Here is a 115,343-nt window from a genome sequence, read left to right on the forward strand (position 1 = left end):
CGATGCCGGTGGTGACGCCGCAGCCGATGTAGCAGATCTTGTCGAACGGCGCGTCCGGGTTGACCTTGGCAACGGCGATCTCCGGCAGCACCGTGTAGTTGGCGAAGGTCGAGCAGCCCATGTAGTGATGGATCTTGTCCTTGCCGATCGAGAAGCGCGAGGTGCCGTCGGGCATCAGGCCCTGGCCCTGGGTCGAGCGGATCGCGGTGCAGAGATTGGTCTTGCGCGACAGGCACGACGGGCAGGAGCGGCACTCGGGCGTGTAGAGCGGAATGACGTGATCGCCCTTCTTCACCGAGGTGACGCCCGGGCCGACGTCGACGACGATGCCGGCGCCCTCATGGCCGAGGATGGCCGGGAACAGGCCTTCCGGATCGGCACCCGACAGCGTGAAGTCGTCCGTGTGGCAGATGCCGGTGGCCTTGACCTCGATCAGCACTTCGCCGGCCTTTGGGCCTTCGAGTTGAACCGTCATGACCTCGAGCGGCTTGCCTGCCTGAACGGCAACGGCGGCACGTACATCCATCTAATTTCTCCCTAATTTCCTTCGTAGGTGGTTCGTCATCTGGCGTTGTTACGCAGCTTTTGCCGGCCCGGCCGGAAACACCCCGGACATAACAATGAAGCCGTTGATGCGTTTGATGCGGTCGCACCAGCGGCGAATTGCCGGATAATCCTGCCTGGAAATCCCGCCCTCCTCCGAAAGCATGATGTAGGGGAAGCAAGCAATATCGGCGATCGTCGGCTGCTTTGCCGAGCAGATCCATTGGCGTTCTTGCCGCTCGCCGAACCAGAGATGTTCATCAAGGATCCGGAACAGCCTGTGAGCGCCGGCGCGCGCCGTATCAATGTCGAAGTCGTAAAACAGCGCGTCGTGCAGACGGGCGGCCGACGCTGTGCTCGTAATGCCGTCGGCAAAGGCAAGCCACTGGCTGATCTCGCCCAAGAGCTCAGGATTATCGCGGGGATACCACGTTCCTGCTGCGTCGTACTTCGCCGCGAGATAGACGAGGATCGCTTGCGCATCACGCAACACAAGCCCGTCATCATCGATTACCGGCAATTGCCCGAGCGGATTGAGCTTCAAGAACCATTCCGACTTGTGTTCCCGGCCGGGATAGAAGTCGACGGAGACGGTCTTGTAGTCCACTCCCAGTATGCTCATAAGCAGCCGAAGCTTGTAGCAATTGCCCGACAGTTCGTAGTCGTAGAGCTTGATCATTTTCGGTATCCTTAGGCGTCGATCACTAGACGAGCTGATTTGCTGCGAGAGACACAGGTCATGATCTTTGTCCCCGAGGCACGCTCTGATGGGCTGAGATAGACATCCTGATGATCCGGCTCGCCTTCGATGACGGTTGCAAGACAGGTGCCGCAGGCCCCCTGTTCGCAAGATGAGGGAAGGTCCACGCCGGCATCGCGCATGGCTTCGAGAATGGATTGTCCCGCGCCCACCTTGATCGTCAGACAAGAACGCGCCAAGGCGACCTCGAAACTCGAGCTATCGTCAATGACGTTCGTGTTCTTGAAGTACTCGAAATGCACTGCTGCCTCGGGCCAACCTGCTTCGGCTGCCAGCGAGCGCGTCGACTCGAGCATCGGATTGGGTCCGCAGATATAGAGCTGTGTGTCCGGAAGATAAGGTGATAAAAGCCGGCGCAACTCGTTGACGGTGTCGCTGGGCGACAGCCCCAGATGGGGCATGACGGCATTGCCGAGTGCTTGCCTGCATTCGGAGAATGCGAGTTGCTGCTCGTTCTGCGCAAAGTAGTGTAGTTCGTAGGCGAGGCTCTGGTTGTTCAACGTCTGTGCCATCGCCAGCAAAGGCGTGACCCCAATCCCGCCGGCAACGAAGATAGTCTTCAGTGCGTCGCGTCGAAGAGGAAAATTGTTCCTTGGCTCGGAGATAGCCAGTACGTCTCCTTCGCGCACGCTGTCATGAAGGCACTGGGACCCGCCCCTTGATGCAGGATCGAGCTTCACCCCGATGGTGAATCGGTCCGTTTCACCGGGTCCATTGGTAAGCGAATACTGGCGGACAAGCCCGTTCGGAAGATGTACGTCGATATGGGCACCTGGCTGGAAGGTCGGAAGCAGACCTCTGATGGGCCGGAGTTCGAAGGCCATGATACCATCGGCAGTCTGCCACTTGCGCGCAACTTGCACCCGGATCGCGGCTTTGCGGCCACGACTGTCGAGTTCAGGCAAACTGGCGAGCTCTTCCGAGACCCGCTCGAAAATTGGTTCGATCGGTACGGGCACAGGCAGGGCCGCCGCCTCGCGCTCCAAGTCTTCGCGCAATTTGGAGAGCGCTTCATTGTGGTAGCGAAGCACCGCTGTCAGTTGAGCATCGTTCGGCCTGCCGCTGAGGACACCTCGGATTACCGAGCGACCTGAATCGACCGGCTGGACGAAAAAAACGCCAAGCGTTTCAGCCCTGCCTTGGCAGCTTCTCAGAGCGACGGCCGCTTCAGTCGCTGCCACCAGTTCAATGTTGGTGCCCGTTCCAGCAATCTCGCTGTTCGGCTGGAAGCGATAGGATTGCAACCTTTGAGCAACCAGTTCTGCCGACGCGTTGACCGGTATGGCGCGCAATACCAGGAGGTCATCTTCGCCAATTCCTTCCACCACGGGGAGATCGCCGCGCGGGTCCTCTGAGGACCACACCAAACCGTAGCGCTCGACAGCTTGAAACGACCGGTTTGTAATGGTGCGCGCGGGCGCGTCTGCGGGGTGGGCCGGAATGTAGGTGCATCCGGCTGTGCGGTTCGAGTAACGCCACCCGTGATACTGGCATTTCAATTCCCGGCCGTCGTTGATGCCTATCGATAGCCGGACACCACGATGCAGACAGCGATTTTCCCAGACGTTGACGTATCCATCGTCTGCGCGCCAGACAGCGAACTCTCGGCCAAGAAGTTGGCCATGGAACACATGCCGCAGCGGCAGATCGTCCGTTGCCGCGATCGGATGCCACCTAGTCCTCACATCTTCAAGCATCTTGGTCTCCAATTCATCATCAGTGTTTTGTTTTGGCGCAGTTCAATATGAAGCCGGGATGACCCCGTATCTGACGTCCTTCTGGCTCAGCCAGCGGCGATAGGCGATGGCGGACTTATCTGCCCGGATCGGCGTCTCGGCCCTGGGGTCGAGCGGCAGACGTTTGGGAAACTGGTTCTCCAGGATCGGCTTGTCCTGGCCGAAGATTGTCTGCTGAAACCGCTTGATCACCTTGTCTTCATTGTCCTCGTCGAGGATGCAAAGCATCATGTGCGCGCGGACACTCTCCTGGCTGAGAGGCTGCATGAAAACCGCGATGACATCGTAGCGGGCATCGTCGACCGGGCTCGATTTGTAGAGAACCGAGCAATAGGGGTGGGGCACACGGAAGATATACTCGACCTCGGCGCCAGTCTCCGACGCACTCGATGCCAAAGGCTGAAAGAAGCGGCAGCGTGTTGCCAGGATCTCGTCCCGCTCCACCGATATGTCGACGTCGTATTCCTTGACCTCGGTGTGCGGTTCAACGCCCAGGATATCCGTGTGGACATAGGGAAAATGGCCCATATCGAGGAAATTCTCGATCGCGCGCGGCGCTGAGACATTGACGCCGAAGGTCGCTGCATTCAGTCGGCGCCGATCGGTTTCCTCATATTCAGGAATGGGAAAAAGCTCATCGGGTGGAGAGCCTAGGGAAGCCCAGAGATAGCCGAAGGCCACCTTCGCCGGCAGCGATTTGCTCACGGACGCCACATCGATTTTGTCGCCAGCGACAAAATCGGGGCAGGACCGCCAAACCGCAACCTCCCTGCCAAGGCCGACTGCGAGGCTGAGCCGTTCCTCCAGTAGAACGGTATCGACAACCGTATCGACCGGGAGCTCAACCAACGCCCCGAGCGGGTGCCATAGGTTCAGGACGACGGGGTCCAAACATCTTGTCTTTGCCATAAGAGATTCCTCCATATTCATCTGAGCCGTCGTCAATCAGACAGGGTACGCAATCGCGCCATACGTGACCGAGCGATCACGAAGCCAACGTCGATAATGGACGGAGACGGCATCGGCCCTGATCGGGGTTTCCGCACGCGGATCGAGCGGCAGGCGTCGCGGGCGCTGGTTTTCGAGGATCGGCTTGTCATGCGCAAATATCAGCTGCATGAAACTGCGCGCCGCCGCTGCCTCCAGGCCCTGCTTGAGGTAGCAGAGGTAGGAGTAAACGATGCAGTTCTCCTCATCGACCGGCTGGATGAACAGCACGATCAGATCCTTTCGGTCGGGATCAAGAGGATTGCTCTTGTAGAGTGCGACCGTATAGGGCCGGAAGACCTTGCAGATATAGTCGACCAGCATCGCCGCCCGTGCCGTTGGGGAGGCAAACGGCTGGAGAAACTTGCAATCGGTCGCCAGCACCTCATCTGCTGCCGTGATCGTCACATTGTAGGGCAACGGCTCATCGCCCAGCCAGCCCGTGTGCACGAAGGGAAAGTGCCCCATATCGAGAAAGTTCTCGACGGCTCGCAGACCCGACACTCTGACTGCGATGGAGCCGCCGCTCAACAAGTGGCGATCGGCCTCGTTCGTTTCGGGCAGGTATATGATGTCTCGTTCCGGCCGTCCGAGGCACGCCCAGATAAAACCGTATCGTGAATCTGAACAGACTTCTTCACCTGTATCCAACTCGACCACTCGCAGGTTGTAGCGACCATCGAGTGTGACCTGGAGGTCATGCCCCATCAGACGTGTGGTGAAAGCCGAATTCGACATCAGCGCAGACCGCTCGGCGACAACGTGCCAGTCGTTGAGAAGCGAACGATCGACGCAGCGAAACTCTCCCATTGGCCCGCCTCCGGCGCGGTCGTGCATTGCTGCGGCGATGCCGTAACGATGCTGGTTAACTACCCGCAGAGTTTCATTTTCATGGCCAGGACGGAATGTCCCCCGTTGCCCCGCGCATACCCTCAATTAAGCTTTGTTCAAAACTCAATTTCGGAGACCACCCTATAAGAATCGCTACTTCAAACCGGGCAGTCAAGCCGGTCAAAGGTTTGCCACTTGCCACCCGGAACCGCCTAATGGTCGAATTAAAATTCTTTTTTATCCGTACCTTAGGTGAAGATTATTGCCTTCTGCGCAGACTGTCTCTCGCGTTCCCCCTAGGCACGACGACGCATTGAGCCCAGCCGTGAAAGCTCACGCGGCTGGGCGCTGAAGTGCAAAAGCGGATGTCGTCAGTTCATCTGTCCTTCATTCCCGGCGATAGGGAATTCCAAGCGCGACCGGCTGATGTGTTCGCGATCTCAGCCCAGCCAGAAGCACGAGTGAGGCCACATATGGCAATACCAGGAAGACGTGGTGCGGAATTGAAACCCCAACGACCTGCGCATGAATTCCGATGGCTTCGAGCAACGCGAAAATGAAGATCGCTCCAACCACACGGAAAGGCATCCAGTTGCCGGCAATGATGGCAACAACGACGAGCCAACCGCGACCGGCGATAAGATCTGGCACAAATCGGTCGGAATACCCCAGCATCAGGAACGCGCCCCCGAAGCCGGACATCACGCTTCCGAACATGATCGCCAGGCATTGGCGGCCACCGACGCTTAGACCCTTGACGTCGAGCGCTTTCGGATTTTCCCCGACGCAGCGAACTTCAAGCCCGTATCGGGTGCGGTAAAGAAAGAACCAGACCGCGAGCGGAAGAAGAAAGCTGACATAGGTTAGAACACGCTGGGAAAACAGCACCGTTCCAAGGACGGGAATATCCGATAAGTACGGAATCTCGGCAGCTTCGAAGCCGGCGAACTTGGGAGGGTCGCGCCCGATGATATAGGTCTGGAACCAGAAGAGGGTCAGCCCAGAGGCAAGCAGGTTCAGGGCCAGACCGGCGATGAACTGCTCTGATTTGAGCACGATGGTGACAAAGGACAGGATCAGGCTCAAGAGCGCGCATGCCAGGACCGCCACAAGCAGGGCTAGCCACGGCGAACCTGTCGACGAGGCAATCACGTAGGCGACGACTGCGCCGAGCAACATCGTTCCCTCGACGGAGATGTTCCAGATACCGGCCCGTTGAGTGACGAGTTCGCCCATTGCCGAGAACAAGAGCGGCGTGGCAATCCGAACCATCGCGGCGAGAATGCTGATGAACAGCGGTCCCTGAAAAAGCTCAAGCATGCGCTTCACTCCTGACGGTGATATGGACCCTGGTAGCCACGGCTGCGCACAGGAAGAAGAGCAGGACGAGCCCTTCCATGGCCGAGACGAGCCCGGCGGGAGTTCCGCTCTGCAATCGCATGTAAATCGCGCCGCTTTTAAGCGCGCCGAAGAAGAGTGCTGCAAGCATGGCACCGCTCGGTCGCAGCCCTCCCACCATCGCAACGACGATGCCGGAACTGCCAATACCGAGCAGTGTTTCAGCGCGCAGGCGATGGGAGGTTCCAAATAGCTCGCCTGCGCCAGCGAGCCCCGCCAGCGCGCCGGACACAAGCATCACCACCAGCAAAAGGCGGCTGATATCGGTTCCGCGGAACCTCAAAGCAGTCGGATTGGAGCCGAAAGCGCGGATCTCGTAGCCAAGCGGCGTTCGCTCCAACAATAAAGCGGACAGCACCGTGGCACCGAGTGCGAGAATGAAGCCGAAGTGCAGCTTGGTCGCGCCCTGGCCAAACAGCGTCGGCCACTCCAGCATCGCATTGACCGGCGGCGACTGATGATAGGCGACGGTCGCCCCCGATTCCATCCAGGGCCCGCCATCAAGCAGATAGGCAAGCAGAAAGATCACGATATAGTTCAGCATCACCGTCGAGATGATTTCGCTGGTGCCAAAACGGGTCTTGAGAACGCCGGCCAGGAGACCCAAGACGCCGCCACCTGCCAGGCCGGCAAGGACCAGAACGGCAACCGCGATCAGATACGGCAGCGGTCCAATCCATAGGCTGGCCCAGTAGGCACACATTGCGCCGGCCAGAACCTGCCCTTCCTGCCCGATATTCCAGATCTTCGCCCTGAAAGCGATGACGGTTCCAAGGCCGACAAGCAACAGCGGCGTCGCTTTGGCAAGCGATCCGAGCAGCGCCTTCTGGCTGCCGAAAGCTCCCACAATGAGCGAGGAGAATGCCTTCGCCACATCGCCTCCCGACAAATGGAGCAAGGCGGCCGCGGAAATAAGAGCGCATACCATTGCCGCTGCATAGCAGGCGAAATTCCAGCTCAGGCTATTGCCTGAGCGCCTTTGAACTGAAATCATTGACCTGTCCACCAAGTTTGCTGGCGTTACCCGCCATCATCATTCCAAGCTCGAGGAGTGTCGTTTCCCCGGGCTGCACAATCCCCATGATCTTGCCCTTGAAGATCACGGCGATGCGATCACAGAGACGCAAAAGGTCGTCGAGTTCCTCGGAAGCCAGAAGGACGGCGAAGCCCTCGGCACGCTTTTCGAGGATCTTTTCGTAAACGAATTCGGATGCGGCCACATCGAGCCCGCGCGTGGGCTGATTGGCAAGCAGCAGGCCCCTGGCGTGGAGAAATTCGCGTGCAAGAATGACACGCTGGGCATTGCCGCCGGACAGGCGCTCGACGGGCAGGTCCGCGGAGGCAGCCACGATCCTGAACTCATCGATCTTGTGCGCGGCCAAAGCGTTGATCTTGCCACGATCGAGGAATGGTCCGCGTCTGTATTCCGGCTTACGCTGCCACCCCAGTACCAGGTTCTCGGCAATTCCGAACTCCGGGATCAATCCTTCGCGGAAACGATCGTCAGGCACGAGCCCTACACCTCTGTCGAGCATTTCGCGCGACGTCGGTGCAACTATCGCCTCGCCGTTGAGGTGAAAGCCGCCCGAACTCAGCGTCCTCACGCCCATCAGGACTTCGAACAGTTCTTTCTGGCCGTTGCCCGCAACACCCGCCAGGCCAAGAATTTCGTTCTCCGCGATGGTGAAGTTGACATCGCGAAGCACTTCTTCCCCCCACTCGCCAATGGCAACGGCGCGGTCGACGACGAGAACTTCGCGCCCCGGAGTGACCGATCTGTCACCGACGCGCTTCGTCACCTTGTGCCCGACCATCAGTGCCGTGATGGCTTCTGCCGTCGTGGTAGATGTCTCGACTGTGGCAACGACCTTGCCTTTGCGAAGGATCGTCACGCGATCGGACTGCATCACTTCCCGTAGCTTGTGGCTGATCAGGATGATCGACAGTCCCTGGCGCCGCATGCCATCAAGTATGACGAACAGCTGGTCGGACTGTTGCGGGGTCAGGACGGCTGTCGGCTCGTCGAGGATCAACAGTTCCGCGCCAAAGTACAGCGCCTTGAGGATTTCGACCCATTGCTGCTCACCAACCGAAAGCTGCCAGATCTCGCGATCGAGATCGAGCTCTATGCCGCATCGCAGACAGAGCTCCTCGACCTTTCGTCGCGCGGCTGACTTCGACAACAATATCCCGAGATCGGGGCTGCCTACGATGATGTTCTCAAGGACGGTGAAGTTTTCAACAAGCACGAAGTGCTGGTGCACCATGCCGATCCCCAAGCGGAGCGCGTCTGCCGGTGAATTAAGCTCGGCAACCTGCCCCTTGAAGCGAATGACGCCACTGTCTGCGCGATAGTATCCGTAAAGACAGGCAGACAGTGTCGATTTGCCGGCGCCATTCTCACCGAAGAGACAATGAATTTCGCCCTTGCGAACGTCGAGATCGACGTTGTCGTTTGCGGTAACGGCTCCGAACCGCTTGGTCAGGTTCTGTACGCTGAGAAGATTTTCCATCGAGTGAAACCAGTCCTGTTCTAGCGTCTGCGCTACTTCACCTCCGCGGTATTGAGGGGCACGACAAACTCGCCGGAAATGATCTTCTGTCTCGTCGCGGCGAGCTCCTCTTTGACGGCAACCGGCAACTTTGCATCAAAGTCGTGATAGGGCGCGATATCGACGCCGCCCTGGCTCATAGAGAACCATTTTGGCTCGGTGTTTCCATTGTACTGTCCACCAGCCTTGTGCTTGAGCCACTCCGAGATGATCCATTTGATATCCGGCTGCCAATCGATGATCGCACTCGATGCTATTGCGTCTGGCGCCAGCTTGCTTTGGTCGTTGATGTTGGCAAAGCACATGATCCGGTGTTCCTGGCAGGGCTTGAAGTTGTCCGTCAGCATGAACACGACATCCGCACCCGATGCGATCTGCACATTGGCATGCTCGGCTGCCAGCGCATTGTCGGACCAGGAACCGATAAAGGAGACGCGGTGCTTCACGTCCGGTCTGACCGATTTCGCGCCATCGAGAAACGCATTGATCTGGTCGTTGACGTCGTCTGCCGCAAACGTCCCGACCAGGCCGATGACGCCAGATTTCGTTGTGCGGCCGGCCAGCATGCCGAGCAGATAGGACGGTTCGTGTAGTCGCTTGTAGAGCCAGTATTGATTGGCCCCGAGAGGCAGGTTGCCCGATCCGGTTACCACAAACATGATGTCAGGGAATTCGGCGCTAAGTTTCTTTACCTGGTCCGAATATCGGCCGTGGGCCCAGATAATGTCGTACTCGCCGCCTTCGGCGTAGAAGCGCATGGCATTTTCCGCATCGTCGTTCCACAGCGGGTCCGTGTACTCCCACGATATGTCGAGCCCGTCTGGCCTCGCCTGCTTCACCTGTTCCAACGAATCCAGCAAGGTCCGCGTCCAGCCGATATCGGTGCGGCTCTCGAGAATAAGAGCGATCTTCAGTGAGGTTGGCCCTGCTGCAAAGGTTCGATCGACCGCCGAAAGCAGAAATGCCCCCATCGAACCCAGGATCGCGGTGCGGCGTGTGATGCTGATAGGCATATGATACTCCTCCTGTTTCAACTTAGGACCTGGTTCGGTCGCTCGCAGGCGATGCGCGGTATCGTCGCATCGACGCGAGAGCATCCGGGCCAACGGCTTCCCCTTTGGTTTTTTGTCGCCGTTGACGTTGGATCTTTCAAATTGCTGTAACAGGCTTTCATGAACTAGCCTGGGCAACAATGACTGCTATTTCGGCCTCGCATATCTCCAGTTAAGCTTGCGCGGTTTGTCGCAGGCACCAGTCATTAGCCGCTGCCTGTGACGACACCGTAGCGAAGGCCCCTTTCACGAAGCCATCGACGATAGGCTGCAGAGGCGGCGTCGGCGCGGATCGGAACCTCCGAGCGCGAGTCCAGTGGCAAGCGCTTGGGCACCTGATTTTCAAGAATGGGCTTGTCTTGCCCGAGAATGGTCTGGTGAAAGCTGCGCATCGCGGCCAGATCCGTGACTTCGTCAAGCAGACAGATAACGATATGCACGAGCACCTGGTCCTCGCCGACGGGCTGGCCGAAGAGCGCGATAACATCGCGCCGGTTCGGACGCGTCGATCCCGTCTTGTAAAGAACGGCACAAAACGGATGGGGTATTCTGTAGACGTATTCGGTATCTGCGCCCGTCTCCGAACCGGCATTGGCCTGCGGTTGGTAGAACTCACAATCGGTGACCAGAATTTCGGGTGGGTCGGAATAGACGTCGACCTTGTAAGGCTTGACCTCCGTATGGGGTTCCTCCCCCAGGATTCCTGTGTGAACGAACGGGAAATGCCCCATGTCCAGGAAGTTCTCGACCGCGCGCGGCGCCGAGACACCGACGCGTGTGACGCCCTGAACGATGCGGCTGCGATCCGGCTCGTCGAACTCTGGTATTTCGAACAGATCGCGCGGCGGGTCGCCCAAGGTGGCCCAGAGGTAACCGAACCGCTGAATGGTTGGCAGCTCCGTACCGGACGTCTGAGCGCCGCTCGGCTCGGCAGCGGCTTGCGGCTCACGCCATGCACCCAACCGATCGCCATGCCGGCCGATCAGTATCCTCTGACCGAGAAGGACAGTTGAAAACATGCCGGTGGACGGAAGTTCCTCGAGTGAGGCGACGACATGCCATTCGTCGCGTGCAATCGGGTCGATGTGACTGAGGTTTTCCATATCGCAATCCCATGGGTGTTTGCTGCTAGCGAACCGCGCACCCGCCCCTTGAGATGGAGGTGCTCTGGAAAATTGATGCATGAGGTTAAGGAAGACGACCATGCCTGCGCTTGGCGATTTAATACCGCTAGTTCGCCTGTCGTCGGATCGCTGGGGGATGTCGGGCACTGAACGCGCTGGAGGCTCAGCCGTTCAGCATTTTCTCGCGGAGCTCGGTCGGGGAGCAGTCGAAGGCCAGCTTGATCTGGCGCGAAAAATGATAGGGATTCTTGTAGCCGACCTGGTAGGCAATCTCGCTCACGGACAAGCCGCTGCGTTGCAAGAGGTGCGCGCCATAGTCCAGCCGACAGCGCCAGAGATACCGAGCCGGCGTCATGCCCAGGTGCTTCTTGAAGGCGGACACAAGATACTGTGGGCTTACACGAACCTGTTGCGCGACGCGCTCGATGGAAACGTCTGCGGCGAAGTTTTCATCAAGAAAGCGGCGCGCCTGCAGGATCGTCTGCGGGATAGGCCTTTCCTCCGCAACAACTTCCGCCTCGTAAATATAGGCGTTGAGGAGAGTGTTCGTCAGAGCTTCGCGCAAGCCACCACGACCATCGCGGTCCCCGATCCCGAGATCGACACCCAGTTGCATTAATGTCTGGACCTGCGTCGAGGCGTTAATGAAGGGCGCATATTTGTGGCGCTCCTTGTAGAGCCAAGCAGCATTTTGTGGTCGGCCATCGCACCAGCTGATGTGAGTTAGCGTCTCGGGAGCGATGGTCGTCAAATAGCGGTCCCTTGTCAGGGATAGCGCACACTGGCCCGCCTCCAGCTGCAGCACTGTTTCATCGGCCTCGATCTTGAGCGATCCGAGATGCACGATGATGAAGGCAAGGTAATCCCCCCGGATGGGGCCATACTGCCCTCCGCTTTCGTAGGAGATCTCTCCGAACGTGTTTTCCCGACTGAGATCTATGGGCGGCAGTCGCATCGAAGCCTTTCAAAGCACCTGACGGCAGTGTTCGCCAAGCGTTGGGTTAGCGAACACTTCTGATACTCGTGGTTATCGCGTGCGTGATCAAGCATCGAACACCGTGAGCATCCGATTCCCGATCGGAGCCACGCTCTGTTTTAATGCCCCGCCGAGTAGATCGGGAAGGCCGCGCAAAGATCGTGGACCGACATTCTCGCGCGTCGCTCCTGTTCGGAACTTTGCTCGGTGCCAAGGGCGTCGAGGACGTCCGCGATCAACGCGCCAACTTCGTTGAACTCCGCTTCGCGGAAACCGCGGCTGGTGGCCGCTGGCGTGCCGAGCCGGATGCCGGAAGTTACAGCCGGGGGCGCTGGATCGAAGGGAATGCCGTTCTTGTTGCAGGTCAGCCCGGCACGCCCCAAGGCTTCTTCCGCATCCTTGCCGGAAACCCCTTTGCTGCGCAGGTCAACCAGGATCAAATGCGTATCGGTCCCCCCCGAAACGATATCGTATCCTCGTTCGGTCAGCGCTGAGGCGAGGGCCCGGGCATTGACCACCATCTGGCGAGCGTATTGCCTGAAGTTGTCTTCAAGCGCTTCGCCCAACGCCACCGCTTTTGCCGCTATGACATGCATCAGCGGACCACCCTGCAATCCCGGAAACACCGCAGAGTTCACCTTTTTCGCTAAGTCCTGATTGTTGGTCAGGATCATACCGCCGCGAGGGCCGCGTAGCGTCTTGTGCGTTGTCGTGGTGACGACGTCGGCGATTTCAACCGGGTTAGGATGCACCCCTCCAGCGACCAGACCGGCAAAATGCGCCATATCGACCATCATGGCCGCCCCGACAGAATCTGCGATCGCCCGAATTCGCTTGAAGTCGATCAGACGCGGATAGGCCGACCCGCCGGTAATGATCAGCTTCGGCCGCGTCGCTATGGCCTTTTCTTCGAGCTCCTCATAATCAATGAGGCAATCGCTCTTCCGAACGCCATATTGGACGGCGTTGAACCACTTCCCTGACATGGTCGGCCGAGCCCCATGGGTAAGATGGCCCCCGGCGGCAAGCGACAGGCCCATGAAGGTGTCGCCCGGCTTTAACAGGGCGAGCATGACGGCGCCGTTGGCCTGCGCACCGGAGTGCGGCTGCACGTTGACGAACGATGCGTCAAACAGCATTCCAGCGCGTTCTATCGCAGCGGCTTCGACGAGATCGACATACTGGCATCCACCATAATAGCGGTGCCCCGGATAGCCCTCGGCATATTTGTTGGTCATGACGGAGCCTTGCGCGGCAAGAACCGCTGGCGACACGATGTTCTCCGACGCGATCAGTTCGATCTCGGATCGTTGCCGCCCCATTTCGCGCGCGATCGCTCCGGCAATGACCGAATCATGCTTGAGCTGTCTTTCGAATAAACCAGGCATCGATTTTTCTCCTGTCGGACGAGCACGACGACCGCATCGTCTGCCCGCCGATTGAACTGCAACGGGATGTGAAGGATCAGCAGACCGCATCAGGCGGCGAACGGCCGCTGAAAAACGCCTTCAGATTCTCGATGACGCGCATGCCCATGGCGACGCGGGTCTCCTTCGTCGCACTCCCCAGATGCGGCAACAAAACCACGTCCTGCCGCTCGGCCAGACGACCGGGAACACGCGGCTCGCTTTCGAAGACGTCCAGGCCTGCGCCCGCTATCCTCCGGGTTTCCAGCGCGCGGACCAGAGCATGTTCGTCCACGACGTCACCCCTGGCTGTATTGATAAGGAACGCTGACCATTTCATGCAGGCGAGCCGATCGTCGTCGATGAGGTGATAGTTTTCGCCTCCACCGGGGCAATGAAGCGAAACAAAGTCGGCGACCGCAAGCACGTCGTCAACGCTCGGCAATTGGCGCGCGGGCACGTCAAGACCGGTAATCGGATGGCTGTCAAAGAAGACGACGTCCATACCGAAGCCAAAGTGGCACCGCCGTGCCATAGCCTGCCCGATCCGCCCCATTCCAATGATGCCGACGGTCTTTCCGGTGACGTGGGATCCGCAAAGATGCGTGGGACGCCAACCTGTCCATTTGCCGGCCCGCAGTTCCCTCTCCCCTTCCCCTGCGCGTCTCGCGCACATCAAAAGGAGGGTCATCGCCAGATCGGCGGTCGCATCCGTCAGCACGCCTGGCGTGTTTGTGACAACGAGTCCGGCCCTTGTTGCCGCCGCTACATCGATATGATTGAAGCCAACGCCGAAGTTACCGAGAATCTTTGCTCGAATACCCCCCTCGAGAATGTCGGCGCTGATCTTATCGGTTACGGTTGGCAGGACCGCATCGGCTTCTTCAAGCGCGGCTCGCAATTCACGCCGATCCAAAGGCTGATCGGTTTCGTTCAGCCGCGCATCGAATTCTGCAGTCAACCGGTCTTCAACTTCCGTCGGCCAGCGCCGAGTTACGATGACCTTCGGTTTCACAATCCTGTCCCTCCTCATGCCGCACGTTCCTGAAGGTTGCGAGCGGCAAGTCCGATCTGCGAGCGATACCATTCCTGCGCCGCCGCAACGCCGGACCCGGCTTCGATCTTTGCTCCAGCATCACGCAGAGACATCTCGGCCGCCGCAAGCGCTGACAGACACATCACCTCGTTCAGGTCGCCGAGGTGGCCGATCCTGAAAACCCGGCCCGCCACCTTGCTGAGCCCGGCACCGAATGAGGTGCGGTACTTGGAATAGCCGTTCGCGATAACCTGCCTGGCGTCGATGTCCTCAGGGACCACGATGGCGGAGACCGTGTCGGACCACCACTTCTTCTCTGTGGCACAGAGGGTCAAACCCCAGGCATGAACACCGCGGCGAACGCCTTCCGCAAGGCGGTGATGCCGAGCAATGACTGCGTCCAATCCTTCCGCGAAAATCAGATCCAGCGATGCTCTCAGGCCAAGAAGTAGCTGTGTCGGCGGCGTATAGGGGAAGTAGCCGGTGGCTGACGGCGCTTTCATATCCTCGAAGCTGAAATAGCAGCGTTCGATCGTCGAACTCGCGTGCGCCTCAAGCGCCTTTGGGCTGACGGCGAGGATACCGAGGCCTGCCGGCAGCATCAGGCCCTTCTGCGAGCCGGTAACGGCGAGATCGACACCCCAGTCGTCCATCCGGAATTCGATGGATGCTATCGAGCTGACCCCATCAACGAACAGCAGAGCTTTGTGGCCGGTATCGTCGAGGGCGGCCCGCACGGCGGCCACGTCCGAAGTCACGCCCGTCGCCGTCTCGTTGTGCGTGACAAATACCGCCTTGATCCGACGGTTCTTGTCGGCGTCCAAGCGCCGACGGTACTCTTCGACGGGAACACCCTCGCCCCATTCGACGTCGAGGCATTCAACATCGAGCCCGAGACGGCTAGCCATGTCTGCCCAAAGATGGGAAAACTGGCCGAAACGAGACATCAGCACCCGATCACCACGGTTGAGGGTGTTCGATATCGCCGCCTCCCATGCTCCGGTTCCAGAACCCGGGAACAGGAAAATCGACCCAGTGTCAGTTCGGAAAACCCGCTTGAGATCGGCGAACAGCGGCAGAACCAGGTCGGGAAAGTCCGGCGCCCGCATATCCTGCATGGGCACGTTCATGGCTCGACGTACCACATCCGGGATATTTGTCGGTCCGGGCACGAAGAGATGTGATGTTCCATTTCGCATTGCATGGTCCTCCCATGATTTGAGGCACGACGGCCCGCAGCCGCCCGTGCATCGCTTCTCAATCAAATTGCAAGGCCGCACACGGCTGTCGCCTTAGGCGAAGACGACAGTCTTTCGGCCGTTGAGCATGACGCGTGCCTCAAGGTGCCGTTTGACAGCCCGCGCCAGAACGCGGCTTTCGATGTCTCGGCCAGCTGCGACGAAATCCTCGACACTCATCGCATGTGATACGCGTTCGGTTTCCTGCTCGATGATAGGTCCCTCATCGAGGTCGGCAGTGACATAGTGTGCCGTCGCGCCGATCAGCTTGACGCCGTGCTCATGGGCCTGGTGATAGGGACGAGCACCCTTGAAGCTGGGCAGAAATGAATGATGAATGTTGATGACCTTTCCGAACAATCGACCGGCGATATCGTCGGAAAAGACCTGCATGTAGCGCGCCAGAACCACCAGGTCGGCTTCCGTTTCTTGAACGATCGCGAAGATGCGGTCCTCTTGCTGTTTTTTGTTTTCCCGGTTGATCGGCAATAAATGGTAGGGAATGCCCGCCCACGCGGCCGTCTCGCGACTGTCGTCGTGATTGGAAATCACCGCCACGACCTCGGCATCGAGCCAGCCGACACGGATCTGGTAAAGCAGGTGCAGGAACGCATGGTCAAACCGCGAGACCATGATGACAATTTTCGGCGCCTTTCGACAGTCGATCAGCCGCCCCTGCATCTCAAACTGTCCAAGGACTGGCGCCAGACCGCGTTCGATCCGATCAGCCGACGTCTCGCCCGATGGTGTGAACGCGATCCGCATGAAGAAGCGGTTGGTGGCGCGGTCCCAATACTGGTTGCTTTCAACGATGTTGGTGCCGAGGACGTGAAGCTGCGAGGTTACTGCAGCCACGATCCCTGCCCGGTCATCACAAGTCAGAGTGAGAACGAAGGGCTGCGTCAGGCTGGTCATCGCACGCCGGCCCGCAACTGCCTGGCCTCCCGATAATCCCCGAGCCAGGTAAGCGTCTTCTCCCAACCACCAAAGGGAAAGAAATGAAGGTGCAGTGGCGTTGCCGGATCAGGGTAGGCCGACGAAACCGCATCGATCACATCGGCCGGATTGCGGTCCGCGACGATGTTGAGAAGACCGCTCGCCGAACGCCTTAGAGCAGCTATCGACGGCCCCACACCGCACATCGCGGCAAAGCGGATGAGCTTCGTCAAACTCGTGACTCCGGCCAGCCCAACGTGAACGGGAACCTCAGGAAAATCGTCGTGCAATCGCTTTGCCCAGGCGCCGATCATCGCACCGTCGAATGCGAACTGCGAAACGACGCGAGGTTCGAGCGACCGACGTGCGCAAATCTCAAGCTTGCGCTTAAGCGCATCCTTGAGCCGAACCTCGGGAATGTTTGGATGTCCTTCCGGATAACCGGCGACAAAGGCGGTTCGTATCGAACTATCCGACAGCACCGGATGAGCGAGCAGTTCGGCAGATTCGCCGAGCGGCCCGGGGAAAAGCGCCGGGTTGCCGCCAAGGAACAGGACCTCGTCGATCCCATTGCGGCTATGGGCCTCAACGAGATTGACGTAGTCCCTTTCCGTCTTGAAATTGCGGGCTGCCAGATGCGGCACCGCAACATAGCCCAACTCAGTAATGCGCGCCGCCGCCTCGACCTGAAGTGCTTCCGGCTTGCCGGCAAGATGCGTCAGAAACACCCTTGAGCCCAAGGGAAGCGTATCGGCTTGCGGTGCGAAATTGCGAACCTGCTCCGGCGCGAGTTCGATCGATATGGTCGTATTGGCGCCGTCGCCCGGATGAACCCGTGTATCAGTGCATGCTTCAGCTGGATTGGTCATCGCCTCACCCGGATTTTCAAGCAGGGCAGATCCGTTGGCCGCAGCGAGAGCAGCGACCATGGTCTGCGGAGCATCGATGGAGGGAGCCCGACCGCTTCAGCAGCCGGGCAACAGGGTACTCAGTTGCTTGCGGCGCGTCGCAAGGAGTGGAACGGAAGAGCCACGACCCGGGCAGCAACGTCGCGCGTTGTGCCGTCATCCTCCCAACGCAGCGTCACCTGCGTCCCGACCTCCCCGAACGCCTGCTGCAGATGACCGAAGCCGATCAGCTTGCGAAGGGTGGGCGACCACGCGACACTGCTCGCGTGACCGATTTCAACGGAGCCATCGAAGACAGGGACTGGGTACCATCGCACACGCCGCAGGTTTCCAGGTTCCTTGCTTTCCAGCCCACTGCCGGCGATCTGCTTCCAGTCGATTTCCAACCCCACGAGCTGGCGATGTTCGCCATCTTTCGACATTCGCTCCAAGGCGGCCCTGCCAAGAAAATCGGGTTTCTTGAAATCAACGAGCCGGCCAAGACCGAGGTCAAAGGGGGAAGCGCGGAATTTGCCTGCGGCCTGAATGCCGGCGCCTCCGTGATCCGGTCCGGCACTGGTATAGTCGTAGCCGACGATCAGGAGGCCCGCCTCCAGCCGTGCGACGTCGAGTGCCCAGGCGCCCGCCGGACGAATACCGAAGGGGCGGCCGGCCGCTTCTACCGCATCCCAGACGATCGGCGCGTCATCGTCCTTCACCCACAACTCGTAGCCATGCTCGCCGGTAAAACCCTGGCGCAGGATTTCGACTTGCCTTCCCGCAATGGTCACGACCGCAAGCCGGGAGAAGGGGAGCTCCTGAAAACCCGCCTCGGTCACTGCCTCGAGCACCTCGCGCGAACGCGGCCCCTGTAGCGTCAGAATGCCATAGGTGTCGGTGATGTCCGTAACCTCGACGTCGAGGCCCTCGGCGTGCTGCCTCCACCAGGTAAAGCCTGGGTCGGCCGACACGCGAAACGTATTCTCGTCCATTCGAAAGACGAGACCGTCGCCAACGACATGGCCGTTTTCATCGCACCAGGGCGCATAGTAGATCTGCCCGACCTGGAGTTTCTTGATGTCGCGCGGGATCAACTTGTCCATCATCGCTTCGGCGTCGGGACCTGCGATCACATACTTCGACAAGGGCGACATGTCTCCCATGGCAACAGCAGTGCGAATTGCCGAGAGCTCTGCGACCATGTCGGAATAGGCATCGACGACCATGTTGCGGTCCCAGCGCATCCAAAGTGCGTTTTGGTTCAGCGGAGCCGTCCGTTCGACAAATGGCGTTCCGCGAAATGCAACGCGCGCTCCGTGAGCTTCCGTCAAACCGGTTGTGAATTTGATATCGTCCATTGATACGCCCTCTCCTCCATAGCCGGACTTTCGAAGGTCATCCTTCGCAAGTGCACTGTGCGGCTGCCTAACTGAACTGGAGAAAAGCTTTTCATGGAGGGGCCAAAGCAGGAATGCCTGTCGTTGCGAACGACATACCCGCAGTTCAAGCAAGTGCCGAGAGATCGCAGGCGCTCTGATACCGCGAGACAAAATGCAGCAAGTGGCAATTGAGCTACCGAGATACGGCCAACTCGCGTCCGACCGTCGGCATCTGCCCCTTCCCTGGCCGGCCGCGCCAACGACCGGGCAATGTCGATGATGTCGTCGCGAGACGCCGTTGGATCCTCCTTGTTCCAGGCAAGACCAAGCCCGATCTTGAGATCGACGCCGCGCACGGGCTTGAGCTCGAAGTTGCGGTTCGGCAGATCCTTCGTCCATTCCGGCGCAAAGCCGATCCCGAGGCCCGCTGCAATGGTCATGTGCGATCATGACACCGCGTGATCTTTTGGCTTGGAACGTTCGGAAATTGAGGGTCAAGCGCGGCCTCTCACAGGAACGCCTTGCGCTCGAAGCGCAGTTGGAACGGGTGTCGATCTCTCAACTCGAGCGCAAACAGGTCAATCTCGGCGTGGATTCATTGGGCAAGATCGCGACGGTGCTCGAATGCAAGGTCTTCGAATTGTTCGTCGAGCCAAAAGTCGGCGAGGAAGCGCCCTCCAACCTGCCGCGGGGACGCAAGCCCTAATCTGCCAAGCAGAGTTCCGGTCGATACATTATGCGATTTCTTGAGCGAAGTTTTGACGAAGCGCATCAGCGCCTCCCACGCTCCTCGATCACACGCAATTAAACCTTAAGCCTTTGGGAAGATCGTTACCAAACAAGCAGAACGTCTGGGTGCCGCAACGTCGCGGGAGCAAGTCGTGCCGCGCGTCCAGCTCGGTGCAATCGCAAAGGAAGCGCCTGCCTCGGCGCAACCGAGGGAAACGCCGGAATTCGTCAGCACCGGCGCGCTCCGAATGAGTGCGCAGGGGATTTCGAGCTACTTTTGCATACAGCGAATGGGTGCTGGATACCGCCCGACCAGTTCATCGACAGTCAACAGGGTGACACCCTCCACGATCGATTGAGCGACTAAAATCCGATCAAAAGGGTCCCTATGGATCGCTGGCAGTCCATCCACCGCTACCGCGTGTTCGCTGGTGATTGGGAGCTCTTGGTAGCCGTTATCGATGAGACCGCGGCGAAGTAGGCGAGGATCCACGGTAAAATCGGCGCGGCCAAGCCCGCGCTTGATGGCCACCTCCCAGAGACTCACCGCGCTAAATAGCAAAACATTGTCGGTATTTTCGATCTCAGCCAGAACGGCGGGCGGCAGTTTCCCAGGCTCTCCCGCAGCCCAAAGCAGAAGATGCGTATCCAGCAGGAGTTTCATCATTCGCCGCCAAACAGTTTCTCGATATCTTCGCCACCCATCCGATCGAAGTCTTCCGGTACGGAAAACTGCCCCGCCATGAATCCGACGCGACGAGTTTCATCGGCGGCAGGGGCCTCGACCGCGACGACCTTCACCAACGGTTTACCCGATTTGGCAATTATAAAGGACTCGCCTTTCGCTGCCTTCTCAATGAGCCGGGACAAATGAGTTTTCGCCTCGTGAATATTTACAGTGTGCATGGCCCTACCTCGAACTTAGTTCTGTAAACTTAGTTCAGTTTCGACCTGATAGCAAGCATGACCGCGCCGAAGTATCGACTTTGACGCCCAGCGGTCCAGAGAAGCAAGCAATGCAGGCAACTCGGCGACAGCAGTAGTTCGAGATGGCAGTAGCCATCGTCGCTGCGATGGTGACCCGGCCGGAAGATATCGCTCATCGGCGTCTTTCAGACAGGCGTGCGCGGACCGATAATAGTCCGATCAGGGTCAGAAACGGCAACGCGCCCAAGACTGCGCCAAGATGGGGCGGCCACAATTCAGAGCTCCGCAGTCCGACGCTCGTCTAACGCCAAGTTTTTTGAGATATTGAGTACGGTAGATCACCCGATCTGCCCAATCAGCAAGGGAGGATGTACTATGCCACTGTTCATAACCACAGGGTGCTATACAGCCACGTCAGCGAAGGGAATGATTGATAGTCCATCGAACCGAGAAAAGGCAGCCCGTGACATCATGGAAGCAGCGGGCGGAAAACTGCATTCATTCTACGTCACGACCGGCGAAACCGATTGGATGGCCATCACGGAATTCGACGATGGCGCTGACCTGGTCCCCGCACTTCTCGTCGTTGGCGCATCGGGAGCCGTCTCGAATGTCAAAACCGTGCGAGCCTACACGGGCGCGGAATTCAAGGCTGCGCAAGAGAAGGCGGGCAAAATCGCATCTTCCTACAGGCCCCCGGCAAAATAAGCAGACCACTGGTTGAAACATCTCTGGCAGCGGACCGAACCTCCGCTGCCAGAAACGATGTGTTGGCGCGCGAATAGGCCTCGGAGACTCGGCCCATGGGGTGACGATCCTTCTGCATTAATGAGTATGGGAACATATCTAGAAATATGATTTTATTGCGAAATTTAATGTTTTCGCAGAAAATACTTGTTATTTAACGACTGAAAAAACTTGCAAATGCACAGCATCATTGACTTGTCACACGCAACGGCGAGCCCGCTCCGCGTCGATTTCCGACACGCACGACGGATGGCCTACGGCTTCCGCGACACGCACAACAGCGCGCGAATAGGCATCTATGGGATGGTCAGCGGATGACCGTCATCAGAATGACTGTCAATTGGAAGTGTATCGAGCAAAATAAAAGCGCCTTCACAGATGAATCACGCCGCGCCGCGCGGCGTGGGCGACCGCATCGGTGCGACCGGTGGCATCAAGCTTGTCGATGATGCGGCCGACATGAAATTTCGCTGTATCGACAGAGATGCCGAGTTTGCGAGCAATCTCCTTATTCGAAAGGCCTTCTGCGAGAAGCGCCACGACTTCGCGTTCGCGGGAAGTCAGACCCGCCTCCTCCGTGGCGGCCCGCGCCGTGGAGAGGACCAGCTCGGACATCTCCCCTTCCGGCGCCAGACGCACCCAATCGACAGACGTAAGCAGCTCGCTCAACCGCTCCGCAAGCACCGGATCGTCGATGCGCACCGCGATCGTAATAGGGCCCGTGTCACTCATCGGCGGGGTCGGGTCGCGATAGTGACCGCCGCCTCGACATCAGCGCCCGCACGCCTGATCCCCAAGGAGACCGATCTGCCAATCGATTGATGATCAAGGGTCCGCACGAGCGCATTGACCGAAGGAACGGCCTCACCGTTCCAGTGGACGATGATGTCTCCTTGCAGGACCCCACCAATAGCGCCGGGTCCATCGGGGTCAACACTCATGACCATCGCCCCCTGGCCGCCACCGGTAACGGCGACCTGATGGAGCCCGAGGCCGAGATAGCCACGCGGGACTTCGCCATGCGCCAGGAGGAGAGCCGCCGCGCGTTCAACGGTTGCAGAGGGGATGACGAGGGTTCGGCCCCGGGGGCCGCGCACCGCCATTCCAAAGACATTGCCCTCCGCGCTGATCGCCAAGCCCCCCTCCGCGCGACGTCGCAATCTCACGTCTAGCTCGATACGTGCATCGATTTTCCCGCCGCGCATCGATCGCCACGCAGGACCAACCGCGATCGCGCTGCCGAATGAAACAAGTGGCGCGCTCTCGGCGGCCGCGGCGACCACGACGAGTGCACCAGGTCGAGGCACCTCTTGGTCGAGCACAGCCGACAGCGCGGGGGCTCCCTCGACGCGAAGCAGCGCGATGTCAGTCGACGGATCGCGCCCCACCAGGCTGGCTGGGTGTTGCGTGCCATCCGAGAATTCGATGAGGATCTGACCTTCGTCGGAAAGAGCTTCATCTGCGGTGATGATGAGGCCTTCGCGCCAGACGAATCCGGTGGCGAGCGAACGGGTTGAGGCAATTTCAACAATGCTCGGCGCCACCGCAGCGGCGGCTTCGACGATCGTGGAAGATAATTGAGCGAGGAAACTAGGTTCAGTCATGGGTGATCTCCTGTAAAGCCTAATGTGTGTCTCTACGGCGGTGATAGCCACTGCCCGGTCAGGTAGGCCGATCACGCTCGGCTTGCCCGCATCCCAACGCCTCGGCGCTCATCACTTGTCGACGTACGCGGCTGGCCTAATATTTCAACGCGATCTGGAAAGTCAGGATAGCGCCCGTGGCGTCGTAGCTGGGGAGCGAGTAATCTCGCTGAGAGAGTACAGCGGACCGAACCTCCGCTGCGAGAAGCGATGGTTGGCGTGCAAAGCGGCCGCGAGATGCTCGATTCGCTGGGGACCAATCGAACTGGTCGCGATTGCGAGGAGGCAGCGGCAAAGGCGCGCGAGGACGGCGATCCGGTTTCGCGTAACGGAGACCGTTACGCACAGGCGATCTCATGAACGCAGCAATTATCCGTCCGTGCTAGTTCGGAATGACTACAGGCCAACTTGCTCCATTCGTGTCGACCCGGCGTCAGGGGGCAAGCGGCTTGTCTTCCCGATTGCGAAAACTGGCCCTCACCAGCCTTTGCACCGCACATGTAACGACGCCGGTTTGAAATGCCTGCTTTCCCGCTTCAGATTACCCGTGCTGTTACAGAGTGGATCGAGTTGTTGCCGTAGCCCAGCCGGTTCCACACGGCGTGTTCGGGTTGTGTCCGGCCCGCCGTGTCGGTGGCGCGCGCCCGCACGGTGAGTGGCCCCGTCTCCTCAAGTCGCGTGATCAACTCCCACCATTGCCACGCAGCCCGTCGTCGTTCGCCAACGAGCCGTGCCTCGCACCAAGGTCCGTCGTTCAGGCATACATCGACCCTGGAGATGCTGCCGGCGCCCGACCATGCGACACCCCGGATCGCGGTCTCGCCGCGCGGCAGGTTCTCCCCCTCATCAGGCGAAGATACCAGCGCTCGCACATTCATCAGCTTCACCGGCGCGCGCTCGTCATGCCCGTTGCGCACCCAATGGTACCAGTACTTCTCCGCCTGATAGTACGCTTCACAGGGCTTGTCGGTAACGACGATCTCGGTCAGCCACTTGACGGACGCCACCGCATACCAACCGGGCACGATCAGCCGCAATGGATAGCCATGGGGCGGTGACAGTGGCTCGCCGTTCATCTCGTAGGCAAGAAGCGCATCCGTTTCACCGATCTGGTCCAAGCTTAAGCCACGTTCGAAACGAACCGGCGCGACGTGCCCGTCGACGACCCCGCTGTCGGCACCGCGGAAGGTGAGTTCCGTCGCCCCGGGTCGCAGGCCCGCGCGCTCAAGCACTTCCATCAGGCGAACCCCGGTCCACTCGGCGGTGCTGACGGCGCCCAGTCCCCAGGCTTCACCGGGTACGGCAGGATCGAATAGGCTGCGGCCGTTGCCGGCGCATTCCAGTGTCACCACGAGGCTCTCCGCATGAAGGTTGTGAAGCTCCCTCATGCACAGTTTCAGTGGCCGTTCGACCAGCCCGCCGATCGACAGCCGGTAGTTGTCACCGCCAAGGTTCGGAATATCGAAGTGGTTACGCAAGTAGAACCGACCGTTCGGCATCACGGCACCGCCTGCAAGGTCCGGCACCGAGGTCTCGCCATTCAACGGATTAACGCTGTGAATGAGAAGGCCAGCCTCGATGGCATCCTGGCACGCATCTGCGGGGTTGAGCACCTCTGCAGACACGTCCACCGGGCGCCCATCACAGCCGCCGCTCGAAACCATCGCAGCGCAGGTCATCGCTGCCGTCACTTCGACCTCGCCGGCTTGACGGAGAGGCGTCAAAAAAGCCTGAAGCACGGTCTCATCCGCTGCCTCGGCAATGAAGAACAGTGAATGTGAGCCCTGCGCAACAGCTTCCCCCTTGATCAGCACACCGTGGCGGGCAGCGCTCGGCCGGCTCAAATGATTCAACAGCATCGCGCCCTTGGCCGGATCGCGCGCGGGACAGGTTTCGGGTGAGTGCCGATGGTGCACAATGAACAGAGGCATCGAAAACTCCCTGCTGGGGCTTCGTCGAACTGGCTGGTCGGTCTGATACGATCAGTGGTGGTCCTTCGGTCTCTTAGGCACCTGCATGATCAGATAGAACCGCACCGCCTCCCGGCTAGGATTAGACGCCGGATTTTTGGATGAACATGCCTTGTCACCCGCGCTAGGAATAGGTTGGCGGTTGATGTTGTGAGGCTGAAGGTCCGCTTTAGACCGGAATCCGAGACACATCCGTTGCCTTGAAAGGAATCGAACTGTTGACTTCCAGAGACGTTCAGAGCGCCAAACTGTCAGCCCACACAAAGACGATATTTCGCGAGCGCCAGATCGGACCGGCATCCGTGTATTCCCCGGCCCGCTTGCCGCCGAGCGCGTCGTAGAAAGCGATCGCAGGTTCGTTGCCGTCGACCACGCCCAGCCCAACTCCGGGAAATCCTCTCTCCCGCAAATGCAAAGCAAGCCTTGAGAGCAATAGGCGGCCGATGCCTTGGCGTTTGACATCCGGATCGACGTACAGGTTTTTGATCTCGCCGAGATCGCCAAAGATCCCGGCTGAGGGCGCGCCGGCGGCGCCGATCGCGACCGGCCTTCCCTCCAATTCGGCGAGAAGCACGATCTGGTCGGGATCGTTCGCCGTGAGCTTTTCGCGCCAGGTGCTGCGGCGACGGGTTTCATCGAGCAGAGCGTAAACCTCCGGTGGGGCAAGACCACGATAGGTTTGCCGCCATACCCTCACGTGCAAATGCGCGATTGCATCCGCGTCGGCCGGGGCTGCTTGCCGTATCGTCACCTTTTCCATCGCCCGCTCCCCTATTCCACCTGTGTCATCAGCCAACGTTGGAACGCCTTGAGCGCCGATGAAGGCTTGCGGTCCGTTGGGGTGGTGAACCAGTAGGCGACCTTGGATGCGTAGCCAATCCCCCCGGGATTGACGAGGCTTCCGGCCCTCAGTTCCTCCTCGACGAGCTGTGGTGGAACGAGGGCCATGCCCTGGCCGGAGATCGCGGCGCGCAGGACGAGCGTATAATAGTCGAAGCGCATGACGCCCTGTGGCTCGAGGTCCGGTTTCCCATGTTCCGCCACCAGGTCGATCCAGCGCAGCGGAGTGCTCGGATGCTCGATGATGACACCGCGCGCCGCATCCTCGAGGGTTTCACAGGAGCCGAACCGCGCGAGATAAGCGGGTGCACAAACGAGCCGGACATCCTCGCCGAAGAGGTAGACCGAGTGTTCGTTCGCGAATGGCCCACGGCCGAAGCGGAACACTGCGTCCGGCTGAGCCGCCGGGTTGTCGGTCGCGAAGGTGGTGTACTGAACGTCGATATCCGGGTGTTTCTGATTGAAGTCGGAAAAGCGCGGCAAGAGCCAGCGGTCGCCGAGGATGGGCAACACCTTCAGCCGAAGCGTATGGGAATCGGGCTGCAGGCTCGCGGCGCGGAAGGCGGCCTCCTCCATCGCCTTGATCGCCACCTGCGCTTGTTCCAAATAGATGCGGCCGAGGTCTGTCGGCACCATGCCCGACGGCTTTCGCGTGAACATCTGCGCGCCGAGAAGGTTTTCGAGGGTCAGCAACTGCTTGCTCACGGCGCTTTGCGACAGGTTGATGCTTTCCGCAGCCGCCGTCGTCGAGCCTCGCTCCGCAATCGCAAGCATCACGCGAAGGGCAGTCATCGAAGGCAGTGGTACGGAGGTATGAACCAAGGGCATTCTCTGGCAAGGGGCTAGTCGGTTTCGTCATAACGGTATCGCTTTTTCGCGTTTGTGCAAGCGGTCCCTAAAAGGCAACCTCAACTCGGGAACATAATTACCGAGATGGGAGACTATCATGACAGAACAAGCGACATCGCTTTGGGGAGGCCGATTTTCCAGCGGTCCCTCTCCGGAACTCGCGGCGCTCTCGCGAAGCAATCCAAGCTTTTTCCGCCTGTCCCCCGAAGACATCGCCGGGTCTCGCGCCCATGCGCGCGAACTTGCGCGCGCTGGCGTACTGAGCGAGGACGAACTGCCGCGGATGCTGCAAACGCTCGATACGATCGCGGCCGATGTCGCGGCCGGCCGCGAAAAGCCGAAAGCCTCGGATGAGGATCTTCACACCTTCCACGAGCGCCTGCTGATCGAGCGGCTGGGTGCCCTCGGCGGCAAGCTGCGTGCCGGCCGCTCGCGCAACGACCAGACCGCCAACAACACCCGGCTCTACCTTCGCCGCACGGCGCGGCGACTGGTGAAGCTGGTCCTTGCGGTGCAGGACGCACTCGCCACCCAGGCGAATGAGCATATCGAGACGGTCATGCCGGGCTTCACCCACCTTCAGCCCGCTCAGCCGATATCGCTTGGCCATCACCTGATGGCGCACGCACAGTCGCTCAGCCGCGACATCGAGCGCTTCATCGACTGGGACCGCCGCTTCGACCGTTCGCCGCTCGGCGCCGCCGCCCTGGCCGGCTCGGCTTTCGCCCGCGATACCGAAAGCTCTTCGCGCGATCTCGGCTACGCCCGTCCCTGCGAGAATTCCATTGATGCCGTCGCGAGCCGCGACGTGGTCTCGGAATTCCTGTTCGTGACCGCGATGCTGGGCGTGAACCTCTCGCGTCTGTCGGAGGAGATTTGCATCTGGGCTACGCGCCAGTTCGCCTGGGTGAAGCTGCACGATTCCTACTCGACCGGCTCGTCGATCATGCCGCAGAAGAAGAATCCCGACATCGCCGAGCTGACGCGTGGCATGTCGGGCACCATGATTGGCAATCTTGCGGGCATGCTCGCCACTCTCAAGGCGATGCCGCTTGCGTACAACCGCGATCTCGCCGAGGACAAGCGCGCGCTTTTTGAGACGATCGATCTTCTCGACCTGATCCTGCCTGCCTTCGCCGGCATGGTCGCGACGTTGACCTTCGACACCGAACGCATGGCAGCCGACGCGCCACGCGGCTTCACGTTGGCAACCGAGGTGGCGGACTGGCTGGTGCGGCAGGGCATTCCTTTCTCGCATGCCCATGAGATCTCCGGCGCCGCCGTACGTTACTGCGAAGAGCGGGGCATGGAGCTTGACGGACTGACCGAGGCCGACCTGCCGAACATCGACGAAGCATTGACCCCGGATGTGCTTAAGGTGATCGACCCAGCCCGGGCGCTCGCCGAGCGTTTCGGGCAGGGGGGAACCGCCCCCGCCCGCGTGCGCGAGCAGATCGCGGTCTTTGCCGACACCTGCAAAGAGCAGCGTGCCTGGGCCGAACAGGATCTCTCGGGTGTTGCCCTTGTCCCCTTAACGGGAGAGGAAGCATGACCGACACGCCCCTTCCCCAATCCAGCCGCGATGCCCATGACATCGCCCATCTTGAACTCGTCCCGCGCAGGCATGTGGGGCGCAAGGTCTTCGCCGCCATCGTGCTGCTCATGGTGGCGCTCCTGATCCGCGCCTTCGTCGTCGGCCAGATCGAATGGCCGGTCGTCGGCCAATTCCTGTTCGCCCCCGTGATCATCCAGGGCATCTGGAACACACTGCTGATGACAGTCGCGGCGATGTCGCTCGGCATCGCACTCGGCGTCCTCATCGCGATCATGCGCATTTCCGGCAATCCGGTGCTCGAATACATCGCGCTCGTCTATGTCTGGATCTTCCGTGGCGCGCCGGCGCTACTGCAGCTGCTGCTCTGGTTCAACCTCGCGCTGATCTTCCCGACGATGGGCATTCCGGGCCTGTTCGAATTCAACACCGTCGAGGTGATGACGCCCTTCGTCGCCGCCATGCTTGGCCTGGGCATCCAGCAGGGCGCCTATACCTCGGAAGTCGTGCGAAGCGGCCTCCTGTCCGTGGACGCCGGCCAGTACGAAGCCGCTCGGACGATCGGCATGACGGGAATGCAGACGCTGCGCCGCATCGTGCTGCCGCAAGCCATGCGCGTCATGGTTCCGCCTGTTGGTAACGAGGTGATCAGCATGGTCAAGCTCACCTCGCTCGCCTCGGTGATCCAGTATTCGGAGATCCTGCACAATGCGCAGGTGATCTACTACGCCAATACCCGCGTGCTGGAGCTGCTGATGGTCGCAAGCTTCTGGTATCTCGCGATCGTCACCGTCCTCTCCCTGATCCAATCCCGGATCGAACGCTACTACGCCCGCGGCACCCGCGGCCGCACGACGATCTGAAGGGGGCGCACATGACAAGTGAAATCCTGGTCAAGGCCGTTGACGTCTGCAAGAGCTTCGGCACATTCAAGGCGCTCAATGAGGTGGGTCTGGAAGTGCGTAAGGGCGAGGTGAGCTGCATCATCGGCCCCTCGGGTTCCGGCAAGAGCACGTTCCTGCGCTGCATCAACCTTCTGGAACGCATCGACTCCGGCGCGATCTGGGCCAATGGCGAGCTGATCGGCTACCGCCGCGACGGCAACAGGCTCTATGAACTGAGCGACGTGGAAATCGCCCGCCAGCGCCGGGGCATCGGCATGGTTTTCCAGCGCTTCAACCTGTTCCCGCACAAGACTTCGTTGGAAAACGTGATCGAAGGGCCGGTACAGGTTTTGGGCGAAAGCTCGAAGGCCGCCCGCGAACACGCGATGGAACTCCTGAAACGCGTCGGCCTTGCCGACAAGGCCGGCAACTATCCCTCGGAGCTTTCTGGCGGCCAGCAGCAGCGCGTCGCCATCGCCCGAGCGATGGGCATGCGTCCCTCGCTCATCCTGTTCGACGAGCCGACCTCCGCACTCGACCCCGAACTGGTGGCCGAGGTGCTCGATGTGATGAACGATCTCGCCGCCTCCGGCATGACGATGATCGTCGTCACCCACGAAATGGGCTTTGCCCGCAACGTCAGCAACACCGTCGCCTTCATGGACGGCGGGCGGCTGATTGAGCACGGCCCTTCGGCGCGGGTCCTGACCCAACCCGACAACCCCCGCACCGCCGATTTTCTCAAGGCTGTGCAACGATAACCGTAAAAAACCGACAGGATGGGAACTACGATGAAAAAAGCAATTCTGGCCGCCTCGGCGTGCCTGCTCGCCTTTACCGCCCACGCACAGGATCTGCCGGAGAAACAAAAATCCGCGGGCAAGCTTGTGGTGGCGAACACGCCGAATTATCCGCCGATGGAATATCGCGACCCGGCGACGAACGAACTGATGGGCGTCGACATCGAGCTTGGCAAGGCGCTGGCCAAGCAGCTCGGCACCGAGATCGAATGGTCCGAGATCGGCTTCGAGCAAATGGTGTCTTCGCTGAACACCGGTCGCGCCGACCTAGTTTTGAGCGGCATGAGCGACTTGCCCAAACGACGCGAGACCATGGACTTCGTCGACTATATGAGCTCCGGCGCGCAGTTTTATACCTCGGCCAAACGCAAGGATGAATTCAAGGAACTCACCGACTTCTGTGGCAAGACCGTGGGCATGAGCCGTCGCACCTCCTTCCCGGATGAGGCCAAGAAGTGGAGCGCCGCCAATTGCGAAGCCAACGGCAAGCCGGCGCTTGTTATCGTCGGCACCGAAGGCTCGGCCGATGCCCGCGCCCAGTTGAAGCAGGGCCGCCTTGACGGCGCGGTCCAGGGCTCGGAAACCCTGCCCTACCTGCTGCAGCTTGAAAAGGACACCTACGCCATCGTCGGCGAGCCCTTTACGGAAGTCTATCAGGGCATCGGCTTCTCCAAGCAGACGCCCGAGCTGCGTGACGCGATTGCCGGCGCCCTGAAAGCCCTCATGGCCTCCGGCGAATACAAGGCGATCTTCGAAAAATATGGTCTCGCCGCCAGCACGCTCGACGGCGTGATGATCAACGGCGAAGCCGCAAAATAATCGCGGGACGGCCCGGCGAGTATGCCGGGCCGCTCCCCTCGCCTGCCCGAACGAGGATATCATGATGCCCGATGAAGCCCGAGGCGGCGTGCAAGCGTTGACGCATGTCGAGGCGCTTGCCGATTTCTGCGCCCGACTTGCGCCTGCCGATCTACCGGCCCGGATCGCCGCCCGTACCAAATCCCACTTTCTGGATACGCTCGGCGCAGCACTCGCTGGCACTCGCTCCATCGAATTCCGCAAGGTACGTGCGCTCGTCGCACCAGGGGGAACAACACCGCTACTGGCCTCGCCACAGCGAACCGGACCGCGCGACGCGGCCCTTGCCAACGGGGTGGCCACCCATGTCTTCGAACTCGACGATTCCGGCGGCTGCGATCATACAGGCGCCGTCGTTCTGCCCGCGCTACTGGCAGCTCTTCCGTCCTGCGAGGCCCCGATTTCCGGCGGCGATCTCATTTGCGCGCTGACGGCGGGTTACGAGGTCGGCCGCCGCGTGCTGGATGCATCCGGCGGCTACGGCGTGCACAATGCTGCCGGTTGGCACTCCACCGGCACCTGCGGCACGCTCGCGGCTGCGGCAGCGGTCGCCCGGCTGCGCGGCTATGACAGCACCCTCTTTCGCCACGCCCTGACGCTGGCCACCAGCTTTTCCTCTGGCCTGTGGGCCTTCAATCATGATGGCAGCCAAGCAAAGAAGGTCCACGCGGGCCGGGCGGCTGAAGGCGGACTTCTCGCCGCCGATCTCGCCGGCGCCGGCTTTTCCGGTCCCTCGCAGGTGTTCGACGATGTCTGGGGCGGTTTCTTCCGCACCTATGTCCGGGATGCCGGGCATGCCGCCGAACTCTCCGCCGGGCTGGGCACGAACTGGAAGATTGAACGGGCCTCGCTCAAGCCCTACGCTGCTTGCCGCGGCGCGCATTCCGCCATCGACGCTGTCGGCGACATCCTTGCCGAGACCGGCCGCACTGCCGCCGACATCGCGCGGGTTGACGTCCGCCTCAGCTCCTTCCTGATGGACATGTGCGGCCGGGCGCGGCTGGAAACACTGGCGGGCGCACAAATGAGCCTCGGCTATGCGCTAGCGGCGCTCCTGGTCTTCGGCCGCGTCGACCTCGAACAGTATTCCGCCGCCGCCCGTGGCGACCCGCGCATCGCCGATGTTCTCGGCCGCTTCCGCTTTCATCCCGATGCGCAGATGCCGCAGATGGCCGAGCCGGAGGTGACCGTCATCTTCGCTGATGGCGAAAGCAGGACGGCGATGGTGCCCCGCGCCACCGGCTCCAGCGAGCGGCCGATGAGCGACGCCGCCATCCGTGCCAAATTCGACAGCCTCGCGTCGATGGCATTGCCTGCGGCTCGTATCGCGGACCTCGCCGATTTCGTGGGCGTGCTGGAGGAACACGCGGACTGCCGGGGCCTTTCTGACCTGCTGGTCGCAGACGAACCCGAAGCGCCGGTCTTCATTTGAGAAGGAAGTTTCATGACCTACGATCTCAGCCCTCGCCCACTCAACCCGGCGTCACCAGCCCCCGTTTTTGACTGGCCGTACGGCAAGAAGAGCGCCCTTTTTATCGGTTTCGACGTCGATGCCGAGACTGCCTGGATCGGCAACAACCACGCCAATGTCGACCGGATGGTGACGACCTCACTCGGCGGATACGACGCCCGGGTCGGAATCACAAAGATCCTCGAACTGCTGGATATGCTGCGCCTCAAGGCGACCTTCTTCGTTCCGGGCTGGACGGCCGAGGCCCATACAGCCGCGTGTGAACCGATTGTCGCTGCCGGGCACGAGATCGCCCATCACGGCTACCTGCACAAATGCCCGGATCGCAGCAAGCTGGACGAAGCAAAAGAGGAGATCGACCGCGGCCTCGAAGCGCTGAAATCCCGGCTCGGCGTCACACCCGTCGGCTATCGCGCGCCATCCGGCGAGAATTTTCCCGAGCTTCTCGCCTATCTTTGCGAACGGGGCCTGCGCTATTCCTCATCCTTCCGCGATGATATCCGCCCCTATCGTCACCGTCTGGCGGACGGCCGCCCGGGGCCGGTGGAAATTCCGGTCAACTACGCCTTCGACGACTGGAATTTCGGCATGACCGGTCGGCTGGATGCGCGCCCGCTCTTCGGGAGGGACGCTATCCTACCCATCTGGCGCGAGGAGTTTGTCGGAACCCACGAGTGGGGCGGCGTGAGCACGCTTGTCTTGCATCCGCAGGTTTCCGGCCGGCCGATGCGGTGGCGGATTCTGCGGGATTTCCTCAGCGAGGTCGCCGCGCGTGACGACGTCTGGATCGCCACCGGCGCGGAAATCCTCGCGCACTACGAAGCCGAAACCGAAGCAGCATAGGGTCTCGCCGGTCGCCCACCAAACCAACGCGAATGGACTTCAACCGTCTCCACAGCAGAGGCGACCCTTACAATATCGCAATATCGCCATCGTGGTCAGCCACCGGTCTACGGGCGCGGCCTTTCTCTTGCTTGAACACCGCCGGCCTTTGCGATCGCCGGCACGGCGACCGGGCCACCGCCTCTGGGAGCCGCCGTCCATCAATGGCGATCGCAGTTTCAGCCCGCCTTCAGCGCGGCCTCAATGGTCGCGAAGATCGTCTCGACCTCATGTTCACCGATGGTGAGCGGCGGCGACAGCACGATGGTGTTTGCCACCGGACGAACGAGCACTCTGTGTTCGAAGCAGTGCTTGTAGACTTTTCTGGCCAGCGCCTTGCCGCTGACGGGATCCTCTCCAAGTTCGATGCCGGCGAGCAGACCGAGGTTGCGGATGTCGACGACCCCTGGAAGACCCTTGAGGCTGTGGGCGCAGGTTTGCCAATGCGGCTCAAGCCGCGCTGCCCTTTCGAACAGGCCTTCGGAAACATATACATCGAGCGACGCGAGGCCGGCCGCCGCTGCCAGCGGATGGCCGGAATAGGTGTAGCCGTGGGACAGTTCGACGGCACCCGAGGCCGCTTTCCCAGTGACCGTGTTGTAGATGACGCTCGAGGCGATCACGCCGCCCATCGGAACCGCACCGTTGGTCATACCTTTCGCGACCATCAGGAGATCGGGTATGACCCCGAAGCGATCGGCCGCAAAGGGCCGGCCAAGCCGCCCGAAGCCGGTGACGACCTCGTCAAAGATCAACAGGATGCCATGGCGTGAGCAGAGATCGCGCAGCCGTTCGAGATAGCCGACCGGTGGTACGAGCACGCCGGTCGAACCGGCGACAGGTTCGACGATAACGGCTGCGATCGTCGAGGCGTCGTAGGTCGCGATCATCTGTTCGAGTGCATCGGCAAGCTCTGCCCCGTGGCGAGGCTGACCGAGGCTGAAGGCGTTCCTTGCCGGATCGTGCGTATGGGGCAGGTGAACTGCGCCCGGCAAGAGCATGCCGAACTGCTTCTTGTGCGGCCCCATTCCGGCCGCCGACAGGCCCCCGAAACCAACACCGTGATAGCCGCGCTGGCGCCCGACGATACGTTGGCGCTGCCCCTCCCCCCGTGCGTGATGATAGGCAAGCGCGATCTTGATCGCCGTATCGGCGGCTTCGGAACCCGAATTGGTAAAGAATACATGGTTCATATCCGCCGGAGCGATCGACGTCAGCCGATTGGCATATTCGAAGACCAGCGGATGCCCGAGGCCGAACGAGGAAGCAAAGTCCAGCCGCGCCGCCTGCTTCTGGATCGCCTCGACGATCCGCGGATGACCATGCCCGGCGTTGACGCACCAGAGACCGGCAATGGCGTCGAGCAGACGATGGCCGTTGCTGGTGAAGTAGTAGAGCCCTTCGGCATGCGAGATGAGTGCCGCATTCGCCTTGAAATCCCGGTTTGCCGTGAACGGCATCCAATAGGCATCAAGGCTGTTCGGGCCGGGCGTGGTGAGCGTATCCATGTGATTGGGCCTTCTGTTCGCTGGGCAAGCGCACCGGCAAGGCGCGCCGGTAGGCCTTCAGGCTGCGATTTCATCTCGGTAGGTCGGGTAGCTCTTGAAGCTCGGATTGTCGGCCGGCAGCACCGCGAGTTCCATCTCGCCGGCCGCAGGCCGCATCACGATGGTCGCGACCGTCGCTGAGACATGGCCACGCGACGAACGATGTGGCGGACGGCAGACGGCGTAGGGATAACCGAACTTGTCAGAAAGCGCGGCCTTGACTTCGGTGACGCCGATCTTGTCGGACTTTTCGAGAATGCGGCGAACGCGCCAGTCGCGATAAAAACTGTCCGACCAGCTTGAATGGGCCTGCTCGCGCAATTTCAGAAGCGCCGTTTGGCTCTGCCAATGGTTGGCATGCACGATGAGATCGTTTTCCGGATAGATGTTGAACGCTTCGTCCGGCGCGCATTCGAAACTGACGGCAAAGCCATCCTTGTGGCTCACGATGATGTTGTTCGACGCCGACTTCCTCGTTCCAGCCACGGCGCGCATCGCCATCGCCAGATGTTCCTGCTGCAGGACCATGCGCCGGATGAGTGCCAGTGGCACGCCGTCGCCGGCAAAGTCGCGATCGCTCTCGAGATAATTGGCCGTGACGGCGATGCCCTTGTCGTTCATGCCGCTGCGTGCAAGGCCACCGGCCTCGGTGAACGTCTGGTAGGACGGACCATCATCCGGCTTGACGCGCAAGACGATCGCCGTCTCCGCGCATTCTGCCATCCAGTCCCAGTTCTGCGCGTGCACGAGCTCTCCCGTGGCGCTGCGCTCGGGCAGGACAACGACACCGGTGCAGCCGTCGCCCGAATGCTCGGCCCTCGCCGCCTGGGTCCTTCGCGCCCTCGCAAGGATCTCGGTACGGGCATTGATCAGCACGACGTGCTCGAACGGCAAGTCCGCACCTTCGGCGATGCCCTTCATCTCCACCACGAAGTTTGGGTCGAATGCCTCGATGAGCGGCACATAGCCGGCAACGATCGATTTCAGGTCGTCGGCCAAGACCCCAAGCGTCGCAAGCCGGCCAGCATACAGTTCGACGCTGCGACGTACACGGTCCTTCGCCTGCTGCCCATACTGACGCCCACGCTCGAGCGAACTTCCTGAGATCGAAACGAACGGAAACGGTGCAGCGGTCATCTGTCTTCTCTTTCACTCCGTATTGCGTTTTGTGATGTTAAAATGCACTATCTCAAGGAATTGTCCAGAGGAAATCGAACAGCTATGTCAGAAGCGCACCCCAAAGACCGACCAGACCCTGGAGCCAGTTGATGAGCACGGAAAGCAGCCCGAGCGCGTTGCAGATCGACATTGCCCGGCAGATCCTGCTTCAGGCACAAAAAGAAGGCTGGCGGGCCGGTCATCCGATTGTCGAGAAGACCCTGGCAACGATGTTCGGCGTATCGCGCACACCGATGCGGGCCGCCCTCGAGATCCTTGCGACCAAGGATCTCGTGCGCCTCATCCCCAACAAAGGCTTTGTCGCCGCCACCGATCTCGGCAACGGCACCTACATCGAGACATTCAGTGAGAGCGAAACGGAACGCCTGAAGCAGCAGATCCTGCGTGACCGCTCTGTCGGCACCATTCCGCAGGAAGTGTCGGAAAACGAGCTGACGGAACGCTACGGCATTGCGCGCGGCACGATCCGCAAGGCATTGACGCAATTATCATCGCAAGGTCTCATTCACCGCCAGCGCGGCCACGGATGGGCATTTGTCGATTCGCTCGACAGCCCGGAAAGCCTGGCCGAAAGCTACCGTTTTCGCATTGCGATCGAGCTTGCGGGCCTTGCCGAGCCGAATTATCGCGCCGATCCGGATGCACTTGGGGCCCTCATTGCGGAACACGAAAACATGTTCGACCAGATCAATGCCGCCGGCAGCGTCAGCCGCGACAGCTGGTTGAAACTCAACGCCTCCTTTCACGAGGCGCTGGCTGCCTGGTCCGGAAACCGCTTCATCCTGCAATCCGTGCGCATGCAAAACGACCTCAGACTGCTGCGCGAGTCCTCGGTGTTCGATCGGCTCCGGCCGGAGCGCATGGAGAGGTCGCTGAGGGAGCACATCCAGATCCTCAGGTACATCGGCTCCGGCGAGATCGAATTCGCCCAGCTTGCGCTGCGGCGCCACCTCGAATCCACGCTGCAGAAAGTCGAGGACCGTATCCGCAGCGAAAGATAACGCCTGCCGAGAGCGCATAACCTCCTCATTTGCAGAGGCGGAAAAGGTCCGCGATTTTTTGTATTGCATTATGAGCGAACAAAAGGCACAGTTCGATCAACACAAAAAACGGGACAGACCACAAAGAGGAGAACTGAGGTGAACCGTAGACAGAGACTTGCCGCATCGGCCGCAGCAATAGCGCTGTCATTGACCTGCGGCCCGGCCGCAGCCGAAACGCTGAAGATCGCGCTTAATGCCGACATCCGCAGCCTCGACCCGGGCGTAAACCGAGACGCCAACAGCGATGCCGTGGTGTTGCACATCGTCGAGGGTCTCGTCGCATACAGCGAGGACGCCTCAGTAAAGCCGCTGCTCGCCAAGGAGGTCGCTGTCTCGGACGACGACCTGACCTACACCTTCACGCTCAGGGATGGCGTCAAGTTCCATAACGGCAACGTGCTCACCTCAGCCGACGTTGTCTGGAACTGGAGCCGCTACATGAACGAAGCCACGAAATGGCGATGCCGCAACGACTTTGCCGAGGGCGGCGCCGCCCATGTCGTATCCGTCACGGCACCCGACGACAAAACCGTCGTGTTCAAGCTCGAAAAGCCGAACGCCCTCTTTCAGGCAACGCTTGCCAGAACCGACTGCGGCATGACCGGTATTCTCGACAAATCATCGTTCAACGCCGACGGCTCGTTCAACGTGCCTGTCGGCACCGGTCCCTTCCGGTACAAGGAATGGCGCAAGGGCGAATTCATCGACCTGGAAGCCTTTGCCGACTATGCGGTACGCAGCGAAGAAAAGCGGGACGGCTACACCGGCGCCAAGCGTCCGCTTGTCGAGGCCGTCCGCTTCGCCGTTATTCCCGACCGCTCCTCCGCCAAGGCTGCGCTGCTCAATGGCGATATCGATATCGTACCGGACGTTCCCTATGCCGATGTCGAGGAATTCAAGCAGAACGCCGGTACCGCCGTCTCGCTGGCGACCAATCCCGGCATCGTCGCGCTCCTGTTGCAGACGCGCGATCCGCTGCTCAAGGACATGCGCATCCGCAAGGCGATCGCCATGGCTCTCGACACCAAGACCATGGTCGAGGGAATTACGCTCGGTCTCGGCAAGGCCAACAATTCGATGATACCGCCGACCTCAATATACCATTCCCCAGCCCAGACCCAGGGCTACAGCTACGATCCCGAAGCGGCAAAGGCGCTGCTGCGGGAAGCCGGTTACAACGGCCAGCCGATCAAGCTCATCGCCAATACGCGCTATTCCAACACGTACGATGCGGCAATCGTGGCACAGGCAATGCTGCAACAGGTCGGCATTACCGCTGAACTCGAAGTACTGGAATGGGCGGCACAGCTCGACCGGTATCAGAGCGGCAACTACACGGCGATGGTGTTTCCCTATTCGGGACGCTACGACCCCGCACTGACCATGGACTCCGTCATGGGCAGCAAGGACAAGGAGCCGCGCAAGGTCTGGGACGATCCGGACGCACAGGCCATGCTCGCCGACGCCGTGCGTTATTCCGACCCGGCCAAGCGCCAGGAGCTTTTCGACAAGCTGCATGCGCGCTTCCTGGAAACCGTGCCCTTCATCATGCTCTATAACGGGCTCGAGGCGTCGGCCTACCAGAAACACGTCCAGAACTACGCGGCTTCGATCTTCTCCATGCCCAGGGCATGGGAAGTCACGATCGCCGAGTAAAAAGGTACCGTCGAGATGCTGCGCTTCATCCTGTCGCGAATAGGAATGGCCGTTCCGACAGTCTTCCTCGTCGCCGTCGCCGTCTTCTTCCTGATCCGCCTCGTTCCCGGTGATCCAGCCGCGCTCCTGCTTGGAGACATGGCGTCGCCCGAGAGCGTCGCCGCCCTGCGGTCGGATCTCGGCCTGGACAAGGACATCCTGACGCAGTTTGCGATCTGGTTGACCAACGTATTCCAGGGCGATCTCGGGACGTCGATCACGACGAAGGAGCCGGTGGCCCATCTCGTCATCGAGCGTTTCAAGGTGAGCGCCGGCATCGTCCTCGTTGCCGTCGCCCTTGCCTCGCTGGCTGCGGTCCCCGCCGGCTTCATTGCCGCGCTCCGGCAGAACTCGAAGCTTGATCTGACGCTCGTATCGGTTGCGGCCTTGCTCTTGTCGATCCCGACCTTCTGGCTCGGCCTCGTCATCCTGCTCATCTTCGGCCTCAAGCTCGGTTGGTTGCCGGTGGTCGGCTACGTATCGGTTGCCGAAGACCCGAGCCGGGGGCTGCTTTACGTACTGATGCCGATCCTCACCCTGTTCCTGCACGAGATCGGCGTGCTCCTGCGCATGGCGCGCGCCTCGGCGCTCGAAGTCCTAAGGCTCGACTACATTACCCATGCCCGCGCCAAGGGCCTTCCCGAGCGCACCGTGCTGTGGCGACACGTGTTTCCCAATGCCTTTGCGCCGACGCTGACGCTGATCGGTCTGGTTCTCGGCAACATGCTGGGCGGCATCGCCGTCGTCGAGACCGTGTTCACCATTCCTGGCCTCGGGCGACTTCTGGTCGATGCGATCTTCGGCCGTGACTATCCGGTGATCCAGGGATGCCTGCTGTTCATCGCTGTCATCTACGTGCTGGTCAATCTGATCGTCGACCTCTGCTATCCGCTCTTCGATCCACGAGTGAAAATCACATGAAGTCCCTTTCTGCCAATGCGATGGTTGGCGGCCTGTTCGTCGGCACCTTCGTGATCGCAGCCTGCATCGGTTCGGTCTGGACGCCCTACGATCCGATGGCGCTCGACATGAAGGCGCGCCTGGCCGGACCGTCGACCCAGCACCTGCTCGGCGCCGACGAGTTCGGGCGCGACGTGCTCAGTCGTCTGATGCTCGGCGCCTCGGCGAGCGGCATCGTCAGTCTCGCGACCGTCGCGATTGCGACCGTCCTCGGCACCGCGCTCGGCTCGATATCGGGCTATCTCGGCGGGTGGACCGACCGGGTGCTCGCCGCCGTCACCAACGCCCTGCTTGCTTTCCCCGGTATCTTGCTCGCACTCGGCCTGCTCGCGATCTTTGGCGCCAACAAATACGGCATCGTGCTGGCGCTCGGCATCGCCTACACGCCTTCAGTCGCCCGGATCGTGCGCGGCACCGTGCTTTCGCTACGGGAGAGGGAATTCATCGACGCCTCGCGGATATCAGGTGATTCCGAGATATACACGCTGCTTCGCCACATCCTGCCCAATTGCATCGCCCCGTTGACGGTTCTGACGACATCGATGTTCGGCTGGACCCTGCTTTCGGAGAGCGCCCTTTCCTTCCTCGGCCTCGGTGTACCCCCACCAGCGCCGACCTGGGGCAACATGCTGGCCGCTGCCCGCCCTTACCTCGCCCAGGCCGCCTGGCTTGCGATCTTCCCGGGCCTTTGCATCTCAATTGTGCTGCTCGGCATCAATCTGCTCGGCGACGCACTGCGGGATCGACTCGATCCGAAAATGAGAGGCATGCAATGAACACGCCAACCCTCCTCACGGTCGACCGGCTGGTGCTCGGCGCCACGGCCGTCGCCACCCGGGTCGTCGACGGCGTCAGCCTGACGCTTCGCCGCGGCGAGCGCATCGGCATCGTCGGTGAATCCGGCTCCGGCAAGTCGATGCTGATGCGCGCCGTCATCGGCCTTCTTCCGGCCGGAATCTCCAAGCTCGGCGGCAGCGTCCGGTTCGAGGATCGCGACATGGGAGATCTTCAGCCTGAAGAAGTGCGCAAGCTGCGCGGCAAGGGCATAGGGCTCATCTTTCAGGAGCCGATGACCTCACTCAACCCTGCGCTCACAATCGGCCGCCAGTTGGAGGAAGGCCTGGCACTGCATACCGCGATGGACGCCACGGGACGCCGGGACGCAATCCTTGCGATGTTGAGGCGTGTCGGCATTGCCGACCCCGATGCCGCCGTTCGCGCCTTTCCGCACGAGTTTTCAGGCGGCATGCGCCAGCGCATCATGATCGCATCCGTCATGTTGCTGGAGCCTGCGCTGTTGATCGCCGACGAGCCGACGACCGCGCTCGATGCCGTCGTCCAGCGAGAGGTGCTGGAACTGCTGCACGCACTGGTCGAAGAGAAAGGCACCGCAATGGTGCTCATAAGCCACGACATGGCGATGGTGGCCCAATACACCGATCGCGTGCTGGTCATGCAGAAGGGGGTGTGCGTCGAGGAGGGAGCGACCAGCGAACTGTTGCGCGCTCCGCGCCATGAGTACACCCGGAAACTTTTGTCCGCCCTTCCCCGCCGCGCGCCGGCACGCGCGATCGCACCCAACGCGCCGCTTGCTAGCGTCAGAAACATGAAACTTGCCTATGGCAGCGGCAGCAGCGCCAAGGCTGTGTTGCACGGCATTGACCTCGACATCCATCCCGGCGAGATCGTCGCGCTGGTCGGGGGATCGGGCTCCGGCAAGACGACGCTTGGCCGCATCATCGCAGGGCTGCTACAGCCGAACGAAGGCACACTGACCTTCCGCGGCCAGGCGGTGAACCGGAAAAGCGGCGGCTACGCCGATTACCGTGCCAATTGCCAGATGGTGTTTCAGGATCCCTACTCCTCCCTTGATCCCAGGATGCGTGTGCGCGAGATCGTCGCCGCGCCGCTCCGGCACGAAAAGTCGATGCGTTCGACCGCCCGCCGCGAGCGGGTGAACGAAGTCTTGAGCGAGGTCGGGCTCGGTCCGCAATTCGCCGATCGTTTTCCGCATCAGCTCTCGGGCGGACAAAGGCAGCGTGTTGCCATCGCCCGTGCGCTCGCTCGCCGGCCGGACCTCGTCATCGCCGACGAAGCGGTCTCGGCTCTCGACATGACCGTAAAAGCCCAGATCCTCAAGCTGTTGACGCAGTTGCAGGAACAGCAGGGATTTGCGTGCCTTTTCATCTCGCATGACCTTGGCGTCGTCGAACAGATCGCCGATCGCGTCGTGGTAATGCATCGCGGCGTCATCGAGGAGCAGGGCAGCCGTGATGAAATCTTCGATCGGCCGACGTCGTCCTACACGAGGAAGCTCCTGTCGGCGGTTCCCATGCTTGCTCCGGCTGACGGCGGTGGCATCGACCTCGTCTGGCGAGCGGCTTAGTCTAGGCGTTCAGCAATAGCGGACGGCGCGGTATCGGCTGTCTTGCTGCTGCGCCGCCATTGTTGGCGATCAAGAATGCCCGGCAAGGCCCGCTGGCCCGATCACTTCACCTCGCGCGAACGAGGCGTTGAACATTCATCAAAGGCTCTCCATGACACAGTATCCGGACATTCTCCTTCACATCGATGGCAGCTGGCGCGCCGCACGCTCCGGTAAGACCATTCCGGTCGTCGATCCCGCAACTGAAGAGACGATCGGTCAGGTGGCTTGGGCCGAGATTGCAGACCTCGATGAGGCACTCGCCGCTGCAAAGAAGGGCTTCGACGTATGGAGCAAGACCTCCGCCTCCGACCGTGCCAAGGTCATGCGGACGGCGGCAGCCCTGCTTCGCGAAAGGGCGAGCGACATCGCCTGGCTGATGACCCGCGAACAGGGCAAGCCCCTCGCCCAGTCGAAGGGCGAGATCCTGGCTGCGGCCGATATCATCGAATGGTTCGCCGAGGAAGGAAAGCGCGCCTATGGCCAGATCATTCCGCCGCGTTCGCCCGATGTCACCCAGATGACGGTCAAGCTGCCGGTCGGTCCGGTGGCCGCGTTCACACCGTGGAACTTCCCGATCAACCAGGTGGTGCGCAAGCTCTCCGCGGCGCTCGCGACCGGCTGCTCGATCATCGTCAAGGCGCCGGAGGAAACACCGGCTTCGCCAGCCGAACTGATCCGCTGCTTCGTCGACGCCGGGCTTCCCGCCGGCGTCGTCAACATCGTCTACGGCGTGCCAGCGGTGATCTCGGAATATCTGATCGCCCATCCGATCATCCGCAAGATGTCCTTCACCGGCTCGACGCCGGTCGGCAAGATGCTCGCATCCCTCGCCGGTCAGCACATGAAGCGCGCGGCGATGGAGCTTGGCGGCCATGCACCTGTTATCGTCACGGATGACGCCGATATCGAGCAGGCCGTCGCGGTCATGTCCGGCAGCAAGTATCGTAATGCCGGCCAGGTCTGCGTGTCGCCGACGCGCTTCCTGGTGCAAGAACGGGTCGCCGACCAGTTCCTCGACGGCTTCGTCGCCGCGTCGAAAAAGATCAAGGTCGGCAACGGTCTCGAAGCCGGTGTCGATATGGGACCCCTCGCCAACGAGCGACGCATCCCGGCAATCGAGAGCCTTGTGGCCGATGCGGTGGAGCACGGTGGGCGCCTGGCAACCGGCGGTAATCGCATCGGCAACCGCGGCTACTTCTTCGAACCGACGGTTCTCGCCGATGTACCCGTGACGGCGCGGATCATGAATGACGAGCCGTTCGGCCCGGTTTCAATCATCAACCGCTTCGCCGATCTGGATGAGGCGATCCACGAGGCCAACCGCCTGCCCTTCGGCCTTGCAGCCTACGCCTTCACCGGGTCGGAGAGAAGCGCCCATCGCCTTGCAAGCGAGGTCGAAAGCGGCATGATCTCGATCAACCATCTCGGCCTGGCGCTGCCGGAAGTGCCCTTCGGCGGCACCAAGGATTCCGGCTACGGCACCGAAGGCGGTTCGGAGGCGATCCAGGCCTATCTGGAAACGCGCTTCGTCACGCGCAAGAGCATCTGAGCCGACAGAGCGAGTGCGCCCGCCCTCGGCGACTGCCGCGACCCCCCTGGGCGCCATCCAACTTCTTCTCATCCAGTGACGAGCGCTTCCTGCAGATCGCCGGTCGATCTAGCCAACCGGTTTGTGAGGGGAAGTGGCAACAGGCGATTGGATAGACGGATTATTTCGGAGTCCAGCTCGTCAGCGCACTAAAGAAAGCTTCCGTCTCCGCATAGGGGGTGTCGTCGCCCGGCGGGAAATAGCTGAGCTTGACCATTACAGTCTGCGTGTCAGGGTCTACGTAGACGTACTGCCCCTGCAAACCGACAGCTTTGTAGGCCTCCGATCCCTCGCGCGTCCAGAACTGAAAGCCGTATCCGCCCTCGGGGCCTGCCTCGGAACCTACCGGTGTGCGCGCCGCTTTTATCCAATCCGAGGTGACAACCTGGCGCCCATTAACCGTCCCTTCGTTCATCAGCATTTGTCCGAACCGGGCCCAGTCGCGCAATGTCGCGTTGAAACCGGCCCCGCTGAATTCTCTGCCAACTCCAGGCTTTCCGTCCATGATGTAGAAGCCGTCCGCCTCTGCGCCCAAAGGCTCCCACAGCTTTTCGGTCGTATAGGCCGCAACTGTTCCGCGAGTGACACGTTCGATCACCCAGCCGAGAATTGCAGTGTCGATGGTTTTATAGGCGAAGACCTCGCCCGGTTTGGCGGCAGTGCCAATGTCGAGTCCAGCATCGGCAAACCGCGCGATGTTTTTGACCAGGGCGTTGATATGATTGCTTGCGGCAATGCCCGGATTTGCAAAGTCGTAGCGCTCCTCGTAATCGACGCCCGAACGCATTTCCAAAATCTGTCGAAGGGTCACATCACGATATCCGCCACTTTTCAGTTCTGGCAGGTATTTTACGACGGGATCGTCGATGGACTCGATGTATCCATCGGCAACTGCGGCTCCGACTAGCATGGCAGTGATGGATTTCGTCATGGACCAACCCATGAAACGGGTACTCGCATCGCTGTTATTGCGATAGATTTCGGTGACGATGTTGCCGTTTTTCATCACCAGGAATGCGTTTGTATAACTGCGTTCCAGAAACTCCTCGGCGATGAAGGTCTTCCCGTTGAATTCATATGAAAAATCTAACTTACGATCCTCCCGCGGGAGGACCCATGCAGCGCCGGAGTGAGGCACGGTGCGAATGGTGAAAAGTTCGTCCATATTGCGGAAAGCAAACGCGTTGACGTCGCCGTCATTCATATGCCAGCGCATTATCTGCGTCGCGATCGGAACGTCTGAACGCTTACCTTTCGCAATCTCGTCAGGCAGTCGCTGCTGTGCCCCGGCCGTCGTGATGTATAGCATGACGACCGTCATGGCGGCGCCCAGACTGATCATTTTCTTCATTTTTCCTCCCATTTGTCTGTTGCGTCGAACGTGAACACATGTTCGCTCGACTGTTCCTTCGAAATCGCAGACGCTTGCCAATTGCACCGTCCATGGAATTGCGTTCGACCAGCTGAAACGCGGCGATGATAAATCCGCTCTCCAAAATTGCGGATGGTCGTAACCTGTGCAGCGATTTCGGTGCCCCTGACGGCATATGAACCGACGCGACAGGGGAACGAACTGAATAGCTGCCAGTGTTGCAGGCATGACAACAATGCGGGAAAGGCGGGCGCGCCAGGCGCCCACCTTTTCACGAGGTTGACGTCGCGCGCCTGCGGCGGGTCAAAAGCCAGGTCGCAATGCCGCCGAGAACTGCAATGGGCAAGATGCCCGTCAGCACCTCGGAGGCGCTCTGACCCGCGGCAACGAGTGCTCCTGCAAGCAGCGGTCCTGCCACCGATCCGAAGCGCCCCACCGCGACGGCAAGGCCGACGCCCTGACCGCGCACCTCTGCCGGATAGCATTGCGGTGCAATGCCGTAGAGCACTGCTTGCACCGAGATGATCGCGGCGCCAAGTATCGCCCCAACCACGAGCGTCACGAAGATATTCGCCGGTGCCACGGCCAAAAGCGCAAGCGCAACAACCAGTCCGCCAAAGGAACCGGCTACCCAAAAGGATCGGTTTCGAGCATCGAGCGCCACGCCCCCTAGAAGGCTGCCAGCCGCCCCAGCCAGATTAAAGCCAAGTTGGACCATCCCCGCTTCCGCCCGCCCGAAGCCGCGCGAGACCATAAGCGCCGGAAGCCAATTGAGCAGGAGATAAAGCACCAGTAGCGAAAAGAAGAAACCAGCCCAAAGCAATAGAGTCGGCACGAGGTTGCCGCTTCCAAGAACTGGTCCAAGCCCTCCCATATCGCGCCCTTTGGGCGCCATGCGCATGTCGGGTAGGGTCATGACGAGAGGCACGATCATCATGGGAAGGAGACCGCCGATCACAAACAGCACTCGCCAACCATCGCCCAGCCCGGCGATCGAGATCAGGCTGACCGCGGCACCGCCCAAAGGAATGCCCGCATACATCAGGGCGACGGCGCGGCCACGCCGCTCCGCTCCTGCCGATTCCGATGCGATGGCCACGAGATTTGGAAGGGCTCCGCCCAGCCCCACACCAGTCATGAACCGCATCACCAGAAGGCTTTCGTATTTACCCGCCAACGCCGTTCCGATGGAAAACAATCCGAAGATGGCAAGCGAGATGGCAAGTCCCGCTCGCCGTCCGTGCCTGTCGGAAAGCCATCCGCCTGCCAATGCGCCGAAGATCAGCCCGAAAGTTGCAGACGAGAAAAACATCCCCATCTGGGCAGGCGAAAGACCGAGCGCCGGACCGAGGCGCGGCGCCGCGATGCCTGCGACCTGGATGTCGAAACCTTCGACAAGGGCTGCGGCGAAGCATATGAGTATGGCCCGGCTATTGCCGGCGCCTGATGTCCCGATTCCCATCGATCCTCCAAAATCAAAATGGTAAATGGAAGGCGCGTGTCTCCTCCTGCGACTTCCGTTCGAGGAAGATGTCGTCAGGGGATGCATTATGTCAAGAAAAAACGCTATGTATAATAGCGATATAAAATAGCAATCTTGCTGTTGTCGCGCAGCGGTGGGTCACCGTTCCGCAAGGGAATCGGGAACGGTCTGAAAGAGGCGGCTATAAATCTTGCCACTCGCACGTTCGCCCACGTCGCTATCCAGCCCGTCAAATGCAGGCCTGGATGTACATGTTGCTCGTTTGACGGGGTCACGATTTCGACCGCATGCACGGAATGGTCAGATATGCGCCGGGTCGGAATCGGCGGCAGAACTCTCGGCACCCTGCCGGACAGAGTGGGCAGGGCACAGAGCGTCGCCAGCAGTCGGGCGTTTCGTTCACGCCGTGAGGAATTCGTCGCGCAGGATGTGCTTCATGACCTTGCCAGAGGCGGTGCGCGGCAAGGCATCGACGGTTACGAAGGTTTTCGGGATCTTGTAGCGGGCGAGGAAGGTTTCGCAATACTGGGCCAGTTCGTTCTCCGAAATCGCCTTACCAGGCACGAGCACCACGAAGGCACGGCCAACTTCGCCCCAGCGCGAGTCGGGCACGCCGATAACAGCGACCTCGCGTATGGCTGGATGGGCGGCGACCACGGATTCGACCTCAACCGGATAGACGTTCTCGCCACCTGAGATGAACATGTCCTTTCGTCGGTCTACGATAGTGATGTAGCCATCAGTATCTGCGCGGCCGACATCGCCCGTTCGCAACCAACCATCAGCGCCGAGCGCGCTATCCTCCCGGTTCCAGTAACCCCTAATCACGTTCGGTCCGTGCACCAGTACCTCGCCCTCGGTTCCGAGGGGCACCTCCCGCCCCTCTTCGTCCACTAACCGTACGCGAGTAAGAGGGCCGGGCAGGCCGACCGCGCCGGCCTTTTCGCGCACGATCCTGGCCGAGAGAGGCATTCCCAGAATCGTGCCGCATTCGGTCATGCCGTAGCCATCGACCATTGACACGCCGCGGTCCAACCACCAGTGGATATGAGCAGCGGGATTCGGCGCGCCGCCGGTGAACAGGGCTTTCAGCGCCCATCGATCCGGTGCAAAATTCCGTGCATGGCGTAGCCCCTCGGCCATTTGAGGGACACAGAAGTAATGTGTGACACGCAATGCCGGATCGGCCAACCGCGTATTGGTCAGTTCGGGATCGAATCCGGGTGAGATCACGCATGTCCCGCCGCGCAGGAGCGCGGGCCAGATCTGTGTTACCAAGCCGATGACGTGGAAAATCGGCGTGTCGCAAAGGAAGACGCTGTTGCTGTCCACTTCGCCTAGCACGCCGAAATTGACAGCAGTGGCCAGGAGGCAGCTCGCGCTCAGCATCGCGCCCTTGGGGGTGCCGGAGGTGCCGGAAGTATAGAGGATCGTGCAGGTTTCGGACTGCGAACGAGGCGTGCAACGGGGACCCGGCACGGCCCGTTCAACAGCTTCAGCAAAGCCCGTCAGGTCACGATACAATTGTCTCGGGGCGCAATCGGCCAAAAGGATTTCGATCTCGGGTTCGGAAAGCCTCCAGTTCAGCGGAACGAAAATACCGCCCATGCGGATTAACGCTTGCTGCATCACTACCTGCCAGCCCGAGTTACGAGCTAATACAGCCACGCGGTCGCCTTCCGTCACACCCTTGGCCCGCAGTACCGCTACGGCGCGCTCAATGTCAGCATCCAACGCGGCGTAGGTCCATTTCTTGCCCGTAGCGAGGTCGAGACACGCAAGAGCATCGGGCCGGAGACGCGCGTGAAGCGCCACCGGGTCGGGGGTTGTAAAGTCCAGCATCACATCTCCTCCCTGAGATCGTCAGCCTGCCTTGCGTGACGTGTCGTAAGCGCCGAGGCCGGGCTTGTAGCTTTTCTCGTCAATGAACTGACGGATACCCTCCCTTCGCCCCTCGGCATCGTAGGAGTTCGCGGCCTCCTGCGCGCGGACGAGGTAGTCCTCGGCGTCGTCGTAGCTCATCGGGCCGACGCGGCGGACGGCGTCCTTGGTGGCCTTCAGCGCGACGGGGTTCTTTTCCAGAAGCACCCTTGCCACCTCCGTTACGCGGGCCTTCAACTCTTTCAAGGGAAGGCTCTCGTTCACAAGGCCCCAGTCGGCAGCGGTCTTCCCGTCGATCGGCTCGCCGGTCATTGAATGATACATCGCCTTGCGGAAAGGCAGCAGCTCTACCGCAACTTTCGTCGCCCCGCCGCCGGGCAAAATGCCCCAGTTGATCTCGGAAAGGCCGAACTTCGCCTCGTCGGCCGCAAAGGCCAGGTCGCAGGCGAAGAGCGGTCCGTAACCGCCGCCGAAGCACCAGCCATTGACCATGGCGATGGTCGGCTTCTGGTACCAGCGCAGCCGCCGCCACCACCCATAGCTTTCGCGCTGCGCTTTCCGGGTGCCGGCAAGACCCTCGGCTTCGGTCTCGCGGAAGTATTCCTTCAGGTCCATGCCCGCGGTCCAGGCGGAACCTTCGCCGGTCAGCACCAGCACGCCCACGTCGTCGCGGAATTCCAAGTCGTCCAGCGCCTCCATCATCGCACGGTTCAGCGTGGGCGACATGGCGTTGCGCTTGTCGGGGCGGTTGAAGCGCAGCCAGGCGATTCCGTCCGCGATATCCCAAGTCACAGTATCAATGTCGTTTGCCATGTGTTCGTCCTTTCAAATCGGGAAATGTCCGGGCTGAGTCTCGATCGTGATCCAGCGCAGCTCGGTGAATTCTGCTATGCCGACGCGGCCACCGAAGCGACCGTAGCCCGACGCACCGGTGCCACCGAAAGGCATTTGGGCCTCGTCATGCACAGTGGGTCCGTTGACGTGGCAAATGCCAGACCGTATCTGCCGCGCCACCGCTATCCCGCGCGAGATGTCGCGGGTAAATACCGCCGCCGACAGCCCGTACTCGCTGTCGTTGGCAAGCCGTACGGCGTCTTCTTCATCCTTTGCGCGCAGTATGGCGACTACGGGACCGAAGCTCTCCTCGGCATAGATCCGCATCTCCGAGGTGACGCGGTCCACGACCTGCGCGGGCATTAGAACGCCCTCAGTCGTGCCGGCGCTGGTCACGGTGGCTCCTTTTGATTGCGCGTCCTCGATCAACGACTGGACCTTCGTCACCGTATGCGCGTCCACGACCGCACCCAGAGGGGCCTTGCCCTGTGCCGGATCGCCCGCCTTCAACTGCGCGGCGCGGGCGGTGAATTTCTGCACGAAAGCATCGGCAACTTCGCCCACGACGATGATGCGTTCGGTGGACATGCAGATCTGACCTTGATTGAAGAACGCTCCGAAGATTGCCGCCTTGACCGCCTCGTCGATATCGGCGTCCTTCAGCACCAGAAACGGAGCCTTGCCCCCCAGCTCCAGCAGGCAGGGCTTCAGCTGTCTCCCAGCGCGTTCCGCGATGATCCGGCCCACCTTGGTTGACCCAGTGAAATTGATGCGTCGGATTGCCGGGTGGTCGATCAGCGCTCCGACAATCTCGGCCGCATCCTCGGGGGCGTTGGTCACGAGGCTGACAAGTCCCGGCGGAAGGCCGCCTTCCTCCAGCGCCTCAACGATCAGGGCGTGCGTGCGAGGGCAGATTTCGGACGCCTTGAACACTACGGCATTACCGCAGGCGAGTGGCGTGGCAAGCGCGCGCACCCCAAGGATAACAGGCGCGTTCCAGGGCGCGATGCCGAGACATACGCCCGCAGGTTCGCGGATGCCCATCGAAAGGCAGCCCGGTTTATCCGAAGGGATAACCTCGCCCGATACCTGCGTGGTCAATGCCGCAGCCTCGCGCAGCATTGACGACGCGAGCATCACATTGAACCGCGCCCAGCCTTCGGTTGCGCCTATCTCGGAAGCCATTGCAGTGACGAAGGCGTCACCCTTTGTCGCGATCGCGTCGGCGGCCTTAAGCAGCACCGACCGACGGGCATTAGGACCAAGGGCGGCCCAGGCAGGAAACGCACCAGCCGCTGCCTCCACGGCCGCACAAGCGTCTTCGACGCTGGCGGCGGCAGCCTCGCTAGCAAGTGCGCCCGTCACCGGGTTATATCTGCAAAACGTGCGGCTCGCTGCCCGCTCCGCCCCCGCGATGCGAAGATTGACAATGCTCACGACAGTCCTCCAAAAATGCTGCCCAGATCGTTGGGCATATCGCTCGAACGGAAATTAGCGCGAATATTGCTATCTTGCATAGCGGTTTTTTTAGAAAGGTGTCCGACGGCAAATGAATGACAATGAAAAGAGCGCCTTGCTCAGCTTGGTGGGCTATCACCTCCGTCGCGCATCTGTCTTTGACCTTAACGGAGCAGTGGAAGCACTGGCCCAGGTGGATGCCCGCCCAATCAGCCTGAGTGTGCTGTTGTGCATGGTCGAAAAGCCTGGCCTGACCTCGGCCGAGATTTGCCGCATCCTCGGCATGCAACGCGCCAACATCGTACAGTTCCTCACAGATCTGGAGGCGAAGGGGCTGTTCACCCGCGAGGCGGAGGCGTCCGACCAGCGCGTCCAACGGTTATTTCCGACGCAGGCCGGCAGGGAAGCAGCTGCCGATTGGCTGCATCGCCTGAACGAGCACGAGGACCGGATGCTGGAACGGCTAGACGCGCAAGAACGTGCCGAACTTCGACGCTTGCTGAGCAAGGTCTGGATGGATGCGCCCGGGCGCTAGCCGCTTAGCCACGTCCCAGGTTTTCACCGCCCAATTATTCCCGACAATTTGCCCCGGAGCGACCACAAGCAAGGCGATTCGCGTATTGACGCTTGAAAAGTTCGACGCTGTCCGACACCGGCACATCCAGCGCCGAACACATTGCGGCGCGCGACCTCATCAAAGCCGACGAGATCCTGCGGCTGTCGGCGAAAAAAATGATCCTGCTGCGGCAAGGGCACTCGCCGGCCGTCGTCTCCAAGATCCGCTATTTCGAAGACAAGGAGTTTGCCGGTTTGTTCGCGCCGGCGCCATAGCGATCCTCGCCGCACTTGCGTTCCGGCGCACACGCTATAGATGCTCCGGAAGTGGCGTTGATGTCGTCGGTTTGTGATGCCACTCACGTATCTGGACGACAACTTTTTGCTTGGCTTGGACTGCGATGGCGCAAAAACCAGCGACGACGAAATTTCTACAGAAGGGCTCGCGCCTGGTCCTGGCGCGGGAACGAGAGGTCGCCAAGACCGAGGCCATTAACGCTCCCCTACCCGGCCAATTGCCATTCTTCCGGCCAAGGTTGGCGATCCGATCCGACCTTTGCGCTCGGACTTTGGAACGAGATCCGCCCTCTCCTGAAACCGGAGATCAGCGTGACGGCTCTGCGCAAGGTCTTGGCAACCTACGTGCACTCGCGGACCTTTCAGATCGCGGTGGCGCGACCGGATTCCTTCCGCCATGACATCAATGGCGAACCGGTCAAACCTGTCTCGAATGCAGACCGTTTGGATGCACTAAAGAAGTACGAGGGCTTCAAGGGACGCGATGGATCCGGCAAACCAGAGGCGGCATCTCCCGCCCCGCTGTCAAAGACCGAGGCGATCCGCATCTCGTCGGTCTCTTTCCGCTCAATCGCATTGGCATAGAGCAATACCGTTGTGACGCAATGGCCTGACCGGCGTGCCACCGGCGCCCCATGGCTGCATCCACGGCCGCGTGTCGGCCTCCAACCGCTCGACGATGCGCGCGGTGGTGCGCTCATAGATTTCACTAACGCTAGTGGTCTCGGTTGCTTTTGCCTTGCCCATGTCCTTTCCCTTTCCCTTTCCTTGATCCCGCGAAGCGGGAGCCCTTCGCTCCTGCTTCCCGAGCTCGTGCGGAACAGCGGGGGATTGGGGTGCAAGCGGCGGGGAACCGGCTGCACGGAGCGGAACGTCAATGGAGTGAAGGAAGCTGGGCGGCAGGCGCTTGAAGGGGCGAAGGGGGCAGAGCCCCCCGGTCCCTCCCGTTAAAGGAAAGTGGCGGCTCAAACCGCGCTGGCCAAGTGAACTTCGCCAACCAGGCGATAGTTGCCGAGTCCGAAAACCGCAGTGCGCGTGCATGCGCGATTGCCGCAAAGGGCGACGCTGGATAAGCTCCAGCGGCAAAACGCAGACCACTCAGCTGACGAGGATAACTATGGCAAACGGTACCGTTAAGTTTTTCAACCAGGACAAGGGTTTTGGCTTCATCACGCCTGACAACGGTGGAGCGGACGTCTTTGTCCATGTGTCGGCGGTGGAAGACGCAAGCCCTCTGCGCGACGGTCAAAAGGTCAGCTATGAGCTTGGCCAGGACCGCAAGACCGGAAAATCGAAGGCCGAAAACGTCAGGTCAGCCTGAACGTCGCATCCTACGCCTCGGGAATTCGCTTCATTGCATTCGCTCACCTGCCCGGCCGCGCCAGCGACCGGGCAATGTCGATGATGTCGTCACGTGACGCGGTCGGGTCTTCCTTGTTCCAGGCGACACCAAGCCCGATCTTGAGATCGACGCCGCGCACCGGCCTGAGCTCGAAGTTGCGATTGGGCAGATCCTTCGTCCATTCCGGCGCAAAGCCGATGCCGAGGCCCGCGGAGACCAGCGATACCAGCGAGAAGGTGTCATCGCAGCTATAGGCGATGTTGCCGGTCAGACCATGGGTCTCGAACATCTCTGCGAAATACCTCTCGCTATAGGAGAGGTTCTGGCGGGAGAAGGCGATGATCTTTTCGGAGCGAAGATCCTCGATGTCGATCTCGCTTCGAAGCGCGAGGACGCTCGTCTTTTCGACCGCCAGCAGATAGCGCTCATGGGCGATCGAGAAGAAGCGCAAGGATCCGATGTTCTCGACCGGACGGATAAAGCCGAGATTGATCTGACCGTTCTCTAGTCCACGAACGATGTCGCTGGTCGAACCACTCGTCACATGCAGCGCCACATCCGGAAACTTCCGGCCGATGCGGGCGAGAAACGTCGGCAGCACGCCGGTCGTTGCCGGATAGACAGTTCCGATCTTCATCGTACGTGCCGCCTTGCCGGCAACCGAGCGGGCGACCTCGGCCGACAGCCCGACATCGCCAATGATCCGGACCGCCCGATCGTAGAACACCTCCCCTGCCCGCGTCAGTTCAACCCGCCGTGTCGACCGCTCCAGCAGCCGAACACCGAGCTCCTTCTCCAGCGCCTGGATGTGGGAGCTCAACGCCGGCTGAGCGATGCACATCCGCGCCGCCGCCCGATTGAAATGCAGCTCCTCGGCCACCGCAACGAAGTAGGAGAGTTGGCGTAGTTCCATGGACGTCGCCTTATCGAGTGACGGAACGTCGACAAAAGGTTGCAAGCGTTCCGGCATGTTTAAGCGTAGAATAAGGGACCTACAGTCCGTCGATTGTCAAGCCGCCAATATCGCATTGTGGGCTATGGACATCAGGCAAACCATTGGATGGAATCTGCGCAGGTTGCGTGTCGCCAAGGGCTTGTCGCAAGAGAGGCTTGCTCTAGAGGCAAGCATTGATCGTTCATATGTCGGGCGTATTGAACGCGGTTTGGAGAACGTGACCGTCTCTGCTTTGGAAGCTCTGGCGAATGTCCTTGAGGTCAAGGTTTCCGATCTATTCGCTGAGGTGGACCCTAACTCGTCGCGTCCCCCGGCTATGCGCTCAGGTCGCAAACCGAAGCACTGATTGCAACCTTGACAGCTCCGCAAGCACAGCACACTTGCCATTGGCGTTCGTTAGCGCGAATTTAATCCAAGTCGAGCGAACGGGGCACTTAGTCTCCGGGTCATGGTTCCGGTCGATATATTATGCGATCCTTTGCGCACGTAACAACTCCCTGCCGAGAGTCACCGTATGGCTCGCGAAGGTGCCCGAGATCTTTTGTTAGTAGACCGTGAAATATACCGCAGAGTCATGTACAATCTTTGGCGGAGAATTCATGTTGGGGGGTAAGACATGGAGCGCAGGTTATCTGCAATCCTGGCCGCCGACGTGGTCGGATATTCCGCACTCATGGAGCAAGACGAAGCGGCGACCTTTGAGCGCCTTCGAACGCGACGTACTGAGCTCTTTGAGCCAGAGATTGCGAGGCATCATGGGCGGGTCTTCAAACTCATGGGCGATGGCCTACTCGCGGAGTTTGGTAGCGTTGTCGACGCTGTCGAGTGTGCAGTGTCTCTCCAGCGCGGAATGGCAGAGCGAAATGCTGCCGTCGCCGAGGAGGAGAGGTTTGAAGTCCGGATCGGCATTAATATCGGAGAAGTAATCGTTGACGGCGAGGACCGGTACGGCGAAGGCGTGAACGTCGCGGCCAGGCTGGAGCAACTCGCGCTTGCCGGCGGAATCTGTGTTTCAGGCAAAGTGGCGAAGGAGGTCGAGAAAAAGCTCGCGTTTGGCTTCGACTCCGCGGGGCGGCAGAAGGTTAAGAACATCGAAGAGCCCATCGACGTCTATCACGTGCGCCTCGACGCCCCACCACGCCGACGCATTTTATACAAGCGCAGGCTCGGCCGGCGACAGTGGGCACTTGGAGTTCCGGCAGCCATCGGGGCGGCCGTGGTGGCCATATGGGTGGTTTTGTATAATCCGCTATCGATGTCCTCTCGTGGTGGATCCTCCACAATCCCGTCTGTTGCCGTACTCCCCTTCAAAGATCTGAGCGCCGACAAGAGTCTAGGGTACTTGGGAGAAGGCCTGGCGAACGACGTCATCGCCATCCTTTCGCGCTTTTCTGACATTGCGGTCATATCGCGAACCTCGTCCTTTGCTTACCAAGGCAAGGAAGGCGATATCCGCCAGATCGGCAAAGAGCTGGGCGTTGGCTATGTCGTCGAGGGCAGCGTGCGCAAGGAAGGCAATAGGGTTCGCATTGTTGCCCAATTGGTCAACGCCAACACGGGGGACCATGTCTGGGCAGATCGCTTCGACAAGGCCGGAACCGACCCGTGGGCGCTTCAGGACGAGTTAACCGGAAAGATCGTGGGGGCGATGACGGGTGAATTCGGAGCCATTCGCAAAGCTGATTACAGTCAGGCTTGGGGCAAGGACAGTACCAACCTCGCTGAATACGACTACTATCTGCGCGCGGAAAGCCAATTGAACCTTTATACGAAGGAAGGGATCGAGCGATCAGGTGAGATCTGTCGACAGGGGCTGCAGGCGTTCCCCGGCTCCCCCTTACTGACTGTGGAGCTAGGATGGTCTCACTGGTTAAAAGTTGCGCTGCTCTACAGTCCGGACCCGCAGGCTGACCTTCAAGAGGCAGGGCGATTGGTCAACCAGGTCCTCGCAGACAAAAACCTTAGCCCGCAGGTAACGAGACTGGCAAACTGGCTCAACGCTTGGCTCCTGACGCTCAAACGGGATCACGATGGAGCTGTTGCCGCAATGAATAGGGCCCTCGCGGCGGCACCCTATAACGCCTTCACCCTAACCGACGCCGCAAGCATCTTCCTACAAGCCGGTCAAACCGAAAAAGCGCTGGAGCTGACCGACGCTGCGGCCGCGCGGGACCCTGGCTTGTCTTGGTTCTTTAACTATGTGCGAGGTTTCATTTACATCGTGCTGGGCAAAAACGAAGAAGCCGTAGAAGCGCTGAAGGCTACGGAATTTGCCGACGCTCCGTTGCAACTGGCCATCGCTTATATGCGTCTTGGGCGCGACGCAGACGCCAGAGCTGCCGTCGCGAAGATGCTCAAGTCGGCGCCGACTGCGACGATCGAGTCCTGGCGGCAGACCTGGAACTTCCGCGATCCTTCCATTCTCGATGAGGCCGCGGCTGACCTTGCGCGCGCCGGCCTTCCGAGTGGCTCTCCGCAATAGCCCAGATGCACGTCCGGTGATTGCTCGTCCCACCGCCTTGCAGGGAATCGAACCGGCGCGCCGCAGCTGTTGCTCGTTCTGCAGCTCGGGAACTGGCAAACTCGCCTATTATCGCGATAAGGAATTCGCGAGCCTGCTCGATCCAGGGTGAGCTTCGAGCAGAAGACTCCTCTGCCACTTCAAGTAATGACGGCGTAGACGCATTCGAACCAGCGACCCTCCCATCTATCCCCGAACAAGGCGAGGGCTCAGGTGGCGCCCGCTGCTCGAGCCAGCCCGGTCATTGTATCCCGACCGATCGTCTCGACGGGACGAAGAAGATGTCCCGTCCGCTCGACAAGCCAACCAAGCCGTTCGTCGGTGATCTCGAAGTGCTTGCGCGCGTTCACATAGGCTTTGTCGATGCTGTACCCAAGCGGCATAACGATGCTGGTCGCGACGCCACCTCTCAAGGAGCCGTCGGTCATAGTCCTCCGCTATGCCGCGCAGGAAATCAGTGCCGCTTAAAAGCGGCGGCAATTTACGAGGCGGCCGTCGCCGCGCTGAAAAAAACTTCGGCGAAAGCATGGAAACCCGCTGGCCGGGCGGCGCAGACCGGTCGAGTTAAGGTGGCGCGCCCGTCCACTTGTCATCGAGCCCATGTCGAAATAGCCTCCATCCTGGGAGCGAGCATCGAGTGGATACCAATGTCGTCATTGTCGGCGCCGGGCCGGCTGGCCTCGCGGTCGGCGCCTGCCTAAGACGGGCGGGGCTCGATTTCTTAATCCTTGAAAAGGCGCATGAGATCGCGCCTGCCTGGCGGCGCCATTACCGGCGGCTGCACCTGCATACGGTGAAGGCGTCCTCCTCGCTGCCGCAATGCCATTCCCGAAAGACTATCCGCGCTACCTGCCGCGCGAAAAGCTGGTCGCCTATCTCGACGACTATGCCGAGCGTTTCGAGCTCCGACCGCGCTTCGGCGAAAAAGTCAACTCCATCCGCCGCGAGGACGGCGGCTACCTGGTCGAGACCGAAAGGGACACCTTCTCCGCGCGCCACGTTGTGATCGCGAGCGGCAGCAATGCTGAGCCCTTCGTTCCCAGCCTGCCCGAGATCGAGGCTTTCAAGGGCAGGCGGCTGCACAGCGCTGATTACACCGAGGCCGCGCCCTTCGCCGGCCAGTCGGTTCTGGTTGTCGGCATGGGTAACACCGGCGCCGAGATTGCGCTCGACCTTGCCGAGTACGGCGCCCGCCCGACGCTGTCGGTACGAAACGGCATCCACATCGTGCCGCGCCAGCTGTTCGGCGTGCCGATCCAGATCATCGCCATCGCAACCCAACCGCTGCCGCAAGCGGTGAACGACAGGTTGTTCCCCATCATCCTCGACCTCGCGCTGGGTAAGCTCGAAAAATACGGCATCGCCAGGCCGAAGCAGGGCATTTTTGAGCAGGTCAACGCCGGGCGCATCCCGGTCATCGATGTCGGCACGGTGAGAGCGATCAAATCCGGCGACATCAAGGTGGCACCAGACATCAAGCGTTTCACCGAGCGCGGTGCCATTTTCGTTTCCGGCAGGCACGCGGAGTTCGACAGCGTCATCCTCGCCACCGGCTTCCGGCCGGGTTTCGAGAAGTTCCTGCCGGCGGCATTGCGGCCCGGCAAGAGCGGCGTCACTCGCCAAGCCGCCGAGCTCGGCCTTTATCTCGTCGGTTTCCACAATCCGGTCACCGGCCTGCTCAGGGAGATCAGTAGGGAGGCGGCCGCAGTGACCGCTGATATCGAGCGGCGGAGCAGCACAAAGTGAATGCGTCAAAGTGTCTGCAATGGTTGTTTCGTCCGCGCGCGCCCCGAACTTGAGTGTGTTTTCGTCTGTGCTAGGTCGGGATTCCAAATTGTTGTCGTGACCGCCCTTGATTCTGAAAGCATAGAGGTCGCTACCCGGTCCGCCGATCAGCGTGTCATCGCCGCCGACCTGCAACGGGCGGTCCTCGTGATGGGAAAGTCCAAGGCTAGGCGCTCCGCAGGACCGGTGACCAGTTCCGGTCGATACATTATGCGATCTGGTCGCGTCCGGAAGGCGCCTGACGAGAACACGTTGGAGGACGCTTGGCAGACTGGATTTTCGCGGGGCTTTTACCAAGGCGCTCGAATTCGGCTTCGCCTCCATATCCAATCGTTACGAATTTCGGCATCGGACACACTCCTACCGTTGCGCTTCTGAGTTTGCCGGGGCTTTCCGCGAGAACGCTTCCCAGAACCGACTTCCATCCTCCGAGTGGGAAGGCTTGAGTTCTGGTTCTTCGGTTCCATTTGATTGCCGACAGGCTCAACATCATGAAGGAGGTGGTCGAATGACGCGGAACATCATGGCACTGGCTTTCACGGCCGTAATCGGAATGTGTAGTGCAGGCGTGGCGCATGCCGAGCAGTTGGCAGCCAGATCGAGCGCCAGCATACAGAATGATCTCAACTATCTGATGTACACGCCCGACGACTATGCTTCGTCCAGCAACGCGTATCCGCTTGTTGTGTGGCTACACGGCGGCGATCAGGGCGGGACCGATATCGAGAAAGTCAAATCGAGTGGCATTCCGAAACTGATTGAGGATGGAAAGACATTCCCCTTCCTAGTGTTTTCGCCTCAGAATCCGAGTGAAGAACTGCTTTATCCGATCGAGAAAGTGGAGGCGGCACTCGATGAGGTTATCTCGAAGTATCGCGTAGATCGCACGCGTGTCTATGTCGTGGGGTTCAGCCGCGGGGGGTTCGGTACTTGGGCCATGGCAGAACAGTTTCCCGAAACATTCGCCGCTGTCGTTCCGATCGCTGGTGGCGGTAATCGCCACTACCTTAGCAGGACAAATGAAAAGGCAGCTTTCTGGGTGTTCCACGGCACGAACGATGAAGTCATCCCTTTGTCGGATTCGGTCGTGCTGTACGAGCGCCTCGTGGGTCTGAAGCGTAATGCTCGTTTGAGTGTTCTGGAGGGCGTGGACCACTCGGGCGTCGAACGGGCCGCCTTAAATGATCCCGAGCTTTGGGATTGGCTTCTGAAACAGCGCCTTGAGGTCGCGCCTAAGTAACCTTTCAATCCTCTACGCGTACCGCGGAATGCGAACGGCGTCTGCTTAGCGTCCTCATGGTCGGTCGTAGAGGTCGTCATCGCGCGCGCCCGAAAGCGGACATAGCTCCGCGGCGGCGTCATGTCTCCTACGCGCCAATAGTGGTCGCCGAGGCAAGTCCTACAATCCTACAGCCGAGACAATCTGCCAAAAGATGTGTTTGGTATGTTTCACGCGTAGTGGTTGGCGTTCGCGTCGAGCTTGACACGGGCCACGTACAGGGCAATTTCATGCCTAACATAATGGCACCTCAATCTGGCCTGCTCTCCAGATTACTCAAGCTTTTGGTATAGGGACAAATGCGGCCCAAACCGGGCGGTGAACCAATTTGCACCGAAACGCTGCAGCGCATACTTTGAGAGCATCAGGACAGCACAATGAGACACGGAATCACAAAATTTTCATTCCAGCAGGTTGATGTCTTTTCCTCCAAAGTTTTGCTAGGCAATGCGCTGGCGGTTGTCATTGGAGCAGATTCTTTAACCGCATCTGAGATGGCTGCTTTCGCGCGCTGGACGAACCTTAGCGAAACGACTTTCCTTCTACAGCCGAACTCGGCAGATGCCGACTACCGCGTTCGCATCTTTACACCTGTTGCTGAGTTGCCCTTCGCGGGCCACCCCACTTTGGGGAGCTGCCACACATGGCTGTCTTCTGGTGGAAAGCCAAAGAGTAGCGAGATTGTCCAGGAGTGCGAGGTGGGACTAGTCCACATTCGGCGCAACAATGGACGACTTTCCTTCGAAGCCCCCGAACTGCGCCGATCAGGCCCGGTGGAACTCGACACACTGAAGCTAGTACTCGAAGGCTTGCGGTTGACATCCGATGACATCGTCGACGCCAACTGGGTGGACAATGGCCCTGGCTGGCTCGCTGTCCAACTGCGCTCCAGGGCTGACGTCCTCGCGCTTCGTCCGGATTTCGCCATCCTGTCCGGATTACGGGTCGGTGTCGTTGCCCCCTGGGATCCAACAAAGGATGGGCGGGAAGCGGATTTCGAGGTGCGTGCCTTTACCGCGGCCGGTTTTGAAGACCCGGTAACCGGCAGCTTAAATGCAGGCATTGCTCAATGGTTGATTGGTAACGGCATCGCTTCCTCATCATACATTGCCAGCCAAGGTACCGTCCTTGGACGGGAAGGACGTGTTCATGTGGAGTTGGTCGAAGATCAGATTTGGGTCGGTGGCGACGTTACAACTTGCATCGAGGGCGTCGCAGCCTTTTAAAGTGCTGGTTATAAGACTAGCTGGCCGCCACGATCGCATCGCTATCGATGATTTCCGCAAAGTCGGATTTGAGATGGGCTATCGTTACATCGAAAATCGCACGCGCGGATAGCTGCTCGTCCGGCATATCAAAGCCCATGACGGCATCACGGACGACGATCATCCTAAAGCCGAGGTCCGATCCAACTCGAACTGTGGTATTGATGCAAAAACCTGCAACTGCGCCCGTCACGACGAGGGTGCCGATGCCATTGTCGCGGAGATATTTTTCCATCCCGGTGGAAGCAAATGGCGAAGAAGTCGTCTTGACGAAAATCGGTTCGTCGTCGAGCGCTTCTGCGCAGGGCATCACCTGTTGAGCGGGTGAACCAAGGTGCATCGGGGATGCTGGATCAGGGTCGATGTGGCGAACGTGGATCACCCTTTGTCCAGCCCTGCGGAATTCAGCAGCTAAGGCGGCGATCTTGGCCGGAGCATCACCGTGGACGTGATCGCGCCCTGCATCGAGACGATGCTGCATCAGCATCTGCATGTCGATAATTACAAGCGCTTGTTCCAATTTCCAATCCTCTCAGGCCCCGTGAGGCGACGAAAGGGGCCTACCATGGGCCAATCATGTCCGCAAAGGGCCGCTGCTCGGTCGTTCAGATCACTCGACGACCGGAAGCCGGCAGCACGGATATCTCCTATCCCTCGCTTTGAAGGGATTCGAACCGCGGCCAATGCGCCCGGAGGCTCAATGTCGCGTCGTCGTCCGTATCGCGGCAGATCGGGGATCGCTTGGGCATGGCGCTGCTTCAACGCGAGGGTCATCGCCTCAAACTGACGGCCGCCGGCGAAATCCTTCACCGGCAGTCCGTCGCGTCGCATCACCTCTCGAAGCGGCGGTGTCCGAGCTCGACATTCTCAGGGGCTTGAAGACGGGGACCGTCGAGAGCGTCGGGCTCTCCTTCCTGCCTTCGCTGATCGTGGAGTTCTCGCGGCGCCACCCGACGCTGCATCTCGATGTCGAGGTCACCTGGTCTTCCGATGTAATCCAGCGCCTGATCGACGAGACCGCCGATGTCGGCTCCGGCTTCCTCACGACATTGGCGCGCGACATCCATCGGGATAGGATTGCCTCCTATTGCCCTCGTAGCGCGAATAAACGGTTGCCCGCCGCTCGGGCGATGCATAAGCTCCCATCGCGGCGCGCCGCGTTCTACCGATGACGGTCGGATGCCGCTGCAAGCCGCCTCCCCAAATTTCCCAAGGGCCAAGAACAACAATCATGACTGTCGCCATTCCCACCATGACGCGTCCCAAGACGCATCTCGCTGTGCTGGTCATTCTGGGTCTCACCCATCTCCTCAATGACCTGATGCAGTCACTGATTCCGGCGGCCTATCCGATCCTGAAGGACGCCTATGCGCTGGATTTCGTGCAGATCGGCTTGATCACCATGACCTTCCAGATCGCCGGGTCGCTGCTGCAACCGGTAATCGGCATGGTGACGGACAAACATCCCGCGCCCTATTCACCGGTCGTGGGGATGATGTTTACACTCTCTGGCCTGGTTAGCCTTGCCTTCGCCCATAGCTACGCGGTGATTCTGGTTTCAGTTGCGCTGATCGGCATTGGATCGTCCATCTTTCACCCGGAAGCGACGCGCATGGCGCGCTATGCCGCCGGCGGGCGCCAGGGGTTGGCGCAGGGACTGTTTCAGGTCGGCGGTCAGGCGGGCGGCGCGCTCGGCCCGGTCTTCGCTGCGCTGATCATCGTTCCCTGGGGACAGCCGAGCCTCGCCTGGTTTGCCGTTCTCGCATTGATGGCCATGGCACTTCTTGTATGGATCGGTAGCAAGCAGCGGGAGATCGGCGCCGCATTCATGGCGTTGCGGGCAGACGGCAAGAAGGCGGGCGGCGCCGTTCGTCACGCGCCAGCGACGATCGGGGTAGCCCTGGGGGTCCTGACGCTGCTGATGTTTACTAAGAACGCCTATGGCGAGAGCTTCCGCTCATTCTACACCTTCTATCTCATGGAGAAGTTCGGCCTCTCGATCCCCTCCGCACAGATGATGCTGTTCATCTTCCTACTGGCTTCGGCCGCGGGCGCGCTGATCGGCGGCATCGTCGGTGATCGCATCGGGCGTTATCGTATCATCTGGATTTCGGTTCTGGGGCCGCTTCCGCTGACGCTGATCCTGCCACACGTCGACCTCCTCTGGACCGGCGTGCTGACGGTGATGATCAACCTGATCATGGCGAGCGCCTTCGCCTCCATCCTGATCTACGCAATCGAGTTGCTGCCGCACCGGATAGGACTCATTGGTGGGCTGTTCTACGGTCTGAATTTCGGCCTTGGCGGTATAGCCGCAGCGCTTCTCGGAATATTGGCCGACAGCTATGGTGTCGGAACGGTTTACTACGTCTGCTCCTTCCTCCCGCTTGCGGGGCTTCTCGCGTGGTTCCTTCCGAGGATTGAAGAGGGCCACGCTTGAAGACATCGGTCCTATGGCCGGATGCCCCGTGGTAATAAGGTCCAGTCGATACATTATGCGATCTTCAAAGTCCAAAACATCAACATAGGCAGAATTCCGCCCTTACATGGGCAACCCTTGCCACTTGGCTTCGAGCAAATACACCTCGTTGCCAAGCAGGAAGCTATTTAATCGCGAGACTGTGCCTCTAATATTTTCAACAACATAGCACGCCACATTATTTGAGATTAAGCAGTTAATTTGAGATTTTGGCTCGTGAGCTGGCACCTAATTTGAGATTTTCCACAATGGCAGCAGCGTCATATCTTCGGAGATGACCCCCGCTAAACCCGCATGTTTACAGATGCTTAAACCCTCAAATGTCCAATGATGCGTGGGCATGCGATCTCAAATTAACCGCCAAAAGCTGCCGCAACGAACGCAATCTAACGGTTCACTGCCAAACGACATCTACGCCAAGGCCCTGCCGATGGAGGAATTCAGGCCTTCTATCGAAGGGCTCCGCTCGAAATGCGTCCTGACGCAGGACCAGAGCGGTTCGGGGACGTTTTTCATATTCGAGAAAGGCACGGACGCCCTTTCGTAACCGACCATCCTTTCCTGCCTGCCGTGAATCTGCCGTAGCGGCGAATTCTGTAAGAAGATGCAGCGCCTTGCGGAGTTTACGTTATGGTGGCAGGGCGTCCTGTACCGGGATATCGCAACGGCCATGAAGAAGGTAAGGCAGATGAGAAAAATTGCGCTGATTTCGTTGACACTCGCATTCCCGATGGTCGCGCATGCCGAAATCGTCACCCCCAAAGTTTTAGTGATCACCATGTTCGGGGAAGAAACCAAGCCCTGGCTGGAAAACCTGCAATTGCCCAAGCGCATCGCGGTGACAGGGCTGCCGAAAAGCGCTCCCGACGTCGTCTGCAACGACGATCTCTGCGTCATGACGACCACGATGGGATTTGCAAATGCGGCCGCGTCCACAGCAGCGGTCGCGCTTTCGGACAAATTAGATCTGTCGAAGACCTATTTCATCATCGCAGGAATAGCCGGAATCGACCCTTCGAAGGGCACGCTCGGCTCGGCTGCCTGGGCCGATTATGTCATCGATGGCGGCCTTTTCCATCGCATGGCCACGTCCGAGGCGCCGGCAGAATGGAAGTCGACCGTCGTCGAGCTTGGTGCAGGCGTGCCTGGAGAAAAGCAGGCCTGGGGCGCCGGAACCGAGGTGTTTGAAATGAACAAACCACTGCTCGAGGCGGCGCTTGCGGCGAGCCGGAATGTCACGCTGGCCGACGGCGAGACCGCGACCGCCTATCGCGCACTCTATTCGCAGCCGGCCGCCAAGGCCAAGCCGGGCGTAACGAGCTGCACGACCATTTCGGCCGATACCTATTGGCATGGCGCGGGCGTTGCTACGGAACTCGCCGCGCACGCAAAGGTCCTCACCGATGGAAAGGCGGATTACTGCACGAGCCAGATGGAGGACAACGCCACCCTGACCGCTCTCAGCCGCGCCGCGGATGGCGGGCGACTGGATTTCGGCCGGATCGCCGTATTGCGCACGGCATCCAACTTCGACCGTCCGCATGACGGCCAGAGCACGGCGGAGTCGTTGGCGGCGAAGTCCGGCGGCTTCGGCCCGGCAACCCAGAACGCCTTCCTCGTCGGCAATGCGCTCGCCGAAGACATCATCGCCCATTGGAGCCGCTATGAAGCAGGGCTGAAAAACTGACCGGAAGTTGGCGCGGTCGCAAATGTCCGCGTCTGGGTCTGTGAATCGGCGTTAAGTTTCGGCGCCTGTTGGCAGAATAGCCTAGCCGACTGCTATAGAGAGGATGCACGCAAGCTCCCTTCATCAGCCGGCGTCCCGCATCGAGTACTCTTGAGGAGGACGCGCCATGGAAATTCCGGGCGACGACGAACAATCTGGAGGCGAACGGGCCGCGCAGATCCGCAAATTGCCGTTCAGCGTGCCCTCGACGTCTCACAACCATGCCTCCAACTTTGCTGACACATCGGTCGCGGATGGACCCGATCCCCGCGATTGGCTGGCCGCAATAATCGACGGCTCCGACGATGCGATTGTCAGCAAGGATCTGCGAGGCATTATTCAGAGCTGGAATCCCGGCGCGACACGCTTGTTCGGCTATCGGGCCGAAGAGGTCATCGGAAAGTCGATCACCATCTTGATTCCGCAGGACCGACTGGATGAGGAGCCGGCGATCATCGCCGAAATCCAACGCGGCATGCGCGTCGAACACTTCGAGACACTGCGGCGACGCAAAGACGGATCATTGGTCGATATCTCGCTGACCATCTCGCCGATTCGGAATGCGGACGGCGTGATCGTCGGCGCCTCGAAGATCGCGAGAGACATTACTGAAAGACGCGTCGCCGAGGAGCAGCAGCAGCTCTTGATGGGCGAAATGCGGCATCGCGTGAAAAACCTCTTTGCGCTCGCTTCCGCGATCGTCTCGATCAGCGGCCGGTCGGCCAGCGATATCGACAGCCTCCTTGCGACGATCCAGGCGCGGCTATCGATGCTCTCCCGCGCCCATGAACTCACCATGTCGGATTGGCAAAACGGAACCGGAAACACCCAGACGATTTCGCTGCACGCACTGATCAGAACGATCCTCGAACCGTATGCGGCAGAAGAGAGGATAACGATCAGCGGTCAAGATCGTGTTGTGGGAGGCCAGGCGATGACGCATATAGCGTTGTTGCTGCACGAACTTGCGACCAATGCCGCAAAGTATGGGGCGCTCTCCGTGACAAACGGTCATATCGATTTGAGCATCCGGGAAGAGAATGACTGGACGCACCTTGTCTGGCGCGAAATGGGAGGGCCAAAGCCGGCGCGCGAACAGCACATGGGTTTCGGCAGCCGCCTGGAAAGGGGGTTGGCAAGCGCACTGAACGCGACGATCGACCGTGATTGGCGAGAGACGGGGCTTGTCGCGTCGATCGACGTCCCGACTGAGATGCTCGCCGCTCGCGGCTAGGTGTTCGGGGCCGATTTTGCAACTATGCCGTTGATCGCCCTGCCGACAATCCGCATCACGGGCTGGCTATCTCGTCGGCAGCCAAGAGCTGAACAAGAAGCCTCTTCCGCCCAAGGCCGAGATGGCCTGGTGGTATCAATTCTACTCGCCACTGAGCGCGGCCGGCTCGGCTACCAGGCCAATACGCGCGATTTCGTTCGTCTGATCTGGGAGACCGCCTCGCCGACCTGGCAATTCGACGACGCGATCTTCGCGCGCTCGGCCACGGCGTTCGAAAATCCGGACCATGTCGCTATCACCGTCCATAATTATCGCTGGCGGCTGGGGCTGGTCGAAGGCGAACCCGCTTCGACGCATTCGAGGAAATACTTGCCAAGAGCCCGTTGATCACGATCCCGACGATTACCCTCGAAGGTGACCAGAATGCCGCGCCGCATCCCGAGCCTGAAGCTTATGCTGGCATGTTTTCCGGCAAGTATCAGCATCGCAACATCACTGGTGGCATCGGCCACAACCTGCCGCAGGAAGCGCCGGAAGACTTCGCGCAGGCGATCATCGACGTCGACCGCCAGTGAAAGCGATGGCGTATTGATCAACCGCGCTGCCCGCAAGGCGCGCTGAAGGTTATGCCACAGCTGGTGCCGCCGACATCGAGACGGTGCGGTCGTTTGGCGCAGGTATCGTCGTGGATTTCCACAAGCAGTGCTCGGCGGATCATGGGCGCGAGTGGATGCCGTGATCGACCTGCAAGCATCGGATCTTCTGATGTCCGAACGAATGTCAGGGCGGCTGATCGAGGATCTAGATTCAAGGCTGAGTGTGCGATTCGAGCGGAACTTTGCTTATGTTGATCGGTTTTTGCAATGGAAAGCGCGAGCAACGATCCGCGGATGCGCTTCCTCGAAATGCGCCCTCTGTTGGAAAAGAAAGCCTGACGCCGATGCATCAGCGACAGGCTATATCGGGACGCGATACCCGGCGATGCGCTTGGGAGGAACGGCATCGCATAACTGTCGTATAATGCACAGTTGCCCAAAAATAAAGCAAAATCACACGTGCATAATCTGTCGGCAATCATCCAGGCCGACCGCGGCCAGCACGTCGTCACCTGCACCCGAACTGGCACCCAGAGCCGCGGCCCGTGGGGCAACGGTCTCGCCGTATCGCCATGGCCAGGCTTGGGGTTTAAAGGCCAACCCCGTTTGTCGCTCGCTGTTTTGGTCAGAGGGGGAAGTTGGCCGTTAATTCAACACCCACTCCGCTCGTGTCGGAAGACGCTGGCATGCGGTGCGTGCGCCTTGGTTCCACCCGATACATCATGCGTTCTTTTTGGCCCAGAGCGTGAACATGCTCGCAACAAGCCGTGCTCGGGGCTCGTGAAGAACGGCTCCCTTCGGGCCGAAACGACCTTCGAGCCACGGTTCATGTCGCCACGAGCCTCCGAGCATATCTCAGCAACGCGGTCAAAGGTTGTGGATATCAAGCGCCTTTGCCCTTGAGATGCTCGGTTGGTAGCGCCGTCGTGTACTTGATCTGGCTCAGTGCAAAGCTGGACCGGATATTGGCGACACCGGGAATGAGCGTCAGAAAATCGACTACCAGCGCCTGGAATTTTGCAAGATCCTCGACGACGACGCGCAACATGTAATCCGCCTCGCCGGTCATCAGATAGCACTCGACGATTTCCGGTTTGGTGCGGATCGCCGCGTTGAAGATGTCAAGGGACTGCCGATCCTGCTGCTTCAGCGAGACCTGAACGAAGACGTTGACCGCCAGGCCAAGCGAAGGCGCGTCGACCAGCGCCACCGTCCCCTTGATGACGCCGCTTTCCTTGAGATCATTGACGCGTCGCCAACAGGGCGAGGCCGATAGGCCGGTCGCTTCCGCCAACTCCGAAATGCTCCGTTCGGCGTTCTGTTGAAGGAGATCGAGGATGCGGATAGTGGCGGAATCCAGTGAAGGCTTCGACTGAGACATGATTGACCTAAGAATTCCACCCTTGAGGTTAGATCTTTCGCATCTCGCGAAAAATCCGTCAACTTAGGTCAGATTTGCCGATATTTCCGAGTTAGCCTGTCGGTGGGAGCATGAGGGAGGATATTCATGACGGAACCGGCTTTGACGCCCGAACGCTTGGCGCATCTCAAAAGCCTGGAGCGACAGGTCTTGTGGCACGCCTGCTGGATGATCCACAACGCCAATCACCTGCGCGAGAAGGGCGAGGTGAAGGTTGGCGGGCATCAGGCCTCATCGGCTTCGCTCGCCTCGATCCTAACGGCGCTCTATTTTCATGTGCTGCGGCCGGAAGACCGCGTGGCGGTAAAGCCGCATGCCTCGCCGGTCTTCCATGGCATCCAGTATGTCATGGGCAACCAGACCAGGGAGAAGCTGCAGAATTTCCGCGGCTTTGGCGGTGCGCAATCCTATCCGAGCCGCACCAAAGACATCGACGACGTCGATTTTTCCACGGGCTCCGTCGGCCTCGGCGTCGCCATCACCGCCTGCGCCTCCATCATTCAGGATTATATCACCGCCAAGGGCTGGTCGAAGCGCCCGGACGGCCGGATGATCGCGCTGGTCGGCGATGCGGAGCTCGACGAAGGCAATATCTATGAATGCCTGCAGGAAGGCTGGAAACACGACCTGCGCAACACCTGGTGGGTGATCGACTATAACAGACAGAGCCTCGACGGCGTCGTGCGCGAGGGGCTGTGGCAGCGCATCGAGGGCATCTTCACCGCCTTCGGCTGGAATGTGAAGGTGCTGAAATACGGCGCACTTCAGGAGGCCGCCTTCCGCGAGCAAGGCGGCGAAGCGCTGCGCGGCTGGATAGACCGCTGCCCCAACCAGCTCTATTCGGCGCTCACCTTCCAGGGCGGCGCGGCCTGGCGCAAGCGGCTGGTCGACGAAATCGGCGGCGAACCAGGCGTCGCCGACCTCCTTGCCGCACGCAGCGACGACGCACTTTCCGACCTCATGAACAATCTCGGCGGCCATTGCCTAGAAACACTGATCCGCACCTTCGAAAGCATCGACGATGACCGGCCGACCGTATTCCTCGCCTATACGATCAAGGGGTGGGGCACGCCGCTCGCCGGTCACAAGGACAACCATGCCGGCCTGATGACCAAGGCGCAGATGGAGGTGTTCCAGACGCGCATCGGCGTCAAGCCTGGCACGGAATGGGAGCCGTTCAGTGCGATCCCCTCGGCAAAGCCAGTTGAGGATTTCCTGAAGACCGTACCGTTCTTCACCGAGGGTACCCGACGCTTCGCCTCCCCCGCCGTGTCCTCGGCAGGTCCGGTCTTCCTCGACGATCGTGAACTGTCCACACAGGCAGGCTTCGGCAAGATCCTCGATGCACTTGCCCAGCGTGACGATGCGCTGTCTGCCCGCATCGTCACCACAGCACCCGACGTCACCGTCTCGACCAATCTCGGTCCCTGGGTGAACCGCCGCGGGCTGTTTGCCCGCGAAAAGCTCGCCGATACGTTCCGCGACGAGCGCGTGCCCTCAGCGCAGAAATGGGAATTCGGGCCATCCGGCCAGCATATCGAACTTGGCATTGCCGAAATGAACCTCTTCCTGCTGCTCGGCGCTGCGGGCCTTTCCCATTCGCTGTTCGGCGAGCGGCTCATCCCCATCGGCACCGTCTACGATCCCTTTGTCGCTCGCGGCCTCGATGCGCTGAATTACGCCTGCTATCAGGATGCCCGGTTCATGATCGTCGGCACGCCCTCTGGCGTGACGCTGGCGCCGGAGGGTGGGGCGCATCAGTCGATTGGCTCGCAGCTCATCGGCATGAGCCAGGATGGTCTTGCAAGCTTCGAGCCCGCCTTCCTCGACGAACTCTCCGTCATCATGGACTGGTCGTTCGACTACATGCAGCGCGACGGCGAGGCTACGCATGACACACGCACCTGGCTGCGTGACGAGACCGGTGGCTCGGTCTATCTGCGCCTGACGACACGACCGCTGGAGCAGATCGCACTTAGGCGTGAAAATCCCCTTTTCCGGCAAGGCGTCATCGACGGCGCCTACTGGCTGCGCCCACCATCCGCCCGCACCCGCATCGTGCTCGCCTATCAGGGATGCATCGCGCCGGAAGTCCTGATGGCCGCCGGGCGGCTTGCCGAGCGCCACGGCGACATCGCCGTTCTGGCGGTGACCTCGGCCGACCGCCTGAACGCCGGCTGGACCGCGGCGCAACGCGCCCGCCGCCACGGCAACGGCGCGGCCCGGAGCCATGTCGAGGCGCTACTTGGGGCCGTGCCGCAATCGGCAAACCTCATCACCGTCACGGATGGGCATCCGGCGACCCTCGGCTGGTTGGGCTCGGTCGAGGGACATCGCACGGTATCGCTCGGCGTTGAGCATTTTGGCCAAACCGGCACGATCGCCGATCTCTATGCCCATTTCGGCATCGACACACAGGCCATTATGGAAGCCGCGGATTCGTTTGCCCGCACCGTCACCGCCCCGCCCATGCGGGTACACACGGCCTGAGGCTGTACGGAAAGGCCCGGGCGGAAGGGCGACGCGACGTGCCCGCCCTTCCTAGCTTTCTGCGACGCTCAAGCCGTCCTTGCCGCCTTCACGAAGGCGGCGATCTTGTCGATGTCCTTGCGGAAGCCACCTTCCGGCAGCGGCTTGTTCGTATGCGTCAACGAATCCACCGCCCAGGGCTGCACGGCGGCGATGGCTGCCGCGACGTTGTCCGGGCCGAGACCGCCGGCGAGGATGACCGGCAACTTGCTGCGCTTGACGATTTCGCGGCTCAGCGACCAGTCATGCGTGACGCCCGCCGCGCCAATGCCGCCGATGTGGGCGGCAACCGAATCGAGAATGAAAAAGTCCGAATAGGGCTCGAAGGCAGCCGCATGGTCGAGCGCCTCCGGCCCCGTCATCGGAATGGCCTGCAGGATACGCAGGTCCGGATAGAGCGGCACGAGCCTCTCGCGCAGCGCCCTCACCTGCTCTGGCGTCACCAACGAAATATTACCGCATAGGTGCAGAACGTCCGGCTGGACCGCGGCCACCATGTCGGCAATAGCGTCGAGGTCGCTCTCAACCGACAGAGCAACCCGCTGTGCCTTGCCCTTGAGTGCGTCTGCAATCTCGCGGGCGGTCGCAAAATCGATCTCGCCTGGTAGGCCACGATTGGACGGGGTCAGGCCGAGATAGTCGACGCCGGCAGCGGCAGCGGCAAGGGCCTCGGAAACGGTCTGCATGGTGTAGATCTGGACTTTCACGGCACTACCTGTGTCTGGGTACTAGATGGATTTCGGCAGGATGGCGTTGACCATCCGCTCTTCGGTGAGTTGCGCCCGTTCGGCATTGCGCGCGACGAGCGCCGAATAGAGCGCGTCGATCAGTGCCATCTGCGCGATCTGGGCGGCCATCGGCTCGCTGCCCTGCTCATGCGAGACGCTGACAAGCGCGACATCGGCAAGGCGCGCCAGCGGCGATGCGCTGTTGCCTGTAATACAGAGCGTCGCTGCCCCGCGGGATTTGGCTTCCTGCAGCACGAGGACCGGGTCGCTGGTAATGCCGGAATAGGAAATTGCGACGACGAGATCATCAGGTCCGGTCAGTGCCGAATGCATGATCTGAAGCTGGGAATCGATCGGCGCATCGCAGCGCAGACCAAGACGGATGCAGCGCTGGTAGAAGGCTTGCGCTACGATTCCGGACCCGCCGACGCCACCGACGACGATGTGCCGCGCGCCTGCAATCAGATCGAGCGCCTTTGCAAAGGTTGCTTCGTTCAGCACGCCTTGCGTATCGCTGATCGCCTGCGCCACGGCGCGAAAGAGGCGGTTGGCCGCCTGCAGATCGCTCGCTTCTGGATCGCTCGCCGTCTCGGAACGGCCACCGCGTGGCTCCTGCGCGAGCGCGAATTTCAGGTCAGTAAAGCCTTCGAAACCAGCCGTGCGGCACATCCGCAAAACCGTCGTGTCGCTGACATCGGTCGCCTGGGCGATGACCGACATGGAATTGCGGATCGTCGCCTCGACATTTTCGAGAACCCACAAAGCGACGCGGCGCTCCGAATCCGACAGCTTCGGCAGGACGCTGCGCAACCGGCTGCTGGCCGGGCCTACTGTAGCGCGCGGGTCGACACTCATGAACGGTTCTCTCGCTGGCAAACGCTTTCCGTGAATGAAGCTAACATGGCGATGTTGTGGTGTCACTATGGACACATGATTTTTGATGTGGCATCACTACATGAATGCAGCTGGAGGTGCTGCACAAGCTTTTTGGGGAGGAAACCGTGAAGCTGAAGTCTGTTCTCATTGCAGGCGCATCCTTGGCGCTGTCGACATTTCCGGCAACGGCCGGCGAGCTTACCTTCTGGCACGCCTATGCCGGGCAGCAGGATAAGGTCGATTTCATCAACTTCGCGTTAGAGGCCTTCGCCAAGAAGCATCCCGACATCACGCTCGATGTCGTCGCCGCCGAACAATCGGCCTACAAGACGAAGCTGAACACCGCGATGGCCTCCGGCAATCCGCCCGACGTGTTCTATACCCTGCCCGGCGGCTTCCTGAACGCCTTCGTCAAGGGCGGCCAGATGTACGCACTCGACCAGGACCTCGCCAAGGACGGCTGGCGCGAAAGCTTCCTGGAAAGCGCCATCGCTCAGACGAGCAAGGACGGCCATACCTATGCCGTGCCCGTCGACGTCGATTCCGTCGTCTTCTGGTACGACAAGGCGCTGTTTGCCGAAAAGGGCTGGACGGTCCCCAAGACCTATGACGAGCTTATGGCGCTTGCCGAGAAGATCAAGGCCGACGGCCTCGTGCCTTTTGCGCTTGGCAACAAGGATTCCTGGCCGGCAACCTTCTGGTTCCAGTACATGGAAATGCGGCTCAAGGGCTCCGGCGTGGTCGCCTCCTTCGTCAATGGCGACGCGAATGCCTCGCTCGGCCCGGAAGGCGAAAAGGCCTTTGAAAAGGTCGCCGAGATCGCCAAAAGTGAATACTTCCCAACCGGCTTCAACGGAATGAGCGACCAGGAAGCAAACATGCTCTTCCTGAACGGCCAGGCCGCGATACTGCTCAACGGCACCTGGCAGATCGGTGCGTCCGCCGACGCGCCGGAAGGCTTCGATCTCGGCTACTTCGCCTTCCCGACGGTCGCGGGCGGAGCCGGCGACCAGACCGACGTGCTGGCCGGCGTTGCTGCCTCCTTCGGCATTTCGGAAAAGGCCGAGAACAAGTCCGATGCCGTGACGCTCCTGAAGTTCCTTTCCTCGCCCGAGGTGATGACCAAGTATGTCGAGCTGCGCAAGACGATGGTTACCGTGAAGGGCGCCACGACGGAAGCGGCCGCCGGCCCCGTGCTCTACGGCATCAGCAACGACCTGATGAATGCTGCTGGCCATCTCGATTCCTTCTACGACACGGCCATGCCGCCGGCTGCGACCAACACCTATTACACAGCACTGCAGGGTGCACTGGATGGGTCCGTGACGCCGGCTGATGCCGCCAAGCGCCTCGAGGGCGCCCTGAAGGACAACAAGTAAACCTTCGAAAGCCGCAGTCGCCGGCCTCCGGCGGCTGCGCGCATCTCCAGACGCCGGCGGAATCATGAGCACGGACATCGGCCTAGCGAAAAGACACAATCGGGCGACACTGCTCTTCCTGGCGCCGGCCCTGATCTTCGTGTGCGCCTTTGTCGCCTATCCGGTGGTCTATGCCGGCTGGCTGTCGATGTTCGAGTGGGATGGAGCGTCCGACCCCGTCTTCGTCGGCGCCGGCAACTTCCTGAAGCTTGCCGCCGACCCCGTTTTCTGGGCATCGCTCGGACGCAACCTCCTGGTCGCCCTCTCCGCCATCGTCTTCCAGGTCTTTCTCGCGCTCGCCATCGCCTATTGCCTGGTGCGCATCGTCCCGGCCTTCAGTCGCATCTTCCTGTTCTTCTATCTCGTGCCTGTCATGGTCAGCGAGATCTGTATCGGACTGCTCTGGCGCTTCATGTACAACCCCTATTTCGGGCTGGTGAACGCGGCGCTCAAGGCCGTCGGCCTCGACAGCTTGAAGCGCGGCTGGCTGGGCGAATCCGAAACCGCGTTCCTCGCTGTCGTCGTGGTGATGAGCTTCACTTACCTCGGCCTCTATGTGCTGCTCTTCACCGCAGCCGTGCGCAGCGTACCGGAAAGCGTCTACGAGGCCGCCGAGCTCGACGGCGCGGGCGATTTGCGAAAGTTCTTCTCGATAACCGTGCCCATGGTTTGGGACGCCGTGCGCGCCAATTCGCTGCTCGCCATCATCGGCTCGCTGAAGACCTTCTCGCTGGTCTTCGTCCTGACCAATGGCGGCCCTAGTCACGCCAGCGAGGTCGTCTCCACCTATCTCTACAAGATGGGTTTTGCCAGCTTCCAGATGGGCTATGCGGCAACCATTGGCTTCGTACAGATGGCGTTGACAGCGCTTGCCGCCTGGGTCGTCTTCCGCTTCCTTCGCCGGAAGGGGGACACATGAGCGCCGTCCGCCGCTGGAACCGCACAAGCACGATCGTGCTTATCGTGCTCACTTTGCATGTGCTGATGGTGATCTTCCCCTTCGTCTGGATGATCTACAGCACGTTCAAGACCAACAAGGAGTTTATGCGCTCGGTCTGGTCCTTTCCGACGAGCCTCAATTTCGATGCCTATATCGGCGCCTGGAGCGGCGGCGCACTCGGAAGCTACGCGGTCAATTCGCTCATCATCATGGCTGGCGCGACCATCATCACGGTGCTTGTCTCGACGCTCGCCGGCTATGCACTTGCCATTTACCGTCCGCGCTGGATGCCGGCGGTGGAGCTGTCGCTGACGGCGGCCATGGCCATCCCTGCCTATGTCGCGCTGGTGCCGCTGGTGGTAATGCTGCGCACGGCAGGCTTGCTCGATACACATCTCGGCGTCATCCTGCCGACCGCCGCCTTCAACGTGCCGGTTTCGATCTTCATCATGCAGGCGTTCTTCAACACGCTGCCGCGCGAGCTTTTCGATGCCGGCCGCGTCGACGGCGCCTCCGAATGGATGATCTTCCGTGTCATCGCCCTGCCGATCGCCCGGCCCGCCATGTTCACGGTCGGCATCGTCAACATGATCTGGGTGTGGAACGACTTCCTGTTCCCGGTCGTCTTCATCAACAATCCCGCCCGCAAGACGCTGCCGGTCGGCCTCACCGATTTCGTGGGCGAACATGTCACCAACTATCCGGTCATGCTTGCGGCAATCCTGCTGGCCGCCATCGCGCCCCTCATCCTCTTCATCTTCTTCGAACGCCAGATCACGGCCGCGCTCATCGGCGGCGCCGTGAAGGAATGATCTTTTCAGGAGAAACGCCTATGTCCGACACCTCTTCCAAATCCCTCGAATTTGCCAGCCGCGCCGTCTTCTACGAGCCGGAGGAGCATTCCCAGTCGATCAGTTACCCGATCTACATGTCGGCGAATTTCCAGTATGGCGGCGATATCTATGACCAGATCGTCGCCGGCGCGCGCAAGGAAGTGAACATCTATTCACGCTGCGGCAACCCGACTGAGTACAAGCTCGAAGAGCATATCGCGCAGCTGACCGGCGGAACCGCATGCCTTGCAACCGCCTCCGGCATGGCCGCAATCTCACACGCCCTTTTCGGCATCCTGAAGGCCGGCGATCACATCGTGGCCGACCTCACCACCTATTCCTCAACCCACGAATTCTTCGACCACCGCGCCCAGGATTTCGGCCTCAAGGTCAGCCTCGTGGACTGCTCGGACGTGCGCGCCGTCGAAAACGCCTTCACGCCCGAGACGAAGGTCCTCTATGTCGAGGCCATCGCCAACCCGACGATGAAGGTTCCGCCGCTCAGGAAACTTGTCGAGATCGCTCACGCGCGCGGCATCGTCGTCATTTGCGACAACACCTTTGCCTCCCCCGCCGTCTGCCGCCCGCATGATTTCGGCGTCGACGTCGTCGTTGAAAGCGCAACGAAGTTCATCGGCGGCCACAACGATGCGGTCGGTGGCGTCATTACGCTGAAGTCCGATATCCTGCCAAAGGACTGGCTGGAGGACGTGCGCTGGAACACGCTAAACAAGCTCGGCGCGCCGCTATCGCCCTTCAACGCCTGGCTCTTGCTGCGCGGCGCGCAGACACTGGCGCTGCGCCTGGAAAAGCAGTGCGCCAACGCGCTGGCGCTCGCCAAACACCTGGAGGCCCATCCGGCCGTCAAGCGTGTCTTCTATCCCGGTCTGCCGTCCCATCCGAATTATGCCTCTGCCTCGGAACAGCTCATCGGCGGCGGCGCCATGCTCTCCTTCCAGGTGGATGACGAAGCCTGCGGCGTGCGGCTTCTGAAGCGCCTGCAGCTCTGCTCGTTCGCGGCCAGCCTCGGAGGCCTTCGCACCACCACGCAGGTGCCCGCCACCATGGCCTTCCTCGATATTCCGAGCCAGGAACGCGAGGCGATGGGCGTCGTTGACGGCCTCGTGCGTTTCTCGGTCGGCATCGAGCACATCAACGACATCATCGCCGACGTCGACCAGGCCATCGCCCTCATGCACGTAGAGCTGTGAGGCGGGATATGGCCGCCATCGTCCTTCTCGGCGATATCAACATCGATCTCGTGCTCGCCATTCCCGCCTATCCGGGCGAGGGTGGCGAGGCGATCGCTACCGGCCAGACGGCGATGATCGGCGGTTCGGCGACGAACACTGCCATCGCACTTGCCAAAGCCGGGCACGATTGCCGCTTTATCGGCAGGGTGGGTGTCGACTCCTGGGGCCACGAGGCATTGTCCGAGCTTACCGCCACCGGCATTTCCACGCGCTGGATCGGCCGCGACGACCGGGAGCCGACCCAGATCAACGTCATCACCGTCAGCCCTGCCGGCGAGCGTACGATGTTCGCCTACCGCGGCGCAAATGCACGGCTTTCGGCCGCAGATGTCGATCCGGCAGCCCTTGCCGACGCTCAGCTGTTCCATCTTTCCGGCTACGCCCTGCTCCAACCGCGCCAGACGGAAGCAGCCCTCGCCGCCATAGACCTTGCCGTCGGTGCGGACATCTACGTCACCCTCGACATTCCCGGCGGCGTGGTTGCCGCCATCGCTGCGCAAGTAAGGGCGCTCCTTCCCCGGATCGACACGATCGTGCTCGGCAGCGCCGATCTCCCTGGTCTTTTGGAACAACCGAAAGAAACGGACGAGAAAAAACTCATCGGAATGCTGCTGGAGAGCGGCGTCCGTCGGGTGGCGGTGAAGGGATCCGGCGGAACGGCATCCGTCCTCTATCAGGTCGGCAGCACGGACAGCGCGCCGTGGTTCCCCGTGGAAGTGGTCGATACGATCGGCGCGGGAGACGCCTTCGCCGCTGGCCATATCCATGGCCGCGTCACGGGCCTGTCCGGCCCCGATTGCTGCCGTCTCGCCAATGCCTACGGCGCGCTCGCCGTCACGCGCAAGGGCGCCGGGCGGGCCATGCCCTCTCGAGACGAGGTCTTCGCCTTTCTAGAGAAGGTCGAGAACCCGGCCACATAGCCTTTCGTGGAGAACGCCAACAAGCGCATCCGCCGCTTCATGCCAGGCGATACAGATCTTGCGGCAGTGTCGCAACGCAAGCTCATCCAACTTGCTCGCCATCTCAACGACCAGCCGAGAAAGTGCCTCGACTACAGGACGCCGGCCGAAGTGTTCCGGGCACATTTGCAAGATGGAAGCTGAACCCCTACCCTAAAACCGGCGTGATGCACTTCAGTTAGGATCTCCCGAACATAAACATCCGCAGAACAGCAAAACGCAGGGCTTGTGAAGAAGGGCTCTCTCCGACCCGAAGCGCACTGTCAATTCGTTGCGCGGGAATGGCAGGTTTGCGCGCCCCTCCAGCCGCTCACGCGGGTCGCACGGTTTCCTCAAAGCTGCTGCTCGGCTTATGTGTGCTGAACGTCCAGCTTGGGGTGGGAAGGCGACTGTCTACTTCTTGCAGCGAGTGCGCCATCACCGACATTCAGTCTAGAGATTGACTGTCGCAAAAGTCGTCTGCAAAACGCCGAGTTTTGCGAAAAAGATTCCCCTTCGATATCAGGGACTCAAGCAATTTGCTTGTTTGAGGGGCGGCCTCCATACAACGAACCATCCAGCCGCGAGGATGAAGCCAATTCCCAGGATCGTGAGCATGTCCGGAGTGTCAGCAAAAAAGACGAAGCTCCAGAATACGGCGAACACCAGATAGCTGTAATCAAATGCTCCGATGATCGCTGCCGGAGCGATCTGATAGGCCTTTGCTACCCCGATGCTCTCGGCGACCAACAAGATTCCCAGCAGCACAATGATGGCCCATGTCCCATTGCTCATCGCCATCCACGGGCTTTGTAGGAACGGGAAGGCCAGGTCGCCCGCGGTCGGAACGAACATGAGACCTCCGAGGCCCAGAGCGCCCGATATGACGAGGCACAGGTTGAGGCTCATCGCGACGCTCAAGGGGTCCTCATCAGCGCATTTGCTTCGGGTTATGACTGCTGCGAGGGCATAAAAGATGGCAGCAAGGATCGGTAGCAGCGCAACTGCGGAGAAGTCATCGGCCGCCGGGCGCAGAATGACGAGCACGCCGATAAAGCCGAGCAGGATTCCCAGCCACTTCCGGACGCCGACAGGTTCGCGAATGAGGGCGGCGGAAAAGAGAGCGATAAACAGTGGGGTTGTGTAGAGTGCCGTGGCCGCCACTGACAGGCTCATGAACGGGAGGGCGGCGTAATAGGCAATCCACATCAGCACGATCAGCATGCTGCGCACAAATACCCAGCCCGCGGCCTTCGGCCATAGCGGCGAAGCAGGAGCCAGGATTCTGGCGACGCCAAACAGCAGAGGAACGGTGACAAGTCCACGTGCGACGAAAAGCTGCCACAGCGAGAAGTCGGCATTACTCTGTTTGACGACCGCATCGCCGAAGGCGAGCATGAAGACCGAGGTCACGATCAACGTGATGCCGAGGGGAGTTCCTTCGAGGCGCAAATGATGGACTTTCGAAACGGGAGGTATCTGATAGTCGCGCGCTCGCGGGGCTCATCCGTCGGGAATGCCGACCAGGCTGAACGCTGCCTGACGGGCGTGGAGGATAGCGCTCTGTCCCTGGCCCATCTGAGCCATCAGGGTGGCTCCTTCGAGCAACATAAAGATCGCATCCGACGCTGATGCCGCCTGATCCTTGTCCATCCCTGCCTCTAGAATGCTCAAAAGCCGGGTCTTGAGGCTGTTCTTGTGCTCGACCACCGCATCGAAGACCGGATGTCCCGGTTCACCGAACTCCGCAAGCGCATGGGCAAACAGGCAACCATGAAAATCGGCGCTCAGAAACCATCGCTCGTACCAGTCAAAGATTGTGCCGATGTTCTCCTGCGGGGTCGAGGCGCGCTGCGCAAGACAATCGAGCTGGGCGTCAAAGCGAGCGGCGCGGTGGTTCAGCACCTCGACAATCAAGGCATCCTTGGAGGAGAAATTGCGGTACATCGTCATCTTGGCCACGTCGGCCTCGGCGATGATCCGGTCAGTACCGGTCGCGTGATAGCCGGAGCGCGAAAACAGCGCGTAAGCCGTATCTACGATCTGCTGGCGTTTATTGGCAGGTTCACGCGGGCGCGGCATGTGCCACCTCATTATGATAGAGACAGGTCTGTACCATGAGTTCAAGTAACAGATTCGTCAAGTTTTATGCCCGCCTAAACCGACATTGCTGCACATCACTTCTGCGGCAGAATCAATGGTGAAGACGGCCCCGGAAGGTCCTGTTTCAGGAGTAATGACTGCCGCCACGAATGGGTCGAGTGCTGCCGTCGCCTGATCTGCAGCCGAATGGCAGCTAACTCGCCTCATCATGCACAAGCGGACGGTCAGCTTTCGGCCCCAATTGAGACGCTCGGGGTACACTGGCCAAGTATCCGTCCCTGACGCTCCTCGGCGTTCAGATCATAGGTAGCAACGCGAACTCTCCACGCGACGACGGGAAGCCGGCAGCACGGATGTCTCCTATCCCTTTAGCCTTGAAGGGATCCGAACCGTCGGCACGGGAAAAACCCGTTTCTCCGCACCTGTGCCAGGAGCGCCCGGTGTTGCGTACGAAGTTATGCCAATGGGCTATGCAGGCCACGATCACGATAAGGCGCAAGCGCCGGGAAGACGATGGCGCGCGCAAGCTTGAGGAACATGAACGTAGGGTCGAAGAATATCTCGACAGCGTGATTGAAGGCGGCCAAAGCTAAAAAGCGGATTTTCCGCAGGCTCCGGCAAACCCTTCGGCGCAATCGGATAGCGCGGGTTGCCTCCGCCCGCTCCGCTCGCCAGACGGCTCGCTCCGGCCGCTGACGCCCCGTATCACGGGGCTGTGGCTGGAAAACCTTGCATCTCCATCTGCAAAAATTAGGCCCCGTGGTCGACGGGGCCTAAGCATGCATTGCAACGGGCTCCACTCCAATGGGGACAGAACAATGGAGCCCCGCCTTGATCCGCAGGGGTGTGGATCGTTGGCGGTATCAAAACCGCTATCGAGGCAGAATGTTCCCCGTTGCGGTGGTGTGGCGTTTACGCGTCTGGGCGGTATCGGGCGGCGTCGGTATTCTTCTCCAGCCACATGGCGTTCTCGAAAAGCGCTGCCTCGTCGCTCAATCCCTTGCGGAATTGATCGGTGATATGCCGGGCTAGCCGATCGGCGCGCTTGCCGTAGCGCGGGATACTGCACCAGATGCATACTCGATCGAAGGTCCGTTGAAGCATGTCGAGCTCATCCGGGCTGATCTGAGCGCCCTTCTCTCGTGAAATATGCAGCATTGAGACCTCCTCGACGAGTGGGCGCGCGTTCTGCCAGGGGCGACTTGCTACCGGCTCGTCGAGATAGGCCAGGTACCTGAGAGCAACGCTCTCGCGGACGCCGCTTAGGTAAAGATCCATAAGTCGTTTTGCGATCGCTTCGGCCGACTTGCACTGCCGAGTCAATCCGCGTTCGCGCAGGACTTCTCCGAAGATCTGTTCGATTTGATTCATTTCGTGAGGGAGAAGGACCGTTTGGTTCGTCGCGAGGTACATCGCGCGACCTCCGGAGTTGGGGCGAAAGCGCGATGATCTTCCAGCCGCCGGGGCCCGTAGCAACCGCCCAGCGATGGCGCAGTATGCGCCAATCCATGGACAAAACAAAGCACGCGCGAGGTAGCCTGCAGCGGGTCCGCGGTTACTGGCGTCGTGTTAGTGCCGTGTAATCGGCCAGTTGATGTCGGCGAACCTGCCGATCGACCGGAGGTAGTCGATGGATCTCCAATTTCAGAGGATCGCGGTCGCCGTACTTTCCTCCTGGGGTCAGGAAAAGAAATGGCCCTCCGGGAGCGGGGACGGAGGGCGGCGTTGCGTGAAAGACTCCAATCGGCGGGACCTATCGATGGAGCTAAGCCGCGATCCGCGGGGGCATGCGTCGGCTATCAAGAACGCGTTCTGACCGCGAAAATTCCCGGAACTAAGCGTCACCACGGCGGTTGGAGTGCGGGCTCTAAAGAGAGCCGCTAGGCCCTCTTTGAAAAGTTAGAGGAGACTCACAATGGACTGGGATCGTGTTGAAGGCAACTGGAAGCAGGTAAAGGGTATGATCAAGGAACAATGGGGGCGTCTGACGGACGACGATTTGGATGAAATTGCTGGGAGGCGCGACCAACTCGAAGGCAAGATCCAAGAGCGGTATGGGATTGAGAAGGATCGCGTGCGCCAGGATATCGACGATTGGTATTCGCAACAGACGTGGTAGCCCACACCGCACTCCACATGTCCTCCTTAGCTACCGCCACGTGGGGCGGCACTGGAAACCGCACGACAACCCGGTCGCCGCCCCTCAAGGCGGAACCCGGAGACAATACCCTTAAGGGCGATGTGGCGAACGATGCGACGAACCAAGGGCGGAGCGATTCCTGGCCATCGCGGTCGTTGAACAAATAGGACAAGCAGCAGCACATAATTCAGGGCCGCGAGAAGACTTCGAACGCGGGCAAGGATTTCAATGCCGAGGCGGACCTCAAGCGCTCCGACGCGCTGCGTAAGGCCCAGGGCGATGGACAGGACCTGGGCACGGCGCATGCAGATGCGTGTGAAGACAATGAACGCAAAATCGTGAGAGGCGAAAATCAGGAAAGCAGACACCACAAGAAGAGCGGCAATAGTCCAGGGTGAACACGTCGCCTGCAGCATTTCACGGAAAGGAATGATTGATCAAGAACGCGACGGCCGTCGCTAACCAGGAGAGCCTTAAGAGCACGATGACTGACCACGAGAACATTGTGACGGTGTTCGGCGGAACGGGGTTCCTTGGACAGCGGATCGTAAGCAGGCTTCTCGACAAGGCTGTCGATGTTCGTGCCGCCTCGCGTCATCCGCACAAGATTTCGGGCGGCGCATCCGGCAAGTGGCCATCTCAGCAGATCGAGGCGGACATACTAGATCCATCCTCGATCGCCGCTGCCGTGGTGGGATCTCGCGCGGTGGTGAATGCGGTCAGCCTCTATGTTGAGCGCGGTGAGCAGACCTTCGAGCGCGTCCATGTCAAAGCTGCGACCGATCTGGCGACCGCATCGCGCGATGCCGGCGCCGAGAGGTTCGTCCAGATTTCGGGCATCGGCTCGGATCCGCAGTCCCGTTCTAACTACATCCGCGCCCGGGGCCGCGGCGAGGAGGTTGTGAAGGCGGCATTTCCAGGCGCGATCATCGTCCGTCCCGCTGTCATGGCCGGCCCCGGTGACACATTCATCACAACGATCGCGAGGCTGGTACGCATCCTCCCGATTTATCCGCTGTTCGGCGACGGCCGCACTCGCTTGCAACCGGTTCATGTCGAGGACGTGGCGGAGGCCGTGAGCCGCTTGGCCGCGGGGCAGAATGCCACGCGTGCTTCGATCTTCGAGTGCGCCGGTCCGCGCATCTATGCCTATCGGGAACTCGTCCAGGAAATCGCCACTCAGCTCGAGACGCGGATCAGGCTGGTGCCGGTGCCTTTCGCGATGTGGAGCATGTTGGCGACTGCTGCGGAGTTTCTTCCGGCCGTGTCTCTGACGCGCAACCAAGTCGACCTCATGCGTCGTGACAATGTCGCGGCAGTTGATCTGCCGGGCCTGGAAGAACTGGGCATCCAATCGCGCGGCATCGAGGACGTCATCCGAATGCACGAGACTTGAGCCGGAACCGATCGCCGCTCGTACGGTTCGTCGGACTGAACAGGAGGACTACAGCCATGGCCAGATGCGACCTGTGCGGAGTTTCGAATGCGCCATCCAGAAACTCGCTCCGACTTTCCCGCATTGCGGCGTTAGGATTATCGGGCATGGTGTCGAGCAGGAGGGAGCCGACGCTCTCACCGATCGCGCGCCTTGAGGCCGTCACCGTGCAGCCCTAACGGACCAAGAATTCATCAAAAAAGCCCAGTGTTACCTTTAGGAAGGTCGGTCGGAAACCAGCTTGGCGCGGGAACCATTCGCCGAGGACAGCATTAGTGCCATCGATCTCGGATTGTGTCCGGCGGGCGACAAAGTCATGGTGCATCAGATGCCCTCGCCGTAAAACTGTGGCCCGACTGCGGCATGCCTCCGCACGTTTCTCATGCTTATCGGAGTGATTTTGACTCACTTCGACTTCGCGGCCGGATCGCATGCCGTTCCCTGTTCGAACCGTCCGCTGGCTGTAGCATCTTGCGAAACTCATCCCGTCGCTCATGAATGGATGCTATCACTGGGCCCATCGGAATGCCGATGCCAACGAGCACCGCCTGCGACAGTTGGAGGCTGGCTTCGATGGTCTCTGGCACCGCATCCGTCACTTTGAGTTCGTATAACTCAGTTGCGTGCACCGCATCCCGTGCGCGGGCGACAATAGTGAGATCCGCCCGCTCGGATCTTGCAGAGGAGACGATCGAGGCCACAGCCTCTGCGTTATCCAAGGTTACAACAAGTGCGCGAGCACTCTGGATTCCGCAGCGTCGAAGCAACTCGATTCGTGTGGCATCGCCATAATAGATCGTACAACCGCGCCCTCGCTCCTTGCCGACAAGCACTGGATCGGCGTCGATTGCCAGGAACCTCAACCCATGTCGCGTGAGCATCTCCGCGACCAGTTGCCCGACACGTCCATAGCCGACGACGATCACACGCTCTAAGCCGTCATCATGCTGGGGCGTTAGTCCTGCAAACGAAGGATCAGCCGTCCCGGCATATGCCCTATCGCGGCCCAGCAGGCGCACCAGCAAGGGAACGCCGATCATCGTCAAGGTTGCCGCGACTGTGGCAGTGGCGGCAACGGCACCAGGGACAACATTGCCTGCCACAGCAGCGCCGATAAGGATTAATGCGAACTCGCCGCCAGGTCCTAGCACAAGTGCGACTTCGCCGGCATGGCGGGTCGTCAGTCCTGACAGGCGCGCGATCGGAAAGAGGGTCAGAGCTTTTATGGCAAACAGCCCGATCGCGACGCCGACTGTGACGACCGGGTTGGCAATGATCTCGGAAAGATCCAGACGAGCTCCAACGGATACGAAGAAGAGGCCAAGCAAAAGCCCCTGGAAGGGCTGGATGGTAACCTCGATCTGACGACGATACTCGGTTTCAGCGAGCAAGAGACCTGCAACGAAAGCGCCGAGCGCCATCGACTGACCACTGAGGGCTGTGATTAGGCCAGAACCGATTACGACCAAGAGGCATGCAGCGACGAACAATTCGTTACTCTTTGTTGTCGCGACCAGTTTGAACAAAGGTCGCAGGATGAGGCGACCGATGCCGGCCATCGCGAAAAGCGCCACTGCGGCAGGCGCCAGAGCATACAACAGGCCGGCGCCGAGCCCCGTCCCTTCGCGCGAGCCCAAAATCGTCACCATGAACAGGAGAGGCGCCACGGCGAGATCCTGGAAGAGCAGTACGGCGAAACTTGCCCGCCCAACGGTTGTGTTCAGCAGTTTGCGCTCAACAAGCGACGGTAGAATGATCGCCGTCGACGACATGGCGAGCGCACTGCCAAGCACCACCGCTGAAGCCGGAGTTTGGCCCAGCAAGCCCGCGATGGCCGCGAGGACGGCTGTCGAGGTGAGAACCTGAAGGCCGCCCAATCCGAAGACGAACTTGCGCATTAACAGAAGACGGCTCCACGACAGCTCGAGCGCGATCATAAAAAGCAGGAATGCCACGCCGAATTCCGCAAGAAGCGCGATCTGTCCAACGTCGGTGATTGAGATTGCGGAGAGCCACGGCCAATCTCCTACGAGCGCTCCAAGACCGAAGGGACCAAGCAAGATGCCGGCTGCGAGAAAGCCAAAAACCGGGCTCAGTTTCAATCGCCCAAACAGTGGCACGATAACGCCTGCCGTCGTTAGAAAAAGCAGAAGCTCCTTGTAATTTTCTGGTCCTGGCATCATCGATAGCTCACAACCCTTGGTTCAGAGTGACGGGCGCATAGTGTACCAAGCCGACTGGCATCTCTTTTCTCCCCTGAAGGATCCTACTCTCATTTTCAGAGGAATGTCCCGGGAGTGGTACCCTCGCTTTTGTGGCTGGTGGCGACGACAGTTCCGTATTTTCATGCACGGACGGCTTCGCACTGTTAGCAGGTTCGTATGCCTTCCCGAACCGCGCCGGGAACCAATGCCTAGATGGCTAACGGCGCTGGAAACGGGAGAACAGGCTTTGTAACGTATGCCGAGCCAGCCAAGACTCGGCACGAAGCGACGACCGAACGCGCCAATCACGCGATTTAGGGCATCGAACTACCGCAGGAGCGGGCCATATGAGGCTGTGACAGAGCTTTGTGCACTCGGAGCAGTTGTGCAAACGGCCGCCGAAAGCACGATTAAAGCCTCTGTTTCAGATCGTACCCCTCGCAGGGCCGCCAACAACTTCTTTGAGCGAAAGACACGACAAAGCTTGGAGAGGTATTGCAAGAAACCTTCATGTTGCCCGTAAGGCCATATCACCGCGAGAAAGATATCGACTGGCTCGTCGTCGGGTGCGTTGAACTCGATTGGTTCGCGCAGGGTAACAAGCACTTTAGCCGGAGTTATCAATCCCAGAATAAACGCGTGCGGTAGGGCAAAGCCTTCCCCGAAACCCGTCGAACCAAGAGCCTCCCGCTCGAGCAGGCCGTCGAGAATGACACTGGCTGGGACGCGAGTGCGTTGCGCTAGGTGAGACGAAATGGCCTGGAGAACCGCCCGCCCGCCCCCCGCCGGCACGCCGAGCATCAAATCATCTTCGAAGCCGAGTTTTTCATCATTCATTTTCTCCTCCCCCGCTTCTCTCTGGCCGGCAAAGATCGCGCTGGTTTCACTCCATATTGCCCAATTTTGAACTGGTGCCTTGTGCCTCCGATTTCAAGCGACGTCGCAGCAAACGCCCAATAGTCTTTCGGAGCGGGGACGACCGTCCTCAAGAAGTATTATTGGTCGCCAAACGACCGACGCTCAATCGCGGCCAGACACGTGGAAGCGGGTGCCAGTCGATACATTGTGCGATCCTGAACGCACAGAACGGGAACAAACGTGGCACAATCGTCATGTGAATCATTCGCAACTGGAAACCAAGATTGGGCTGATCGCTTCCAGTTTTCCGTCGAAAACCTGCACTTCCCGTCTGATTTTGACTAGCAGTGATGATGTCCCGGGGAGTGGGGTAGCATGAGCGCCGTGCTTTTCGGACGAAGCCGGGAATAGGTCACGTTGCCGTAACGGGCAGGCTGATGAGCGGATCATCGCTCATCGCGCCGACGCGTTTTGTTGGTCGTGACTAGAGAACCTGCGGCCATTGCTGGTGAGCGTGCACGACGGTGAGGATCTCGACGTCTCGACTTATGCGGTAGGGGATGATGTAGGGAATGTCGGCCAGCACGAGCTCGCGCGTGCTCTTGATACGACCAGGCCGCCCACTGGCAGGGTACTCCGCTAACGCATCCACGGCAGTGACAATCCGCGCCACGACGCGAGCCGCCGCATCCGGATCGTCTTTCTCGATATACGCGCCGATCTCATCAAGTCGCCGCAACGCCCGCAGCGTCCAACGAATACGCTTCCGACTCATGATTGGCGGGCAGACTTGACGTACTTCCTGACGACTTTCGCCACATCTTCATCGCTGGCGAACTCACCCCGGTCGGCCTCGGTCAACCCGGCTTCAATCTCGGCAAGCTGCCATTCCTGCTGCTCAACGAAAGCTTCGATGGCCGCTGCAGCCATATAAGAGCGGGACCGATCCAGCTTCTCAGCGAGCTGATCCAGCTTGCTCGCGGTTTCATCTTTTATACGCACGGTAAACGCAGCGGTCATGGGATCTCACCTTCCTTGGTTCACCTTGATTATCGATGAACCGCACTGGTGCGTCAAGGTTCAAGACACTTCTTCAAAGCATCCGCTACGCGGCTGATCCATCGGTTTTTCTGTGCTTAGAAACGTCCTGGTGGGGCCTGTAGCTCAATGGTTAGAGCCGTCGGCGCATGACCGACTGGTTGCAGGTTCGAGTCCTGCCGGGCCTACCACACCATACTTAGCTCTTTACGTATGCGCCTTTCCATTCAAAATAGCCGACGGCAATGCGGCCCTGCCTTTGACGGCGTTGGTGAATTCCGGGTGTCGGAGCGTTCCAGATAGCCGAGGCGCTGCACGCGCGCTTCCCTATGTCCATGGAGCCCGACGTGTCGACCGCTAGCACGAGTTCCAAGTCGACGTCCGCAGGTGAGGCGGTGGCCCGCAATGCTGCCTCGCGGGATGGGTGCGCTTGATCCCATGCTCTCCAACTGCAAAAACCGGCCATCGGCCGTCACATGCAAGGCCCAAGGCCGAATGGCCCCGGCTCCGTCGCCTGTCGGGGAGTTGGCGCGGCTTGAAAGAACTCTCTGCCCACGCGCGCGCGGAGGCACATTCCAAATCTGGAAGAAATGAGCCACCCGGTGTCCAAATGATGGTCGTGCCGGCTCTGTCGCTACCGAACGAATGCCATGTCTTGCGAACGCTGCAAAACCGGCGGCTCCATACCGCAGGCCCGCGAACTTCAATTGAAGTTAAGCCAACTCTTCACCCCGTGAGTGCACGCGCCACTCAACCGTGCCCGATCGCGACGAGGCCGGACGCCATCCATGTACTAAGATCGACTTCGCCCAAACTATCTGTTGTCCGGGTCTGCCAGGACACTGAAGGATACAACACCTTCGGCTTCTAAAGTCGAAACACTGAGCAAACGCCTGTCGTTTACGTTACCGATCTTATACACTGAAAGAAGACTTTTCTTTTGGACGGTACGTTCAACGAGAACTGGAAAGTTCTCGTCCCATTGTCGTGGCAGCGCACATTGCAGATCACGTATTTGTTCAGCAGAGAATGTGCCGGCTTTAGTCTTCTTGCCCGTAACGTCTCCTTTCATCAGGCTGCGGAACTGCGCCCAGTAGGATGCCGTCAGCTCTTCTCGATCGTCGACTACGGCCGGACATTCAGGAATTTCAAGACAAGGAGATATTATACCGGCGACGGCTCGGACGATTGAAACCGGGCTGCAATGATTAGCATCGAGGTTGCACAAGGCGACAATTGTTAGCTTATCGTCCACATAGCGTGAGAATGACGTCGAGAAACCCTGCCATGCCCCATTGTGCCCAATCACGCGTCGTCCGTTTATGTATTGTATCCTCCAACCAAATCCGTAGCCTTCCTTCTCTGACTTCCCGCCATAGGGATAAGGAGTCCACATCTTTTCTAGCGAGGCCGCTTTTAAGAGGGTGTCACCACAAAGTGCCCGCTCCCACTGCTCGAGATCGCGAACAGTAAAATAGAGCGTACCGTCAGCCGTCGAGTTGAAGGTGGGCGATACCCATTGTTGATTTCTAAGCACTCCTCCGACCATCTCGTAACCCGATGCCCTATTCGGAACGACATCGAGATCCGATATGACTCTCGATGACATCATCCCCAACGGACCGAAGATGTTCTGCGCGAGGAATTCGCCGTAGGATTGGCCTGTAACTCTTTCAATGAGAATGCCGAGCAGGACGAAGTTGGTGTTCTGGTATGCCCAGTCATCGCCCGGATCAAAATCGCGCGGCAGCCTTGCGATTGCTGCCAGCAACTCGTCTTCGGAGAAATCCCGCCTGATATCGAACGGACCATCGGTGACTTGAAGCTCCGGATTGTCATACGCTGCCAATCCGGACGTGTGGGAAAGGAGATTGGCTATCTTGATTGCTTGCCAGCTATCCGGTCCTTCTGGAAAATAGTCCTTGATGCTGTCGTCCAATTGGATCCTGCCCCGCTCAACCAGCATCATCACCGCGGTCGCTGTGAATGATTTGCCGACGGACCCAGATTGCAGCACGCTATCCGCCGTCATTGGAACGTTGAGTTCGATGTTGGCCTTGCCATACCCTTTCGCCAGGACGATCGAGCCACTCCTGTAGATTCCAAGTGCGACCCCTGGAATCCGTTGACGACTCATTTCAGCGAAAACGTACGTGTCGATCGCGTCTGATACGCTCGATTTCAGACGGCTTCCGTCAATCCAATTCAACGGGGACATTCTATACCTCTTTACATGTTTGGAATTCGCGATCGATGTTGGAAGGCATGGTTCGGGAGCTAAGAGAACCGATCCATCGCGTAGGGACGCGGGTCTGTGAAAGAGACCCGCCCCGTCATCATTTCAGCCAACAGCCGTCCAGTAACCGGCCCCAACGTCAGACCGTGATGGTTATGACCAAATGCAAACCATAAGCCCTTATGTCGTGGCGCTTTTCCAATGATCGGACGCATGTCAGGAAGACAAGGTCTGGACCCCATCCATGGCTCCGATTCAATCCTGCCTTGGAGCGGAAAAGTTCGTCGAGCGAGCGGTTCGACAAAATCTAGTTGGGAGAAATTCGGGCGACTGTCTCGGGGCGCGAACTCAATTCCGGTGGCCAATCTAACGCCTTGGCGCATGGGCGACAGGACATAGCCTCCATCCGCGTCGAATACCGGGTGGTTTAGCATCGCGCCGTCTTTTGCCGAGTAGTGGACGTGGTAACCTCGCTTAACGACAAAAGGCAGCCGATATCCGAACCGTCGCGCCACATCGTCCGACCAAGGACCCAGCGCAACAACCACCTCCTGCGCGAACAGACTCTGGCTCTCCAGATTCAGGCGCCATCGAATCCCGTCATTCACGAGATTTGATGCGTCTGCCTTGTGGAACTTACCGCCCCGCTGGAATAACGTCTTCGCATAGCTTTTTACCAGCCCTCCGGGATCACGCACCGTTGCGGGATCGAGCCAATGGACACCTCCGACGAACTCGTTCGAAAGATGTGGCTCGCGTTCCCTCAGCGAATCCGCGTCGAGCACTTCATACCGGACGCCAAAGGGAGCGAGCTCCCCGACCGCTGCCTTGGCTTTTGCAAGTGACCCCGGTTTCCGGAAGGTTTCAATCCAACCTGAACGATGTAACTCGGAAGTCACGCCCGCTTCGGACGCCAACGCTTCATGTTCCGCCACGGAACGGCTGATCAGCGGCCACATGTCCGACGCCGCCTTCATCAACCGATTTGGAGCGGACTCGCGCCAGAACCTCCAGAGCCATGGTGCGATTTGGGGCAAATACGACCAGTCGAAACGCACGTCTGCCGAACGGTTCAAGCCATACCGTAGCAAGGTCCCAAGCTCTCGCGGCGCCCCGTAAGGCATCACACTCGAGCATTCGATCAACCCCGCGTTCCCGTAACTCGTCTCCTCCCCCGGCTCCTTCCGGTCGACCAGAACTACTGACTTGCCACGCTTTTGTAGATGCAGTGCGATGCACACCCCGACGATCCCAGCGCCGAGTACGATAACGTCTGATTGCTGTGCGGCAGATTTAACAATCACGCCATGCTCCGTAGTAAACATTGTTTTCACTTTGGCGTTCCGAGGAACGCTCAGTTCGGTTTTCAAGCCAGTCGAACAACACAGGGCGCTCCGCATGAGGGAGAGTTCGCGCCAAGACCAAGGCTGCTAACAATTTCCAGAGGCTCTTCGGAGAACTCGGTCCAGGACAGCGCCTCAGCCGCAGCTTAGCCCTGGTCGTGGGAACGTCCTCAGAACGCGTCGAGCGGGTAGATTGGGCGAGGCACATTCCGATAAGGTATCTTTGAGTAGTCCATGGTGCAGAGTGCCCCGCTGTCGCAGACGATAATCCGGCCAGCAATCTGTTCGAAATCGGCGCGAAAGTGCTGCATGGATTTGACGACGATCACCCGATACGCTGTCGGCTCGATGCCAAAAGCTCGGAATTGCTGTTGGTCGCGCAATTGTGAGCGTTCAGTCACCACAAGTACGACGATTCCATCGATCTGGATGACGGCGGTTGGTCCGAACGAAAATTCGAGTCCACCGAGTTGTGCGCCGGTCCCTATCAGTTTTCCGTCGCTGAGGTGCAAGACTTTTGCATTCACCTCGAGCGGCGCGCCACCAAACCGGGCATCCGATTTTCCGCCAAGAAAAATTGACGCGCTATCGCCAATGTTCATCTGCGACAGGATCCGCGCCGCTTCGGGATCCACCATCGGCCCGAAGCATGCATCAGCGACCTTCGCGCTCAGCAAAGCGTCTAGGAGAGCCGTCGCATCACCGTACGCTCCAGCTCCTGGGTTGTCCGCATACTCAGCAATGATGAGCGGCTGCTCGCCCTCGTAGTCCGAGGCTAACTGCGCGGCTTCTGCCGGCGTATGAAACGTGTTGAGGATGTTGGCCCGGTTGCTCCACATTTCTTCGGCAATGCGCTCAGCAAAGGCCTGGTGCGGCGCGAGGTCACCTTCGTATGTCACCAGGATGGTGGGCCCCACTTCAGCTATGTCAGCGTTCGGAAAAGCGCCATTGATGCTGGCCGCCAGCGCTCCGGGCGTTTTTTCGTGTCGTCTTGCTTCGGCAATCCACTCGATCATTGGCCCCATGTCGGTACGCCCGGCATTGGCTTCTTCCAGCATTGGGCACCGCACGAGGAGGGTCTTCGGCGTGACTACGCCTGCCATTGCTTGCTGCAATAAATCCGCCGCGTGACGAGCTGTCTCGCGCATGTCGACGTGAGGATAAGTTTTGAACGACATGAGGATATCGGCGTGCTCGCACATTTTGGCGGTCACATTCGCATGTGGATCCAGAGTGACGGCGATCGGAATTCGGCGCGGGAGTATTTGCCTCAAACGCTCCAGCAGCTCGCCCTCGCCGTCTTCCGAGAACTCGGTGACCATCGCGCCATGAAGGCCGAGCAGGATGCCATCCAGACCACTCCCGAGCTCTTTTGCCTTATCAACGATCTTGCCGGCAATATGATCGAAGGCAACTCGGGTGACAGGACCCGCAGGCTCGGCATCCGTACTGATCGTGTGCACGACGTCCCAACCATACTCGCGGCTTCGATCCAGGAAGCCGGCGAGTTCAGTGTTGGCGTCGCCACGCGCCTCGATCGCCGCGGCACCTTCATAGAGGCCATGGGCGACGAATGCGTCGAGATCGGTCTTCCTAATGTTGAAGGTATTTGTTTCATGGGCGAACTCGGCCGTCAGGACACAATAGCTCATTGTGTTCTTCTCCTTCAGAACAGGTGTGATGTCTGCTGCTACAATTCCGCTCCGCTAAGCTCCCACGAACTCCTTGTTGGCTTCACGGAAGTAGTGACAAGCAACTTGATGGTCTTCATCGAATAACTGCAACACAGGATCATCGCGGCCACACATTTCCGTCGCCTGCGCACAACGTGCTGCGAATGAACAGCCACGCGGTAGGTTGTAACCGCTCGGCGCTTCGCCGGTTAAACTTGAAATCTCACGCCGATTGCTTGGATCAGGCTCAAACATGCTACTCATGAGCATGCGGGTATATGGATGGGCGGGTGGGACACCCTTTGGCAAAACTTCCACGATCTGGCCTGCGTACATGACGATCGTTCGGTCGCAGAAGTAACGCACCAAATTCAGGTCATGCGATATGAAAACATAGGTCAGATTGAGATCGTTGCGCAGCCCATCGAGCAGATTAATAACCTGCGCCTGCACGGAAACGTCGAGAGAGGCAGTGGGCTCGTCGAGCACTATCAACGAAGGGTTCAGCGCGAGTGCACGGGCAATACCCACCCGCTGCTTTTGGCCGCCGGAGAGCTGATGCGGATACCGGCGGGCCAAGGACGCGTCCAACCCGACCATGTTCAGGAGCTCCGCAACACGCTTGTCCGCAGCACCTGGAGACAGCCCCTGAACCCTGTACGGCTCAAGCAAGGCGTTCTGAACGGTGAAACGCGGATCGATGGAGGAATACGGATCCTGGAAGACCATTTGCATCTTCTGACGCAGGCGCCTCATCTCACGCTTTGAGAATGAGGCCAGATCCCTTCCCTCGAAAGCAATCTCGCCGGCGCTTGGCTCCAGCAGCCTCAGGATTAGCCGGGCCAGCGTTGATTTACCGCAGCCAGACTCTCCGACGACGCCGACAATCTCACCCCGAACAACGCTGAAGCTTACATCGCGTACGGCAGAGAAAACTTCCTGCTTTCGGAAGAAGCGCTTGGTTGCGAAACGCCTGCTTAGATTTTTAACGGAGACTATTTCACTCATATTGCCCCGCCAGATGACAAGCCACGCCAACATGGCGACCGAATTGGCGAAACTCCGGTACACATTCGTGGCAGATCGTGTGAGCTTTGCTGCAACGCGGATGAAAACTACATCCCGACGGCAATGCCGCGGTGCTTGGTACCATTCCCGGAATTCCGACCAGCGTGCCCGGGCGCATGCCGTTTCTCGGAATGCAGCCGATGAGCGCTTGCGTGTAGGGATGCGCGGCCTCCGCAAACATCGAGCCCACGGATGCACGCTCAACGATCCGCCCGCAGTACATTACGGCAACATGATCGCAGGTCTGGGCAACGACGCCCATGTCATGAGTGATCAAGATCATAGCAAGCCCGCGAATCTTCACCAACTCGACGAGATTCCGGATGATCTGTGCCTGGACTGTTGCGTCCAGGGCGGTCGTGGGTTCGTCCGCGATCAACAAATCTGGCTCGCCCGCCAGAGCCATTGCGATAACTATCCGCTGTTTCATGCCACCGGACAGCTGATGTGGATACAAGGTGTGAACACGTTGCGGATCCGGGATCCGCACATCCCTCATAAGATCGACGGCTTTTCTGTACGCGGCCTTCCCATCCAGCCCCATATGAATCCTTGCAGCTTGCTCGATCTGCTTGCCCACACGGATCATAGGATCCAGCGAAGTCATCGGATTTTGCGTAATGAGACCAATACGCCTACCACGCAGGCGGCGCATGTGTTCTTCCGGTAAGCCGGTAAGATCCTCGCCGTCAAACAGGATGCGCCCTCCGGCGACATGGCCATTCACGTATCCCAGCAGTCCCATTAAAGCGGTAGCGGTAAGCGATTTCCCGGACCCTGACTCGCCGACGAGGCCCAGGATTTCTCCGCGGTCGACACTGATAGTGACGTCCTTCACCGGGGCAAAGGAGCCAAACGCTATTCGCAACTTCTCCACGGAAAGCAACATCTATCCCTCCCTGGCCTTGTTGCGAAAATCCAATGAATCAATCAATGCATCGCCCACAATGTTCAGCGCGATGACCGTCAGCGCCACGGCACAACCCGGAATTATGATGACCCAGGGAGCGACGAACAGCTGCGCCGTGCCCGAGCTCATCATCGCCCCCCAGCTTGGCGTCGGCGGCTGCGCTCCAAGTCCGAAAAAGCCCAAGGTGGCTTCGAGGATGATGGCGTCACCGGTTGCCAGCATCGCTGCGACGAGAACAGGAGCTAGAGCATTGGGAAGGAGGTGCCGGAACAGAATATGGAAGTCGCTTGCCCCAAGATTCACCGCCGCATCAATGTAGGCTTCCTTCTTGAGTTGGATGACCTGGGTCCGGGTCAGCCGCGTGAATTGCGCAAGGTAGGCGATTGCGACCGCAATAATCACACCGTGCAATCCAGCGCCGACCACGGCTACGAGCATGAGTGCGATAAGGATCTCAGGAAACGACCACGTCAGATCGATCACCGTCATCAATATGCGATCGACAAGTCCACCAAAATATCCGCAAACTGAGCCCAGCACCAATCCGGTCAACACCGAAAAGCCGACTGCCGTCACGCTCACGGACAATGAGGTCTGAGCGCCGACAATTATTCGGGACAACACATCGCGGCCGAATTCGTCAGTGCCGAAGAAATGAGCGAACGACGGGGCCTCGTTCATGACCTCAATATTCTGCGCGTCGTAGGCATAGGGTGCGATCGTCGGCGCGAGCACCGCAGATACCACGAGCAGAACGATAAACAGTCCTGCTACTACCGCCGGCACGGAGACTGGCAACCGCAAACGCCGGCTCTCAGAAACAATAGTCGTCATTTCGAAGCCTCACGCTGTCGCGGATCCATTGCAGCTTGCGCGATGTCTCCGATTATCGTTCCAAGAATGACCGCCATGGACAGCGTCAGGAGGCACCCCTGGACAAGTGGGTAGTCCCGCTGGTTGAGCGCGCGAATTAGCAACGAACCCAACCCAGGACGAGCGAACACGACTTCGACCGTGATGGCGCCGCCCAGAATCCAACCTATCCGTAACCCGAGAATGGAAATGACTGGAACGAGCGCATGACGGAGGATGTGCTGCAGCCTGATGCGGCTCTCGGAAACGCCCTTCGCGCGTAGCAGCGTAACGAAATCCTGCCGGCCGATCTCGATCATCGAGACTTTCGTGACCCGGGCAACAAGGGCTACGCCGCCCAGGCCGGTCGCAATGACAGGAAGCACCAGTGAAGACCAACCCCGTGCGCCCGACACGGGCACCCAACCCAACCAAACCGCGAATACGAGGATTAGCAGCAAAGCAAGCCAGAAACTGGGTATGGTCGACCCGAGCAGAATACCGGACGTGATACTGCTATCGATGCGAGTTCCGTAGTATTTCGCCGCCAGCACGCCCGCCGCAATCCCGGCAAGGGAGGAAAACAGAAATGCCGTACCGCCCAGAGTGAGGCTTGAGGGGAGGTTCTGGGCAATCAACGCGGCGACGGGTCGCCCCTGAATGATCGACGTCCCGAAATCCAGTGTCAGGACCTTACCCATCCAGATGATGTATTGCTCGAAAAGGCTTCTATCCAATCCGTACTTCGCGGCCATCTGCTCGCGCAAAGCCGGCGAAGACCCGGCACGCATAAGACTGTCGATCGGATCTCCAGGCACGAGGTGGATCAGGAGAAAGACCGTGAGGGAAACAACGAAGAAGGTCGGGATGACGGCAAGGAGGCGTCGTAAGATGAAGGATGACATCGCCAATCTTACTGCCACCTTGTGTCCAGCAGCGTAGCGCTGCCAACGGTCGTCTCGCGGATCCGTTCCGGTATGGCTAACCTGCTGCGATTAACAGCGACCGTCTTTTCGAATTCGTGCAGGGGGACGAATACGAAATTTTCAAGCAAGTTCTCATGATATTCCTTGTACTTAGCCACGCGCTCGCGCCAATTATGAGCGCCGCTCATGGCGTCCTCACGCAGTTTTTCGGAACGCGGATTATCCCAACGCGAACTGTTCGGATGCGGGATATTCTTTGCGCTGAAGCACCAATCAAGAATATCGGCGTTGTCCCAATCGTAGTGGCTGATCACCAACTGATGGTCACCCTTTCGCAAAGCGTCCCGAAGACTGGCGCTGTCAAAAAGGGCAACTTCGGCTATCACCCCGACGGGCTTCAGCTGCGCCTGAACAATCTCCGCCATACGTTTGTAGGCGGTTTCGGAAGCCGACCAGAGGCGCACTTTCAGCGGCTGGCCGTTTTTCGTTCGGATGCCATCAGACCCAAGCAACCAACCGGCCTGGTCGAGAAGCTGCTTGGCTTTCTCGGTATCCTTGCGGATCAAAAACTCAGGTTGAACCTTCGACTCTTCGAGCGATGAAACAAGAAATTGATGGGCCGTGGCGCCTGATCCGCTGAACACGGCCTTGAGAATAGGCTCCTGATCTACGGCGTGCGCAATAGCCTGCCGCACTAGCCGGTCAGAGAACGGCGCGCTGCTTGTGTTGAACTGGAGGTAGGAGACACCGGTCGCGGGCATGTTCCGGAGCTCGACGTCGGCGTTCAAAGCAAGACGCGGCACGAACTCGGTGGGCACGCCCATCAATACGTCCGCGCCGCCGGTGTCCATTTCCAAAAAGGTTGCCGATGAATCTTGAATTTCACGGAGAACCAGCCGCTTGATCTCCGGCACCCCCTTGTTTTCGGACAGCTCACTGCCCCATGCATACTCCTCGTTGGCGACAAGGACCGTCTCCTGCCCGACAGCAAAGCTCTCCAGCTTGTACGGACCTGTCCCTACGGCTTCGATCACCCCGAAATTCCCTGCAGCGGCCTCATAGGCCTTGGGTGACGGGATCCCCATAAAGTATGAGGCGAGATTATAGAGGAGATTGGGATCCGGTCGCTTCATTTCGAAACGAACATTGTGCTCATCCACCACGACAACACGATCAATCGCGCTGCTCACATGCTGGTTCGCGCTACCTTCGAATTTCGAGATCCACCAGACGACAGTGTCGGCATTAAAGAGCTCTCCGTCATGGAAACGGACGTTCTTCTTCAGCACGAATGTCCAATTCAGCCCGTCTTCGCTCTCGTCCCATGACTCCGCCAGATGCGGGTGAAATGTATGATCGTTGGACATCGCGATAAGCCGATCATAGATCAATCCGGCAGTGACGCTCAGCAAGGTTGCTCGGATCGGATCCAAATGTGGTGCGCCATTCTCGTCGCTAGATAGTACGATTGTAGCTTCCGACGGAGATGCAGCTGCTATGGCAACATTAGAAAACAAAGATGTTGAGGCGATAGCAAGAATTGACGAAGATATTAACAGTTCGCGGCGATTCATGAGTCCTCCACAAAGCTCTAAAATACTAATATTCCGCACTAGACTCGCGTTTATTGTGATTTTTGTTCTGCAATCGATAAGATGATATTTTTCTGTCGTCAACATAAATATGACAGAAAGATATCAAATCAATGAAACGGACTTCCATTCGAGCCCGCTCAACGCGCGCAGAGGCAGTCGGCAATGATGACCTTTTTCGCAGCCGGGTTCCTTAGGGATCGTCGCGGATCCTCTTTCGGTAAAGGAGGACGAATTGGTCCGCTATTTACCCGGCCTTCCTTCAGTGGATTGTAAGCCGCGCCCCGGGGTCCACACTGGATCAGGTTTGGTCCACAGCGTTGGAAGCTGGATGAGCTTCACCAGTTCTGATGCCTGCAGATCCAGGAAGCGCTCGCCCTTCTCCGCCGTCGCGCTGCGAGGATCTCCCCATGTTCCTGAGACCGGAGCATACTCGGCAAAGGAGTAGAATCGCGTGCCGCCGAGTTGTGGGTTCAATGGATGGGTTTGCTCCGCGAACGCTTGCTCGAAACGATCTGAACGAACCGTTTCAGGAGTAATCGCCAGCATGACGGACGCTTCACCCTCGCAAGCGTGCTGAGAGCGCTTATCGACTTCAAAAATCTTCAAAGCTTCCTCTCGCGCCAATCCCCAGGGCAGACAAGAAACAATCGGGATCTCAAATTCGACCGCCAGCTCTCGCACCGAGACGGCGAGCGGCTCAACGTTACCTCCATGCCCATTTACGATCATCAGCCGAGCGAAGCCCAGTGCCTTCAGCGAGCGCACGATACACCGCAGGACCTTGTTCATTGTCTCATAGTCGACCGAGATCGTGCCACCGAAGGGAATGTGGTGCTCGCTCATTCCAAGCCACAGCCCCGGCAATACTGCGACAGCAGTCTCAGCGGCCACCCGCCGCGCGGCCCGAATGGCCGCTTCCGACGCGCTCGCTGTATCAGTAACAACGGGGAGATGCGGTCCGTGTTGCTCCAGGGAACCTATGGGAAGGATTGCGAGCGCGTTTTTCTGCATCGCGATTGCCCGCAGATCCGGGGCAGTCATGCACGTCCATTCGACTTCAATCATTCAATACCCCTCCAAAGATAAACAAGTTTGCCGGCTGCGATGCGTGCACCCTGCGTCGGGCCAGATCGAGCGCGCGCGGGATACAGGGAGAACGGACGCGTGCTGCGCCGAACACCATTCCTATAGGCAGTCGCGGTCGGGGACCCGGACGTCTCGGGAGGTCACCACCCCATGTAAGTCAGTTACGAGTGTGCCCCAGTCACCCAGCATGCAACCTTTCGGGGCCCCATCGCCACAAGGGGCGGACTGCTCTGTGTGCACTTCTCGATTTTAGAACTGCACCTAGCCGCAAAGGCGCATCCAACTTGCTTGCTCGCCAAGTTTGGCGGCCGCCCTTCGATCGGGACCAATCCGTCCGCAAGACGTTCATCAAGCGGAGGAACCGATTTTATGAGCGCCGAAGTGTAGGGATGATACGGTCTCGAAAAGATGTCCGATGTTGAACCTTCTTCGACTATACGCCCGGCGTACATGACTACCACCCGGGAGCAAAACTCCGACACCAGGGCGATATTGTGAGAAATGAAGACAATCGACGAACCGGTATCGGTGTTCATCTTTTCGAGGAGCTCGATGACCTGCGCTTGAACAGTGACATCGAGAGCCGTGGTCGGCTCGTCGGCTATGATCAATTTGGGCGTGTTCGCAGTTCCCATCGCGATGACAATACGCTGACGCATGCCCCCGGAAAACTGGTGCGGATACTGGCCGGCGCGGACGGCTGGCTCAGGAATCTTGACGGAGCGCATCATGTCGACCGCCGCGCTGGCCGAGATCTTTCTCGAGACGCCCTTATGGGCCTCGATTGTCTCGCCGACTTGGCGCCCTGCGGTCATCATCGGGTTCAGGCTCGCCGCAGGGTCCTGAAAAACCATTCCAATCTCGTTGCCGCGCAGTCGGCGCATCTCCGTTTCCGACAGCGCGAGCAGATCGGTTCCAAGAAACTGAATGCTACCACCGACGGGAGCCGCCCCCGGAGCGAGCAGTCTCATGATGGCGAGAGCCAGAGTTGACTTCCCGCATCCCGACTCTCCTACAACACCAATCCGGTCACCTGCATTGACGTGGAAGGAAACACCGCGCACGACATGAAGCACACCGCGCTTGCTTTCAATGTCTATCGACAGATTCTCAACTGACAATATCGCATCATGATCGGCAGAATGTCTGATTTGATTAAGCATTCTGGGCTCCGCGCTGTGCGTCGACATGTTCTTGAAAGTGACAGGCCGCCTGGTGGTCACCCGTGCCCGACAACATCGGGTCGACGGCGGAGCATACGTCCGGTGAACCGAGCTTTTGCCTGAGCCAGCATCGCGCTTGGAACCGACAGCCGGGTGGCAAATGCATCGGAGAAGGAGGATCGCCCGGCAGTGAGATCGGTTTGCGCTTGGCTGAAGATGTCGGCATTCTCGGCACCGCAGACAGCAAGGCTGCTGTGTAGGGATGACGCGGAGCTGCAAATATCTTATCCGCATCCGCTAGCTCGACAATTCGACCAAGGTACATGACCGCAACCCGGTCCGCCATCTGCCGAACGACCGCCAAGTCGTGGGATATGAACACGTAGGTCAGGTTTAGCTTGCGCTGCAACGATACAAGCAAATTGACGATCTGAGCCTGAACGGACACATCGAGCGCACTGACGGGCTCGTCGCAGATTATAATTTCGGGGTTTGCGGCGAGTGACCGGGCAATCCCAATTCGCTGCCGCTGCCCGCCGCTGAACTCACGAGGAAACTTCGCATACCCGGACGCTCCGATCGAAACGAGATCAAGCAGTTCATTCACCCGCGACTGCCGCTGCTTTTTGTCGACGCCGGCCAGAAGGAGTGGCTCCCCAATGATCTCGCCCGCCCGCTGCCTTGGATCAAGGCTGCTGTACGGGTCCTGGAACACCATTTGCAGGCTCTTCCTGGCCTCACGCAAGCTGCTCCCTTTCATATCGCTGATGGGCAGGCCATTAAGCGCAACGCTTCCGCCAGTCGGGGCCTCGAGCATGCACAATGTGCGCCCAAGGGTGGATTTGCCACAACCGCTCTCCCCCACGACCCCGAGCGTTTCGCCGCGATAGATCTTGAGATTGATTCCATCCACCGCCCGCACACCGGTGCCAAAAATGACATGCAGGTCTCGAGCTTCGAGGATCGTATCGCCCAGGCGAGCACCGGCATTATTTGTCGTCTCGCCGATTTGTTTCAGGAGTTCACTCATGAGGCCTCTCCGCCGCGTCTGAACGAAGGATCGAAGTGTTCGCGCAATGCGTCGCCGACGACGTTTATGGACAGCAAGGTGAGCCCCACCGCTATCGCTGGCGTTATGAGCAGATGCGGATACGACTGCATCGACCTCACGCCCGACGCGATCATCGCTCCCCAGCTCGGTGTGGGTGGATCGACGCCAACGCCCAGGAAGCTCAGGCCAGCTTCAAGCAGAATTGCACTTGGCACGACAAACGTCGCGGCGACGATAATCACCGGCAGGCAGTTCGGCAGAATGTGGCGCCGCATTACGAATAAGTCTGAGGCACCCGCCAATCGAGCGGCCGCAACGTATTCCGCCGATCGAAGTATGATCACCTCTGCGCGTACAATGCGGGCGCAAACCAGCCAAGAGGTAAAACTCAAAGTGAGGAAGACGCCGAACAGCCCTCCCGACATTTTATAAAGCGCCGTTATCGGTGAAAAGAAGTCAGTGGAAGACTGGCTCAACTGCCCCTTCACAACTCCGGCGATCAGAATTGCAAACAACGTGTCGGGGAATGCGTACATGCTGTCAACGAAGCGCATGCAAACACTGTCAATCCAGCCTCGCTTGTATCCTGCGATAGCGCCGACAGCGATGCCGATGAGAACTGCCGCCACGGTGGATGTCACGGCAACTACCAGTGAGACACGGGCTCCGATCGCAAGACGAGCCAGCATGTCACGTCCCAACTCGTCGGTCCCGAGTATGTGGTTCCAACTGGGGGGCGAATTTCTGTGAAGCAGATCCTGGCGATACGCGTCGTAAGGCAGGAATGAAGCGGATGCAGCAACAACGACGATCAGCACCAGGAATGCTATGGCAACGGCTAGACCGGGCTTGCTGCGGATAGATGTGGGTAGCAGTGAAACACCACGCCGCTGGATAGATGGCACTATCGTCATCGTACGTCCTCGCGGGTTCGGGGGTCGATTATGAAATGAGCGATGTCGACGAGCAGATTGCAGAGGACCACAATCACCGCGTACACGAGGGTCGTCGCAATGATGACAGGATAGTCTCTTGCCGACACCGCCAGCACGAAGTACCGCCCGAACCCAGGCACGCCGGCGATGGATTCCACGAAGAATGAACCAACGAGTACCGAGGAGGCGTATGAACCGGCAACTGTCACGACAGGAATAATGGCATTTCTCAGTATATGAACCGCGATGATGCGCCCTCGTTTCACTCCTTTCGCCCGAGCTGAACGGACAAAATCCTTGTGCATGACCTCCAGAACACAGTTTCGACAGTAACGGGCAATCGCCGCCATTGGAGCGAGAGCGAGGGAAACCACGGGAACGATGGCCGAGGTGGAAAAGAGCCCCTTCCACCCAAACGTTGGAACAAGTCCAAGTCCGACGCCCAACGTTACGATCAACACTGCAGTGATGATGTAGGTTGGTAGAGACACGCAGAAGGTACAGAAGAACAGTATAGCAGTCTCCAGAGCTCTCGAACGTGTCAGGGCCGCCAGGACGCCAAGCAGTAGCCCCATGACGATGGCGAGGGCTATCGCCATTGAGCCGAGGGCAAGCGACGTCGGAAGAAACTTCTTCACGATATCGGTGACGGATTGCGTGGGGTCACGAAACGACGGCCCAAGATCGCCTTGAACGGCACCCCAGAGATAACCGACGTACTGAATGTGCAACGGCGCATCCAGATTGTATTTCGCATCCAGGGCAGCCTTCGCGGCTGGCTCCATCGGCCGATTTGCGCTCGCGCTGTCCCATGGCGAGCCAGGCGTGAGATGGGCTATCGCGAATGTTACCGTGTAAACAACCAAGAGAGTTGGGATACTGGCAAGCACTCGCTTCAATATAAAGGAGAACATGTCTGTCCCAGCCTACCGAACGATTTCCGTATCGCGGATGGGATAGAGTCTAAGAGTAGTGTCGGGCCGAAGGTTTTTGACATAAGGCTTCACAAGCCAGAGCGACGTTTCCCGATAAAGGGCGCTCATCGGTTGTTGCTCTTCGAAGATCTTGTTTGCTTGCCGGTAGGTCTCAATCCTCTGAGTTTCGTCCGTAGCTACCTTCGCTTGTTTGATGAGCGACGCGAAGTCCTCGTTGCGGAAATGGCTGTTGCGATAGTCGTCGGTGATCAGATCGCCATACCAATTTTCAGGATCCGCATAGTCGGATACCCAAAGAGCAGTTATCATGTCGTAGGGCGCATTCTTGCGGGCGTTCACCCAAGCGGCGAAAGCCTTCAGCTCCATGACGTTGATCGTGGCGTTGATGCCGAGATTCTCCGACCACATCTGCTGCAGCAGTTGTGCTACGATCGGCTGCGAAGCGCTATCACGTACTGTGAGGGTGAATGGAGGGAAACCGGCGCCGTTCGGGTAGCCAGCCTTGGCTAGAAGCTCGCGGGCAGTCTCCACATTTCCCTTGATGGCGTCGTCCTCGTTTGCACCAGGAATACCTGGCGGAACGATCGTATTTGCCACTGCCGCGGTTCCATCGCTAATGACTGACGACAGCGCGTTCCTATCAATGGCCAGGCTCAATGCGTGCCGCACGTCCTTGTTGTCCCACGGAGCATGCGAATTATCGTACTGGACCCACCAGGTTCCGGAATCAAGATTCGTAATCAATTCTTTTGCGAGAGTGGCGTCCTGCCGAACCCGCTGAATGTCCTGTATCGGAATGCAGGTGGCGAAGTCGATCTCCTCAGCTTCATAAGCTCGAAGTTGCGCTTCGCAGATATCGCCCGACGCGACCGTCATTCTGATTGTGTCAATTGTCGGCTTCTTCCCGGCATAGAAGGAATTGACGTTCATTTCGATCGATTGATCGTTTACCCGGGCCACAAGTTTGTATGGTCCATTGGAAACGATATGTTCGGGAAGCGTCCATCGCTCGCCCCATTGAGCCACCACGGCCTGCGGAACTGGAGTAATGTAAGGGAGCGCAAGCTTCGCCAGGAATGAGGGCGCCACTCGTTCTGTTTCGATAACCAGCGTGAAATCATCCACGGCTTTGATATGGACCGCCGAGGCGTCTTTGGTCTCGCCGGAGTTGTACGCCTTGGCGCCCTTGATCTCCGTCAAAAATTGCGCGTTTCCGCTCGCGATGCTCGGATCCAGGATGCGCTTGAGAGAGTACTCCCAATCCTTGGCGGTTACGGGCTCGCCATTCGACCACTTATTCTCCGGCTTCAGCTTTACGGTCCAGGTCAAACCATCGCTGGATCGCTCGATCGAATTGGCTTGCAAATAAACGAGCGTGCCGTCGTTCTGAATCTTTGCGAGCGGCTCGAAGAGCTGGGTCTGGATGGCAACCCCACCGTCGTCCACCAGATTGGGGTCCATGAAACGTGGCTCCTGGACGATCATCCGGAACGTCTGGCCCTCGCCGGCAGCGGCCGGCGTTGAAAACGTCGGAGCCGCCGACGACAAGGCAGCAAGCATCGAGGCCAGAAAGACCTTTTTCCTCATTTTAGTTCCCCTATTTTTAGCCCGTAGATCGAACTTTCTGCGACAGGCTATTTGTAAGTTCTATAAAGTCAATATGTATTTTGTAATTTAAATTTCAGTTTGACACCCTTCCAATTCGGGGCATATGAAATGTTAGAACGGCTTTCGGATGAAAGTTTCCTTTCACCGGAACGGCACGATTACGGAACTATCAAGGCTTCAAATGTCCGCGAAGACGGTAGAGCAACGCTTAAATGATTATCTTGTCACGGGGTCGAAGGCGGAGCGCCGAATAGCGACTTTCATGCTGGCAAGCATCGCTGAACTGCCGTTTGACACCGCCGCCTCAATCTCGAAGCGGATAGGTGTGAGCGAACCGACTGTGGGACGCTTTTGCCGTACTTTGGGCTATCAGAACTTCAAAGCTTTGAAGGAAGACCTGCAGCATGACATCGGTGGAGGTCCCTGGCTGCTCGGTGACCGCCTGAAGGAGTTTCATGATCGAAACAAAACCGGTGAAGACGAACCGGGACGCGGGCTCGAGTTAGAAATCGCCAGCCTCGTTCGGATCTATGAACTCGCGCGAACAGAGCAGTGGGCCCGCGCGGTGAAAAAAATTGCTCGCGACCGGCAGGTCTTTATCGCAGGCTTCCAGACGGAGCGGGGTCTTGCACACTACTTTGCCCATCAGCTCCAATATCTGCGGCCTAACGTGCATCTTGTCGATATCGCCGGCGGCAACTTCTCCGAGGCATTGTTAAATGGAGAAAAATCGACTGCGCTCGTGATCTTTGAGGCGCGAAGATACTCGCGGCTATCGGAATCATTGGCCAAGAGCGCGAAGTCGCGCGGCATCCCGCTAACGCTAATAACTGATGCCTATTGCGATTGGGGTCATGATCTTGCCGATGAAATGTTCGTCGTGCGAACGGAGTTCGATATGTTTTGGGATTCGACGGCTCATATGGCGAACCTGAGCAACCTCCTGATTAACTCGGTATTCAAGGAGCTTGGCCCACAAGTGGAGGAACGCCTCAACGCTGTAACCCGCCTACATGGCGATTTCATCGGATATGTCGGTGAAGCTGCCCGGCAGGATACCAAATCATGACCGGCGAACTTCTGAATTTGAGAATCTGTCGCAATCCAACTTGGCACTGACAGCCAAGACCGGAAGACACGAACTTACACCGAACTAGCCTGCCGCCACGCGAGGCAAAGGCCGCCCTGAGGTACTCCGGGTGTCCCTTTGGCTCGTCCGCATTTTCGTACGCAAGGGAACCCAACATGAAGATTTTCATCAGCTCGGATATCGAAGGCACTGCAGGGATTACGGCTTGGGACGAAGCCAAGAAGGGCCAGCCGGAGTACGTAGAATTCCGCGAATACATGACGAATGAACTCGTAGCCGCCTGCGAAGGAGCGCAAGCGGCCGGCGCAACGGAAATCGTCGTGAAAGACGCACATTCGTCGGCTCGCAACCTAATCCTATCAAAACTGCCGCCGTACGTGAGCGTCGTCAGGGGCTGGAGCGGGCATCCGGATGAGATGATGTTCGGCATCGATACGAGTTTTTCAGCCGCTCTCTATATCGGCTACCACAACAAGGCGGGCACCGATACGAATCCTCTCGCTCATACGCTGAGCGGAGCGGTTTCCAGACTGCTGATCAACGGCGAAGTGGCTTCGGAATTCACACTCAATGCCCTCTGTGCTTCGCGCTACGGTGTCCCCTCGGCATTTCTTTCCGGTGATGCAGGAATGTGTGCCGAAGCTGAGGTCGCGGTACCGGGCATCGCGACACTAGCCACCAGTGAAGGCTTTGGTCCGGCGACGAAATCGTTGGTCCCGGCGGCTGCGGTAATCGCGATCCGTGAAGGCGTGGAGAAGGCCCTGTCGGGAAACTACAACAACTCGCTGCCGAATCTTGCCGAAGAGTTCGAGCTCGTCGTTGAATACACCAATCCGTCGGACGCCTATAGGAATAGCTGGTACCCCCGCATGGAGCATATCGCGCCACGGACGTTGCGCTTCAACGCGCAAGACTACTTCGAGATCCAACGTGCGATGCGCTTCGTCGTCTAGATGCGCCGTCGCGGGATGTTCTTGTCTTCCGAATGATAACCGAGGACCCGAGTGAGGGCTAAACAGTTGAGCCGAATTGTATATCTGAATGGGGAATTTCTGGAGGAGACCGAAGCGAAAATCTCGATCTTCGACCGTGGGTTTGTCTTTGCCGATGCCGTCTACGAAGTGACCTCGGTTGTCGATGGCAAGCTGCTTGATTTCGGCGGCCATGCCGCGCGTCTTGAACGCTCGCTCGGCGAATTGGGCATTCGCCATCCGCTGTCCCAGCAAGTGCTGCTGGCCATCCACCGCGAGTTGGTCGAGCGGAACAAGATTATCGAGGGACTGGTCTACCTACAAATTTCGCGCGGCAATCCTGGCCGCCGCGATTTCGCCTTCCCTGCACCCGACGTCGAGCCGACGGTCGTGCTTTTCACCCAGACGGTTGCCAATCTCGTGGATGCCCCGCAAGCGAGGACCGGCATCAAGGTTATCTCGGTCCCAGACATCCGCTGGGGTCGTCGCGACATTAAGACGGTGCAACTCCTCTATCCTTCGATGGCGAAGATGATGGCAAAAGAGGCGGGAGCAGATGACGGTTGGTTCATACAGGACGGCTTCGTCACCGAGGGAACCGCAAACAACGCCTACATCATCAAGTCTGGCAGGATCATCACTCGAGCCTTATCGAACGACATTCTGCACGGCATCACGCGCGCCACGCTGTTGCGCTACGCCAGGGAAGCACGGATGGAAGTCGCCGAACGGGCCTTCACAATCGAGGAGGCTAAGGCTGCTGACGAGGCATTCATCACTGGGGCATCCTCCTTCGTCATGCCCGTGGTCGAAATCGACGGCGCAAGGATCGGGACAGGCCTGCCGGGACCGATCGCCACCGGCTTGCGCGAACTCTATATCGATGAGGCGCGTCGAGCGGCGATTTAATCCATAGGGCGTCTGGCGCCATTTAGCCAACGCCCCATATGCCCCCAATTGGTTCGTTCTAACGACGTTTTGTACGGCGGCGGATTAGCGCGACCTTGATGCGGGGAGCCGAGTTGCAAGTCGGCGAGCCAACTCGCTGTTGACCCACACACAGTATCACAACCCTCTAAGCTGCCACGGAGCAGGAGTCGAATATGGGTGAACCACTGCTATTAGACGCCAGACAGACCGCCGCAAAGCTTCCCTTCCCGGAATTGGTTGCGGCTCTTCAACGGGGCTTTGCGAAGGGATGCCAGACACCCGCGCGCCACCATCACACATTACGCAGCGAAGGCGAACCTGACGGTACGTTGCTCTTGATGCCGGCCTGGTCCAACGCCGATGACGAGGATCATTTTCTCGGCGTGAAACTGGTGACCATTATGCCGGGCAACATGAACCGTAGGCTGCCTGCTGTCGTATCGACATACATGCTCTACGACGCCATCACCGGAGAGCAGTTGGCCCTCATGGATGGAAACACGCTGACGAGCCGGCGCACTGTGGCAACCTCAGCACTTGGGGCCAAATATCTTTCTCGAGAGGACGCCTCATCGCTTGTCATTATAGGCGCGGGCCGTGTGGGAAGCCTGATCGCGGACGCCTACTCAGCTGTACGACGGCTTCGGCGCATCGTCATCTGGGACATCAATCCCGAACAAGCCGACCGCCTCGCCTCTTCCCTCCGTGACCAGGGTCTTCCCGCGAAATCCACGACAGACATTAAAACCGCAATAGAATCCGCCGACATAGTCAGCGCCGCAACGCTTGCAACCGCACCCATCATTCGAGGCGAGTGGCTGAAACCGGGCACTCACGTCGATCTCATTGGGGCGTTCACCCCGGAGATGCGAGAGGCGGATGATGAAGTGATGCGCCGCTCGTCGATCTACGTCGACACTGCGGTAGCGCTTGAGGAGGCGGGAGAGCTTATCAAGCCACTCGCCGAGGGGGTAATTGGCAAGAACGCCATTCTTGGCACTCTCACCGACCTGTGCCGAAAGGACGAATTCGCACGTGCGAACGCAGACCAGATCACTTGTTTCAAAAGTGTAGGCTCTGGGCTCGCCGACCTTACCGCGGCCCAGCTCGTCTATAGACGCATTTAAACTATCATATGCAGATTCGGAGCTCCGGCGAGCTCCGAAATGCTTTCGCAAAGCTCCAGACACGCTCTGCCACGGCGTAGCCCCCAGTAGGGCTGGATGCAAAGCGCCGGTTACGCCACTATGAAATCGTAACGGCCGAATTTTCCGTCACTCGTCGTTCTGATATCGAGCAACAAGGCTGCGTTGAATATGCGGTCACGTTCATTGTCCGGCTCACCGGCAAAATACAGCTGCGTCGTCAGCACGTTCCCGCCGGGCCTTTGGACTTTCACGTGGTAATGCCGGGTGCGACCAGGATAGAGTCCAGGCACGATCGTCTCGAACCACCATTTGCCTTCTGCATCCGTGAATTGATGTCCGCGGAGTTTGTATCCGCTATTGTCGTAGGTGCCGGTCTCATCGGCGTGCCATAGCTCGATCAACGCTTTTGCTACCGGTTGGCAGTCCTTGGTTAGCACGTAGCCAACAAGTGTCATTCTTTCACCGCCCGGTGCATCGCTCGCGAAGTCCTGTTTTTCAGGGCTCTGCGGCGTAAAATACGGGCCTTCGGTCTGTGCCGGCGTCAGATGGTGGTCATCACCGCAACTAGCCGTAAGCGGCAGCTCCACGGGAGCGCCGGCTGCATGGCCGAATCTCGGCAGCACAATCGGCGTGGCGACGAAGCTGATAAGGAAATGTCGCCGGGTCGGCATGGCGTTGTATCTCCAAACATGGAAGCCAAGATCGTTGCGGGTCCATTGGGCAGAAGTGGGGCGGACATTACCAGAATTCGCGACCGGCAACTTCATCAGGCGAGGGCTGCTGCTGAAGCGTCGCCGGTCTACACGGTTTGCACGCCGGCATCTGGTGTCTGACTTGGAGCAGTAACAATGCCGTTCCATTGACGTCGTCTGCTTTAGGTCGAAAGCTACCCAAATCTCACGCCTTGATGGGAATTGACATCCTCGACCAATCTAATCGTTTGGCCGAGCCTGCTTTCATAAAAGGCAGCGCGCTCGCATCCTCACAACGACACCGTGCCAGGACATATCTCGCCGGTGCAGAGAAATTATCTTGACAGAACACGAAAGTCGAAATCTTATTGTAAAGCGTTTTAGTAAATCGGTTTACAACTGCAAGGGATGGAGCCAAGGTGACCACACGACGCGTCACAAGCCTCAAGGATGTAGCCCGCGCTGCCGGCGTTTCCGTGACGACGGTCTCGCGGCTGCTGAACGGATCGCTCGACCTTCCTCACGAGACGAAGAAGCGGATCTCCGACGCGATCCACGACCTCAATTACCAGCCCAACCCGCATGCCCGCCGGCTCAGCCGCGGTCGTTCCGATACGATCGGTCTTGTCGTTCCGGATATCGCCAATCCGTTCTTCGCCACGCTCGTAGCCGCGGTCGAAGAAGAAGCGGATACTCGCGGGCTTGCCGTCTCTCTTTACGCGACACTCAACCGCGCCGGTCGCGAGGTCGCCTATCTCCAGCTTATCGAGCGCAATCACGTCGATGGCCTGATCTTCGTCACCAACCACCCCGATGACGGTCAACTCGCCACCCTGATAAACCGAACCGGCAAAGTCGTGATCGCCGACGAAGACGTTCCGGGTGCTCAGGCGCCAAAGCTGTTCTGCGACAATGAGCTGGGCGGATCGCTTGCCGGCAGGCATCTGTCCGAATTCGGGCACAAAGATGTACTGTTCGTCGGCGGCCCGGAAGCGATGATCAGTTCACGTCGGCGCTTCAACGGTCTTGAAGGGGCGCTGCGCGACGCTTTTGGCGAGGATTTCCGTCTTTCTAAATACGCCGGCGACTACACGGTGACTTTCGGACGGCAGGCAGCAAAGCGCTTCATCGAGGAAGGCCGCCCGGCAACGGCGATTTTCGCCAGTTCGGACGAAATCGCCATTGGCATGATCGAGGTCTTCCGTGACCAGGGGGTGTCGATCCCGGACGACGTCTCGGTCATCGGCTTCGACGATGTCGGCCCGCTCCACCTTTTCGGTCCGCCCATGACCGCCATTCGCCAGCCGGTCCGCGCGATCGGCGAGCGTGCCCTCTCCCTTCTTCTCGAAACAAACTGGCAGGACAAGCAGGCTCCCATCGAGGAGCTTCTGCCAGTCGAAATCGTCGTGCGGAAATCCGTTGCTCCGCCTGCGAAACGATAAATCACGCAATGGAGAACCAACAGAGGATGAGAACATGAATTGGACTTTGAAACGCAGGACCTTAGTCGCCACGCTTGGCTTCACGGCATTGACGACCCTCGGCGCGGCTCTCTCACCGGCTCTTGCCGCCGAAAAGACCTTTGCACTCGTGCAGATCAACCAGCAGGCGCTGTTCTTCAATCAGATGAACGAAGGCGCGCAGAAGGCGGCCGACGCCGCCGGCGCGAAGCTCGTCATTTTCAATGCCAACAACGATCCGGCCGCGCAGAACAGCGCGATCGAGACCTATATCCAGCAGAAGGTCGATGGCATCGCCGTCGTCGCAATCGACGTCAACGGCATCATGCCGGCCGTCAACCAGGCGGCCGAAGCCGGGATCCCCGTCGTTGCCATCGACGCGATCCTGCCGGAGGGCCCGCAAAAGGCGCAGATCGGCGTTGACAACGCCACGGCGGGTGCCGATATGGGCAAGTTCTTCCTCGACTACGTCAAGGCCAATGCCGACGGCAAGGCCAAGATCGGTGTCGTCGGCGCGCTCAACTCCTTCATCCAGAACGTTCGCCAGGAGGGATTTGAAAAGACCATCAAGGGTGTCGACGGCATCAGCTCGGCCGGCGTCGTCGACGGACAGAATGTGCAGGACAACGCGCTCTCGGCCGCCGAGAACCTGATTACCGGCAACCCTGACCTGACGGCGATCTACGCCACCGGCGAGCCGGCCCTGATGGGTGCCATCGCCGCGGTCGAGAGCCAGAGCAAGCAGGATAGCGTGAAGGTCTTCGGTTGGGATCTGACGGCCCAGGCGATCGCGGGCATCGATGCCGGCTACGTCACCGCCGTAATCCAGCAGGACCCGGCCGCCATGGGTGCCGCTGCCGTTGACGCCTTGAAGAAGATATCCGACGGCGGCAGCGTCGAGAAGACCATCGCCGTGCCGGTAACGATCGTCACCAAGGACAACGTCGAGCCATATCGGGCGATCTTCAAATGATGACGACTGAAAGACAGCATCCTCCCGCTGTCGCTGGTGTCGGGGGGGCTCTGCCCTCCCGCACCGGTGCCAGTCCCCGCGTGTCCCTCAAGGGGATTATCAAGACGTTCGGATCGCACCAGGCGCTGCGTGGTGTTGACCTCGACATCTATCCCGGCGAGTGCCTTGGCCTCGTCGGCGACAATGCCGCCGGCAAATCGACGCTGACCAAGGTCATCTCGGGAACCTACATACCCGATGGTGGGACCATTACTCTGGAAGGCGAAGAGGTTCGGTTTTCGGGGCCCGCTGATGCCCGCAACCGCAATATCGAAATGGTTTTCCAGGATCTGAGCCTTTGCGACCACATCGATGTGGTCGGCAATCTCTTTCTGGGTCGAGAAATCAGCAAAGGGCCATTTCTCGATACGAAGACCATGCTCGCCGAAGCCCGCAAGATGCTCGACGCCCTGGAGATCCGCATTCCCCGGCTGACGGGAAAGGTAGCCCAGCTCTCGGGCGGACAGCGCCAGGCCATCGCCATTGCCCGCGCCGCGTCGTTCAACCCGAAGGTCCTGATCATGGACGAGCCCACTTCGGCACTTGCCGTGGCGGAGGTCGAAGCCGTGCTCGCGCTCATCAACCGCGTTAAAGCGAAAGGCGTGTCCGTCATCCTGATCACCCATCGCCTCCAGGACCTGTTCCGTGTCTGCGACCGCATTGCCGTCATGTACGAAGGCACCAAGGTGGCCGAGCGCGAAATCGGCAAGACCAACCTGGAAGACCTCGTCAAGCTGATCGTCGGGGAAGGAGCCAAACAATGACGGCCTATACCGAACGCGCAAAAGGCTCGCCGGCGGCGGATTTCCTGTCTGAAAACGCCCAGGTCCTGTCGATCGCCTTCTTTTTCCTGGCCTGCGTGGTCTTCTTCGCTGCCACGACCGACACGTTCATGACGCTCGGCAACATTCTGAACGTCATCCGCCAGGCGGCGCCGATCCTCATCGTCGCGGTCGCCATGACGCTTGTCATCATCACCGGTGGCATTGACCTCTCGGTAGGCTCGCAGGTCGCGCTGGTCAATGCGGTTGCCGCCATCGTGATGGCGATGGGCTATCCATGGCCGCTGGTCGTCGTCGCCATGCTTTTCTTCGGCGCATCTCTCGGCTTCGTCCAGGGGTGGTTTACCGCCTATCAGGGCATTCCGGCGTTCATCGTCACGCTTGCGGGCCTGTCGATCCTGCGCGGGCTCGCGCTCTATCTGACGCAGGGCTACTCGATCCCGATCAAGGACGCACCGGGCTTCTTCATGCTTGGCCGCGGCGAACTGTTGGGCATCCCCGTTCCGGCGCTGATCGCAGTCGCGGTCGCAGTCGCAGGCTATGTCGTCATATCCTCGACCAAATACGGCCGCCAGGTCGTTGCAGTCGGCTCCAACATGGAGGCCGCCCGTCGCGTCGGCATGCCGGCGAAATGGGTGATCGCTTCGGTCTATATGATCGCCGGGGTTGCCTGCGCCCTTGCCGGCCTGCTGATCGCCGCCCGCCTCGGCTCCGGCTCGTCGAATGCGGCCGTCGGCTTCGAGCTGCAGGTCATCGCCGCGGTGGTGCTGGGCGGAACGTCGCTGATGGGCGGTCGCGGCACGATCCTCGGCACCGTGCTTGGCACCATGACGATTGCGGTCATCGGCAACGGCCTGATTCTGATGCATATCTCGCCGTTCTTCACGCAGATCGTCACAGGCGCGATTATTCTCGTCGCGATCTGGCTCAACACCCGGATCTTCACCGCCAACTTTCGCCTCGGCGGCAAGAAGAGATAGCCGTCATGACACAAGAACTGTCTGAAGCACATGTGCGATCCGGCAAGGTGATGACCGTGACGGGGGCGATCGATGCGGAAGAGCTTGGCATCACGCTGATGCACGAGCATATCCTCAACGATTGCCGCTGCTGGTGGAACGCGCCGCAGACGAAGGAGCGTCAGTATCTCGCCGAAGGTTTCGTCTGCATGGAGATCCTCGGCGAACTGCGCCAGGATCCCTTCGTCAACAAGCACAACATCACGCTTGACGACGAACCCCTGGCAATCGCCGAACTGAAAGCCTTCGCCGCCGAAAGGGGCCGCACGGTCGTCGAACCCACCTGCAAGGGCATCGGCAGAAACCCGCTGGCGCTCAGGCGGATTTCCAGGGCGACCGGCCTCAACATCGTGATGGGTGCGGGATATTACCTCGCCTCCTCCCATCCGGCCGAGGTAGCCGGCATGAGCGTCGACCAGATCGCCGACGGCATCGTTCGCGAGGCGATCGAAGGCGTCGATGGCACGGATGTGAAAATCGGGCTGATCGGTGAGATCGGCGTCTCCGCGGATTTCACCCCGGCGGAGGAAAAGTCGTTGCGCGGCGCGGCCCGGGCGCAGGTTCGAACCGGTCTGCCGCTGATGGTGCACCTGCCGGGCTGGTTCCGGCTCGGCCATCGCGTGCTCGATGTCATTACTGAAGAAGGTGCTGATCTCCGCCACACCGTGCTTTGCCACATGAACCCGTCGCACGATGATTTCGCATACCAGAGCGAACTTGCCGCCCGCGGCGCGTTCATCGAATACGACATGATCGGCATGGACTTTTTCTATGCCGACCAGCAGGTGCAATGCCCCAGCGACGAGGAGGCCGCACGGGCGATCGCAAGGCTGGTGGAGGCCGGCCACATCGACCGCATCCTGCTTTCGCACGACGTGTTCCTGAAGATGATGCTCAGCCACTACGGAGGCAACGGCTATGCCTACGTCCTGCGCCACTTCCTGCCGCGCCTCAAACGACACGGACTGAACGACGATGCGCTCGACCGGATGATGCGGGGCAACCCCCGCTCGGTATTCCAAACCGGAGCCTGACAGTCGGCTCCAAACGCAATTCAAGACCTACGGATAGACCATGACCAAGAAAGTACTTCTCGTCGGCGAGAGCTGGGTTAGCTCCGCCACCCACTACAAGGGTTTCGACCAGTTCGGCAGCGTCACCTTTCATCTCGGGGCGGAACCGCTCGTCAAGGTGCTGAAGGGCAGCGAATTCGAGCTGACCTACATGACCGCGCACGACGCGGTCGAACAGTTCCCCTATGAGATGGCCGGCCTCGACGCCTACGACGCCATCATCCTGTCGGACATCGGCGCCAACTCGCTGTTGCTGCCGCCGGCCGTTTGGCTGCACTCCCGCACCGTTCCGAACCGGCTGAAGCTGATCAAGGCCTGGGTGGAAAAAGGCGGCGCATTGCTGATGGTCGGCGGCTACTTCTCCTTCCAGGGCATCGACGGCAAGGCGCGCTGGCGCCGTACGGCGGTCGAAGACACGCTTCCCGTCACCTGCCTTCCCTATGACGACCGCGTCGAAATCCCGGAAGGTGCTGTTGCCGACGTCGTCAAGCCGGATCATCCGACCATGGCGGGGCTTTCGGGCGACTGGCCGCTGCTTCTCGGCGTCAACGAAGTGGAGGTGCGCCCGGGCGCGGAG

The 115,343-nt window shown here is 59.7% G+C and carries 107 protein-coding genes, 1 tRNA gene and 6 pseudogenes (1 of these 114 running past the window's edge); 52 read left to right on the forward strand and 62 right to left on the reverse strand.

Annotated elements, in window-relative coordinates:
- From IB265_RS18355 to IB265_RS18440, 18 genes and pseudogenes are all read right to left on the reverse strand, one after another.
- Positions 1-526, reverse strand: a 526-nt coding sequence (locus IB265_RS18355; protein WP_192494954.1) for an alcohol dehydrogenase catalytic domain-containing protein, incomplete at its 3' end; no start/stop codon positions are given.
- 48 nt (positions 527-574) lie between these two features.
- A complete protein-coding gene (locus IB265_RS18360) occupies positions 575-1,222 on the reverse strand; it encodes a glutathione S-transferase family protein (RefSeq protein ID WP_192494955.1) in 648 nt (215 codons plus the stop codon).
- Between the two features lie 11 nt (positions 1,223-1,233).
- On the reverse strand, positions 1,234-3,000 hold the full coding sequence (locus tag IB265_RS18365) for a Rieske 2Fe-2S domain-containing protein (RefSeq protein ID WP_057248272.1): 1,767 nt from the start codon (positions 2,998-3,000) through the stop codon (positions 1,234-1,236).
- Positions 3,001-3,042: 42 nt separating this feature from the next.
- Positions 3,043-3,948: an aromatic ring-hydroxylating dioxygenase subunit alpha gene (locus tag IB265_RS18370; RefSeq protein ID WP_162770927.1), complete on the reverse strand. Its 906-nt coding sequence runs from the start codon at positions 3,946-3,948 to the stop codon at positions 3,043-3,045.
- A 36-nt stretch (positions 3,949-3,984) separates the two neighbouring features.
- The gene (locus tag IB265_RS18375) at positions 3,985-4,836 is read right to left on the reverse strand and encodes an aromatic ring-hydroxylating dioxygenase subunit alpha (RefSeq protein WP_192494956.1); all 852 of its coding nucleotides are present in this window, start codon (positions 4,834-4,836) and stop codon (positions 3,985-3,987) included.
- A 408-nt stretch (positions 4,837-5,244) separates the two neighbouring features.
- Positions 5,245-6,177 carry an ABC transporter permease gene (locus IB265_RS18380; RefSeq protein WP_192494957.1) on the reverse strand — a complete coding sequence of 311 codons (933 nt, stop codon included), beginning with the start codon at positions 6,175-6,177 and terminating at the stop codon, positions 5,245-5,247.
- Positions 6,170-7,129, reverse strand: coding sequence for an ABC transporter permease (locus IB265_RS18385; protein ID WP_309140380.1), 960 nt, complete (start codon positions 7,127-7,129; stop codon positions 6,170-6,172). The genes IB265_RS18380 and IB265_RS18385 overlap by 8 nt, the downstream gene beginning before the upstream one ends.
- 88 nt (positions 7,130-7,217) lie before the next feature.
- Entirely contained in the window at positions 7,218-8,768 is a 1,551-nt protein-coding gene (locus IB265_RS18390) for an ABC transporter ATP-binding protein (protein ID WP_192494959.1), read from the reverse strand.
- Between the two features lie 32 nt (positions 8,769-8,800).
- Positions 8,801-9,997: a BMP family protein gene (locus tag IB265_RS18395; RefSeq protein ID WP_246805984.1), complete on the reverse strand. Its 1,197-nt coding sequence runs from the start codon at positions 9,995-9,997 to the stop codon at positions 8,801-8,803.
- A 68-nt stretch (positions 9,998-10,065) separates the two neighbouring features.
- Positions 10,066-10,962 carry an aromatic ring-hydroxylating dioxygenase subunit alpha gene (locus IB265_RS18400; protein WP_192494960.1) on the reverse strand — a complete coding sequence of 299 codons (897 nt, stop codon included), beginning with the start codon at positions 10,960-10,962 and terminating at the stop codon, positions 10,066-10,068.
- Between the two features lie 184 nt (positions 10,963-11,146).
- The gene (locus IB265_RS18405; RefSeq protein WP_057248280.1) at positions 11,147-11,938 is read right to left on the reverse strand and encodes a helix-turn-helix transcriptional regulator; all 792 of its coding nucleotides are present in this window, start codon (positions 11,936-11,938) and stop codon (positions 11,147-11,149) included.
- A gap of 140 nt (positions 11,939-12,078) precedes the next feature.
- Positions 12,079-13,347, reverse strand: a complete 1,269-nt coding sequence (glyA, locus tag IB265_RS18410) for a serine hydroxymethyltransferase (protein WP_057248281.1) — start codon at positions 13,345-13,347, stop codon at positions 12,079-12,081.
- Between the two features lie 76 nt (positions 13,348-13,423).
- Positions 13,424-14,398, reverse strand: a complete 975-nt coding sequence (locus IB265_RS18415) for a D-glycerate dehydrogenase (RefSeq protein ID WP_057248282.1) — start codon at positions 14,396-14,398, stop codon at positions 13,424-13,426.
- Entirely contained in the window at positions 14,395-15,600 is a 1,206-nt protein-coding gene (locus IB265_RS18420) for an aminotransferase class V-fold PLP-dependent enzyme (RefSeq protein ID WP_192494961.1), read from the reverse strand. Before IB265_RS18420 ends, IB265_RS18415 begins: the two co-directional genes overlap by 4 nt.
- 93 nt (positions 15,601-15,693) lie before the next feature.
- Positions 15,694-16,554 (reverse strand): formyltetrahydrofolate deformylase, encoded by an 861-nt coding sequence (gene purU / locus IB265_RS18425; RefSeq protein ID WP_113132778.1) that lies wholly within the window; start codon positions 16,552-16,554, stop codon positions 15,694-15,696.
- Positions 16,551-17,444, reverse strand: a complete 894-nt coding sequence (locus IB265_RS18430; RefSeq protein WP_246805985.1) for a methylenetetrahydrofolate reductase — start codon at positions 17,442-17,444, stop codon at positions 16,551-16,553. The genes purU and IB265_RS18430 overlap by 4 nt, the downstream gene beginning before the upstream one ends.
- Before the next feature lie 119 nt (positions 17,445-17,563).
- On the reverse strand, positions 17,564-18,820 hold the full coding sequence (locus tag IB265_RS18435; protein ID WP_192494963.1) for an aminomethyltransferase family protein: 1,257 nt from the start codon (positions 18,818-18,820) through the stop codon (positions 17,564-17,566).
- Between the two features lie 263 nt (positions 18,821-19,083).
- Positions 19,084-19,275 (reverse strand): annotated as a pseudogene (locus IB265_RS18440) (LysR family transcriptional regulator); the annotation flags it as partial.
- 53 nt (positions 19,276-19,328) lie between these two features.
- On the opposite strand from IB265_RS18440, the gene IB265_RS18445 reads away from it, so the two are divergent.
- Entirely contained in the window at positions 19,329-19,547 is a 219-nt protein-coding gene (locus tag IB265_RS18445) for a helix-turn-helix domain-containing protein (RefSeq protein ID WP_246805986.1), read from the forward strand.
- 294 nt (positions 19,548-19,841) lie between these two features.
- On the opposite strand, the gene IB265_RS18450 is transcribed toward IB265_RS18445, so the two are convergent.
- Both IB265_RS18450 and IB265_RS18455 read right to left on the reverse strand, forming a co-directional pair.
- On the reverse strand, positions 19,842-20,234 hold the full coding sequence (locus IB265_RS18450) for a type II toxin-antitoxin system VapC family toxin (RefSeq protein WP_057248455.1): 393 nt from the start codon (positions 20,232-20,234) through the stop codon (positions 19,842-19,844).
- A complete protein-coding gene (locus IB265_RS18455; RefSeq protein ID WP_057248288.1) occupies positions 20,234-20,476 on the reverse strand; it encodes a type II toxin-antitoxin system Phd/YefM family antitoxin in 243 nt (80 codons plus the stop codon). The genes IB265_RS18450 and IB265_RS18455 overlap by 1 nt, the downstream gene beginning before the upstream one ends.
- 396 nt (positions 20,477-20,872) lie before the next feature.
- Between IB265_RS18455 and IB265_RS18460 the strand changes: the two genes are divergently transcribed.
- Positions 20,873-21,205 (forward strand): GYD domain-containing protein, encoded by a 333-nt coding sequence (locus IB265_RS18460; RefSeq protein WP_058325856.1) that lies wholly within the window; start codon positions 20,873-20,875, stop codon positions 21,203-21,205.
- Between the two features lie 411 nt (positions 21,206-21,616).
- On the opposite strand, the gene IB265_RS18465 is transcribed toward IB265_RS18460, so the two are convergent.
- The 5 genes from IB265_RS18465 to IB265_RS18485 form a co-directional block, all read right to left on the reverse strand.
- A complete protein-coding gene (locus IB265_RS18465) occupies positions 21,617-21,976 on the reverse strand; it encodes a response regulator transcription factor (RefSeq protein WP_057248290.1) in 360 nt (119 codons plus the stop codon).
- A complete protein-coding gene (locus IB265_RS18470; RefSeq protein ID WP_113133260.1) occupies positions 21,973-22,848 on the reverse strand; it encodes a S1C family serine protease in 876 nt (291 codons plus the stop codon). The genes IB265_RS18465 and IB265_RS18470 overlap by 4 nt, the downstream gene beginning before the upstream one ends.
- A gap of 575 nt (positions 22,849-23,423) precedes the next feature.
- Positions 23,424-24,818 carry a sulfite oxidase gene (locus IB265_RS18475; RefSeq protein ID WP_162733678.1) on the reverse strand — a complete coding sequence of 465 codons (1,395 nt, stop codon included), beginning with the start codon at positions 24,816-24,818 and terminating at the stop codon, positions 23,424-23,426.
- A gap of 274 nt (positions 24,819-25,092) precedes the next feature.
- A complete protein-coding gene (locus IB265_RS18480; protein WP_113133261.1) occupies positions 25,093-25,617 on the reverse strand; it encodes a GNAT family N-acetyltransferase in 525 nt (174 codons plus the stop codon).
- Between the two features lie 11 nt (positions 25,618-25,628).
- Positions 25,629-26,525, reverse strand: a complete 897-nt coding sequence (locus tag IB265_RS18485; protein ID WP_162733679.1) for a LysR substrate-binding domain-containing protein — start codon at positions 26,523-26,525, stop codon at positions 25,629-25,631.
- A gap of 118 nt (positions 26,526-26,643) precedes the next feature.
- Between IB265_RS18485 and argH the strand changes: the two genes are divergently transcribed.
- From argH to IB265_RS18515, 6 genes are all read left to right on the forward strand, one after another.
- Positions 26,644-28,098, forward strand: a complete 1,455-nt coding sequence (argH, locus tag IB265_RS18490) for an argininosuccinate lyase (protein WP_192494964.1) — start codon at positions 26,644-26,646, stop codon at positions 28,096-28,098.
- Complete coding sequence (locus IB265_RS18495; RefSeq protein ID WP_113736901.1) at positions 28,095-28,961, forward strand: amino acid ABC transporter permease; 867 nt, start codon at positions 28,095-28,097, stop codon at positions 28,959-28,961. Before argH ends, IB265_RS18495 begins: the two co-directional genes overlap by 4 nt.
- Positions 28,962-28,972: 11 nt before the next feature.
- Positions 28,973-29,743: an amino acid ABC transporter ATP-binding protein gene (locus tag IB265_RS18500; protein WP_112995296.1), complete on the forward strand. Its 771-nt coding sequence runs from the start codon at positions 28,973-28,975 to the stop codon at positions 29,741-29,743.
- A gap of 30 nt (positions 29,744-29,773) precedes the next feature.
- Complete coding sequence (locus IB265_RS18505; RefSeq protein ID WP_162728047.1) at positions 29,774-30,601, forward strand: ABC transporter substrate-binding protein; 828 nt, start codon at positions 29,774-29,776, stop codon at positions 30,599-30,601.
- Between the two features lie 64 nt (positions 30,602-30,665).
- On the forward strand, positions 30,666-32,072 hold the full coding sequence (locus IB265_RS18510) for an MmgE/PrpD family protein (protein ID WP_246805987.1): 1,407 nt from the start codon (positions 30,666-30,668) through the stop codon (positions 32,070-32,072).
- Between the two features lie 12 nt (positions 32,073-32,084).
- A complete protein-coding gene (locus tag IB265_RS18515; protein WP_192494966.1) occupies positions 32,085-32,954 on the forward strand; it encodes a polysaccharide deacetylase in 870 nt (289 codons plus the stop codon).
- A 218-nt stretch (positions 32,955-33,172) separates the two neighbouring features.
- Here IB265_RS18515 and IB265_RS18520 read toward each other — a convergent pair whose 3' ends face one another.
- Positions 33,173-34,501, reverse strand: coding sequence for an aminotransferase class III-fold pyridoxal phosphate-dependent enzyme (locus tag IB265_RS18520; RefSeq protein WP_192494967.1), 1,329 nt, complete (start codon positions 34,499-34,501; stop codon positions 33,173-33,175).
- Positions 34,502-34,558: 57 nt separating this feature from the next.
- Entirely contained in the window at positions 34,559-35,677 is a 1,119-nt protein-coding gene (locus IB265_RS18525; RefSeq protein ID WP_192494968.1) for a C45 family peptidase, read from the reverse strand.
- A gap of 131 nt (positions 35,678-35,808) precedes the next feature.
- Between IB265_RS18525 and IB265_RS18530 the strand changes: the two genes are divergently transcribed.
- From IB265_RS18530 to IB265_RS18555, 6 genes are all read left to right on the forward strand, one after another.
- Complete coding sequence (locus IB265_RS18530) at positions 35,809-36,720, forward strand: GntR family transcriptional regulator (RefSeq protein WP_192494969.1); 912 nt, start codon at positions 35,809-35,811, stop codon at positions 36,718-36,720.
- A gap of 138 nt (positions 36,721-36,858) precedes the next feature.
- Positions 36,859-38,418: an ABC transporter substrate-binding protein gene (locus IB265_RS18535; protein WP_192494970.1), complete on the forward strand. Its 1,560-nt coding sequence runs from the start codon at positions 36,859-36,861 to the stop codon at positions 38,416-38,418.
- Positions 38,419-38,433: 15 nt separating this feature from the next.
- Entirely contained in the window at positions 38,434-39,378 is a 945-nt protein-coding gene (locus IB265_RS18540; RefSeq protein WP_192494971.1) for an ABC transporter permease, read from the forward strand.
- Positions 39,375-40,193 carry an ABC transporter permease gene (locus IB265_RS18545; protein ID WP_192494972.1) on the forward strand — a complete coding sequence of 273 codons (819 nt, stop codon included), beginning with the start codon at positions 39,375-39,377 and terminating at the stop codon, positions 40,191-40,193. Before IB265_RS18540 ends, IB265_RS18545 begins: the two co-directional genes overlap by 4 nt.
- Complete coding sequence (locus IB265_RS18550) at positions 40,190-41,803, forward strand: ABC transporter ATP-binding protein (protein ID WP_192494973.1); 1,614 nt, start codon at positions 40,190-40,192, stop codon at positions 41,801-41,803. Before IB265_RS18545 ends, IB265_RS18550 begins: the two co-directional genes overlap by 4 nt.
- Positions 41,804-41,954: 151 nt before the next feature.
- Entirely contained in the window at positions 41,955-43,394 is a 1,440-nt protein-coding gene (locus tag IB265_RS18555; protein WP_192494974.1) for an NAD-dependent succinate-semialdehyde dehydrogenase, read from the forward strand.
- A 160-nt stretch (positions 43,395-43,554) separates the two neighbouring features.
- Here IB265_RS18555 and IB265_RS18560 read toward each other — a convergent pair whose 3' ends face one another.
- The 5 genes from IB265_RS18560 to IB265_RS18580 form a co-directional block, all read right to left on the reverse strand.
- Entirely contained in the window at positions 43,555-44,784 is a 1,230-nt protein-coding gene (locus tag IB265_RS18560) for a serine hydrolase (RefSeq protein ID WP_192494975.1), read from the reverse strand.
- Positions 44,785-45,076: 292 nt separating this feature from the next.
- Entirely contained in the window at positions 45,077-46,267 is a 1,191-nt protein-coding gene (gene mhpT, locus IB265_RS18565) for a 3-(3-hydroxy-phenyl)propionate transporter MhpT (RefSeq protein ID WP_192494976.1), read from the reverse strand.
- Positions 46,268-46,687: 420 nt separating this feature from the next.
- Positions 46,688-48,130, reverse strand: a complete 1,443-nt coding sequence (locus IB265_RS18570) for an AMP-binding protein (protein WP_192494977.1) — start codon at positions 48,128-48,130, stop codon at positions 46,688-46,690.
- A 21-nt stretch (positions 48,131-48,151) separates the two neighbouring features.
- Positions 48,152-48,982, reverse strand: coding sequence for a p-hydroxycinnamoyl CoA hydratase/lyase (locus tag IB265_RS18575; protein WP_192494978.1), 831 nt, complete (start codon positions 48,980-48,982; stop codon positions 48,152-48,154).
- 12 nt (positions 48,983-48,994) lie between these two features.
- Positions 48,995-50,440 carry an aldehyde dehydrogenase gene (locus tag IB265_RS18580; RefSeq protein WP_192494979.1) on the reverse strand — a complete coding sequence of 482 codons (1,446 nt, stop codon included), beginning with the start codon at positions 50,438-50,440 and terminating at the stop codon, positions 48,995-48,997.
- A 112-nt stretch (positions 50,441-50,552) separates the two neighbouring features.
- Between IB265_RS18580 and IB265_RS18585 the strand changes: the two genes are divergently transcribed.
- The 3 genes from IB265_RS18585 (at position 50,553) to IB265_RS36780 (ending at position 51,898) form a co-directional block, all read left to right on the forward strand.
- Positions 50,553-50,996 (forward strand): MarR family winged helix-turn-helix transcriptional regulator, encoded by a 444-nt coding sequence (locus tag IB265_RS18585; RefSeq protein WP_192494980.1) that lies wholly within the window; start codon positions 50,553-50,555, stop codon positions 50,994-50,996.
- Between the two features lie 92 nt (positions 50,997-51,088).
- On the forward strand, positions 51,089-51,292 hold the full coding sequence (locus IB265_RS18590; protein ID WP_192494981.1) for a type IV secretory system conjugative DNA transfer family protein: 204 nt from the start codon (positions 51,089-51,091) through the stop codon (positions 51,290-51,292).
- Between the two features lie 333 nt (positions 51,293-51,625).
- Positions 51,626-51,898: a hypothetical protein gene (locus IB265_RS36780; protein ID WP_309140384.1), complete on the forward strand. Its 273-nt coding sequence runs from the start codon at positions 51,626-51,628 to the stop codon at positions 51,896-51,898.
- Here IB265_RS36780 and IB265_RS18600 read toward each other — a convergent pair.
- Positions 51,881-52,060 (reverse strand): ArdC family protein, encoded by a 180-nt coding sequence (locus IB265_RS18600; RefSeq protein WP_192494982.1) that lies wholly within the window; start codon positions 52,058-52,060, stop codon positions 51,881-51,883. The two genes, IB265_RS36780 and IB265_RS18600, sit on opposite strands and share 18 nt — an antisense overlap.
- A gap of 370 nt (positions 52,061-52,430) precedes the next feature.
- On the opposite strand from IB265_RS18600, the gene IB265_RS18605 reads away from it, so the two are divergent.
- Positions 52,431-52,634 carry a cold-shock protein gene (locus tag IB265_RS18605; protein WP_192494983.1) on the forward strand — a complete coding sequence of 68 codons (204 nt, stop codon included), beginning with the start codon at positions 52,431-52,433 and terminating at the stop codon, positions 52,632-52,634.
- A 43-nt stretch (positions 52,635-52,677) separates the two neighbouring features.
- Here the strand turns inward: IB265_RS18605 and IB265_RS18610 are convergent, their stop codons facing one another.
- Positions 52,678-53,568, reverse strand: a complete 891-nt coding sequence (locus IB265_RS18610; RefSeq protein WP_192494984.1) for a LysR family transcriptional regulator — start codon at positions 53,566-53,568, stop codon at positions 52,678-52,680.
- Between the two features lie 124 nt (positions 53,569-53,692).
- Between IB265_RS18610 and IB265_RS18615 the strand changes: the two genes are divergently transcribed.
- Positions 53,693-53,956: a helix-turn-helix domain-containing protein gene (locus IB265_RS18615; protein WP_192495129.1), complete on the forward strand. Its 264-nt coding sequence runs from the start codon at positions 53,693-53,695 to the stop codon at positions 53,954-53,956.
- 270 nt (positions 53,957-54,226) lie between these two features.
- A complete protein-coding gene (locus IB265_RS18620; RefSeq protein ID WP_192494985.1) occupies positions 54,227-56,092 on the forward strand; it encodes an adenylate/guanylate cyclase domain-containing protein in 1,866 nt (621 codons plus the stop codon).
- Positions 56,093-56,340: 248 nt separating this feature from the next.
- Here the strand turns inward: IB265_RS18620 and IB265_RS18625 are convergent, their stop codons facing one another.
- On the reverse strand, positions 56,341-56,559 hold the full coding sequence (locus IB265_RS18625) for a hypothetical protein (RefSeq protein WP_375293073.1): 219 nt from the start codon (positions 56,557-56,559) through the stop codon (positions 56,341-56,343).
- Between the two features lie 209 nt (positions 56,560-56,768).
- On the opposite strand from IB265_RS18625, the pseudogene IB265_RS37580 reads away from it, so the two are divergent.
- From IB265_RS37580 to IB265_RS18640, 4 genes and pseudogenes are all read left to right on the forward strand, one after another.
- Positions 56,769-56,858, forward strand: a pseudogene (locus IB265_RS37580) (FAD-dependent monooxygenase); the annotation flags it as partial.
- A gap of 92 nt (positions 56,859-56,950) precedes the next feature.
- Positions 56,951-57,877 (forward strand): NAD(P)/FAD-dependent oxidoreductase, encoded by a 927-nt coding sequence (locus tag IB265_RS18630; RefSeq protein WP_256436656.1) that lies wholly within the window; start codon positions 56,951-56,953, stop codon positions 57,875-57,877.
- A gap of 547 nt (positions 57,878-58,424) precedes the next feature.
- The gene (locus IB265_RS18635; protein ID WP_192494986.1) at positions 58,425-59,156 is read left to right on the forward strand and encodes a prolyl oligopeptidase family serine peptidase; all 732 of its coding nucleotides are present in this window, start codon (positions 58,425-58,427) and stop codon (positions 59,154-59,156) included.
- Positions 59,157-59,572: 416 nt separating this feature from the next.
- Positions 59,573-60,421 carry a PhzF family phenazine biosynthesis protein gene (locus tag IB265_RS18640; RefSeq protein WP_192494987.1) on the forward strand — a complete coding sequence of 283 codons (849 nt, stop codon included), beginning with the start codon at positions 59,573-59,575 and terminating at the stop codon, positions 60,419-60,421.
- A 16-nt stretch (positions 60,422-60,437) separates the two neighbouring features.
- Here IB265_RS18640 and IB265_RS18645 read toward each other — a convergent pair whose 3' ends face one another.
- Positions 60,438-60,980 carry an isochorismatase family protein gene (locus IB265_RS18645; RefSeq protein ID WP_192494988.1) on the reverse strand — a complete coding sequence of 181 codons (543 nt, stop codon included), beginning with the start codon at positions 60,978-60,980 and terminating at the stop codon, positions 60,438-60,440.
- A 173-nt stretch (positions 60,981-61,153) separates the two neighbouring features.
- On the opposite strand from IB265_RS18645, the pseudogene IB265_RS37780 reads away from it, so the two are divergent.
- From IB265_RS37780 to IB265_RS18675, 6 genes and pseudogenes are all read left to right on the forward strand, one after another.
- Positions 61,154-61,339 (forward strand): annotated as a pseudogene (locus IB265_RS37780) (hypothetical protein); the annotation flags it as partial.
- Entirely contained in the window at positions 61,309-61,632 is a 324-nt protein-coding gene (locus tag IB265_RS18655) for a LysR substrate-binding domain-containing protein (RefSeq protein ID WP_192494989.1), read from the forward strand. The pseudogene IB265_RS37780 and the gene IB265_RS18655, both read left to right, overlap by 31 nt.
- A gap of 59 nt (positions 61,633-61,691) precedes the next feature.
- Positions 61,692-62,900: an MFS transporter gene (locus IB265_RS18660; protein ID WP_110881238.1), complete on the forward strand. Its 1,209-nt coding sequence runs from the start codon at positions 61,692-61,694 to the stop codon at positions 62,898-62,900.
- Positions 62,901-63,627: 727 nt separating this feature from the next.
- Entirely contained in the window at positions 63,628-64,626 is a 999-nt protein-coding gene (locus tag IB265_RS18665) for a purine nucleoside permease (RefSeq protein ID WP_246805989.1), read from the forward strand.
- A 166-nt stretch (positions 64,627-64,792) separates the two neighbouring features.
- The gene (locus tag IB265_RS18670; RefSeq protein WP_192494991.1) at positions 64,793-65,899 is read left to right on the forward strand and encodes a PAS domain S-box protein; all 1,107 of its coding nucleotides are present in this window, start codon (positions 64,793-64,795) and stop codon (positions 65,897-65,899) included.
- 55 nt (positions 65,900-65,954) lie between these two features.
- A pseudogene (locus tag IB265_RS18675) lies at positions 65,955-66,474 on the forward strand (alpha/beta hydrolase); the annotation flags it as partial.
- Between the two features lie 904 nt (positions 66,475-67,378).
- Here IB265_RS18675 and IB265_RS18680 read toward each other — a convergent pair.
- Complete coding sequence (locus IB265_RS18680) at positions 67,379-67,876, reverse strand: Lrp/AsnC family transcriptional regulator (RefSeq protein WP_057248303.1); 498 nt, start codon at positions 67,874-67,876, stop codon at positions 67,379-67,381.
- A 126-nt stretch (positions 67,877-68,002) separates the two neighbouring features.
- Between IB265_RS18680 and IB265_RS18685 the strand changes: the two genes are divergently transcribed.
- On the forward strand, positions 68,003-70,405 hold the full coding sequence (locus IB265_RS18685; protein WP_192494992.1) for a transketolase: 2,403 nt from the start codon (positions 68,003-68,005) through the stop codon (positions 70,403-70,405).
- A gap of 68 nt (positions 70,406-70,473) precedes the next feature.
- Here IB265_RS18685 and IB265_RS18690 read toward each other — a convergent pair whose 3' ends face one another.
- Positions 70,474-71,151: a phosphoribosylanthranilate isomerase gene (locus tag IB265_RS18690; protein WP_162728044.1), complete on the reverse strand. Its 678-nt coding sequence runs from the start codon at positions 71,149-71,151 to the stop codon at positions 70,474-70,476.
- Between the two features lie 21 nt (positions 71,152-71,172).
- Positions 71,173-72,027, reverse strand: a complete 855-nt coding sequence (locus tag IB265_RS18695) for a MurR/RpiR family transcriptional regulator (RefSeq protein WP_082615716.1) — start codon at positions 72,025-72,027, stop codon at positions 71,173-71,175.
- Positions 72,028-72,173: 146 nt separating this feature from the next.
- Here IB265_RS18695 and IB265_RS18700 point away from each other — a divergent pair, with 146 nt between their 5' ends.
- The 6 genes and pseudogenes from IB265_RS18700 to IB265_RS18725 all read left to right on the forward strand — a co-directional run.
- A complete protein-coding gene (locus tag IB265_RS18700; RefSeq protein ID WP_309140386.1) occupies positions 72,174-73,427 on the forward strand; it encodes an extracellular solute-binding protein in 1,254 nt (417 codons plus the stop codon).
- Between the two features lie 64 nt (positions 73,428-73,491).
- Positions 73,492-74,385, forward strand: a complete 894-nt coding sequence (locus IB265_RS18705; RefSeq protein ID WP_057248306.1) for a carbohydrate ABC transporter permease — start codon at positions 73,492-73,494, stop codon at positions 74,383-74,385.
- Entirely contained in the window at positions 74,382-75,218 is an 837-nt protein-coding gene (locus tag IB265_RS18710; protein WP_112995286.1) for a carbohydrate ABC transporter permease, read from the forward strand. The genes IB265_RS18705 and IB265_RS18710 overlap by 4 nt, the downstream gene beginning before the upstream one ends.
- Before the next feature lie 20 nt (positions 75,219-75,238).
- The gene (locus IB265_RS18715; RefSeq protein ID WP_057248308.1) at positions 75,239-76,450 is read left to right on the forward strand and encodes a PLP-dependent aspartate aminotransferase family protein; all 1,212 of its coding nucleotides are present in this window, start codon (positions 75,239-75,241) and stop codon (positions 76,448-76,450) included.
- 8 nt (positions 76,451-76,458) lie between these two features.
- Positions 76,459-77,412, forward strand: a complete 954-nt coding sequence (locus IB265_RS18720) for a carbohydrate kinase family protein (protein WP_192494993.1) — start codon at positions 76,459-76,461, stop codon at positions 77,410-77,412.
- Between the two features lie 6 nt (positions 77,413-77,418).
- A pseudogene (locus tag IB265_RS18725) lies at positions 77,419-77,595 on the forward strand (IS30 family transposase); the annotation flags it as partial.
- 357 nt (positions 77,596-77,952) lie between these two features.
- Here the strand turns inward: IB265_RS18725 and IB265_RS18730 are convergent.
- Positions 77,953-78,882: a DMT family transporter gene (locus IB265_RS18730; RefSeq protein WP_192494994.1), complete on the reverse strand. Its 930-nt coding sequence runs from the start codon at positions 78,880-78,882 to the stop codon at positions 77,953-77,955.
- 51 nt (positions 78,883-78,933) lie between these two features.
- Positions 78,934-79,512 carry a TetR/AcrR family transcriptional regulator gene (locus IB265_RS18735; protein ID WP_192494995.1) on the reverse strand — a complete coding sequence of 193 codons (579 nt, stop codon included), beginning with the start codon at positions 79,510-79,512 and terminating at the stop codon, positions 78,934-78,936.
- Positions 79,513-79,973: 461 nt separating this feature from the next.
- Between IB265_RS18735 and IB265_RS18740 the strand changes: the two genes are divergently transcribed.
- Entirely contained in the window at positions 79,974-80,126 is a 153-nt protein-coding gene (locus tag IB265_RS18740; protein ID WP_192494996.1) for a hypothetical protein, read from the forward strand.
- Positions 80,127-80,445: 319 nt separating this feature from the next.
- On the opposite strand, the gene IB265_RS18745 is transcribed toward IB265_RS18740, so the two are convergent.
- The gene (locus IB265_RS18745; RefSeq protein ID WP_192494997.1) at positions 80,446-80,946 is read right to left on the reverse strand and encodes a hypothetical protein; all 501 of its coding nucleotides are present in this window, start codon (positions 80,944-80,946) and stop codon (positions 80,446-80,448) included.
- A 502-nt stretch (positions 80,947-81,448) separates the two neighbouring features.
- Between IB265_RS18745 and IB265_RS18750 the strand changes: the two genes are divergently transcribed.
- The 3 genes from IB265_RS18750 to IB265_RS18755 all read left to right on the forward strand — a co-directional run bounded on the left by IB265_RS18750 (position 81,449) and on the right by IB265_RS18755 (position 83,069).
- Positions 81,449-81,652: a CsbD family protein gene (locus tag IB265_RS18750; RefSeq protein WP_057248312.1), complete on the forward strand. Its 204-nt coding sequence runs from the start codon at positions 81,449-81,451 to the stop codon at positions 81,650-81,652.
- Between the two features lie 203 nt (positions 81,653-81,855).
- Positions 81,856-82,071 (forward strand): hypothetical protein, encoded by a 216-nt coding sequence (locus IB265_RS37585; protein ID WP_082615726.1) that lies wholly within the window; start codon positions 81,856-81,858, stop codon positions 82,069-82,071.
- A gap of 35 nt (positions 82,072-82,106) precedes the next feature.
- Positions 82,107-83,069, forward strand: coding sequence for a complex I NDUFA9 subunit family protein (locus IB265_RS18755; protein WP_246805990.1), 963 nt, complete (start codon positions 82,107-82,109; stop codon positions 83,067-83,069).
- A 425-nt stretch (positions 83,070-83,494) separates the two neighbouring features.
- Here IB265_RS18755 and IB265_RS18760 read toward each other — a convergent pair whose 3' ends face one another.
- From IB265_RS18760 to IB265_RS18775, 4 genes are all read right to left on the reverse strand, one after another.
- Positions 83,495-85,291, reverse strand: coding sequence for a cation:proton antiporter (locus IB265_RS18760; RefSeq protein WP_192494998.1), 1,797 nt, complete (start codon positions 85,289-85,291; stop codon positions 83,495-83,497).
- Between the two features lie 348 nt (positions 85,292-85,639).
- Complete coding sequence (locus IB265_RS18765) at positions 85,640-86,149, reverse strand: PTS sugar transporter subunit IIA (RefSeq protein WP_246805991.1); 510 nt, start codon at positions 86,147-86,149, stop codon at positions 85,640-85,642.
- 505 nt (positions 86,150-86,654) lie between these two features.
- Entirely contained in the window at positions 86,655-86,945 is a 291-nt protein-coding gene (locus IB265_RS18770; RefSeq protein ID WP_192494999.1) for a type II toxin-antitoxin system RelE/ParE family toxin, read from the reverse strand.
- Positions 86,942-87,190 carry a CopG family ribbon-helix-helix protein gene (locus IB265_RS18775; protein WP_057248324.1) on the reverse strand — a complete coding sequence of 83 codons (249 nt, stop codon included), beginning with the start codon at positions 87,188-87,190 and terminating at the stop codon, positions 86,942-86,944. The genes IB265_RS18770 and IB265_RS18775 overlap by 4 nt, the downstream gene beginning before the upstream one ends.
- Before the next feature lie 133 nt (positions 87,191-87,323).
- On the opposite strand from IB265_RS18775, the gene IB265_RS18780 reads away from it, so the two are divergent.
- Positions 87,324-87,399 (forward strand) — tRNA-Ile (locus IB265_RS18780).
- A 26-nt stretch (positions 87,400-87,425) separates the two neighbouring features.
- Here IB265_RS18780 and IB265_RS37785 read toward each other — a convergent pair.
- From IB265_RS37785 to IB265_RS18855, 15 genes and pseudogenes are all read right to left on the reverse strand, one after another.
- Positions 87,426-87,674: pseudogene (locus tag IB265_RS37785) on the reverse strand (DUF1194 domain-containing protein); the annotation flags it as partial.
- Between the two features lie 348 nt (positions 87,675-88,022).
- Complete coding sequence (locus IB265_RS18790) at positions 88,023-89,426, reverse strand: serine hydrolase (protein ID WP_192495001.1); 1,404 nt, start codon at positions 89,424-89,426, stop codon at positions 88,023-88,025.
- Positions 89,427-89,485: 59 nt separating this feature from the next.
- On the reverse strand, positions 89,486-90,769 hold the full coding sequence (locus tag IB265_RS18795; RefSeq protein ID WP_113737324.1) for an FAD-binding oxidoreductase: 1,284 nt from the start codon (positions 90,767-90,769) through the stop codon (positions 89,486-89,488).
- A gap of 188 nt (positions 90,770-90,957) precedes the next feature.
- Complete coding sequence (locus IB265_RS18800; RefSeq protein ID WP_112996325.1) at positions 90,958-92,439, reverse strand: M81 family metallopeptidase; 1,482 nt, start codon at positions 92,437-92,439, stop codon at positions 90,958-90,960.
- A 54-nt stretch (positions 92,440-92,493) separates the two neighbouring features.
- Entirely contained in the window at positions 92,494-93,468 is a 975-nt protein-coding gene (locus IB265_RS18805) for an ABC transporter ATP-binding protein (protein ID WP_057248328.1), read from the reverse strand.
- Positions 93,461-94,417, reverse strand: coding sequence for an ABC transporter ATP-binding protein (locus IB265_RS18810; RefSeq protein ID WP_113737323.1), 957 nt, complete (start codon positions 94,415-94,417; stop codon positions 93,461-93,463). The genes IB265_RS18805 and IB265_RS18810 overlap by 8 nt, the downstream gene beginning before the upstream one ends.
- On the reverse strand, positions 94,418-95,272 hold the full coding sequence (locus IB265_RS18815) for an ABC transporter permease (RefSeq protein ID WP_057248330.1): 855 nt from the start codon (positions 95,270-95,272) through the stop codon (positions 94,418-94,420).
- On the reverse strand, positions 95,269-96,195 hold the full coding sequence (locus IB265_RS18820; RefSeq protein ID WP_192495002.1) for an ABC transporter permease: 927 nt from the start codon (positions 96,193-96,195) through the stop codon (positions 95,269-95,271). Before IB265_RS18820 ends, IB265_RS18815 begins: the two co-directional genes overlap by 4 nt.
- Before the next feature lie 8 nt (positions 96,196-96,203).
- On the reverse strand, positions 96,204-97,790 hold the full coding sequence (locus tag IB265_RS18825; protein WP_192495003.1) for an ABC transporter substrate-binding protein: 1,587 nt from the start codon (positions 97,788-97,790) through the stop codon (positions 96,204-96,206).
- Between the two features lie 261 nt (positions 97,791-98,051).
- Complete coding sequence (locus tag IB265_RS18830) at positions 98,052-98,876, reverse strand: creatininase family protein (protein WP_057248332.1); 825 nt, start codon at positions 98,874-98,876, stop codon at positions 98,052-98,054.
- 182 nt (positions 98,877-99,058) lie between these two features.
- Positions 99,059-100,060 (reverse strand): ABC transporter ATP-binding protein, encoded by a 1,002-nt coding sequence (locus IB265_RS18835; protein ID WP_244495517.1) that lies wholly within the window; start codon positions 100,058-100,060, stop codon positions 99,059-99,061.
- Complete coding sequence (locus IB265_RS18840) at positions 100,053-101,090, reverse strand: ABC transporter ATP-binding protein (RefSeq protein ID WP_057248334.1); 1,038 nt, start codon at positions 101,088-101,090, stop codon at positions 100,053-100,055. Before IB265_RS18840 ends, IB265_RS18835 begins: the two co-directional genes overlap by 8 nt.
- Positions 101,087-102,025 (reverse strand): ABC transporter permease, encoded by a 939-nt coding sequence (locus IB265_RS18845; RefSeq protein ID WP_057248335.1) that lies wholly within the window; start codon positions 102,023-102,025, stop codon positions 101,087-101,089. The genes IB265_RS18840 and IB265_RS18845 overlap by 4 nt, the downstream gene beginning before the upstream one ends.
- Positions 102,022-102,960 (reverse strand): ABC transporter permease, encoded by a 939-nt coding sequence (locus IB265_RS18850; RefSeq protein ID WP_057248336.1) that lies wholly within the window; start codon positions 102,958-102,960, stop codon positions 102,022-102,024. Before IB265_RS18850 ends, IB265_RS18845 begins: the two co-directional genes overlap by 4 nt.
- A gap of 12 nt (positions 102,961-102,972) precedes the next feature.
- Entirely contained in the window at positions 102,973-104,568 is a 1,596-nt protein-coding gene (locus IB265_RS18855; protein WP_112996331.1) for a peptide ABC transporter substrate-binding protein, read from the reverse strand.
- Between the two features lie 148 nt (positions 104,569-104,716).
- Here IB265_RS18855 and IB265_RS18860 point away from each other — a divergent pair, with 148 nt between their 5' ends.
- The 4 genes from IB265_RS18860 (at position 104,717) to IB265_RS18875 (ending at position 108,707) form a co-directional block, all read left to right on the forward strand.
- Positions 104,717-105,658 carry a MurR/RpiR family transcriptional regulator gene (locus IB265_RS18860; protein WP_244495518.1) on the forward strand — a complete coding sequence of 314 codons (942 nt, stop codon included), beginning with the start codon at positions 104,717-104,719 and terminating at the stop codon, positions 105,656-105,658.
- 176 nt (positions 105,659-105,834) lie between these two features.
- Positions 105,835-106,632, forward strand: coding sequence for a M55 family metallopeptidase (locus IB265_RS18865; protein ID WP_192495004.1), 798 nt, complete (start codon positions 105,835-105,837; stop codon positions 106,630-106,632).
- A gap of 66 nt (positions 106,633-106,698) precedes the next feature.
- A complete protein-coding gene (locus tag IB265_RS18870) occupies positions 106,699-107,559 on the forward strand; it encodes a D-amino-acid transaminase (protein WP_057248339.1) in 861 nt (286 codons plus the stop codon).
- A gap of 194 nt (positions 107,560-107,753) precedes the next feature.
- Positions 107,754-108,707 (forward strand): ornithine cyclodeaminase family protein, encoded by a 954-nt coding sequence (locus tag IB265_RS18875; protein WP_057248340.1) that lies wholly within the window; start codon positions 107,754-107,756, stop codon positions 108,705-108,707.
- A gap of 110 nt (positions 108,708-108,817) precedes the next feature.
- Here IB265_RS18875 and IB265_RS18880 read toward each other — a convergent pair whose 3' ends face one another.
- Positions 108,818-109,495, reverse strand: a complete 678-nt coding sequence (locus tag IB265_RS18880; protein WP_309140390.1) for an intradiol ring-cleavage dioxygenase — start codon at positions 109,493-109,495, stop codon at positions 108,818-108,820.
- 344 nt (positions 109,496-109,839) lie between these two features.
- Here IB265_RS18880 and IB265_RS18885 point away from each other — a divergent pair, with 344 nt between their 5' ends.
- The 6 genes in view from IB265_RS18885 to IB265_RS18910 are tightly spaced (at most 40 nt apart) and all read left to right on the forward strand, a layout consistent with a single transcriptional unit that may run on beyond the window.
- On the forward strand, positions 109,840-110,862 hold the full coding sequence (locus IB265_RS18885; protein ID WP_113133895.1) for a LacI family DNA-binding transcriptional regulator: 1,023 nt from the start codon (positions 109,840-109,842) through the stop codon (positions 110,860-110,862).
- 34 nt (positions 110,863-110,896) lie between these two features.
- On the forward strand, positions 110,897-111,853 hold the full coding sequence (locus IB265_RS18890; RefSeq protein ID WP_057248343.1) for a substrate-binding domain-containing protein: 957 nt from the start codon (positions 110,897-110,899) through the stop codon (positions 111,851-111,853).
- Positions 111,853-112,656 carry an ATP-binding cassette domain-containing protein gene (locus IB265_RS18895; protein WP_057248464.1) on the forward strand — a complete coding sequence of 268 codons (804 nt, stop codon included), beginning with the start codon at positions 111,853-111,855 and terminating at the stop codon, positions 112,654-112,656. The genes IB265_RS18890 and IB265_RS18895 overlap by 1 nt, the downstream gene beginning before the upstream one ends.
- Complete coding sequence (locus IB265_RS18900) at positions 112,653-113,654, forward strand: ABC transporter permease (RefSeq protein ID WP_192495005.1); 1,002 nt, start codon at positions 112,653-112,655, stop codon at positions 113,652-113,654. Before IB265_RS18895 ends, IB265_RS18900 begins: the two co-directional genes overlap by 4 nt.
- Positions 113,655-113,659: 5 nt before the next feature.
- On the forward strand, positions 113,660-114,727 hold the full coding sequence (locus tag IB265_RS18905) for a phosphotriesterase (protein ID WP_112996370.1): 1,068 nt from the start codon (positions 113,660-113,662) through the stop codon (positions 114,725-114,727).
- Positions 114,728-114,767: 40 nt separating this feature from the next.
- Positions 114,768-115,343: the 5' portion of a glutamine amidotransferase gene (locus IB265_RS18910; protein ID WP_057248346.1), read on the forward strand. 192 nt of this gene lie beyond the right edge of the window; 576 of the gene's 768 nt are visible here — the first part of the coding sequence; the start codon lies at positions 114,768-114,770; its stop codon lies off the right edge, out of view.

This window comes from Ensifer sp. ENS10, assembly GCF_014852025.1.
GTDB lineage: Bacteria > Pseudomonadota > Alphaproteobacteria > Rhizobiales > Rhizobiaceae > Ensifer.

Bases quoted from the DNA above. Each gene is read 5' to 3' on its own strand.
- IB265_RS18360 (WP_192494955.1), bottom strand. From the start codon at position 1,222: ATGATCAAGCTCTACGACTACGAACTGTCGGGCAATTGCTACAAGCTT.
- IB265_RS18365 (WP_057248272.1), bottom strand. From the start codon at position 3,000: ATGCTTGAAGATGTGAGGACTAGGTGGCATCCGATCGCGGCAACGGAC.
- IB265_RS18370 (WP_162770927.1), bottom strand. From the start codon at position 3,948: ATGGCAAAGACAAGATGTTTGGACCCCGTCGTCCTGAACCTATGGCAC.
- IB265_RS18375 (WP_192494956.1), bottom strand. From the start codon at position 4,836: ATGGGAGAGTTTCGCTGCGTCGATCGTTCGCTTCTCAACGACTGGCAC.
- IB265_RS18380 (WP_192494957.1), bottom strand. From the start codon at position 6,177: ATGCTTGAGCTTTTTCAGGGACCGCTGTTCATCAGCATTCTCGCCGCG.
- IB265_RS18390 (WP_192494959.1), bottom strand. From the start codon at position 8,768: ATGGAAAATCTTCTCAGCGTACAGAACCTGACCAAGCGGTTCGGAGCC.
- IB265_RS18400 (WP_192494960.1), bottom strand. From the start codon at position 10,962: ATGGAAAACCTCAGTCACATCGACCCGATTGCACGCGACGAATGGCAT.
- IB265_RS18405 (WP_057248280.1), bottom strand. From the start codon at position 11,938: ATGCGACTGCCGCCCATAGATCTCAGTCGGGAAAACACGTTCGGAGAG.
- glyA (WP_057248281.1), bottom strand. From the start codon at position 13,347: ATGCCTGGTTTATTCGAAAGACAGCTCAAGCATGATTCGGTCATTGCC.
- IB265_RS18415 (WP_057248282.1), bottom strand. From the start codon at position 14,398: ATGAGGAGGGACAGGATTGTGAAACCGAAGGTCATCGTAACTCGGCGC.
- IB265_RS18420 (WP_192494961.1), bottom strand. From the start codon at position 15,600: ATGCGAAATGGAACATCACATCTCTTCGTGCCCGGACCGACAAATATC.
- purU (WP_113132778.1), bottom strand. From the start codon at position 16,554: ATGACCAGCCTGACGCAGCCCTTCGTTCTCACTCTGACTTGTGATGAC.
- IB265_RS18430 (WP_246805985.1), bottom strand. From the start codon at position 17,444: ATGACCAATCCAGCTGAAGCATGCACTGATACACGGGTTCATCCGGGC.
- IB265_RS18435 (WP_192494963.1), bottom strand. From the start codon at position 18,820: ATGGACGATATCAAATTCACAACCGGTTTGACGGAAGCTCACGGAGCG.
- IB265_RS18450 (WP_057248455.1), bottom strand. From the start codon at position 20,234: ATGAAACTCCTGCTGGATACGCATCTTCTGCTTTGGGCTGCGGGAGAG.
- IB265_RS18455 (WP_057248288.1), bottom strand. From the start codon at position 20,476: ATGCACACTGTAAATATTCACGAGGCGAAAACTCATTTGTCCCGGCTC.
- IB265_RS18460 (WP_058325856.1), top strand. From the start codon at position 20,873: ATGCCACTGTTCATAACCACAGGGTGCTATACAGCCACGTCAGCGAAG.
- IB265_RS18465 (WP_057248290.1), bottom strand. From the start codon at position 21,976: ATGAGTGACACGGGCCCTATTACGATCGCGGTGCGCATCGACGATCCG.
- IB265_RS18470 (WP_113133260.1), bottom strand. From the start codon at position 22,848: ATGACTGAACCTAGTTTCCTCGCTCAATTATCTTCCACGATCGTCGAA.
- IB265_RS18475 (WP_162733678.1), bottom strand. From the start codon at position 24,818: ATGCCTCTGTTCATTGTGCACCATCGGCACTCACCCGAAACCTGTCCC.
- IB265_RS18480 (WP_113133261.1), bottom strand. From the start codon at position 25,617: ATGGAAAAGGTGACGATACGGCAAGCAGCCCCGGCCGACGCGGATGCA.
- IB265_RS18485 (WP_162733679.1), bottom strand. From the start codon at position 26,525: ATGCCCTTGGTTCATACCTCCGTACCACTGCCTTCGATGACTGCCCTT.
- argH (WP_192494964.1), top strand. From the start codon at position 26,644: ATGACAGAACAAGCGACATCGCTTTGGGGAGGCCGATTTTCCAGCGGT.
- IB265_RS18495 (WP_113736901.1), top strand. From the start codon at position 28,095: ATGACCGACACGCCCCTTCCCCAATCCAGCCGCGATGCCCATGACATC.
- IB265_RS18500 (WP_112995296.1), top strand. From the start codon at position 28,973: ATGACAAGTGAAATCCTGGTCAAGGCCGTTGACGTCTGCAAGAGCTTC.
- IB265_RS18505 (WP_162728047.1), top strand. From the start codon at position 29,774: ATGAAAAAAGCAATTCTGGCCGCCTCGGCGTGCCTGCTCGCCTTTACC.
- IB265_RS18510 (WP_246805987.1), top strand. From the start codon at position 30,666: ATGCCCGATGAAGCCCGAGGCGGCGTGCAAGCGTTGACGCATGTCGAG.
- IB265_RS18515 (WP_192494966.1), top strand. From the start codon at position 32,085: ATGACCTACGATCTCAGCCCTCGCCCACTCAACCCGGCGTCACCAGCC.
- IB265_RS18520 (WP_192494967.1), bottom strand. From the start codon at position 34,501: ATGGATACGCTCACCACGCCCGGCCCGAACAGCCTTGATGCCTATTGG.
- IB265_RS18525 (WP_192494968.1), bottom strand. From the start codon at position 35,677: ATGACCGCTGCACCGTTTCCGTTCGTTTCGATCTCAGGAAGTTCGCTC.
- IB265_RS18530 (WP_192494969.1), top strand. From the start codon at position 35,809: ATGAGCACGGAAAGCAGCCCGAGCGCGTTGCAGATCGACATTGCCCGG.
- IB265_RS18540 (WP_192494971.1), top strand. From the start codon at position 38,434: ATGCTGCGCTTCATCCTGTCGCGAATAGGAATGGCCGTTCCGACAGTC.
- IB265_RS18545 (WP_192494972.1), top strand. From the start codon at position 39,375: ATGAAGTCCCTTTCTGCCAATGCGATGGTTGGCGGCCTGTTCGTCGGC.
- IB265_RS18550 (WP_192494973.1), top strand. From the start codon at position 40,190: ATGAACACGCCAACCCTCCTCACGGTCGACCGGCTGGTGCTCGGCGCC.
- IB265_RS18555 (WP_192494974.1), top strand. From the start codon at position 41,955: ATGACACAGTATCCGGACATTCTCCTTCACATCGATGGCAGCTGGCGC.
- IB265_RS18560 (WP_192494975.1), bottom strand. From the start codon at position 44,784: ATGAAGAAAATGATCAGTCTGGGCGCCGCCATGACGGTCGTCATGCTA.
- mhpT (WP_192494976.1), bottom strand. From the start codon at position 46,267: ATGGGAATCGGGACATCAGGCGCCGGCAATAGCCGGGCCATACTCATA.
- IB265_RS18570 (WP_192494977.1), bottom strand. From the start codon at position 48,130: ATGCTGGACTTTACAACCCCCGACCCGGTGGCGCTTCACGCGCGTCTC.
- IB265_RS18575 (WP_192494978.1), bottom strand. From the start codon at position 48,982: ATGGCAAACGACATTGATACTGTGACTTGGGATATCGCGGACGGAATC.
- IB265_RS18585 (WP_192494980.1), top strand. From the start codon at position 50,553: ATGAATGACAATGAAAAGAGCGCCTTGCTCAGCTTGGTGGGCTATCAC.
- IB265_RS18600 (WP_192494982.1), bottom strand. From the start codon at position 52,060: ATGGGCAAGGCAAAAGCAACCGAGACCACTAGCGTTAGTGAAATCTAT.
- IB265_RS18605 (WP_192494983.1), top strand. From the start codon at position 52,431: ATGGCAAACGGTACCGTTAAGTTTTTCAACCAGGACAAGGGTTTTGGC.
- IB265_RS18610 (WP_192494984.1), bottom strand. From the start codon at position 53,568: ATGGAACTACGCCAACTCTCCTACTTCGTTGCGGTGGCCGAGGAGCTG.
- IB265_RS18615 (WP_192495129.1), top strand. From the start codon at position 53,693: ATGGACATCAGGCAAACCATTGGATGGAATCTGCGCAGGTTGCGTGTC.
- IB265_RS18620 (WP_192494985.1), top strand. From the start codon at position 54,227: ATGGAGCGCAGGTTATCTGCAATCCTGGCCGCCGACGTGGTCGGATAT.
- IB265_RS18625 (WP_375293073.1), bottom strand. From the start codon at position 56,559: ATGACCGACGGCTCCTTGAGAGGTGGCGTCGCGACCAGCATCGTTATG.
- IB265_RS18630 (WP_256436656.1), top strand. From the start codon at position 56,951: ATGCCATTCCCGAAAGACTATCCGCGCTACCTGCCGCGCGAAAAGCTG.
- IB265_RS18635 (WP_192494986.1), top strand. From the start codon at position 58,425: ATGACGCGGAACATCATGGCACTGGCTTTCACGGCCGTAATCGGAATG.
- IB265_RS18640 (WP_192494987.1), top strand. From the start codon at position 59,573: ATGAGACACGGAATCACAAAATTTTCATTCCAGCAGGTTGATGTCTTT.
- IB265_RS18660 (WP_110881238.1), top strand. From the start codon at position 61,692: ATGACTGTCGCCATTCCCACCATGACGCGTCCCAAGACGCATCTCGCT.
- IB265_RS18665 (WP_246805989.1), top strand. From the start codon at position 63,628: ATGAGAAAAATTGCGCTGATTTCGTTGACACTCGCATTCCCGATGGTC.
- IB265_RS18670 (WP_192494991.1), top strand. From the start codon at position 64,793: ATGGAAATTCCGGGCGACGACGAACAATCTGGAGGCGAACGGGCCGCG.
- IB265_RS18680 (WP_057248303.1), bottom strand. From the start codon at position 67,876: ATGTCTCAGTCGAAGCCTTCACTGGATTCCGCCACTATCCGCATCCTC.
- IB265_RS18685 (WP_192494992.1), top strand. From the start codon at position 68,003: ATGACGGAACCGGCTTTGACGCCCGAACGCTTGGCGCATCTCAAAAGC.
- IB265_RS18695 (WP_082615716.1), bottom strand. From the start codon at position 72,027: ATGAGTGTCGACCCGCGCGCTACAGTAGGCCCGGCCAGCAGCCGGTTG.
- IB265_RS18705 (WP_057248306.1), top strand. From the start codon at position 73,492: ATGAGCACGGACATCGGCCTAGCGAAAAGACACAATCGGGCGACACTG.
- IB265_RS18710 (WP_112995286.1), top strand. From the start codon at position 74,382: ATGAGCGCCGTCCGCCGCTGGAACCGCACAAGCACGATCGTGCTTATC.
- IB265_RS18715 (WP_057248308.1), top strand. From the start codon at position 75,239: ATGTCCGACACCTCTTCCAAATCCCTCGAATTTGCCAGCCGCGCCGTC.
- IB265_RS18720 (WP_192494993.1), top strand. From the start codon at position 76,459: ATGGCCGCCATCGTCCTTCTCGGCGATATCAACATCGATCTCGTGCTC.
- IB265_RS18735 (WP_192494995.1), bottom strand. From the start codon at position 79,512: ATGCCGCGCCCGCGTGAACCTGCCAATAAACGCCAGCAGATCGTAGAT.
- IB265_RS18745 (WP_192494997.1), bottom strand. From the start codon at position 80,946: ATGTACCTCGCGACGAACCAAACGGTCCTTCTCCCTCACGAAATGAAT.
- IB265_RS18750 (WP_057248312.1), top strand. From the start codon at position 81,449: ATGGACTGGGATCGTGTTGAAGGCAACTGGAAGCAGGTAAAGGGTATG.
- IB265_RS18760 (WP_192494998.1), bottom strand. From the start codon at position 85,291: ATGATGCCAGGACCAGAAAATTACAAGGAGCTTCTGCTTTTTCTAACG.
- IB265_RS18765 (WP_246805991.1), bottom strand. From the start codon at position 86,149: ATGAATGATGAAAAACTCGGCTTCGAAGATGATTTGATGCTCGGCGTG.
- IB265_RS18770 (WP_192494999.1), bottom strand. From the start codon at position 86,945: ATGAGTCGGAAGCGTATTCGTTGGACGCTGCGGGCGTTGCGGCGACTT.
- IB265_RS18775 (WP_057248324.1), bottom strand. From the start codon at position 87,190: ATGACCGCTGCGTTTACCGTGCGTATAAAAGATGAAACCGCGAGCAAG.
- IB265_RS18790 (WP_192495001.1), bottom strand. From the start codon at position 89,426: ATGTCCCCGTTGAATTGGATTGACGGAAGCCGTCTGAAATCGAGCGTA.
- IB265_RS18795 (WP_113737324.1), bottom strand. From the start codon at position 90,769: ATGTTTACTACGGAGCATGGCGTGATTGTTAAATCTGCCGCACAGCAA.
- IB265_RS18800 (WP_112996325.1), bottom strand. From the start codon at position 92,439: ATGAGCTATTGTGTCCTGACGGCCGAGTTCGCCCATGAAACAAATACC.
- IB265_RS18805 (WP_057248328.1), bottom strand. From the start codon at position 93,468: ATGAGTGAAATAGTCTCCGTTAAAAATCTAAGCAGGCGTTTCGCAACC.
- IB265_RS18810 (WP_113737323.1), bottom strand. From the start codon at position 94,417: ATGTTGCTTTCCGTGGAGAAGTTGCGAATAGCGTTTGGCTCCTTTGCC.
- IB265_RS18815 (WP_057248330.1), bottom strand. From the start codon at position 95,272: ATGACGACTATTGTTTCTGAGAGCCGGCGTTTGCGGTTGCCAGTCTCC.
- IB265_RS18820 (WP_192495002.1), bottom strand. From the start codon at position 96,195: ATGTCATCCTTCATCTTACGACGCCTCCTTGCCGTCATCCCGACCTTC.
- IB265_RS18825 (WP_192495003.1), bottom strand. From the start codon at position 97,790: ATGAATCGCCGCGAACTGTTAATATCTTCGTCAATTCTTGCTATCGCC.
- IB265_RS18830 (WP_057248332.1), bottom strand. From the start codon at position 98,876: ATGATTGAAGTCGAATGGACGTGCATGACTGCCCCGGATCTGCGGGCA.
- IB265_RS18835 (WP_244495517.1), bottom strand. From the start codon at position 100,060: ATGCTTAATCAAATCAGACATTCTGCCGATCATGATGCGATATTGTCA.
- IB265_RS18840 (WP_057248334.1), bottom strand. From the start codon at position 101,090: ATGAGTGAACTCCTGAAACAAATCGGCGAGACGACAAATAATGCCGGT.
- IB265_RS18845 (WP_057248335.1), bottom strand. From the start codon at position 102,025: ATGACGATAGTGCCATCTATCCAGCGGCGTGGTGTTTCACTGCTACCC.
- IB265_RS18850 (WP_057248336.1), bottom strand. From the start codon at position 102,960: ATGTTCTCCTTTATATTGAAGCGAGTGCTTGCCAGTATCCCAACTCTC.
- IB265_RS18855 (WP_112996331.1), bottom strand. From the start codon at position 104,568: ATGAGGAAAAAGGTCTTTCTGGCCTCGATGCTTGCTGCCTTGTCGTCG.
- IB265_RS18860 (WP_244495518.1), top strand. From the start codon at position 104,717: ATGAAAGTTTCCTTTCACCGGAACGGCACGATTACGGAACTATCAAGG.
- IB265_RS18865 (WP_192495004.1), top strand. From the start codon at position 105,835: ATGAAGATTTTCATCAGCTCGGATATCGAAGGCACTGCAGGGATTACG.
- IB265_RS18875 (WP_057248340.1), top strand. From the start codon at position 107,754: ATGGGTGAACCACTGCTATTAGACGCCAGACAGACCGCCGCAAAGCTT.
- IB265_RS18880 (WP_309140390.1), bottom strand. From the start codon at position 109,495: ATGAAGTTGCCGGTCGCGAATTCTGGTAATGTCCGCCCCACTTCTGCC.
- IB265_RS18890 (WP_057248343.1), top strand. From the start codon at position 110,897: ATGAATTGGACTTTGAAACGCAGGACCTTAGTCGCCACGCTTGGCTTC.
- IB265_RS18895 (WP_057248464.1), top strand. From the start codon at position 111,853: ATGACGACTGAAAGACAGCATCCTCCCGCTGTCGCTGGTGTCGGGGGG.
- IB265_RS18900 (WP_192495005.1), top strand. From the start codon at position 112,653: ATGACGGCCTATACCGAACGCGCAAAAGGCTCGCCGGCGGCGGATTTC.
- IB265_RS18905 (WP_112996370.1), top strand. From the start codon at position 113,660: ATGACACAAGAACTGTCTGAAGCACATGTGCGATCCGGCAAGGTGATG.